Here is a 115,343-nt window from a genome sequence, read left to right as displayed (position 1 = left end):
AGGCCACGTCAGACCAACGTCACCCCGCCCCCACCCGCCCCCGCTGCCCCACCAGCACCGCCAACCCCACCGCCAGCCAGATCGCCCCCACCACCTGTGCCGTCCCCGACGCCTCCACGATCACCGCCACCAGGATTCCCGCCCCCACCACCGGCAGCACCACATGCCGGAACCACCGCGGCGCCCCCTCCGCGCGTCGTACCGCGAACCACCCCACCACCGACGCGTGCAGCAGCACGAACGCCGACAGCGCCCCGATGTTGACCACCGACACCAGCTTGTCCAGGCCGTCGCCCCGCTGCGCCGCCCACACCGCCGCCCCCAGCGTCACCACGGCCGCCAGCAGCAGGGCCACCCGGGGCACGCCCGAGTCCGTACGGGACAGGCCGCGCGGCAGTCGGCGCTCGCGGCCCATCGCGAACAGCAGCCGCCCCGCCGCCGCCTGACCCGCCAGCGCGGCGAACGCCGCGCCGATCGCCTTGCTGGACGCCACCAGGTCGTGCAGCCACGTGCCGACCGCCGAATCCACCGCGTCGTAGAACGCCGTGCCCTGGGCGGCCGGATCGGCCGCCAGTCGTGCGGAGCCGACCGGCTCCAGCAGCGCCACCAGATACGTCTGCGCGATGAACAGCACCCCCGCCAGCACCAGGCAGAACAGCACCGCCCGCGCCACCTTCCGCGAGCCGCCCGTCACCTCCTCGGCGAAGGAGGCGATCGCGTCGAAGCCCAGGTACGAGAGCACCGCGACCGACACCCCCCCGATGACCGCCGTCAGCGAGAACCCCCGGTCACTGGTGAACGGCGTGGACCAGCCGCGTGTCGCCCCGTCCTGGGCCAGCACCACGACCGCCGCCACCACGAAGATCAGCAGCACCACGATCTCCAGCGCCAGCACCGCCATCCCGACCCGCGCCGCCGCCCGTACGCCCCACAGGTTGAGCAGCGTGGTGACCACGACCGCGATCGACGTCCACACCCACCGGTCCACGGACGGGACCAGCGCCTCCATCGCGATCCCCGCGAAGAGGTACGCCACCGCCGGGATCAGCAGGTAGTCGAGCATCGCCATCCACCCGGCGATGAACCCCGGCCCCTCGCCGAGCCCCTTGCGCGCGTAGTTGAAGACGGACCCGGCCTGCGGGGCCACCCGGACCATCTGGGCGTAGCTGAACGCGGTGAACGCCATGGCGACCGTCGCCACCACGTACACCAGCGCCACCGCCCCGTGCGACTTCGCGTCGAGCGTCCCGAACACGCCGACGGGGGCCATCGGGGCGATGAACAGCAGCCCGTACACGACGAGGTCGCGGAACCCGAGCGTCCGCCGCAGCTGCCCGCCGGCCGGCTCCCGCAGGCTCTCCGCCCCGCCGCCCCACACGGGTCCACCGGCCGACGGCCCTCCGTCCTCGCCGCCGTCGGTGTGCCCGCCGGTGTCGCCGGTGCCGCCCATCGGGTCCCTCCGTACGTCACGTACCCGTGACGTACCCGTCACGTAGGCCCAGTGTCGGGTCCAAGGGCGACCCCCCGCCTGTTCTGGGCGGCCTTACGATGGGACGCATGACTGACACGTCCCGCCCGTCGCCCGCCGCCACCCCCAGTGGAGACGCCGCGCGCCGCGCCGGCAAACGCGTCCTGCTCGCCGCCCCCCGTGGTTACTGCGCGGGGGTGGACCGTGCCGTGATCGCCGTCGAGAAGGCGCTGGAGCAGTACGGCGCGCCCATCTACGTCCGGCACGAGATCGTCCACAACAAGTACGTCGTACGGACCCTGGAGAAGAAGGGCGCCATCTTCGTCGAGGAGACGGCGGAGGTCCCCGAGGGATCGATCGTCATGTTCTCCGCGCACGGCGTGGCCCCGGTCGTCCACGAGGAGGCGGCCCGCCGCAACCTCGCCACCATCGACGCGACCTGCCCCCTCGTCACCAAGGTCCACAAGGAGGCCGTCCGCTTCGCGAGCGAGGACTACGACATCCTCCTCATCGGCCACGACGGCCACGAAGAGGTCATCGGTACGTCGGGCGAGGCCCCGGACCACATCACGCTGGTCGACGGCCCGGACGACGTGGCCAACGTGAAGGTCCGCGACGAGTCGAAGATCGTCTGGCTCTCCCAGACCACGCTGTCCGTGGACGAGACCATGGAGACGGTCGACCGGCTCAAGGAGAAGTTCCCGCTGCTGATCTCGCCGCCCAGCGACGACATCTGCTACGCGACGCAGAACCGCCAGATCGCGGTCAAGCAGATGGGCGCGGACGCGGACCTGGTCATCGTCGTCGGCTCCAAGAACTCGTCCAACTCCGTCCGCCTGGTCGAGGTCGCCCTCGGCGCCGGCGCGCGCGCCTCGTACCTGGTGGACGCGGCCGACGAGATCGAGGAAGCCTGGCTCGACGGCGTGGAGACGGTCGGTCTCACGTCGGGGGCGTCCGTTCCCGAGGTGCTGGTCGAGGGCGTCCTGGAGTACCTGTCGGAGCGTGGCTTCGAGGACGTCGAGATCGTGAAGGCGGCGGAGGAGTCGATCGTGTTCTCGCTGCCGAAGGAGCTGCGGCGGGACCTGCGCGCGGAGGCGGCGGCGCTGACGGCGAAGTGAGCGCACACGCGGTACGGAGTTGATCGCACGCGTGGTAGGGGATTGATCGCACGCGTGGTCGGATCGTACGTACATCTGATCGGACCGTACGTACATGTGCTCGACTGGGAAGTCCGTACGTACGGTCGAGGGGTAACGGCGCGCGTGGCGGTCGTCTGCCCGTAACGTTGTGTCCATGAACGTCTTCGGAGTGGACATCGGCGGCTCGGGGATCAAGGGCGCGCCCGTGGACCTGGAGCGCGGCGACCTGGTCGAACCGCGTCACAAAGTACTCACCCCGCAGCCCGCGACGCCCGAGAGCGTCGCGGACGGCGTGGTCGAGGTCGTACGGCACTTCGGCTGGTCGGGTCCGGTCGGCATCACCTTCCCCGGGGTGGTGACCGGTTCCGTGATCCGTACGGCCGCCAACGTCGACAAGAAGTGGATCGACGTCGACGCCGGCCAGCTGCTCGGCGACAAGCTGAACCTCCGGGTGACCGTCCTCAACGACGCCGACGCGGCGGGGGTCGCGGAGATGGCCTTCGGCGCCGGGCGGGGCCGTAAGGGCACGGTTTTCCTGCTGACGTTCGGTACGGGCATCGGCAGCGCGCTCTTCGTGGACGGCAAGCTGGTGCCCAACACCGAGCTGGGCCACCTGGAGCTGCACGGCCACGACGCGGAGAAGCACGCGTCGACGAAGGCCAAGGAGGACGAGGACCTGAGCTGGCACCACTGGGCGCACCGGGTCCAGAAGTACCTGGCGCACGTGGAGATGCTGTTCTCGCCCGAGCTGTTCATCATCGGCGGCGGGGTGAGCCGTAAGGCGGAGAAGTTCATTCCGCTGATCGAGGGCATCAAGGCGGAGATCGTCCCGGCCGAGCTCCAGAACAACGCGGGGATCGTGGGCGCGGCGATGACGGCGGCGGGCAGGTAGGCGGGCGGGGCCGTACCGCCCACGGAGGTAGGTGCTCCTACCCGCGCGGTACGGCCCTGCGAGGAACGGCGGCCGTGTGTGCCCCCGCGGCCCGGTTCGCGGCTGCCGCGGCGGCCACGTCGCGGGCGAGCTGGCGGCGCCCCATCTGGCGGATCTTGCGTACGGACGCGATGAGGCCGGCGACGAGTGTGCCGCCGTACAGCCAGCCCGCGTGTACGGCCAGCGCGGTGACGACCGCCATGACGTTCCCGCCGAACCCGCCCGTACCGCCGGCGATCGGGGTCGTACCGACGGCGAAGGCGATCGGTACGGCGATCGGCGCGGTCACCAGGTCGGCCTCCCGCACCCAGAGCGCTGTCACGCCGCTCACCAGCAGGAACATGAATCCGTACGGGAAGGGCGCCCCGTCGAACAGCAGCTCGTCCACGAACGCGACGAACAGCATGACGGCGGTGGCGAACAGTCCCGCGCCGATCCCGGTGAACCGGGGGTTGGGCAGACCGCGCAGGGTGTCGACGACCGGTGGCACCCGGCGTGCCGGCGCGGGCGGCACCCGGTGGACGCTCGCGGCCTCCGCGACGGCGCCCCGGGGCGGAGGGGGTGTCCCCGGCCTGGTCCGGCGCTGGGGCTGACGTGTCCTGTGCTGGTCCACCGGACCAACGTAGGCGGCGGAGGGGGACGAATCCGGCACGGGACACGCCCTTTGGGCGAGCTTGGCGTTGCGTTCGAGGCGTACGGGCGGGTCGCGGGAGGCCGGGAACCGCCGGGAACCCGTCGTGGAGCGCGAACCACCGCCCGTAAACTGGGCTTCCCACGCTCCACTCACCCTCTCCACTTCTCTCCCCTCTCCCCAGGAAGTCGCCAACGTGTCGCTCACGATCGGAATCGTCGGCCTGCCGAATGTCGGCAAGTCGACCCTGTTCAACGCCCTGACCAAGAACGACGTGCTGGCGGCCAACTACCCGTTCGCCACCATCGAGCCGAACGTCGGGGTGGTCGGCGTCCCCGACCCGCGCCTGACCAAGCTCGCCGAGGTCTTCAGCTCGCAGAAGATCCTCCCGGCGACGGTCGACTTCGTCGACATCGCGGGCATCGTGCGCGGCGCCTCGGAGGGGGAGGGCCTGGGGAACAAGTTCCTGGCGAACATCCGCGAGTCCGACGCCATCTGCCAGGTCATCCGGGCCTTCAAGGACGAGAACGTGGTCCACGTCGACGGCAAGGTCTCGCCGAAGGACGACATCGAGACGATCAACACCGAGCTGATCCTCGCCGACCTCCAGACGGTGGAGAAGGTCCTCCCGCGCCTCCAGCGCGAGTCGCGCATCAAGAAGGACGTCCTCCCGAAGGTCAAGGCCATCGAGGAGGCGCAGGCCATCCTGGAGAAGGGCGAGACGCTGTTCTCGGCGGGCCTGGTCCAGGGCACGGAGAAGGCGGAACCCCTCCACGACCTGCACCTCCTCACCGCCAAGCCGTTCCTCTACGTCTTCAACGTGGACGAGGAGGAGCTGACGGACGACACCTTCAAGGACACCCAGCGCGCCCTGGTCGCCCCCGCCGAGGCCATCTTCCTCAACGCCAAGCTGGAGTCGGACCTGGCGGAACTGGACGACGACGAGGCCCTGGAACTCCTCCAGTCGGTAGGCCAGGAAGAACCGGGCCTGGCCACCCTCGCCCACGTCGGCTTCCGCACCCTGGGCCTCCAGACGTACCTGACGGCGGGCCCCAAGGAATCCCGGGCCTGGACGATCAAGAAGGGCGCCACGGCCCCCGAAGCGGCCGGCGTGATCCACACGGACTTCCAGAAGGGCTTCATCAAGGCGGAGGTCATCTCCTTCGACGACCTGGTCACCACAGGCTCAGTCGGCGAGGCCCGCGCGGCGGGCAAGGCGCGCATGGAGGGCAAGGAGTACGTGATGCAGGACGGCGACGTGGTGGAGTTCCGCTTCAACGTGTAATACGTTCGGCGAAAGGCCGTCTGACCTGCGACGGAGTGGGTTGGGCGGCCTTTGCGGTCCGCACAGAGTCCGCAGCGTGCTGGATCAGTCCGGCACGCGGGGGAGCGGCTACGCCGCTTCGTCGACCTGCGGCTGGGCGTCGGCGCACTGGTTCGCGTACGCCTTGTCGACGGCGGCCCGGGTCCGCTCCTCGGAGTCGGGCCACAGGTGGGTGTAGATGTTCAGCGTCATCGCCGCGTTGGTGTGGCCGAGGCGCTCGGAGACCGTCTTCACGGATTCGCCGTGCTTGATCAGCAGGCTGGCGTAGTGATGCCGGAGGGCATGGGGGCCGGTGCCCTTCGGGATGCCGGCCTTCGCACAGGCAGGCCGCCAGGATCCGTCCATGAAGTGCGTGTAGACCACGGGCCCGCCCTGCGGCGCTGTGAAGATCCAGCTCTCGGGCCCATCAGCGGGGAAGTCCCGCAGGTGTGCCTTCATCGCATCCACCGCTATGCGGGGGAGCGGGACCGTGCGGTGTGATCGAGCGGTCTTGGGCGGGCAGACGTACACGCCGTGCTTTGCGGTCTGCTGGATCTGCTGCTCGACTGAGACAGTGGCGTGCAGCAGGTCCACGTGCCGGACCTGGAGACCGAAGAGCTCGCCAGGGCGGAGCCCTGTACAAGCGCCCAGCAGGACCAAGCCCCTGTAGCGGCCGGGTATCTCCTCGGCCAGTGTGCGCACCTGCTCGACGGCCAGGGGCACGACCTTCTTCCTCGGAACGGAGGGCAGTTTCGCGTCAGTGCAGGGGTTGTGCGGAATCATGCGGTCGCGGACCGCTGCCCGGAAGACGGCGTTGACCGTGTTGAAGACGGTGCGGGAGGTGCTCGCGGCGAGCTTGTGGGTGGTCGTCAGGCTGGTGATCCAACTCTGCACGTCACCGGGCTTGATCGCGCCGAGTGCTCGCTTCTCCCAGACGGGGTAGGCGTAGCAACGCAGGTGCTGGGCTACGGCCTTGGCCGTCGACGGCCGGTGCGGCTGGCTGGCCCGCCACTCCTCCGCGTACTCCTTGAAGGGCTTCTTCGCCGAGCGCGGGTCGACGTACTGCCCGGTGACCACGCTGGTCGTGACTTCGTCGAGCCAGCGCTGGGCGTCGATCTTGCGGTCGAAGTGGCGGGCGTGCTCCTTGCCGTCGAGGTCGCGGTAGCGGGCACGCCATTTGCCGTTGGGGCGCTTCTGGATGTTCGCCAAGTGGCTTCTCCTTTGTGCTGGTTGTCAGTAGTGGCCGCCGTCCTCGATGTCGCTGGTGAGGGTGCGAGCGTCCCGCTCGTCGCCCATGAGGCGGAGGCACTGCTCGTTGATCGCGCGTGAGCTGTCGGGGTGTGCCTTGATGTGGTCGGCGACGGCGACCACGGCGCGGTGCAGGCGGTCGCGGGCGTCGCGAGTTTCGTAGAACGCTTCTACTGCTTCCTGGACGAGCCGTCGGCTGTCGATGTCGAGCCCTTCCAAGGGCGGTGACATGAGCTCTTCGAGGGGCAGTTCGAAGACGCGGGAGAAGGCGAGCGCCTCATCGAGGTTGATCCGGCGGCGGGGTGAGCCGTTCTCGATGCGCCAGACGGCCGTCTGGTTCATCTTCACGCCGGCTCTGGTCACGCGCTCGGCCAGTTCGGTCGTGCTCCACCCTCTAACTTCGCGCTCCAGGGCTACGCGGCCCGCCACGTTGCCTTCGCTGTAGAGCAGCGGCACTTCGCCGCCCTCGGCCTTCTCGCTTGCCATCGAACCTCCTTCGCGACCATCGCTATCCGAATTGAAACATGGGCTTCCCGATTTGGGTAACCGCCGATCATGAGGTACAGATTATGCAGATCGAATCGCCACCTAGCCGAATGGGAACGCATGCGATACCTGACCACCGCCGAGGTCGCCGAGCGCTACCGCACCGCCGAGAGCACCGTCCGCTACTGGCGCCATCTCCAGAAGGGACCCCGCGGCATCAAGGTCGGCAAGCGGGTGCTCTACCCCGAGGCCGAACTGCTGCGCTACGAGCGCGCGCTGATCGACGGCGGAGAGGACTGGGGCCTGGCCTCATAAGCCACCAACAGGCCCAGACACAGCAACGGCCCCCGGCGCGCCAACGCCGAGGGCCGGAGATTCCCCTGCACGTCGCCCATCCCTGAACGAACGAACCCGTGGGGGGCGAGACCTTGCCCGTCTCGCCCCCCACCCGAGAGGAACGTCTATGAAGGACCCTACGTCCCCCGCCACCTCGAACGCATCCAGTGTTGTCTGGCCACCGATCGCAGTCCCGGGCCAGGGTCTGCCTCGGAACCGCGAGGAGCGGACGGAACCACGCCCCGACATGGGAGGCGCGACCTCCGATGCTCCGAATCGGAGTACACCCGGTTTGCCGGACAGCGCAGGCAATCCTGCTCCAGACGGACCAGAAGCCCAAGACGGTGGCGGGCCGGCAGGCGCAGGCAGCGCGCTGCTGGACGACCTCCGTACGGCGATCGGGCGGTACGTGGTGCTGCCGAGCGACGAGGCCCTGACCGCGGTCACCCTCTGGGTCGCGGCCTCCCACATCCAGCCCGGCCTCCAACACGCGCCACGGCTGGCGGTGGTCGGGCCGACCAAGGGGTGCGGCAAGTCCCGCCTCCTGGACGTCCTCTACGAGACCGTCCACCAGCCGATGATGACGGTGAACACCTCCCCCGCCGTCGTCTTCCGCGTCATCGGCAAGAACCCGCCGACGCTGCTGGTGGACGAGGCCGACACCATCTTCGGCCCCAAGGCGGGCGACAAGGAGGACCTGCGCGGCCTGCTGAACGCCGGGCACCAGCGCAACCGGCCGGCCTGGCGGATCTCCGGTCCGGAGCACAAGCCGACCGCGTTCCCCACCTTCGCGATGGCGGCGCTGGCCGGGATCGGTGACCTGCCGGACACGATCATGGACCGCGCGATCGTCATCCGCATGCAGAAGCGCAAGCCGGGCGAGCGGATAACTCCGTTCCGTTCGCGGTACTCCGTGCCGGAACTGCACACGCTCCGCGACCGGCTGGCCGGCTGGCTGGTCCCGCAGCGCGGCACCGTCGCGGGCGCGGTGCCGAAGATGCCCGTCGAGGACCGCGCCGCCGAGACATGGGAGCCGCTCGTCATCGTCGCCGATCTCGCCGGGGGGTACTGGCCCGCGCGGGCTCGTGCCGCCTGTCTGGCGATGACGCGCAACGAGGTGGTCCAGGACGAGCAGACGACGTTGAAGACGCGGCTGCTGCGTGACATCCGCCGCGTCTTCGACCAGGAGGGCGGCAAGGAGGCTCTGCGCAGCCAGGACCTGCTCGCCGTGCTGATCCAGGACGCCGAGGCTCCGTGGGCGGAGTACGGCACGAAGGGGTTGAACGCCTACCACCTGGCGAATCTGCTGCGCGATTTCGGTATCAGCCCGGCCAACTACCGGTTCGAGAACAGCCGGCAGGCCAAGGCGTACGCCCGCAACCAGTTCGTGGACGCCTGGGCCCGCTACTGCCCTGCCCCCGGAGAACCGGTTTCCGCAGCCGGAAGGTCCTCTCGCGCGCGGCCGGCCCAGGGCCAGCCGTCCTCCCCTCCGTCCGGGTCGCTTCCCACCGGCCCGCCCAGTGGGCCCGCAGGCCCGAGGCCCGCTCGCTGACTCCAGGTCCGCATCAATCCGTCGCATCCGTCCCCGCGCAGGTCAGCGCGGGGACGGATCTCCTCGGCGTTACGGATCGATCCGTACCTGCGGCCATCTCCGTACCTGTGCTGACCAGCCACGCGACGGATGCGACGGATGCGACGACACCACCCCTCACGACTGACGGAGCACCACCATGCCAAATTCGAACGCCGACGACCTCACCTCCCGCCGCCGCAGGAAGCTGTTCAGGCTCACCCGACGACCAGCAGCAAGCTGGAGCGAACGAGCCTCTAACGAGGCTTCGTCCGCGCTTGCCCCCGCCCCAGGGGTGGCGGAGGACAAGGCCGAGCGCCAGGGGGCGCCCGAGCCGGAGGAGGGGGTAGTTGAGGACTCTCGCAAGCCTGCTGCCGACTCCGTTCCTCGCAGCACACCGACCGATGTCCCACCGCCCGTCGAACAACCCTCCTGGCGGGATCTCGACGCCCCCGCCCTGCCCGCGCAGATGAACCGCAAGCGCACGGTGGAGAAGCGCGACCAGGAGAAGACCATCCGCTTCACGCGTACCGCGGTCCAGGTGATCAGCGCCGCCGCTCACCAGCGCGGTCAGAGGTTCGCCGGATTCGTCGGGGACGCCGCTCTGGCCGTCGCGCAGGGCAAGGCGGGGATGGTCGGCAGCCCGGAGGACGATCCCCTCCGCCCGCTGATCGAGGCCGTCGAGGCGCACACCGTCGCGCTGAACCGCATCGGCGGCAACCTCAACCAGATCACCGCAGCCATCAACCGTGGAACCGTCCCCGAGCGCGCCGAGACGGTACTGGACCGCGTCGAGCAAGCAGCACAGAACAGCTTCCACCTCATCGACCGGCTCCTGACGGAGGGCACGACTCATGGTTCCTGACGTCTCCACCGGTTCCGACAGCCGCGGACTGATCGCCTACCTCTTCGGCCCCGGCCGCCGCGACGAGCACACCAACCCCCACATTGTCGCCGCCTGGGACATGAACGGTGCTCCCGACCCCGGCCGCGCCCCGGAAGCCACCTACTCCCAGCTCGCCAGGCGACTCGACCACCACGTCGACCTGCGCACCCGCGAGCTGGGCGGCAAGAAGCCACCACAGCACGTCTGGCACTGCCCGGTCCGCACCGCCCCCGGCGACCGCTACCTCACCGACACCGAGTGGGCCGAAGTCGCCCGCCGCGTCGTGCACGCCACGGGCATCGCCCCCGACGGCGACGAGAAGGCATGCCGATGGATCGCGGTACGCCACGCCGACGATCACATCCACATCATGGCCACCACCGTCCGCGCCGACGGACGCCGCCCACGCACCCACCAGGACGGCCGACGGGCCCAGGCCGAGTGCCGCAGGATCGAAGCCGAATTCGGTCTGCGCCGCCTGAAGTCCGGCGACCTCACAGCACCTCGAACCCCCACCGGCGCCGAACGCGCCAAGGCCGAGCGCCAAGGCCAGACCGTTACCGCACGGCAGTGGCTGCGCGAGCGGGCTTACGCGGTCGCCGCCGCCGTGCACACGGAGGCCGACTACTTCACCGTGCTCCAGTCCCTCGGCATCAAGGTCAAGACGCGCCTCGGCCCCGAAAGCGGCGACGTGATCGGCTACAGCCTCGCCGCACCCGGCGACACCAACACGGCCGGCGAACCGGTCTGGTACGGCGGCTCGAAGCTCGCCCCCGACCTCTCCGTTAACCGGCTCCGCGAACGTCTCCCCGACCAGGAGATAGCCGACCGCCCCAGGTTCGCGGCAGATCCTGGCGAGCCGTGGGAGCACACCATCGCCGCGATACAGACGGCGCACTCTGTCCTCGACTCCGATGACGATGCGGCCGCCCAAGGCCAGCTCGCCGCTTTCGGCGACGCCCTCTACAACATCGCCAGCGCCACACCCGGCCCGCACCGCGCAGAGCTGCGTGCAGCCGCCTCGGCGTTCAACCGCGCCCGTCGCTCCGCCACCCGCGCCGACCACGAAGCAGCCCACGCTCTGCGCCAAGCCGCCAAGGAACTCGCCTACGCCTCCAACAAACCTGGCGGACTCGCCATCGCCCTGCTCTTCGCCACCGTGTACCTGGCCCGAGCCGCCGCGAAGTGGCACGAGCAGCGCGGCCACCAACAGCAAGCCGCAGCAGCCGACGAAGCCTTCCGCCACCTCCAGGCCGGCTACCAGCAGGCCGCCGCACCCGTCCTGGCAGAGTTGACCCGCCACGCACCACGAGCCGAGACCGCCCGCCGCTTCGAGCGGGACCTCCGCGCGGCCCTCCCCGACCACGCCGACCGGATCCTCGCCGACCCCGCTTGGACCGCCTTGACCACAACCCTCGCCCACGCCGAAACCGCTGGCCACAACACCCGACGCCTCTTGGCCGAGGTGGGCACCCAGTGGGAACTCGACAGCGCCGAGCACCTCTCCGAGGTCCTCAACTGGCGCATCACGGCTCAGCCGAACCGGCGAACGCAAGCCGCTCGCAGCCGAAGCACGATCGGCGGAATGCCGCCCATGTCCGCCACGCCACACTCTCCGGCCACACCAAGGGCCACAAGGCCCGAAGAGCGCATTCGGCACCGCTAACCCTCCGTCAGATGCCCTCGTCACAAGGCGTGGCGAGGGTACGTTCCAGCGCTACAGGGGTACGGGTGCGATCAGAGATACCGCCTCAGCCAGTCGGGCATGCTCGGCTCGTCAAGTCCCCAGGACTCCTGGAACGATTCGTCCTCCTGCCAGGTGTTCTCATCGCCGTCGAAGAACTTCTGCCGGTGGCACTTGTACTTGACGACGGTGTCGCCTTCGAGCCTGTACTCGTTCCAGTAGTAGTTCTGCTTCCCGTGGCCTTTCCACTCCTGGGTCTTGTAGATCGTCGTCATGAAGTCGGAGTGTAGCCGCGGCCCTTTACGACGCCGTTCGGCTGGACGAGATCGAGAACGAACGCGGTCGGCTCCAAGAAGCGCTAAAGAAGCTCCGCGAGGAACAGGCGGCCCGCCCAGGAGAAGCACCCCTCTCAAGGCACCGCCCCAGGGGAATGACACGACACCTGGAACAATCAAGATGACGTGGACCGTGGACTCGCAAAGATGCCCAGTTCACAGCGCCGATGTGTGGTGTTAGGACGCTGATCCTGCCACCCCCTTGACGTGCACCTTTCCCCCTTAGCTTCGGGGCCTTGGTTCGCTGCCATCTCGTTCAGAAACTGAACGACGCCCATGCAGGCAGAGCCCACCGCCACCCTGATGCCCTCGCTGCTCGTGGCAGCGAGGGCATCAGTCGTCAGGCGGCATGGGCTGCGGACAGCCGCGCGACCCACTTCGTGACCTCGGTCAGGTGGTCGGGCTGCAAGCCAAGGTGTGGGTCGGGCTGCACGAGGAGGGTCGCCGTTCCGCAGGCGGCGCGATCCTCCGCCCAGATGTGGTCGAGATCGGTGAAGTCGTCGTCGATCCAGACGGCGGGGGCCTCCCCCAGCCAGGCGTCGACGTGGTCGCGTTTCCAGAGGTAGCCGTTGGGATGGCTGGTGGTGATCTGTGGGCGTGGGAGATCGACGTGTGGCAGGTCTGGCAGACCCAGGAGGGGTCCGATGAGAGTGGTGGCGTCCTGCCGCCAGCTGGTGCACCAGACCGGGGTGAACAGGCCGGTGCTGATGACGTCCAGGAGCAGGCGGCCGTGCTCGGGGTCGAGCCAGACGGTGACAGGGTTGTCGGCGTTTCGGCCGGCCGGAACGACGTCGTGCCGGGTGTGGGTGGCCGGGGTCGAGCCGTCTGCGGCGGGGAAGGGTATGAGGACGCCGTCGACGTCGAGGAGCAGGTAGGGCGGGCGCATCGGTTCCTCCAGCGGTCAGAGCTTGTGGGCGCGGATCAGCTGGGTGGCGGGCGAGCGGCCCATGCGAAGGTCGTGGAATTCCTGTGCGGAGGTGAGGCGGAAGCCAGCCCGGCCGAGGTGCCGCTCCCAGCGGGCGCCGTCAAACTCCCAGCGGGCGATGGGGAGACGGGTGCCGTCGGGCAGGGTGACGAAGTCGCGGCGAGGCCGGTCATCGCCGGAGACGCCGCGGCCACCGCGCTGCGGGTGCGGAACGGAGAAGGCGAGCACCCGACCGGGCTTGAGGCGTTGAGCGATGGCTGCCAGCAGGAGCTCGGGAGCGACGAGTCCCACGGCGCCGAAGACGGAGTAGATCGCGTCGAACTGCTCGTCGGAGGCGTGCAGATAGTGCAGAGCGTGCCCGGCGACGAAGCCGAGGTTGTTCAGTCGTCCGTAGTGGGAGCGGGCGCGGCGGACCTGGAGGCCGACGAAGTCGACGCCGGTGACGTGAGCACCGTGGCGGGTGGCGAGGTGGGCGGCGTTGTGGCCGGGGCCGCAGCCGAGTTCCAGGAGCCGCTTGCCGCGCAGGTCCGGGCCGAGGATCTCGGCGGCGGGGCCTTGGCCTGGTCTCGTGGTCCATTCCATCCGGGCGGGCACGGCCAAGGGTTCGGCGAGCCCGGCGGCGGTGCGCTGGATGGCGTGGGCGTGCCACGGCGAGGTCTGGGCGAGCACGTCAGATCTCCAGGAGGTGGAGCACGTCGGTGAGGTGGCGGCGGACGACCTTGATGTAGCCGAGGTCGGTCGCCGGGTCGTTGATCCAGCGAACCGCCTGCTCCATGAACCACTCGACGGCCCACATGCGGTGCCAGCCCAGCGCCCAGTTCTCGGCGGTCAGCCCGCCCCGCGAGGCGAGCGCATCCGGGGTGCCGCCGGCGACGACGTACTGCTCCAGGAAGACGCGCAGCCGCAGGGGATGCGGGGGCTCGATGGTCCCGTGCCAGCTGGCGAGGTCGAGCAGGCCGGGGCCAGTGAAGGCGCGGGCGAAGTCGAGCAGTCGCCACCCGCGCTCGCCGATGTGGAGGCTGGTGGAGTGGAACTCCGAGTGCACCCATCCGAAGGGTGCCAGCGTCGCTCCGGCCGAGCGGGATTCGGCGGCCTCGGCGACCCGGTCGAGCGCGTCCTCAACGTCGTGGGTGTCCTGCCATCGGTCGGCCTTACGCAGCCGTTCGAGATGTTCCAGCGCTCGGACGGGCAGCGTACGGAGCCGTTCCCGGTCGAGAACCGGCAGGGCGGAAGCCGTACGGGTGCTGTGCAGGACCACCGCCGCAGCGACGCCATCGAGGTCATCGGCCTCGCGGGCGGACGGCCCGAGGTCCTCCATGAGCATGCCGAGCCAGCCGTCGATCATGGCGGAACCGTGGATCTGGGGGACGGGGACGCCGAGCGTGTGGGCGAGGCGGAGGGCTTGGTCCTCGCTGTCGAAGGGCTTCTTGGCGTACTTGAAGATGGCCGTGGAGCCGTCGGGGAAGGTGACTCGCTCGACTCCGGACATCGACCACACCCGTACCTCCTCCCGTCGGGCAGTGGGCTGGCCGGTCGCGGTGAGCAGGTTGTCGAGGAGTTCGGCGCTGGGGTTCGTGGTCATGTGAGGGCTCCGGGGGATGGTGGCGTCCGGAGCGGGCGAGGGAGGCCGGCCCGCCCCGGAGCCTGATCGGGTGGGTTACGCGGCGGGGTTCACGCGGTGGGCGTAGACCTGCTCGATCCAGCCCGCCTTGAACGCGGCGAGGTCGTCACGGAACCTGGCCATCGAGGCACCGTAGGGTGCGACCACGCCGCCGGACTGGTCCGGCACGGACTGGCAGCCGTGCACGAGCCGTCCCCCGAGCGCGGCGTGGGCCTTGATCGACTCAATCCGCCGGTGCTCGTTGAACCAGCCGCCGTGATAGACCTCGTCGAGCATCCCGCCCAACTCGTCGTCCAGGTCGAAGACGACGGAGGTGGCGGCGGGGAAGAACCAGCACGGACCGACGTTGGAGATGTGCCCGTCCAGCTCGACCTTGTTGAGCGCCATCAGCGTGGCCGCCTCACGGAGCATCCGCAGGTGGTCGGCGGTGATCTGCGGGAGACCGAGGCCGGCGAGGTGCTCGTCACGGAACAGGTACGCGTACACCTCGTACGCGGTGGCCAGCACGCGGGCCGCGTCGGACGTGGCCTCTCCGTGGTGCTTGGTGAAGTCGAGCGCGAGCTGCTCGACCGCGCTCTCGGTCGTCTCGTTCACCTCCAGGAGCTGGGTCTTGACCAGCTCCCAGTCGGCGACGAGCCAGGTGTTCGACTCGAAGCGGAAGAAGTACTCGGCCGGGTCTATGGTGATGCGCCGGCCGTCGACCTGGATGCCGGGCAGGCGGCTCCAGCGCGGGTCGAACGCCTCGGGCAGCTCGACCGTGATGGCCGTGGTGTCGATGGTGGTCACCGTGTCTCCGTCTCTGATCGGCCGGGTCCGGACACAGGAGTGCCAGAACCCGGCATGGGCGTACGGAACTTCGGGGTGCCGCCCGGACCAAGAGGGGAGCCTGGATCACGGTCACGCCGTTCCGGGCGGCTGCTGATAAGTGAACCGTTGGTCACGCTCAGTGGGTACGGTAGGAGGCAGTTGAAGCGGTATACGCGGTTTACAGCTCCAGGTCGGAGGTGGTCGTGGCGGCGCAGAGAGAGGCCAACTCCCGCCTGCGGGATGCCATCGACGCGGCCGGATGCACCTACGAGGCGCTCGCAAGAGACGTGCGTCGCGTGGCCGCCGAGAACGGCGAGATGCTCCAGACCAACAAATCGGCCGTCTCGCACTGGGTGAACGGCACCCGCGCCCCTTCAGGACAGGTGGGTCAGTACCTGGCCGAGGCGCTGACCCGCCGAGCAGGACGCCCGATCACCCGGACCGAGATCGGTCTGCATGCTGGTGACGCCGAAGAGCCAGTGGAGGCCGATCCGGTCCTCGCCGTCACCGACCTGGGCCGCGCCGACGTCGAACGCCGCCGCTTCCTCGCCATCGCAGCCTTCACCACCGCCGGCGTCGCCATGCCGCTCAGCCACGACCACGAGGCCACAGCCCGCATGCTCCGCGCCCGCACCGGCACGTCCCTGGTCGGCGCGGAGGACGTGGACGTCGTACGCCAGATCACCACCGCCTTCAGCGCCGCCGACGAACGCCTCGGCGGCGGGCACGGTCTGACCACCGTCTGCGCGTATCTCGCCGACACCGCCGCCCCTATGCTGCGCGGGCGCTTCCCCAGCGAAGTCTTACGCGGGGCCGCCTTCGGAGCCGTCGCCGAACTTGCCTACCTGGCGGGGTGGAAGCACCACGATCTCGGTCAGGAAGGCGCCGCCCAGCGCTACTACCAGGTCGGATACCAGCTCGCCTGCGAAGCCGACGCCCATGGTCACGCCGCCTGGATGATGCGCGCCCTCGCCCACCAGGCGCTGAGCCTCAAGCAGCCCCATCACTGCGTTGATCTTGTCGAAGGCGCTCTACGCCTGGGCCTCGGCCACGTCGACGGCCAGACGGAAGCCCTCCTCCACATCACACATGCCCGCGCCTACGCGGCCACGGAGGAGAGCGCATCAGCCGCACGCGCCCTGCTCGCGGCCGAGGACGCTCTACTGCGGGACGACGTCCCGCAGCCCAGCTACTCCCGCGTGAGCGGCCCCGCCGCCGGCACCGTGGCCAGCCACACCGCCCGTACCCTGACCGATCTCGCCGATCACATCGGCACCGAGCAGCAGCACCGCGACGCCCTCACCCGCTGGGACCCCCTGAAGTACAAGCGCGTCCACGCTCTCACCCACGCCGACCTCGGCGCCCAGGCTCGCGCCGACGAAGCCGTCGCTGCCTGGACCAAAGCCCTGGTCCTCATGGAGGGCATGACCTCCGACCGGACCCGCAAGGCCATCTCCTCGATCCGCTCCACCCTCGCGGTCTACCAGCGCCGCCGAGTCCCCGGAGCCGCAGATCTCGCGCGCCGAGCCCGCGAAGCCCTCGCCTAACATGCCCAACAACCCGCCCGACGAAGGGAACCCAGTGGCCCAGCAAACCGACGACCAGCCGAAGGCCCTCAAGCCGGCACTCGAATCGATGACGTTGCTGGTCGCGGCCGTCATCGTCCACGACAAGGCCACGAACCGCGTCGTCCTCCTCCAGCGAAGCGACAACGCGAAGTTCGCCCAGGGGATGTGGGATCTGCCCGTCGGCAAGAGCGAACCGGGCGAACCGATCACCGAGACGGCCGTCCGTGAGCTGTACGAGGAGACCGGCCTCACGGTGAAGCCCGAGTCCCTCAAGGTCGCCCACATCATCCACGGCGCCTGGGGCGTCGAGGCCCCCAACGGCTTCCTCACCGTCGTCTTCGCCGCCCACGAATGGACCGGCGAACCCGAAAACCGCGAACCCCGCAAGCACTCCCAGGTCCGCTGGATCGATGCCAACGCCATCCCCGATGCGTTCGTGGACACCACGGCCAGCGCCCTCAACCACTACTTGGTGGGTGGCGCAGGGGTATCCCTGAACGGCTGGTGAGACTGAGTCAGCCGTGAGCTATGGCTGTGGCTTCACTTCGAGCTCGATCCGAAGAGAGACACAACACCTGCAGGAAGAGTAGCTTCTTGGTCGAGCTCCACGGTTCGGGGATTTTCCCAGATCGGGAACCTCGATGCGACAACTCGGAACAGATCCAGAGGCACACGGGCTTCTCTGGCCAAAACATCTTCCCCTATGCCTACTTGTCCCAGAATCTCTACCGCTCTTGGGAAAAGTGACGGCTGCTCGGTAACCGGCATCACGCCGGGCTCGCGGCGGCGCCATCCCTTTGACGACAGGTAGAGCATGGCGTTTCTGTACGTAACGTCGCCAATTACTCCCAACTGCCGTGATCGGTAGAGGAGAGCTTGGAGACTGACGTTCCATTCTTCCTTCAGCGCGCTAAGGGCTCGCCAGTCCGCCTTCGATGGAAGCGCTTCACGCATTTCTTCGGCGGGCATCAGTAGTTCTGCCGCAAACTGATGTGCTTGATTCTCGGTAATTCGGTCGCCAGGTTCCGAGTCGACATGCATCACAAGGTGGCCAATCTCGTGTGCAACATCAAATCGCTGCCGAAAATAGTCATTTTTCGCTGGATTTAGGATGACAGTTGGGCGTGTGCCCGCCTCAAACGAATATGCGTCCACTGCGGCAGTCTGAATGGGGCTGTAGATGATGAGGATGCCGCGATTTTCTGCCATCCTGACCAAGTGGCCGATCGGGCCATGAGGAACATCCCAGTGCTTTCGGAGCAGTCGTGCTGCTTGCTCAGGTAGGTCCGTGTCTTCATCGTCGACGTCGACGCTCAGTCGGGGGATATCAGGATTGGGGAACTCCACGTGCCTTTCCAGGGCGGAGCCGACATCGCTGGCGACCATCCCGTAGGCAAGAGCTTGATCGCGGGCCAGTTGTGATGTTGACCGCAGCGATCTGAAGTGGGGAATTGCCCCACCCGCTTCGGATCGCTGCGGTCCCGGGAGGAAAAACGATGGGTCAACGCCGAGTGTCAGACACAGCTGCGCCACCGTGGCTGGCGCTGGGCGCTTGGAGTTGCTCTCGTAGGCGGCCACTGCGGTGGGGCTCTTGTCGATCTGAGCCGCTAGCGCATTCTTGCGGAGGCCCGCAAGCTGACGCGCTAGCGTCAGGCGACGCCCATCAAAAAGTCGCGAGGCGTCGCCAATGCGAACCTCGGCGAGACGACTACGTTCCATGACCATCCGCTCATTCCATCACTACTTTCCGTCGCCCTTCTGCGCGTGACGACGGAGTCGAACGGCCGCGTCGGGTACAGAATCGAACCCGCCCGACGGTTCGGGCGTGATGGGCTTCCGTGTGCGGCCGTAGTCTCCGAAGGGCGGCGTAAGTAGATCATGCTTCCAGTGCCATGCCGAGCCGCCCCCCTTGTTCAAACGAGAGCGGCCTAGAAAGAGTTCTCTGGCGCCAAGCTCTTTCTGGACTGAATGCGCGACAACAAGTGTCGTCAGAGCGCCCTCGTCTTCATCGAGAGACAGAAGTGCCTCCATGATGTCCTCGAAGAGAGGCGCTTCATCCTCGTCCACGGGGAGCATTGGTTGATCTGGATTGGCAACCGTCTGCGCTGCTACCCGCCGCTTGGTCGGGCTCTTCTGAGGCCACGGGATCACGTTGCTTTCCCCGAATGGGAATGCCGACTGAAGCCACCTCCAGTCTCCGAAACGCCACCCCGGTGAGCCATTGAGATTGGCCCGCGTAACGGTGCCTGGGATAATCCGAGGCATCCTGTCGAATTCTCTGGGCAGGAGGCCGGAGGCCACCGTGTCCAGACCGGAAAGGGCGTCCGCCGGGGAGCTGACGGCGTACTTGCCGCACGAGAAAACTCGGTCCTGGCGGTCGCGCAGAAAACCATGGGCGGTGTACCCGACCCAACCCTGATCGTGGCCGGCGTCGGGGTCGTAGTCACGCATGGTGCGCGCGTACGCCGACTCGGCCGCCCAGTTGATCGCTGCCAACACGCCTGCCTCTTCAAGGTCTTCCAGCGCATCCTGCTGCTCGCTCATGTGGCGACTCTACATGTTCTCAGTATCAGGTGCGCAAAACTGAACCATCGGCGGCGTGTTGCGCTTCGTTCTCAATCGATCATACGTTCTATTGCGTGAATGGGCTACTTGTCGCGGCGGTTTCTCGGCCATCAACGTGCTTGTTCCACACGGTAGTTAGGTGCGCGGAGTGTCGGCAATCGTCGGCCACCATGGAGGGCTCAGCGTCCTGCAGGGCGTGGTTGTGTTCCATGTAGCGCGGCTGCTGCCAGACGAGGTCATTCACCGAAGAGGACCTCGTACGGCAGGTGTTCGTCGTCTGGAACGTACGGGACGTGGTTCGGGACTGTGCGTGCCGCGGTGGCCAGCAGCTGGGCGGCAGCTTGCTCCTCGGAGACAGGCGCGAGCCCGAGGGCGTGCAGGAGATGGTCGCGCTCGGTGTCGAAGGCGGGGTAGTCGGCACGGAGTTCCGATCCCAACTCGCTGATCGTGAAGTTGCTCGCCAGGTCGCGCCAGAAGGGCAGTACGACGATGAGCGTGACAGCCTCGATGAGGTCGGCGCCGATCAGAGTGGCCCGGCCCTCGGAGTCGGCATACAGGATGGGCCGCTCCTCGGCCCCGGCCTCCCCGCACAGGTAGTACGTGCCGCCAGCGCCGCAGCCGGCTATCGGGTGCAGTGGTGCTCCGGTGGGAAGGACCAGGTCGTCTATGGGGTCCCTGCGATCGATGTCGAAATCGGCGGGACAGACGAGCGAGGCGTACAGGGAAGGGTTCTGCTCGATCCGGAGGAGCAGAGCGTCTGATGCGGTCATGGGCGGAACGTAACAGCGTCGTCGGACAGTGGGTCTGGCTGATTGCGACGCGAAGCCCGGAGGGCGCTGTCAGTGGGGCGTGGCACAGTGCGGCCATGAGCTATGACCTGGCGGTGTGGGAAGGCGACAGACCCAGTGACGATGTGACCGCGGGCAAGGTCTGCACCCAGCTGTACGACCGCTATATCGATACGGACGGAGATCTTCCACCGTCACCGCGTATCGCCGAGTACCTCGCTGGGCTCCTGGCGCGATGGGTGGACCTCACGGAGGACGAGGAAGACACCTCGCCCTGGTCGACGGGGCCGTTGATCGGTGAGGCGGCCGGCCCCGTTCATCTACCTCTCGATGCGCTACAGCATGGCCGAGGAGGCGTCGACCTACGCTGCCGATCTCGCGGCATCGATGGGGCTCGCTTGCTTCGACCCGCAGGCTCGGCTGCTGAGGCCGTAACTGCTTCCGAATTGTGGGCTCGTGTAGCTCGGCGTGGAAGCGGATGGTCACCCACTCACTCTTGCCGATGGGCGAAACAGCACGCCATGGAATTCGGCGGTCCTCGCTGCGGTGCTACAGGCCGCGAAACAATGAACGCAGGGCGGCGGGTACTTGCTCTGGCCGGAGTCCGCTCTTCTCACGCTGACGCATTCGCCGGCCCGTTGCGTGCCGTACTTCGATGCTGCCATGGCCGCGTATGTCCCGCAGCGCGCAGACCGAGACCTCTCTCGCTGCCCCTGCCGCACCGCCTTCGAAACACTGGTCGTGACCGTCGTGGGTTGCGGTCCGGCGCCAAGGCCGACGATGGTGCGAACACTGGGCGAGCTGGTTGGCGAAGTCTTGGGCGCTGCCGGGTCGAGCCGCTGGATCCTTGGACAGGCCCCGTTCGACAACGCGGCCCAGACTTTGAGAGATGTGCGGAGCGACGTCGCGCAACTTGTCGAACTGGTCGTTGAGGACTCGGTCCCTGCGGGCGGCTTGTCCCAGGCTCAGCGGGCCGTTTGGGTACTGCCCGGAGAGGAGGTAGAACACAGTCGCAGCAAGGGAGTAGACATCTGAGGCCACCGAACACACTCCAGTGTTCAACACTTCCGGAGCGACGGTGGCGAATGTTCCGGCCATCGCCGCCCGGCCAGCCGCGTCCATTCGCGCGGCAAGGCCGAGATCACCCAGCAGAACGTCGCCACTGGCGTCGATGAAGGCATTGCCAGGCTTGACGTCACGGTGCAGAAGCCCCGCGGCGTGGACGCGTTCGAGCCCATAGCCGAGTTGCTGACCCCAGTGCATGGCCTTGGCAGCGACCACACCGAAGGGTGCGGCGGCCGATTCAAGATCGCCATGCATGACAGGCATCGTCAGGTAGCGGATGTCGGTTCCGCCTGCGATGTCGGCGTTGTAGACACCGAGCAGGTATTGGCTCTGAAGATGTTTGAGTACTTGGGCCTCGTCCCACGTTGCCGCTTGTCCTGGAGTCGGCTTGAAGAGCTTTAGCGCCACTTCCGTGTGCAGATGCTCGTCCTTGACGCGGTAGACCTCGCCACTGGCTCCACGCCCGAGGCGCTCCAGTACCTGGTAGCGATCGCTGATGCGGTTCCCGAGTTCGCGGTTGCCGACCTGGGCGATGACCGTTCCCGACATGCCCGACACCCTATAGTGCTCGGCATGGTGGTGCTCGGGATCAGTGTGGGGTTTCCAACGGCAGGGAGGGGACCTGTAGTTGTCTGTGTTGCCCTTGAGGGATCACAAGACGAGCCGCGGATGCATGATGTGTGTGAGCTCCGAACCGCAGCGTCGGAGGTCATTGACCAGGTCGAAGACTTGGGGCGCAAGCTCAGTAGCAAGCTCTCGGCTTGGAACCCCGATGCAGTGGTGATCTGCATCGCGGATGTCAGCCCCTCTGGCAACCGCATGGCAGCACCGCGGCATCGCCTCATGATCGAAGGGGCCCTTGGGTACGTCTGTCGCGATCACAAGATCCGGCAGGTTGTGTACCGGAACGGTAAGGAAGTCGGCGAGGCACTCGGCCTGAGCAAGGCGGATGCTCTTGCACGCGGTAAGGCGCTGGACTCCAAGCGATCGGCAGCGGCTGCGGCGGCCGTGACTGCTCTGCCCGCCGCATCTACCACAGACCCGAGTCCGTTGTAGAGGAGGGACAGGTCGGCGGTCGTCCTCCGAGTACGTCCAACATATCCACGCCGCAGTCTGCGGCCTGTGCCGCCACCGAGGTCAGTTGGTGGAGGACGACTGCGTGGACATGTCGTGCTCCGAGGTTGCGGGCGTAGCGCGCGGCCTGTGCCACAGTAGTGCCGCTGGCAAGGTTGACGTCCACGATCAGCACGTTCCGGGGTGCTAAGGCTGCCTGGGAGGACAAGCTGACCAACTCGCTGTACGACGACAAGAGTGCCCCCACCAAGCGCTCCGCGACGGGGCTGGCGGCAAGGATCGCCTGAGTGCCGTGCTGGCGCGCGACAGCCATCACTTGCTCGGTGGCGTCGAGAAGGGCGCCTGGATCAGCTAGGCGCTCGATGTTGCAGTGAGCCGTGTCCACCGCGTCCAGCAGGTCGCTCATCAGTACACCCCCATCGGTTCACTGACTTTCGGTATGTGCAGTCTTGATGGGCAACGACGCCGTGCCAATAGCGATACTGATTCCGTTACCAACGACCTTGCCTTCGGCCCCTGTCGGTAGCAAGTCGAGTGCCCTTCCATTCTCATTTGAGGTGCGACGGGTTCCGCACCCGAGGCTGCCTAGGGGGAACTGAGCCACGGCTACGGACGGGCCCAGCCGTTGGCGAAGTCGCAGTGGAGGTCCGTCCAGCGGCGCTGCTCCGCGGGGGTGTAACCGGGGTGGTCTTGAAGGTGGACCAGGGCATTGACCCACTGCTCCCAGAGGCCGTCAGGCTGGGTGAAGCGGTCGGCGTGGTGGGTGCCGAGGTGGGCGTCGAGGCGGAGGAGGGCTCCGAGGGCCTCGGGCTGGTCGTAGCGGAGGTCGGTGCGGGGGAGGTAGCGGTCGAGGTAGGCGGTGAGGATCTCGACATCCGCGTGCGTGCCGAGACGGGCCAGGGCGAAGCAGTAGCCGCCGCCGGAGTAGCAGACCTCGCTGGCCAGAAGCAGGTCACCAATGCGCTCGCGGAACGAGGTGCGCCGGCCTACGCCGATCAGCCAGGCGGCGGTGAGGCGCGAGCGCCATTCGTAGGCGAGGAGAGCTTCCAGCTCGGCGTCGGTGATCGCGGCCGCGTCGTCGATCAGGTGGCGGGTGAAGCTTTCGGCGTACGGCCACCCTGGCCGCAGGACACGACGGCTGTTCAGTTCGAGGTAGCGCGGGTGGTCCGAGTCCTTCCTCGTCACGTAGCGCTCGATCACGTGGCCATAGCCGATTTCCTCGGGGCGCTGGAACGGCATGGGGTCACCTTTCCGGGTGTAGGTCGGTGCGGTCGATCCAGGTGGGAGCGACGAAGATGTTGTCGGCGGCGGGGGCTTCGGTGGCTTCCAGGAGGGACCAGGTGCGGGCTTCCTCGACCAGGTGCTCCCAGGGTGCGGTCCAGTCGAGGCCGGTGCCGGAGACGCCGTACGTGTGGCCGGCGTCCACTCGCCAGAACTGGGAGTAGAGGATCAGTTGGGAGTGGTCGGCCAGGTCGTCGATGATCTCCGCGAAGTGGGCCGAGGGCCAGCCGGGGCTGTCCGGTCCGGTACCGGCTTGCAGTCGGGCGGTCAGGGAGGGGACGACGGGGCTGCGGGCGCCGAGATCAGTCAGGGCCCAGCGGATGGCGACGGGTTCGGACTCGTCGGGCGGAGTCTGCCGCTCCAGGCAGGCGCGGTAGGCGCGGCACAGGGGCTCGACCGCGTCCTCGATCTCCAGGATCGCCAGGGCCGTGGCCGCCCACTGACGGACGGTGGGGTTGTCGCTGTCGAGCAGGGTGATCAGGGCGGGGCCGCAGCGGGGGTCGGCGACCTCCTCGAAGACCTCGATGGCGGTCAGTTGTCCGAAGCCCCCGAGGGAGGGGAGGGCATCGAGTATGGCGGGGGTGGCGGCGGATCCGATGTGGATCAGTTCCGCGCGGGCGTCGTAGGACTCGCCGGACTCGCCGTCGAGCTGCTGGACGAGTCTCTCGATGTGGGTGGTCATGACGCCGGGTGGTCGCGGCGCCAGAAGGTGGGGAGCCAACAGCAGAGCACCGAGTGGTCATCAGGCCACGGACCGCGGTCCTCGGCTTCCCAGTCCTCGAAGGAGTCGCGCGTCAGGTCGATGGGGCGCCAGGCAGGGTCGAGCGGCTCGTCCTCGGCCGGCGGGCGGACGTACTGTCGGCCGTGTTGGTCGCAGGCGCCGAAGTCCTGGTAGTTGAGCTGGGCCTCGATCAGGGAGACCTTGTTCGCTCCGCCGTCCATGGTCGGCCAGCGGAACTGGACCCCGTCGTCCTCCCAGAAGCAGACGGGGCAGATCTCGTACGAGCCGGGCATGGCGTCCAGAACGTGGTGCCCGCAGCAGGGACAGGGGTAGGAGTCGCTCACCTGCGCAGTCTCCTTGGAGGTCCCGCCGGTGTGCCATGCATTTCTCTGCCTGGGGTGCCCGGCCAGTCCGCAGCCAGTCCGCAGGACACCCGTAAACGGCCGTCGGGAGCCAACGCATGCCAACGAGGAATCCCAGGTCAGGGCCCTGTGTGGGGCTCCGCCGCAGGTCAGGATCGAGCTTCAGACGTTCCGCTTCAACGTCTGAGTGGGTGCGTCGACACGACGTCGTTGATGGGGCAAAAATGCAGGTCAGAATGGGTCGGACCCTTTGGGGGCCGGCCCATTCGTCCACCCCGTGCTGGATCGGTGCCGGAAGTTCAGGTGTTGCGTCGGTCGGGATCAGGCGTCGTAGACGCTGGAGCGGTGCCCGACATGGACGACCCACACCACAAGCTCCCCGTTGTCGATCGTGTAGACGACGCGGTAGTCGCCGACTCGCAGGCGACGGCGTTCCGGCTGGGACACGAGTGCGATGGTGTTGAAGCCGAGGGGATCGCTCTCCCACTCGGTCAGCTTGGCCAGGACGCGCAGTGCCATGTCGCGAGGGATCTTCCGGAGCTCGGCCTGCGCCTCCGGGCGGAAGACAGTTCGGTATTCACCCACCGCGCGCCAGCGTCTCACTCATGACGTCCTCGATCGGGACGCCGGGTGCGGGGTTGGCCATGCGCTCGTCGATGATCCGGTTGATCTCGCGCTCTTCCCACTCCTGGTACCTGCGCAGCACCTCGATGGAGACCACGGCCGCGACTTCCTTGCCGCGGCGTGTGATCACGGTGGGCACGTCGTCTCGGTCGGCCCGCTCCACGACCTCGGCCAAGTGCGCCCGGACATCGCGAATGGACTCCATGGGCAGTGGCTGCGTCATGCGCTCAAGGGTGCCGAGTGTGCCATGTGTACACAAGAGAGGTGGTGGGTGAGTCGCCTCGGACCACTGAACCCCGCCGAGGTGGGGCGGATGCTCGGGTTGGAACCGGCGGAAGCCTTCGACGCGGCGCTGGTCACCGGCGGCCTGCCGCTGATTTGCGCGGAGTGGCCGCGGGGCGCGGGGCTGTGGGACTTCCTCGGCGAGGCGCTGGGCGATCCGGTCTCGGCCCTGCTGGTGTCGGCCGAGCGCTCGCTGGCTGCCGAATTCCCCCCGCGGGCTCAGGCGCGCACGGTGCCGGCGGCCATCGGCAGCGGCGAGCGGATCTTCACCAACATCGGGCGTGCCGCCGGCGGAATCGGGGCCACACCGTTGCAGCGAGCGCTGGAGCTGCTCACGGACAAACGGATCGTCGCTGCGGAGCTGCCCGTATCGCTGCGTCCGTCGAAGGACCGCCGCTACCGGGTGGCAGATCCCTACCTGCGCTTTTGGTAGCACCTGCTCGGCCCCTCCATGGACGAGATCGAGCGGGGGCGGGGCGATCTGAGTCTGGCGCGGATCCGGGACAGCTGGACCAGCTGGCGCGGCCGGGCGATCGAGCCGCTCGTCCGGGAGGCGCTCGCCCGGATACTGCCCGACGACCGGCTCCCCGCAGCCCCTGCGGTGGGGGGCTACTGGACTCGCACCAATGACGTGGAAACCGACATCGTCGGTGCGGACCGGGCTCCTGTTGCCAAGGAACTGATCTTCGTCGGCTCTGTCAAGTGGCTGGAGCGATCGCCCTTCGACCGGCACGACCTGGCGGCTCTTCATCGGCACCGGGCCGCTCTCACGGATGAACCCGTTCCCGTCGTGGCGGTCTCGCGCAGCGGTGTCGATGCTCCGGGGCTCGATGCCGCCTACGGGCCTGGCGATCTGCTGGCCGCTTGGCCGCTGTGAGCGCCGCGACCGTACCGGGCGGTGTGCCGGGGTGTCAGTTCACGGGGCGTCGTCGGCGCCTTCTGGTTCGTAGCGGTCCAGGTCGGCCTTGCTTTCTCGTAGGGCCGTTGCTGTGACCAGTTGGCCTACCGGGGCCGAGGAGCTGAGGAACAGGACCTCGTTTCCGGCCGGGAGTTTTTCCAGTAGGGCGGGTATCGACATCACCTCGTGTGGGGGCAGTTTGTCCTCTGCCAGGTTTGGTGAGGTGGAGAAGACGGGGACTGCCGCCGTGCCGTCCTGGGCTTCGGTCACCGACAAGGCGCCGGTCTCGTCGACGCATACGGCTACCTCGGCGTCGGCGAGCATCAGGGCGAACAGTTCTTCCGAGGCGTAACCGGTGGCCACCAGTTGTACGGCGGCGTCCACGGGGCTGATCGGTGGGGCCCAGCCGTACGCGTCGGGGGAAGGGCGGTACTCGGTGTTCGCCTCCCACTCGACGATCTCGCCCGCCTCGTCGCTGCGCCAGCGCCCCAGGCTCGCCCAGGGCGGCGGGGGTTCGTCCTCGTCGCCGTTCCAGTGGCGGTCGATGACGGACAGCCAGTGGTCGGGGGCCACCCTGGCTGCCTTGACGTAGTCCTCGGGCGGCTCGCGGAAGCCCTCCTGGCCCTTGAGTACCGCGCCGGGGCCGCCCTGGGTCCCCGGCGGGTCCGAGCGTCCGCCGGCGGGATCGCCCTCTGTGTCTGCCTGCGTGGTGTTTTGTGGATCGTCGTCCGGTGTGCCGACAGCGACAGGGCTTGTCATGGGGTGAGGCTCCGTTGGTGTGCGGGGGAGGGGGTGGGGGGCTTGCCGCGTTTTTGGTCAGGTGGTTGGGTTTTCCGTGGCTTTCTGGGGGGCCTCCAGCGCCTCGCGCAGCGCCTCCGTCTCCACCGTCATGCTCACCGGGCCCGAAGGGTTGAGGTAGAGCACGTGTCCCTCCGGTATTCGGTCCGCCAGCTCGGTCACCGGCATCAGCTCGTATCCGAAGCGGCCCGCCGCGTGCAGGTACGTGGGGGAGGTGAAGACGGGGACCACCGACGTGCCGTCGGGGGAGGTGGCCGACAGGGGGGCGCCGTCAGGGGCGAGCAGGACCGCCACCTGTGCGTCGGCGAGTGACCGTGGTACGGCGTCCCCGGGGCCGTAACCGGTGGCCGCGAGCTGGACCGCCTCGTCCACCGCGTCGGTCGGCGCGGGCCAGCCGAGTGCCTGGGGCGACGGGCGGTACTCCTCGTTGGGGCGCCATTCCTCGATCTCCCCGTCCAGGCCGGACCGCCACTGGCCCACCACCGCCCAGTTCGGCGGGTCGCCCTTCCCCGACCAGGCCGGGTCGACCATGCCCAGCCAGTGGTCGGGGGCGAGCCGGGCCGCCTCCTTGATCTCCTCGGGCACGGGCGGGGCGTCGGCGGTGGTGGTGGTTCCGGTGGCGGGGGTGTCGTTCATGGGCTCCTCGTCGGGGGTGTCACGTGCGGTCGTTCAGTATCTGGCTCAGTATCTGGCTGAGCTTCTCGGGCAGGGAGCCGACGGGTTCCCGGTTCCGCGCGCGGAACCAGTCGTCGATCAGGCGCTCCAGCAGATCGGGTGTCAGGGGCCCGTCGTCGGAGTCCGGTACGGAGCCGGGTGCGACGTCGGGTACGGAGTCGGGAGCCAGTGTCAGCAGGGCATTCCGTATGTCCTCCAGGGTGTCACCGTAGGCCGCCAGCCATTCCGCTTCCTCGTCGGTCGGACCTTCCGGCCCGGCACCGGTGGGCCATTCCGTCGCGTCCAGGGCGTGCTCGTCCGGGAACGCGCCGTCGACGGCCACATGGTCGCGCAGCTCGGCCTCGGTCAGCGGGGCGATACGCCAGTAGCGGCCCCAGTTGTCGACGTAGTCGAGATCCGCTGACTCCGGGGTGCCGCGCTCCCGTAGCTGGTCGAAGACCAGCTGACAGCCGCGCATGATCTCGTGCAAGGAGTGGTGTTCCGCCGTCAGCATCTCCGCCAGCAACGCGATCCGCACCAGGCCCAGGTCGAGGTCCAGGCCCCACACGTCGCGCATCGCCACGGCCTGCGTCATCAGCCGCTGCGACGAGCCGGACGTGCCGGCCAGGACCAGGCCGCCGGTCGGCTCGGTGGCGGCCTGGAACCGGCTGCTCATGGCGTAGTCCCAGCGGTTCCTCCCCGGAATCCACGCGAGGTCCTCGTCCGGCGCCAGCGCCCGCTCGGCCTCGCTCAGCGGCGGCCGTACGGCATCGGGGCGCACCGCTGTCCGCAGCGGCCGCTCGGCCTCGGCGAGCAGGCGCGCCCGCTCCTCCGGCGGCATGTCCCGCGTCTGCGCGCGCACCGCCCGGTAGGCGGTGATCGCGTCCGACGGCAGCCGCTCGGCGTATTCGTCGATGATCGACCGCGGCATCGGCGCGGGGGTGCTCAGCAGGTCGGAGATCAGCCCCCCGGCCGGATGCGGGGCACCGATCCACAGCAGGCCCATGCGCTCCCGCAGGTTGCCCGACTCCACCACGGCCTCGATCCGGTCCCGGTCGGTGCCCACGGCGCCGTCGGTGGTGGGGTCGGCGGAGCCCAGCTCCGCCCAGCGGCCCGCCGCCACGGCACGGTCCCACACCTCTCGTACCATCACGCCGAGCTGGGCGTTGGCGGCCTCGTGGTCGCCGAGGTACCGGCCGAGCCGATCCTCGAAGCGCTCGGCCTCCTCCATGAAGCGGATGCGCGCCCGGATCCAGTCCGGCGCCTCCCGGGTGACCAGCTGCCGCCGTACGGACAGCGGCGCGGAGGACACGGCCTCCACCACCCGGCGCATCCGCGCCTCGCTCGCACCGGTGGTGTCGCCCGGTCCGTCCGGAAGCCCGGCGAGGTGGCGGTCGCCGTCGCGGACGAGGAGGGCGGGTGGCGCTGTTGTGGCGGTGTGGTCATCCGGGGCGCCGCCGTCCGGGGCGCCGCCGTCCGCAGCGTCGGTGTCCGGAGTGTCGGCGTCCGGGGTGACGCCGTGGTACGTCACCTGCCCGTCCGGGCCCACCACGGCCAGCTCGACGCCGAGCACGCGAGGGGCTGTCGCCACCAGTGCGTCCGCCAGCGCTCCCGTGCCGTTCTCTCCTCCGTACGACGGGTCCCGCAGCAGCAGCCGGAAACGCGCGGCCGGGCTCAGGGCGAGGTCCGAGGCCGGGAGTTGATTGCCGAGGAGGACCGCCTCCATGCGCTGGGAGGCGTTGGTCGGCGCACCGATCTCGTCCAGCAGTTCCAGCGGGATCATCCGGCCCCCGTCCAACGGAAGCGGTGTCTCCCGGGACAGGTTGTCGTCCGTGACGTTCCGCCCCAGCCAGTCGAGGAGGGCGGTGGGCGTGTCGATTCCCGCGTTCGCCAGCGCCTCGGGGGCCGCGTACCGGAGAGCCAGCAGAAGGGTGGCGGCCAAACTGCCCTCGCCGGGCGACTCGTGCAGCGCGAAGACAGTGCCGTCGAGTTCGGCGGCGTACGGGCCCGTGCGTCGGTACGTGCCGCGTGGCGCGCGTGCGTCGGGGCCGGCAGCCGGGGCCGGAGTCTCGCGTGCCCCGTCCTCGCCGATGTCCTTGTGGGTCCGCGGGGGGACCCGCAGCCACGTCGTCGGACTCCCGTCGGCCGACTCCAGGAGGTGGATGTCGGCCGTGGCGCCGCCGTCCTCGTCCTGGCCGGGCGTGACGGCCACCCCGCCGGAGTTGATGTACACGTCCAGGCCGGTGACGTCCGCGATGCCCCGCGCCCGTTCGACGGCCCGCGCTAGCGTGTCGGTGTCGCCCGGGACGCCGGGGGCGCACGCGAGGACCGTGACGCTGGTGAAGCCGGCCGCGGCCAGGTCGGGGCCGAGGAGCCGCCCCACCCTCTCGCTGTCGGCGCCGACGGGCAGGTCGTCCTGGCCGACGACGGCGTAGCCGCTGTCCTTGCCGTGGGACGCCCAGAAGAACGTGCCGGTACGGCCCGTGGCGGGCAGCGGGCGGCTGCGGGCCACCCGTTCCCCGTCGGGGCCACGGCTCCACTCCGTGTACGTGGTGGCCTCGGGCAGCCGTTCGTACGGACGCTCACGCAACGACCAGTCGTGCCGCGAGAACGACGCCTTGCCGACGGTCCGCCCGTCCGCGCGGATCTCCTGGACCACCGTCCTGTCCAGGGACAGGGACAGGGACAGGGACCGCGACCGGGACCGGGCGGCCTCGTGCCCCTCCCAGGGCGCGTTCCAGTAGTCCGGCTCCGGGTACGCCGGGGCCATGGCCCCGGCCTCGTCGGCCTCGGATTCCGCCCCGGAGGCCGTCGGCGGAGCGGCGAGGGCCCGGCGGGTGGCGGCGGTCTCGGCGAGCAGGACGCGTTCGTAGCGGCGCCCCGTCTCCGGATGCGTACGGAGAGAGCGGCGCAGCACCGTGAAGTCGGCCGGTCCTGGATAGACCACCGGCTCCTCGTCCGGGTCCCCGGCGAAGACCGAGACATCGCGGCCCGAGGAGCGTTCCACCCCGAAGATCACCGGGTGCCTGCCGGCCGGCGCGTCGCCGCCGGACGCCAGCAGGTCCAGCGCGGTTTCCTCCGTGCGCCGCGCGACATGGAACGAGGACGTGGAGACCCCGTCCAGCGGACCGGGCGGCTCCGTGCTGTCAGGACCGGAAGTTTCCGCGCCGTCAGGCCCGGATGTTTCCATCCCGCCAGGCCCGGCGGGCAGGTCCCCCGGCAGCCACCCCGCCCACCACACCGGAGCGTTCACGGCCGGCAGCCGGTCCAGCGCCTCGGCGCCGAAAGCGCTGTGCTGGGACACCTCCGCCCGGATACGGGGGGCCAGTTCGCCGATCCGCCGCCCCATGGCGGTGAGCAGCGTCGCCAGCCGTTCCCCGCGGTCGGGAGCGGACTCCGCGATCGCCTCCGCCTGCGCGGCGAGGCCACGGAAGCCGGGGTCGTTCATCAGCAGGACGGGGAACGTGAAGCCGCCGCCGCGGAGTTCGCCCGCGACGAGGGACCCGGCCCGCCCCACCGGGTCGGGCGTGCCCAGCAGCGTTGCGTCCGGGCCGCCCAGCAGGTGGAGGGCGGTGACATGGGCGCGGTCAAGACCGTCGAGGGGCGAACTGCCGTGCCGCCGCCGCCAGTCGAGCAGTGCCTCCTCGCGTCCCGGCAGCTCCTCGGGGTCGTACTCCCCAGACAGCAGCCGCTCCCCGCGCTGTACGGCGAGGACAAGACCGTCGGGCACCGTGCCGGCCCCGGTGGCCTCCGCGGCGAACCGGCCGGCCCCGGTGCCGTACAGCCGCCGGTGCGGCAGCCGCAGACTGCCGTCCTGCTCGGCCGAGTCGGAACGGGTACGAGGGGACAGGGCGTCCGCCCATTGGTAGAGGTGGACCGCGTCGCCGAGAGCCGCCGCCCGCTCGGCGGTGTCCCCGAGGCCGAGGGTGTGGGAGGCGAGAAGGACCTCGATCAGGGAGTGGCGGTCCAGGGACAGCTGCCAGCCGATGACGGCCTCCCGGAACGCCAGGACGTCCGCCCGCCGCACGCCGGCCAGATGCGAGTAGCGCGACAGCGCCTCGCGGGCGGCGTCGGCCGGGCCGTGGCCCACCGGGAAGCCCCGGTCGTGGTGGAACTCCCGGTACCAGTTGCCCTCCCGGTCGAGCGGCGCCGGAGGCGTGAACCATACGGTGAGCCCCACACCCCGCGCGTACGCCTCCATCAGCTCCGGCAGCCCGGCGCCCCCCTCGGGGTCCAGCAGCCGTCGCAGGGCGGCGTCGAGGTCCACGCCCGCGTCGTCGTCGGCGACGGAGAAGAACGCCGACGTTGCCCCCGCCTCGCCGAACCGGCCGACGCCGAAGCGGTGGACGGCCGCCAGCGCCGCGCGGGCGGCGGCGGTGACCCGCGGATCGCCCGCCAGGGCGCGGCCCAGCGCCCGCTCCCAGCCCCGGGCGGCCTCCGGCCAGCGCGGATCGGCGTACACCGAGGCGAAACGCTCCGCGTGCCGCGACGGATCACGGGGTGCCTCGTCCTCGGTGCCGTCCTGGTCGCGCGGGGTGCGGATCAGGAACCGGGGAGCGGGGAGCTTCGGGTCCCGTTCGAGTTCCAGTCCGTACCGCGGGTCCGCGTCCTTGCCCCGCTCGAAGGTCTCGGCGGGAGCCGTGGAGCCCGCGGTGTCCCGCCCGGTGCGGTCGGCCATCCGCTGGGCCAGCGGCCCGGCCCCGGCGGGCGGGCCGAAGACGACAAGGGCGGCGCTCCGCCCGGCGGGGGAGTCGCGCAGCAGCTCGCGCAGGAAGCCGCCGACCTCTCCGGCGGTGGCGAGCTTGGATCCGTACGGGGAGCCCACCTGGACCAGCCGGCCGTCGCCGGGCGCGGCGAAGAACAGGGAGCCCCGGCTCCAGGGCACGGGGACGCGGTCCTTCTCCCACGTCTCGGCCTCGGTGTCGTAGTACTTGAAGTAGGTGAGGCCGGACAGGTGGGCGAGCGCGTCCTGGCGCTCCGACCACTCCTGCGCCGTGTAGCCGGTGACGCCGGACCAGGTGCCGTCGGGAGCGATGACGGGACGGGTGAGGATCTCCCGGTCCCACAACTCCGGCGCCGGAGCCGCCACCTCGCGCAGGACCACCCGCATATGGCTGCGGCCCAGCGAGGCGTCGTACCGGACCTCGCGGGACTCCTCCTCGAAACGGGTCTCCTCCGGGAACATCGCCTGCCGCGCCGCGGGCGTCCGGCTGAACGGCGCGATGTCCCGCGCGGAGGACCCGCGTACCTCGTACAGGACCGGATGGCTGTCCCCCTGCGGCGGGGGCCCCGGCAGCATGCGCAGCCCGACGTTCCGCGAGGTCGAGGCGGTGTGGAAGGGCGGAGCGGTGAAGGAGAGTCCCGCCATGGGACCCTCCTGGGCCTCCTCCAGGGTCCCGGCCCCCCAGGCGGACCAGTACACCGGCTCGTCCACCGGCGGCAGCAGGTGCAGCGCTTCGCGCCCCATGCGCCGCAGGAGGACGAGATCCTCGCGTATCCCGGGCGCCAGCTGGGCGGCGAGCGCCGCGGCCCGCTGACCGAACTGGGCCATTACGGCGGGCCGGTGCGGGGTCGTCGGCGGTACGTTCCTGGCCTGCCGCACCAGGGCCCGCAAGCGGGTGTCGCGCAGCAATACCAGCGGGAACACCTGGTCCGGAGCGCCCTGGGCGACGCGCCTGCCGACCAGGGCGCCGACCGCCTGGCGCAGCCGGTCCAGCGACTCGGGGCCCGTGGTCAGCGCCGGGTCGGTCAGCGCCGCGTCCTGGCCGCTGAGCAGATAGAGCGCGGGTACGTGTGCCGCCGTGACGTTGCGCAGGAGCGCCTGGCTCTCGTGCCGCAGCAGCCAGTCACGCAGCGCGGAACGCCGCTCCCGCGCCCCCGGGCCCGTGGGCCACGGCAGCGTCCGCAGATCCTCGGCGGTCCAGGTGCTGCCCTCCAGCCCGGCGAGCTGGGTGATGGCGGCCGGCTCGGCCGCGTTGCCGGTGATCCAGGGCGCGAGCCAGGTGGTGCGCTGCTGGTACATGCGCCGGTGGGGCAGGCGCAGCCGCTCGCGCAGGGTGCTGTCGCCGGCGTACGCCGTGCGCAGTTCGGGCTCGGAGTCGATGCGCCGTGCGGGCGCGAAGACGGCGTCGGCCCAGGCGTACAGCCGGGCCGCCTCGACGTCCTTGGGCTCGGGCTCGGCCTCGTCGCGTACCCCGGCCGACTGCGCGGCCTCCAGCACCTCGGCCAGCGAGTGCTCGCCGAACATCAGCCGGTCCGCCAGCAGGGCGTTCCGCAGCCCCAGGAGCAGGGCGGGGCCGGTGCCGGGCAGGTTCCCGAACGCCTTGAGCAGCCAGGCGACGCCTGTCGCGCGGCCGTTGCCGACGGGGTGGCCCAGCCGGTCGTGCAGGTCCCGGTACCAGGGGCCGGAACGCCGGTGCGGGGTCGCGTCCTCGATCAGGGTGAGCTGATGCTGGACGTTCAGCTCGGGCCGGGTTGCCCACAGCCGGCTGAGCGAGGGCCCCGCCCCCTGGGTCGCGGACGCGTAGCCGGCGTCGACGAGCGCGAGCACGAACGTCCTTACGCTCACCGCCATGTCCTCGTCGAGCAGGAGGTCCATCTCGGCCTGCGGGTCGTCCGTCTCGGACAGGTCCGGGAAGAAGGCGCGCGCCGCCGTCTGGGCGCCGAGGTGGTGCGACAGATAGGTGAACAGGACGCGGACAGCCGCCCGCGCCGCGTCGATCACGGCGGGCTCGTGGGCGAGCACCTCGCCGAGGGACTTCTCGTACTCCCGGCTCACCGTCCACCAGCGGGGATCCGCGTAGAAGGTACGCAGGATCTCGCCGTCGGCCGGGTCGGCCGAATCGGCCGGATCGGCCGCGGGCCCCGGCAGCGCCGGCGGCCGGCCGGCGGTGGCGTCCGCGACCACGGTGTACGCGTAGGTGTGCCGCGTCGAGCCCTCGTCGTACGTACGGATGGTCCGGTTCTGGGAGAGGAAGTACGAACCGGGCGGATAGAGGGCCTCCGACTCACCGGCGTAGGCGGAGAACATGGCGATCTCCCTGCCCAGGGATTCGGGGATTTCGAACACCCCTTGGTGGGTGTGCGACGGCCCGCTGCCCCTGGCCACCGCGAAGGCGATGGCCGCGCCGGAATCCGTGGAGGTGCTGCGGAAGAACGGCACCGAGATCACCACGCCGTTGTACAAGGGCGAGTTGGCCGACGGCCGGGCCAGTGACCCGGGCACGCCCCGGTCGCCCCACCAGACGGTACGCCGCACCGGGGGGAGCAGTTCGAGGGCTTCGACGGCCATCTCGATGTGCGCCTTCAGCTGACTGTGGAGCCCGTCGGCGATCGCGTCGAGCCTGCGGCGCAGCCGCGACAGCTCGGGGCCGGGTTCCAGGTCGGGCAGGTCCACCAACCCCTGCAACACCTCGTGGAAACCCGGCTGGGTCCGCAGCGTCAGGGGAACGTGGCTCTCCCATGGCCCCGAGCCGGGCGCCCAGACGACGTAGACGCCGCGCGAGACCAGCGTCCAGGCGACGGAACGCACCAGCCACCGGCTCGCGTGCTGTCCGAACCGCTCGCCGTTCAGGAGCGCCTTCATGAGCCGGTAGTCGGGCATGCTGTAGATGAACAGGGCGGTGATGTGGGCGGGGGACATCTTCAGCAGCGCGGCGCGGCCCTCGTCGCCGTACCGTGACAGCCACTCCCGTGCCACCTCCATGCGCTCGTCGTCGGGGGACGTCGGAGGGGCGCCGGAGAGAAGGACGTCGACCATCGTCACCAGGTCGTCGGGGACGGCGAGACCGTCGGTCGCCTGGCGGGGGAAGCGCACGCCGTCGCCGTACAGCGCCACGTGGGGCGCGCGCAGCCGATCGCGGACCGTGAGGCCCTGGGGGGTGTCCGGGATGTGCTGCCAGGGGACGAGGTGGTCCCTGGCCCATCCGTGCGTACGGGCGCCGTCCCGCCGCGTCGCGACGCGCTCGTCCGGGCCGCCCATACCGACCAGGTGCGAGGCGCGCAGGACTTCGTGGAGGGACTGGATGCCCTCCAGGACCGTCCAGGCGATCAGCGCCGTGCGGAAGGTGGCCATCTCGGCGGGGGTGGCTCCGAGCTCCTGGGTGCCCTGGAGCAGCCACAGCGCGGGGCCGTTCACCCCCGCCACCTGACGGAAGCCCAGGGCGTCGTGCCGCTGCCAGCTCGCGGGGTCGGCGGAGTTCAGCCTCCGCAGCGGCTGTCCTGCGTGCCGGATCCGGCCGGGCAGGGCGCGGCTGACGGTCGAGGGGCCGGTGTGGGCGAAGACCGCGTTGGCGTACGCCTCCATCAGCTGGGGAAGGGGGGCCGTCGCGTCCGGTCCGACGAGCTGGGCGAGGGGGCCGCCCGGTGCCGCCCACCTCGGGTCGCCCGGCGGGAAGAACGCCTGGGTGGCCGCCTCCTCCCCGTACCGCTCGACGAGGAACCGGTGCGCGCGGCCCACGGTCTGGCGGACCGTGGTGGTCACCTCGGGCCGCGCGGCCAGGAGCCGCGCGAGCGTGAACTCGAAGTCGACGCTCCTCTGGCGCCAGTAGGGATTCCCGTAGTAGCCCGTGAAACGGGGGGTGTCGGGCGCGCCGGTGATCCGCCAGGACGGGATCTGCAAGAACGAGTTGTCCTCGGAGTCGGCGGAGTTGGCGGAGTCGGCGTCGGACTCGGATGCGTCGTACGGGGGTTCGAGCTCGGCGTCGGCGCCGGACACGTCGCCGGACTCGGAGGCGTCGTAGGGGGGTTCGAGCTCGGCTTCGGGCTCCGACGCCGAGCTGGCGAAGGGATCGAGGTCCAGGTCCATGGCGGTGTCGGCGTCCGTGGCGGTGTCCGCGTTGATCAGGCCGGAGGCCGGGTAGCCGGTCTCGACCGGACGCCCGGTGTCCGGGGCCGGTGCGCCGGTGGTCCGCCCGCGGCCCGGATACGCCGTCACCCACCCCGTGGCCCGCCCCTCGGAGTCCTCCAGCGCGTGGATCAGCGCCGGACCGCCGTCACGGCCGGCGGTGACCGCGGTACGGCCCACCTCCAGGTGAACCGGCAGGCCCACCACGTCCGCCAGCCGCTCGGCCCGCGCCCTGGCTTCCGCCACGCTCCCGGGCGCGTCGCCGGGACCGCACGCCAGCACGGTCACGCTGCGGAAACCACGGTTCCGTACCCCTGCCAACAGCCGACCCGCGTACGACCCGTCGTCCCGCAGGACGCCGCCGCCGTCCTCGGCGAGCGCCAGCCCCTCGGCCCCGCCGTGCGAAGCGAAGAAGAACGTCCCCCCGGCCGTCCCCCCACCGGGCAACGGCTTGAGCGTCGCCACCGGACGTTCCTGAGCGTCACGCTCCCACGACACGAACCCCGTCGCGCCGTCCAGCCGTGCGTACGCGTCCTGCCGCACCGCCCAGTCCGCGTCGTCGAACGACGCCGCGCCGACGATCCGGCCGTCCGCCGCGCGCATCTCCCGCAGCACCGGCGCGGGACGCTGTGCGCTCGCGGCCCAGGAGACCTCCTGGGCGGTGATCGACTCGTACGACACCGTCCCCTCGTCGCCCGGGACAACACCCCGGCCCGTGACGCGGAAGAACGCACCGGGCGGGTACGTGACCTCCGTCTCCGACAGGGAGGCCACGAAGGGAGTGATCTCGCGCGCCGTCGAGCGCGGGACGTGCACCAGACCGGGGTGGGAACCGGCGGGCGGTTGCTTGCTCCACGTCATGAACTCCTGCGCCCGCTCGCGCACCAGCGACGTGCTGCGGAAGAACGGCATGGTGATGGTGTCGCGGCCGTAGACCGGCCCGTCCACCGGCGGCCCGTCCGTGAGGTCCCCGTCCTCCGACGGCCCGTCCAGCGCACCCGGTATCCCCCGGTCGCCCCACCAGACGTCCGCGTTCACCGGCGGCAGGATCTCCAGCGCCTCGATCGCCATGTCGACGTGCAGCGGCATCCGCGCGTACAGCCAGTCCGCGATGACGTCGGAGCGGCCCCGCAGTTCGTCCGCCTCGGGGCCCGGCGTGTCCAGGTCCGGCCCGGCCCGCAGGTCGTCGAAGAGCTCTTCGAGGTCGGGATGCGCGCGGAGCATCGTCGGCAGGAACGCGGGCGCGTCCAGCTCCACCGCCTTCCGCGTCAACGACCAGACGTTGAGCCGTACCAGGCGACGGCCCATCCCCGAGCCCAGCCGCTCACCGTTGAGGAACGCCTTCATCAGCCGGTAGTCGGGCCCGCCGTAGAGATGGACGGCCGTCAGATGGGCCGGTGCCAGGCGCGCCAGCGCGCGCCTGCCCGTGTCGCCGTACGTACGGAGCCACGCGTGGAGCGCCCGCTCCCTGCGGGTGCCGGACGGGAGGGTCCCGGCGAGCGCGGCGCCGGTCAGCCTCACGAGGTCGCCCGGGAGATCCAGCTCGCCGGCGGTGACGTCCGCGCCGTACGTCATCCGCTCGCCGTACAGCCGGCGGTGGGGCGGGATCAGCTGACCGTACGGATCGAACCTCTGGAAGCCGGCGCTCCGCGCCGACTCCGCGACCCAGTTGTGCAGCTCCGCCCCGTCGCGCAGGACGGTGCCGCGCTCCTCCGCGTTCCCCACCCCGAACGGGTGGGAGGCGCGCAGGATCTCGTGCAGCGACTGGAGATCGGCCGGGACCGCCCAGGCGATGAGCGCGCCCCGGAACGTGAGCAGGTGGGCGGGCGAGGCGCCGAGCGCGGCGAAGGTACGGAGCAGCCGCGACGCGGGACCGTCCGTACCGCCCACCCGGCGGAAGCCACGGCTGTCGTGGACCGCGCGGTAGGCACTGCCGGGTGCGTGACGGGCCCGATGGCCGGCCGGACGCGACAGCGTCCCGGCCAGCGGGCCCGGCAACTCCTCGCCCGCGTACGCCGCGTAGGTGAGCGCGGTCATCAGCTCGTCCAGCGCGAGCGGCCCGGGCGGCAGGGTGCGCAGCCGCTCCAGCGCGGCGGCGGGGTCGGCGGGGAGCGCGTCCGGGGCGAAGAAGGCACGCCGCGCCGCCGCCTCGCCGTGACGGGCGACCAGCCCTTCGTACACGCGGAACACGCCGTCACGGGCCGCCTCGGTGAACGCGGGGACCTGGCCCATCAGTCCGGCGAACACGAACTCCAGGGCGACACTGCGGTGGCGCCACTCGCGGTCCCGGTACAGGCTCTCGAACCGCGCCCGGTCCGGGGATCCGGCGGGGCGCCAGGACGACACCGACCAGCCCGGATCACCCGTGGTGTCGGGGGCGTTCGCCCGGTCGTCGGCGGAGACGGGGCTCATGTTGACCTGGACGGGCGCGGGATAGGCGATACCGGTCCGCGCGTCCCGTTCCGCAGACTCCGCAGACTCCGCAGACTCCGCAGACTCCGCAGACTCCGCAGACTCCGCGGACTCCACCGACTCTGTCGGATCCGGCAGGCCGAAGATGGTCGCGGGCCCCGAGGGCGCCGTGGACTCCCCGGACGGGCCCGTCGTCCGCCGGTCGGCCCTGGTCCACTCGCCGGGGGCCTGGGTGGCCGGGTCCAGTTGAGCCACGATGGTGAGCGGGGCCGAGGGATCGCCGGCGGTCAGGCCGAGGGGCGCGCTGTAGCTGAAGGCGGGGCGGCCGGTGCGCTGGGCGAACCGCCGTACCAGCTCCGGCCTCAGGGCCCCGGGGCCGGAGGTCAGGAACAGCGCGGGAGTGCCCAGGGCCGTGGTACGCAGCGCCGGGTCCAGCCTCAGCAGCTCCAGGAACTCGTCGTCGGACACCTCGATCGGAGGCCCGCCCGGCAGGTGCAGGACCACATTCCCGGCCTGGTTCACATGGATCAGGATGAGGACGGGGGCGGGCATGTCCGGTCCGGCCCACTCCGGCACGACCTGTTCGACGGAGGTCCCGTCCGGCCCTCGCGTCATCCGGTCCACACTGCGCCAGTTGATCCCCCCGGGCGCGGGCTTGTCGCTCCAGTTCACGCCCTGGATCACCTGCCCCTGCCGCAGCAGATTGACCTTGACGAAGGCAAAACCCCTCAGGTGGTGCGCGGCCAGCACGTCGCGGTCGGTGACGTCGTGACCCTCGGCGAGGCCCTTGGCAGCCAGGGCCCAGATCTTCTTCTGCTTCGCCAGGTCCCACGGGTCCGCGTCGGTCAGGTGGAGGACGCCGCGGCCGTGTGCCTCCCGGTCGGCCGGGGGGATCTCGTTGAACAGCAGCTTTCCCGCGCGGACCATCGCCCAGAGGGTGGAGGCCACCTGTCGCGGGGTGGCCGCCGCCGCCGAGGGGAGTGACTGGACGGAACGCAGCAGGGCCTCGCCCGACGTGGCGAGTTCGGCGAGGGTCACCTTCAGGGCCGGTGCCGGTATCTCCGTGCTGAGTTCCGCGTCGGAGTCGGCGAGGACGCGGTCGCGGGCGAAGTCCAGGAGGGCTTCGAAGGCGGCCGTGTCGGCGATGCCGTCACCGTGTTCCTGCGCGTAGAAGGTGACCATGTCCTCGCGCAGGGGGGTGACCCCGCTGAGCGCGGGGTCGTTCGCGCGCATCGTTTCCAGGGCGCCGATGCCCTTGAGCAGCCGTTCGTACCGTCCGCCCGGCACGCCGCGGTCCTGCTCGACGCCGTTGCCGAAGAGGCGGCGGAGTCCCCGTACCAGCCGAAGCGTGGTGGCGCGCGTCTCGGCCGGTACGGGACCCGGGCCCGGGTGCAGACCGGCGTCGCGCGCCAGCCGGTCCAGCTCGTGTTCGAGCGGCTCGGGCGGGAACCTGACGCGGCGGCCCTTCTCCCCGTCGGCCGGGGCGACGATCAGGCGCCGGGCGCCGTCCATACCGGTCTGCGTGGTGACCGCGTCGGTCGCCAGCCTGCTCTCGTTGGCGGCGTACTGACCGAACGGAACGTCGCCCCAGGGGTCGTCGACGTGGGGCACCGGCAGGGTCGAGGGATGGTTGTGACGCGGGTCGCCGTCCGCTCCGCTCCAGCAGATCTCCAGGCCCAGCCGGTGGCCCGGGGGCAGCCGGCGTATCTCGGGCAGCCCGGCGAGGTAACGCGAGGCGTCCTGCTTGGCCAGCCGCACGGTACGGCCGTCGCGCAGGGCGAGCGCCATGCGGCCGGGTTTCGCGTGCGCGGCGAAGATGTAGACCGCCGGATCGGGGGTGATCTCCTCGGTCTCGCCGTCCTGAAGGCCGGCCCCGGCGGGGACCTTGTGCAGGATCCGCCGTATGTCGAGGTACGACTTGAACCGCTGCTCCGACCTCCGCAGGCTCTCGCCGTCCCGCATCGAGATCTGGCCGAACCGCTCGTGGTCCTCGGAGACCAGGGGGCGGGTGTCCACGTCGCTGTCCCGGAAGGTGATCCCTTCCAGCGACGTCCACGCCCGGTCCTCGAACGACGGCGTCGTGGCCAGGGGATCGAACGGCACCCAGAGACCGAACGCCTTCTTCGCGTCGCGGTCGACCAGCACGGGAACGTGTTCGTTCCCCGATCCGTCACGGACCAGCCGCCCTTCACCGCTGGGACCGATCACCCGCCGGTCCAGCCGGGTCGCCAGCAGCTGGAGATCAAGCGACCGCTGGGCGAAGGGTACGGCCAGCAGCAGCGGTACGTTCTTCGGCAGCCGGGCCAACTCGGGGTCGGCGAGCAGCACCTCGGTCAGCGCTTCCGTGTCCAGCACCCGGCCGTCGGGAATCCGTACCCCGTCGGAGTCACCGTCCGCCGCGACGACGTACGCGGAGTCCGGCCACGGCGCGTCCTCCTCGGACACGATCTTCGCCAGCACACCCGGCCGCGTCTCGATGACCCGTACCCGATCCGGCCGCACCCGGCTGACGGGCTTGCCCGTCCAGTTCCGCCCCTGCCCCGGACCCGACGGGCCCGCCATCCGGGTCCGCTCCGACAGCAACGGGTCGACCGGCCGCGGGGCGGCAGGGTCGGTGGGTTCCGTGGATTCTGTGGGTTCTCCGGTGGGGGCGAAGATGTCGGCCTCGGACGAGGCCGCGGGTGGCGTGGACGAGGGCGGTCGCCGGGAGGCCTCGGTCCACCGGCCGGGGGTCTTCGTGGCCGGGTCCAGGAGGGCGAGGAGGTTGAGCGGGGCCGACGGATCGGTGGCGGTCAGCATCAGCGGCGCGCTGTAGCTGAAGGCGGGACGGCCGGTGCGCTCGGCGAACCGCCGTACCAGCTCCGGCCTCAGGGCCCCGGGACCGGAGGTCAGGAAGAGGACGGGAGTGGCCAACGGGGTGGTACGCAGGGCCGGGTCCAGGTCCAGCAGTGCCAGGAACTCGTCGTCGGTCACCGGGAGCGGGGGGCGGCCGGGCAGGTGCAGCACGATGGTCCCGGCCTGGTCCACATGGATCAGGTTCAGGAGGGGGTCGGGCCTCCCCGGCCCGGCCCAGTCCGGCACGATCTGCTGAACGGTGGTCCCGCCCGGCCCCAGCGTCATCCGGCGCACGCTGCCCCAGTCGACCCCCGCCGGGGCGGGGGTGCCGCTCCAGTTGACGCCCTGGACGTTCTGCCCCTGCCACAGCAGCGCGGCCGGGCCGAACGCACCGGTCTCCCGCACGTGGTAGGCGGCCAGCAGGTCCGGGTCGGTGACGTCCGTACCCTCGGCGATGGCCTTCGCCGTCAGCTCCCACAGCGTCTGCTGCTTCGCCCGGTCCCAGGTCTCGGCGCCGGGCAGATGCAGCACGGTGCGGCCGAACGCCTCCCGGTCCGGCGCCGGCACCTGCCCGATCCGCTGCGCGGCACGGGTTGTCGCCCACAGGGCGGACGCGACGTCTCGGGGGCGTACCGGCGCGGGGCCCGGCAGGGCCTTCACGGCACGCACCACCGCTTCACCGCTGGTGGAGAACTGGCTGAGGGCCAGGCGCAGGGCACGGGAATCGATCGCCCTGCTCAGCTCGGTACGCGGATCCGCCGCGATCTGCTGGCGGGCGAAGGTGAGCAGCGCCAGATGGCCGGCCGCGTCCGGGGGCTTCCCGGTGTACTCCTGGGTGAGGAAATCGAGCATGTCCAGACGGATCGGGGTGCGGTTCCTCAGCTCCGGGTCGTTCGCGCGCATCCTCTCCAGCGCGCCGATGCCCTTGAGCGCCTGCCGGTACCGGAACGGGTTGTCCTCGAACCTGTTGCCCAACGTGGTCCGCAGGGCCCGTACCAGCCGCAGCGTGGTCGCGCGGGTCTCCGGCGGCACCGCACCCGGCCCCTGGTGCAGATCCATGTCGCGGGCCAGCTGGTCCAACTGGGGATCCGACGGGTCGAAACGGAAGGTGACCCGGCGTCCCCGCTCGCCGCCGGCGCCGTCCAGCACCACCCGGGCGTCGTCGTTCAGGCCGGTCGACCGGGTGGCCGCCGACGTCTCCCTGTGGCTCTCGTTCGCCAGGACATGACCGAACGGAATGTCCTCCAGCGGATCATCGACATGGGGCGCGGGAGCGGTGTCCAGGGGAGGCCGCCGCGGGTCGCCGTCCGAGGCACCCCAGCACACCTCCGCGTGCAGCCGGTGCCCCGGCGGCAGCTCACGCACCTCGCGCAGCCCGGCGACGTAACGCGCGCCGTCCAGCTTGCCCAGCCGTACGATCCGGCCGTCGCGGAGCGTGAGCGCGAGCAGACCGGGCTTCCCATGACCGGCGAACACGTAGATCGCGGGATCGGGAGTCACCTCCTCGGACTCCCCGTGGTGCCGGTCGCCACCGGCCGGCACCAGATGGACGAGTCGCCGCATCTCCCGGAACGTCTTGAACCGCTGCTCCCGCCGCCGCAGCGCGTCGCGGTCCGGGATCGAGATCACGCCGTACCGCTCATGGTCCTTCGAGACCAGCGGCCGCGTATACACGTCACTGTCACGGAACTTCGTGCCGTCCAGTGCCGTCCACTCACGGTCCTCGTACGGCGCCGCCGGCTTGGGCGTCGGATCGAACGGCACCCAGGCGCCGTACGGCCGATCCGCGTCCCGGTCGACCAGACCCAGAACATGCCCGTCACCCGTGCCGTCGGGGATCAGCCGTCCCTCACCACTGGGCGCCCACACCTTCCGGCCGAGCCGGCGGGCCACCCCGTCCAGATACACGCGGCCCAGGTCCGGGACGGCCAGCACGACGGGCACATCCTCCGGCAGCGAGGACAGCTCGGGGTCGGCGGCCAGCACCTCGGCGAGTGCCTCCGCGTCCAGCACCCGGCCGTCGGGGACCCGTACACCCCCGTTCTCGCCCTGGCCCGCGACGACGTACGCGGAGTCGGGCCAGGGCGCGTCCTCCTCGGACACGATCAGCGGTGTCCGGCCGGGACGGACCTCGTACAGCCGCACCTGGCCGGGCCGCACGCGGCTCACCGGCTTGCCCGTCCAGTTACGGCCCTGTCGCGCGCCCGACGGACCCGGCATCAGGGTCTCGGCGGCCAGCAGCGGATCGGGCGGATCGGACGGATGGGGCGGATCGGTGGGGCCCAGGATGCTGATGGAGCCCGAAGGGGTGGTGGACGCCCCGGACGGGTTGGCCGGCCGGCGGGTGGCCTTGGTCCACCGGCCGGGGGTCCGGGTGGCCGGGTCGAGGGGGGCGACGATGGTGAGCGGGGCCGACGGGTCGGTGGCGGTCAGGGTGAGCGGTGCGCTGTAGCTGAAGGCGGGGCGGCCGGTGCGCTCGGCGAATCGCTGGACCAGTTCCGGCCTCAGGGCCCCGGGGCCGGAGGTCAGGAAGAGGACGGGAGTGGCCAACGGGGTGGTACGGAGGGCCGGGTCCAGGTCCAGCAGTGCCAGGAACTCGTTGTCGGACACCGGGAGGGGAGGGCGGCCGGGCAGGTGCAGGACGATGGTCCCGGCCTGGTCGACGTCGACCAGGTTCAGGAGGGGGTCGGGCATGCCCGGTCCTGCCCATTCCGGCACGACCTGTTGGGTGGTGGTTCCGCCGGTCCCGCCGGTCCCGTTTGTCATGTGGCGCACGGTGCGCCAGTTGATCCCCGCGGGCGCGGGGGTGTCGCTCCAGTAGACGCCTTGGATGTTCTGTCCTTGCCACAGCAGCGCGGCCGGGCCGAACGCACCGGTCTGCTGCAAGTGGTAGGCGGCCAGCAGACTGGGGTCGGTGACGTCCAGACCCTCGGTGAGGGCCTTGGCGGTCAGGGCCCAGAGCGATTTCTGCTTCGCAAGGTCCCACGGGTCCGTGTCGGTCAGGTGGAGGACGCCGCGGCCGTGTGCTTCCCGGTCGGCCGGGGGGATCTCGTTGAAGAGCGTCTTCCCGGCCCGGACCATCGCCCAGAGGGTGGAGGCCACTTGTCCGGGCGTCGCCGCCGCCGCCGTGGGGAGTGACTGGACGGTACGCAGCAGGAACTCACCGGACGTGCCGAGTTCGTTGAGGGTGACGTTCAGGGCGGGTGCTGGTATCTCGGTGCTGAGCTGTGCGTCGGGGTTCGCGAGGACGCGGTCGCGGGCGAAGTCCAGGAGGGTTTCGAAGGCGGCGGTGTCCGCCACTGCCCCGCCGTGCTGCTGGGCGTAGAAGGTGACCATGTCCTCGCGCAGGGGGGTGACGCCGCTGAGCGCGGGGTCGTTCGCGCGCATCGTTTCCAGGGCGCCGATGCCGCTGAGCAGCCGTTCGTACCGTCCGCCCGGCACGCCGCGGTCCTGCTCGACGCTGTTGCCGAAGAGGCTGCGGAGTCCCCGTATCAGCCGCAGCGCGGTGGCGCGTGTCTCCGCCGGCACGGGACCCGGGCCCGTGTGCAGACCGGCGTCACGCGCCGGCTGGTCCAGCTCGTGGTCGAGCGGCTCGGGCGGGAACGTGACGCGACGGCCTCTTTCCCCGTCGCCCCCGGCGATGAGCACGCGGTCCTTGCTCGTCATGCCGGTCTGTCTCGTCGCCGAAGTGGTCTCCAGCCTGCTCTCGTTGGCGGCGTACTGACCGAACGGAACGTCGCCCCAGGGGTCGTCGACGTGGGGCGCCGGACCGTGATGGGGCTGCTGTCGCCGCGGGTCGCCGTCCGACGCGCTCCAGCAGATCTCCAGGTGCAGCCGGTGGCCCGGGGGCAGGTGGCGTACCTCGGGCAGCCCGGCGACGTAGCGCGAGGCGTCCTGCTTGCCCAGCCACACGGTCCTGCCGTCGCGGAGGGCGAGCGTCATCCGGCCCGGACTCCCGTGGGCGGCGTAGACGTAGACCGCCGGATCGGGGGTCAACTCCTCGATCTCGCCGTCCTGGTGGTCGGCGCCGGCCGGGATCTTGTGCACGAGGCGCCGCATGTCGAGGTACGTCTTGAACCGCTGCTCGAACTCCCTCAGGTGTCCGCCCCGCACCGAGATCTGGCCGAACCGCTGTTTGTGGCCGGCGGAGACCAGGGGGCGGGTGTCCACGTCGCTGTCCCGGAACGTGGTCCCGTCCAGTGCCGTCCACTGGCGGTCCACGACGGGCGGCGTCGTGGGCAGGGGATCGAAGGGAGCCCAGACGCCGACCGGCTTGTCGGCGGCGCGGTCGACCAGGACGGGGAGGTGTTCGTTCCTCGACCCGTCACGGACCAGACGTCCGTCACCGCTGGGACCGACGACCGGCCGGCCGAGCCGGTTTGCCAGCAGCTGGAGATCGAGGGAGCGCTGGGCGAAGGGCACGGCCAGGAGCAGCGGTACGTTCTTCGGCAGATGGGCCAACTCGGGATCGGCGAGCAGTACTTCGGCCAGCGTCTCCGTGTCCAGTACGCGGCCGTCGGACACACGCATCCCGCCGGGGTCACCGTCCGCCGCGACGACATAGGCCGAGTCGGGCCAGGGCGCGTCCTCTTCGGACACGATCTTCGCCAGCACGCCCGGTCGCGTCTCGATGACCCGTAGCCGGTCGGGCCGGACCCGGCCGACGGGCTTGCCTGTCCAGTTGCGCCCCTGCCGCGCGGCCGACGGACCCGCCATCAAGGTCTGCGCCGACAGCAACGGATCGGACGCACCGGCGAAGGCACCCGATGGGGTCGGGGGAGTGAGGGAGGGGGTGGGAGCGGGGCCGGTGGAAGAGGCGGCGGGCGGGGCGGCGGGCGGTGCGAAGAGGAGGAGTGCGTCCGTCTCTTCCTGGTTGGCGGGGCGGACCGGGGTGGCCGGAATGGCCGGGCTGACGAGGGTGGCCGGGCTGACCGGGGTGGTCGGAATGACCGGGGTCGGTCGCAGACCGTCGCTCGGCAGGCCCGCGTTGTCGTCGAGGAAGCGTGCCCGGCTCGACACCACCCTGGCCCTGCGCCGCTCCTCGGCGACGGCAGGGTCGGTCTCCGGTCGGCCCTGCTGCTGAGCCGCCCGTACGGAGTCCAGCGCCGTACGAGCAACAGAAAGCGCGGCCCGCGCGTCGCTCAGGGCCGTCGCGCCGCCCTCGTACCGCCGCTGGAGGTCGAGCCACCGCTCATGGGCGGTGGCGGCACGTTCCTGAGCGTCCGCAGTGTCCTCCAGGCCCGGCTGGGGACCGCGCTCCGTGGCCGTCCGCTCGACGCTCCGTGCCTCGGCGAGCGCCTGCCTCCACGCCAGCCGTGCCTGTCGCACCTGCTCGGCGGTCGGCAGCGCCTCCGCGTCCCGGACAGCCTGTTCGGCACGGGCCAGCTCCGCTTCGGCCTCCCGTACGACAGACTCGTCGGGGACCGTCGCTTCGGAGGCCACCGGGCCGGAGGCCGTCGCCTCGGAGGCGCGCAAGGCGTCGGCGAGGGCGGTGAGTTGGTCGTTGAGCAGCGTCAGGTCGTTCGGTACGGCGCCGAGGGCCGACCAGGTCGCCTCGTAGGCCGACAGGGTGTCGGCGTTCCGCGCGACCCCGCCGAGCAACTCGCTGAGCCGGGCGGTCAGCGTGGGGGAGGCCCCGGAGGGGCGTGCGGCACGGTAGGCGTCCCCGTGCCGGGCCTCCAGCCGGGCGGCGGGGAGCGGGTTGTCTGTCGGGGCGTGCGACAGCCCCCACAGCAGATCGAACAGGTCCCTCGCACGTTGTTGCTCGTCGGTGGCCAGGGCCAGCGCGTACGCGGTGTCCGCCAGCGAGTCGGTGACGGCGGGGACGGTGAAGCCGCCGGCCTCCGTGGTGTCGGCGAAGGCGTGCGGGGCGGTGCCGACGCTGATCTCCGTACCCTGGACCAGACCCGTCAGCGACCGCCCGTCCGGTCCCACGCGCAGGGCGTCCGGCGACACCCCGGGCACTGCCCGGGCGATGGCCCGATTGATGTCGTCGGCGAACTGGCCGGCCTCCGAGGGGAGTTGGAACTCAAGGATGGCGAGGGGGCGCGGGTTCTCGAACTGCACCCTGCCCTGGGCCTCGCCCGCGAGGACCACGGGGTGGCCGATCTCCCGCATGAGGGCGCTGAACCCACGGCCGACGTCCAACTTCGCTTCGTCGGAAAGCGGTTGAACGGACGACGCCCCGAGTGCCCCGGCGGCCTCTCCCGACCCCGTCACGGTCTCGTCGGCCGACGCCGTGGACAGGGCCGGTACGGTCGGGGGTGCCTCGGACTCGGTCGGCACGGCCCGGTACGGCGGCGGTGTTTCTTCCCGGCCCTGCGGCGCTGTGGCCTGCGCGTCGACCGTACTGGAGCCGCCGTCCGTACTGGAGCCGCCGGGTATGTCCGTGGTGGTGCCGGCGTCGGCCGACGTCGTAGGGGCCGCCTCCTCCGATTCCTGGGAGAGGTCTGACGTCTCCTCAGGGGCCGTACCAACCTGGGTGGTTGTGGCACCCGGGCCGGCCCCCGGCTGTTGCGCCCCGGCCATGGGGCGGTGCGGTGCGGAGGCGAGGTCGGCCGGCGCGGCGTGAACCGGCGGGGCCACCGCGGCGTCGGCCGAGGCGTCCACCTCGGCAGCGAGGTCCGATGCGGCCTGCTCCTCCGTACCGGGGCTCGATCCGGTCCGCGGGGCAGGCGTGGTGCCGTCGCCGGCCTGCTGGCCCTTGGCCTGTGCGGGGAGATCCAGCTCGCCGTCCGCTGTCCGCTCACTCACGAACTCCGCGGCCGAGGGGGCAGATGAGCCCGCGGTGGAGGGGAAGGCGGAGGGGAAGTTCGACAACACGTCGGCGTACGGATTGTTCCCGAAGTCCCTCGAACCGTCCGGCGGGTTGAGCACGGCGGCAATGGACTCGCTGCTGGAATCCCCCCACACGTCGTCGGCGGCGGCGTTGTCAGGCAAGGAGTACTTGACCGCGCCACCCACGCCGGGCCCGGTCGCCGCCCCCGGGCCCGTGGTGGACACCAACCCCTGCGCCGGGTGGGCGGTGAAGTCGGATGTGTAGTCCGTCAGGGACGAGGTGTCGCTGTAGGAGCTGTAGGGGCCGAAGTCCACCTCGGAATCGAAATCGGCACCGGAATCGAAGCCGGAGGTCGAACTGGAACTCGAACTTGAACTGGACGAGAAGTCGCTGACGAACGACGCGGTGTCGTCGTCCAGGTCGGACCGATACGGCGCCGCGTAGGGAACCGCCCCGGGTCCGTTCGCCGTCCCGGCGGGATCGGGAGCGTCCCAGATCCCGGGGTTCTCGTACGTGGAAACCGTGTAGGGGCGGGGCAGGGGCTCGACCTGGTGGCCGGCCGGCGGGCCGTTGTCGGTCCCGCGCCCGCCCCCACCCCCGTCGGCCTGGTAATTCACGTCACCCCGGCCCCAGTTGAGCTCCGGGAAGAACGTCTTGTTGACCCACTTCCCGCCGTACCCCGCGACATCGGAAGCGCCCTCGTACAACGCCCCGCTGAGTCCGGCGCTCACGAACGTCGCGGGATTGACGGCGAATGTCCCCAGGAAGAAGAGGTTGGTGAACGTTGTCGCGAAGGTCTCGGCCTGGCCTTCGTTGATGAAGGTGTGAGGAAGTTCGTAGACCTCCTTCCACCCCGGGTTCTTCTTGAAGAAGTCCTTGAAGAACGGCGCGGTCGCCTGGGAGAAGAAGCCGCCGAACGCCCCCGCCAGCGCGCCGAGAACCGCCGACTGCCCGATGTCCCCCCAGTCGAAGCCCTTGCGCCGCCGGTCCGGCACGTCCGGAAGGGTCATGGACATCACCTGCGCGGCGAAGGTGATGAACGCTTCCTGGATCGCCTCGAACAGCGCCGACAGCGGCGTGGGGACGGCCCGTCCCAGCCTCTGGAGGATCAGCAGGATGGCGAGCGCGCTGCGGGCCTTGACCACGGCCACCTGGGTCACCGAGGTGCCGCCGGTGAACACGGCGAGCGCGGCGATCAGGGCGAGTTCGAGATTCATGAAGATGAATTCGAGGAGGATCTGGTACTTGCTCTCCGAGAGCTGGATCGAGCGGTCCACCTGACGGCGGCCGGTCGCCCGGACCTCCGTCGAGAAGTCCTGGAGGTGGTTCCGGCCCCCGTCGTCCACGAAGGTCTTCACCGCGGCGACGAACTCCGAGGCGATCCTGGGCGGAAGCGAGTCCCCCGCCGTGGCGACAGCGGACTTCATCGCATCCGAGAGCCGCTCGATGTCGTCGGCCAGCCGGCTGTAAGGATCGCGGCTGTCGTAGCCTCTGTCCTCATTACCGGTGGCGACGTTGGCGCCCACCCAGATCTCGATGAACTCCCGCAGAGCGGGAGGGAACATGATCGCCATTCAGCGCCTTGATTCGCTTTCCGCACCGTGCGTGGTGATGTCGTCCACCGCCAACTCCTGCGGCCTCCGCACGTTCTGGGCTTCCCCGGCCACCGCGTCGACCAGGGCCAGGAACCCCTCGGTGATGGCGTTGGCCGTCGTGATCACCCGTTCCTGCTCGTCCCTGACCTGCTCCCCGACCTGATTGGCGAAGAGGTCGTCGCCGCCTTCCTCACCCCACCAGCCCGAGTACCCCTCGCTGCCCTGCTCGAAGTTGGGCACCATCCTCTCGCCGTACGAGACGGCGGTGGCGATGTGCTTCGATCCGGCGAGGATCGCCTGGATGTCGGCCGAGTAGTTTCCCGCCATGACTACACGCTCCCCTGTCGCTCGCCCGTCAACTCATGGCCCGTCAGCGACTGGCTCACCCCTGACTCCTCGATGGCCAAGTCGATCATTTAACACCCATCGAGGCGGCCCGTCGACTGTTCGACTCCCGAACTGGGCCTTCACACAACGCCGTTCGTACGGTGAGTCACCCACCGGCTTCAGGGATGTGCGGTGCGGGTGACGGTCAGTTCTCGGATGCCTGTTGTGGTTGGTTGCGATGTCGGCGTTTGTGTCAGCTTCAGGCGGATGTGTCGCGTCCGGGCGCCCGGGTGGAAGGGCTGCCAGTGTGCGGCGTCCGTGGAGGTTTCCACTTGGTAGGACGGCGGGGTGGGCGTTGTCCAGTGGGGGGTGACCGTCGCGATCCCTGCCGGGTGGAGGAGGTCCACCGTCAGGATTGAGGCGGCTGCGGTGGGGACCCAGGACGTGGCCTCGCTGCCGTCCACCGCCGCGTTCGCGTACAGGCCCGGCTCCTCCGACGACGCCGTCGCCGGGTGGCAGCGGGCCGCGTTTGTTGTCGGGGTGAGGTCCGGGCGGCGGGTGGGGAGGGTGAGGGCCGAGGTCAGGCGCCTTGGGCCCGTTGGGGTGTGGAGGGTGAAGGGCCGGCCCGATGTCAGTCGTACCGTCGTCTTTCGGGGGCCGATCAGGACGTCGTACGTACGGCCCCGCCAGCGCAGGCCCCGTACATCCACCCCGGCCGCCAGGTGGGGCGGCAGCGTCGGGTCGAGTCGTACGCCGTCCTCGCGCAGCCGCAGGCCCGTCAGGCCGTGCGTGAAGACCTGGAGGAAGCCGCCCTTTCCTGTCAGGAAGTCCTGGGCCGGGGAGCCGGAGAGGGGGTCGTCCGCGCCTGCCTTGCTGCCCCTGGCCTCCGAGAAGAGGGCGAAAGGGCCCCGTACGAACGGTCTGATCGCGCGCTGGAGGTACGTGTACGCCGCGCAGCCCGGCTCCCCGATCGCCGCCGCGTCGATCGCGTGCACCGAGTCCGTCATCGCCGGGCCGTCCGGGTCCGTTCGTTCGGCGTAGTAGTTCAGGGTTGCCGCGGCCGCGCCTGCCGGCATCCGCCATTCCAAGGGGTACGTCAGCAGCACCGTGTCCGCCTGTTTGACGCGCGAACCGGTGTAGCCCGCGTACTGGAGGTAGATCTTCCGTTTCGCGTCGTACGGGATACGGACGCGGGCCGCGATTTCCGCCCAGCGCGCGGGAGCGGCCTCCCCGACCAGCGCGGCGGCGCGTGTGGCGTTGCGCAGGGCGGTCGCCGCGCCCGCGTTGGTGAAGACGCCGTCCGTGACGCCGTTGCTGTACTCGTCGGGGCCCGCCACCTCCTTCACCGAGTAGCTGCCGTCGGGGTGGGCGGTGACCCGCGACGCCCAGAACTCCGCGCTCCCCTTCAGCAGCGGCCATCCGCGTTCACGCAGCCAACCGAGGTCGCCGGTCGCCACGTAGTACTGCCATACCGCGAGGGCGATGTCCCCCTGGAGGTGGTTCTGCGTCACGCAGTGCGGCGGGTTCCAGCTCTGGCACTCCGTCCACAGCTCGCCGCGCCCTCCGCTGGTCCAGGAGTGGAACAGCCCCTTGAAGCCCAGCTTTTCGGCGTTCGCGGCGGCCCCGGCGTGCGTGCGGTGGCGGTACTCGACCACCGAACGCGCCAGTTCGGGACGGGTGACGAGCAGGCCGGGGAACATCCAGGTCTCCGCGTCCCAGAAGATGAGGCCCGCGTAGTTGTCGCTGCTCAGCCCGGTCGGCGCGATGCTGTCGCCGCCGCCTTCCCGCGCGCTCGTCAGCAGGCCGTACTGGGCCGCGCGCAGCCACGCCTGGAGGTCCGGATGCCCCGGTACCGAGATGTCGGCGTCCCAAAGAGGCGCCCAGGCGGCCGCGTTGGCGGCGAAGAGCCCCTGCCAGCCGCGCGCGGCCGCCCGCCGGGACGCGGCGCGGGCGGCGGCGCGGGGATCGGGGGCGGTGAGGGTCGTGTCGACGCCGACGTACTTCACGAGCGTGTACGTACGGTCCGCCTCGACGCGCATCGGTCCACGGACGTCCGGTCGCAGCGTCGTCGCGACGGCGCCCGCCGTGTCCGTGCCGAGCGTGCGGAACGTCTCCGTGCCGAGCGTGTGGAACGTCTCTGTGCCCCCGGCCGTCGACGTGCTCCCGGTTTCCCCGCCCGTCCGGGTGCCCCCGCCTTCCCCGCCCGTCCGCGTCAGGCGCCGCGCCCCGCGCCAGTCCGGGCCGGCGGCGAGGTGCGCCTCGCCGCTCCAGCGCGGGGTCAGCCGCAGCCGTACGGCGCCCGCGTGCGGGTCGGAGCGGTCGGTGAGGATCTCGTACGTCAGGTCGGTGACGCGGCCGTCGGCGGTGGTCCAGCGCAGCGCCGTACGGACCACTCCGCAGCGCAGCAGGACACTCTGGCGGTAGCGGGAGACGCGGCTCTCCGGGCCCAGGGTCTCCCCGCCGATCCGTACGTCCAGCGTCGTCCACGACGGCAGGGCGGCGAGGACCTGGCGGTCGGCGGTGGTGGCGGGCTCGTGCGCGTACAGCCCGGCGACGAAGGCGCCGTCGTAGCGGGGCGTGAACAGCGGCCAGCCCGTCGCGCCGCCGCGCTCGTCGTACCCGGCGCCGAGGGGCGGCACGCGTGTGCCGAGATAGCCGTTGCCGGTGTACGCGTGGTGGCTGTCGGCCGGATCGGGGAGGCGCGTGGCGGCGGGCGACCAGCCGGGGTCCCGCTCCTCGCCGCAGGGGGTCGTGGCGGGGTGGGCGGGTGAGTACGGGGCGGGCCGCGCGGCCTCCGCGTACGAGACCGGCGGTACGGCGGCGACGAGGGCCGCCGCGATCAGCGGGGCGGCGGCGAGATGCGTACGCGAGAGGCTCACCGTACGACCGTATGAACGCAGGGCCGGTGCGGAGGCCCGGGGCGCGCGGGGTGAACGGCTGAATCCCGGGGCGCGCCTCCGCCGGACAGGCCCTACCCCTCCGGCGCGTCGAGATCGAAGAGCGTCGGCTCCGCCACCCAGCCGGCCGTCAGCACCAGCCGCGAGGTGCGGTGCACCGCCAGGAAGCCGAACGGGCGGTCGAAGTCGGCGGAGACGCGGACCGAGCGGTGGCTGAGGTGGGGTATCCCCCCTGCGAACAGACCCAGCGCCGTCACACTCGCCGCGCGGAAGCCCAGCGCGCCGAACTCCGCCATCGACGACTGGCGGGCCGAACGGACCGCCAGCGGCCCGACGCTGATGTCCGGGAAGTGCCCGCGCGTGGCATCGGTCGCCGTCCTGAGGCCGAAGAGCCCGGCGCGCTCCCGCAGGTCGTGGTCGGAAGCGAGCGCGAACGGCCAGGTGGACAGCCACAGCCTCGGCGGCGTGGGGCCGGCCCCGCCGCCGCGTCCGCGAGGAGCGCGAGCAGCGGCCGGACACCGGCGGCGGAGAACACCGTGTCCCCGTTCCCGTCGTGCCCGGCCGCCCAGCGCTCGGTGAGGCCGTTGACCGCGCGTACGGCCGCCGTCGCCGGCCGCGCCGCGCGCTCCCGCTCACCGCTACCGCTCCCCGTCGTCCCCATGGGAGGCGAGGCCAACGGCACGTACCCGCACATTCCCGCCGAGGGTTGCGCGGCCCACGAGCCGCGCAACCCCTTCAGGTCAGCGCCCCGACAGCCCGCGGTCGATCGCCGTCGTCAGTTCGCCGTCCGCCGTGTCGCCGTCCATGGACCAGACCATGGCGCCGCCCAGCCCCTTGTGACGGATGTACGCGGTCTTGGCGCGCAGCACCTGCGGATCGTCGTACGTCCACAGCGTGGTGCCGTCGAACAGCCACGCGCTGCCGTTCCTGACGTCACGGTGGACCTTGTACGTTCCCGCCGCCGCGAGCCCCTTGAGGACCTTGTAGTCCTCCGTGCCGGGCGCCCACACCCCGGGCGCCGGCGCCGCGGCCGGCTGGCCGAGGCCGTCGCCGCCGCCCGTCACCCCGGTCCAGCCCTGTCCGTAGAAGGGCAGGCCCACGACCAGCTTGCGGGCCGGGGCGCCGCGGCGCTCCCAGTCGCGCACGGTCTGGTCGACGCTGAAGTCACCGCGCGCCGCGTACAGCGCCGACTGCTGGGACGTCGTCTTCTCGCCCGAGACGTGGAAGTCGTACCCCTGGAGGTTCACGAAGTCGAAGTCCCGCATGATCCGGGGGACGTCGAAGCCCGCGTCGATCTTGGCGGGGGCGGCGGGCACGAAGGCCGACAGGTCGTAGTGCTTCGGCTTCGTCCTGCGGGGCGCCTGGCTCTTCGCGTACGCGTCGAGCTGCGTGCGGAACTCGTGCACCAGCGCGGTGAAGTTCCGCTTGTCCTCGGGACGGAAGACGGTGTCCGTGTCGCCCTCGGAACCGGGCCACTCCCAGTCGATGTCGACCCCGTCGAAGAGGCCGGCCGCCGCGCCCGCGCCACCGCGTGTGCCGTCGACGGGCAGGTTGCCCTTGATGTACAGGTCGATGCAGGAGGAGACCAGCGCCTTGCGCGAGGCGGGCGTGCGGGCCGCGTCCGAGAAGTGGGTGGACCAGCTCCAACCGCCCAGGGAGATCAGCACCTTGAGGCCGGGGTGCTTGGCCTTCAGTTCACGCAGCTGGTTGAAGTTGCCCGCGAGGGGCTGCTCGGCGGTGTCGGCCACGCCGTCCACCGAACCGGCCGCGTCGAGCGGGCGCGCGTAGTCGGCCCACGCGTCGGCCTCGCCGGCGACGTTGCCCGTGAAGCACTTGCCCTCGGCGTTCACGTTGCCGAAGGCGTAGTTGATGTGGCTCAGCTTGGCCGCCTGCCCGCTGGTGTCCAGATCCTTGACCTGGAAGTTGCGTCCGTAGACGCCCCATTGGGTGAAGTAGCCGACCCGCTTGTACTCGCGGCCGCTCCTGCCGCCGTCGTGCTTCGCCGAGGACGCCGACGTGGCCGAGGAGGTGGTGACCGCCGAGGCCGCGGGCGAGAGCGTGGCGAGAAGGGACAGGGAGCAGGCGGCAACGGCCAGCCTGCCAAGGGTTCTTCGGGTGTTCCGGGGAGTTCCTGCGCTTCGAGCGCTGCTCAGCGTGAGGCTCATGGGCAGGAAAGGTATTGGTCTGGACCATTGAGGTCAAGAGGGGATTTGACGCGATGGCCTGGAAGCTGACGGTACGTCCGGATCATTCGTTCGCGGCGTAAGCCTTCCGTAAGTACAAATCATCACTTCGGGTGAAACCCTGGCCCATGCTTGCGGATGACAACCCACGGTTGCCAGGCTGTTGCTGTCTGTCAACCCGTTGGGAGTGGTCAATGGCTTTTGGTGAGCAGCCTGCCTATCTGCGTGTCGCCGGCGATCTCCGCAAGAAGATCGCCAACGGCGCGCTGCCGCCCCGCACCAGACTGCCCTCGCAGGCCCGCATCCGCGAGGAGTACGGAGTCTCCGACACGGTCGCGCTGGAGGCGCGCAAGGTGCTGATGGCCGAGGGACTGGTGGAGGGCCGCTCCGGGTCGGGGACGTATGTGCGCGAGCGCCCGGTCCCGCGCCGCATCTCCCGCTCGGGCTACCGGCCGCCGAGCGGCTCCAGCCCGTTCCGCCAGGAACAGGCGGCGGACGGCACGCGGGGGACGTGGCAGTCGAGCAGCGAACAGGACGTGGCGGGGCCCGGGATCGCCGCGCGCCTCGGCATCGAGCCGGAGGACCGGGTGATGCGCACGCGGTACGTGTTCCGGGACGGGGGCGAGCCGATGATGCTCTCCACCTCCTGGGAGCCGTTGGCGGTCACGGGGCGTACGCCGGTGATGCTGCCCGAGGAGGGGCCGCTCGGCGGCTGCGGGGTCGTGGAGCGGATGGCGGCCATCGACATCGTCGTGGACAACGTGCTGGAGGAGGTCGGCGCGCGGCCGGGGCTGGCGGAGGAGCTCCTGTCGCTCGGCGGGGTCCCCGGACACGTGGTGATGGTCCTGGAGCGTACGTACTTCGCGTCGGGACGGGCGGTGGAGACGGCGGACGTGGTGGTGCCGGCGGACCGGTACCGGGTGGCGTATCACCTCTCGGTGAAGTGAACCGAGTTGATGCGTACGACACCACCCGCGTTCATTTCTGTCGCACGACCGATAGTCGGAGCGCACCGTCCGGCCGCCGTGACGGCGAGTTAACTCCTGGCGCCCTGCTGTAACGGCGGGGCAACGACGCGCTGGGGCGCCCCGTCATGTCCGGCTTCTACCTTCCCGTTCGTACCGCTCCCGGTACACGCCGACAAACGGGAAGGCAGCGATGACGGACACCGCGATCCCCACCCCCGACAGCCCACCCGACCAGGGCCGGCCGACGCGCAGCTACGCCAAGCTCGCCGCCGACGAGAGCCGCGAGGACTTCTCGCTCCGCTACGCGCCGCACTCGTTCCGCCGCTGGTCGCCCTCGATGGTCGCGGGCACCGCGCTCGGCGGGATCGCGTATCTGGCGGACTTCGCCATCGGCGCCTCGATCGTGTTCACGTACGGCTTCACCAGCGGGTTCGCCTCCATCCTCACGGCCGCGGCGATCATCTTCATCACAGGCATCCCGATCGCGAGAGCCTGCGCCACCTACGGCCTGGACATGGACCTGATCACCCGCGGCGCCGGCTTCGGCTACTTCGGCTCGACGCTGACCTCGCTCATCTACGCGTCCTTCACCTTCATCTTCTTCGCCCTCGAAGGCTCGATCATGGCGCAGGCCATGCACCAGGCCATCGGACTCCCGGTCCAGATCGGCTACTTGGTCACCACGCTGATCGTCATCCCCATCGTCTTCCGGGGAATGGGCGCGCTGGCCAAGGTCCAGGCGTGGACCCAGCCGATCTGGCTCATCGGCCTCGTCCTGCCCTTTGTCGTGCTCGCCTTCCACGCGCCCGGCTCCTGGGGCGCGTTCAGCTCCTTCGGCGGTACGGAAGGGGCCGGCTCGGGCTTCGACTGGATCGGCTTCGGCCTCGGTACGGGCGTGGCGCTCTCGCTCATCGCCCAGATCGGCGAACAGGCCGACTACCTGCGCTTCATGCCCGCCAAGACCGAGGCGAACAAGCGCCGATGGAACGCGGCCGTCCTCGCCGCCGGGCCCGGCTGGGTCATCATCGGGGCGGCCAAGCAGCTCGGCGGCGCGTTCCTCGCCTTCGTCGCGCTGGAGGCGGTCGGCAAGACCCACGCCCTGGAGCCCATCGCCCCGCAGATCGAGGCGCTCAAGCCGTGGCTCGGCTCCTTCGCCCTGCCCGCCGCCGCGATCTTCGTGATCGTCTCCCAGATCAAGATCAACGTGACCAACGCCTACAGCGGTTCGCTGTCCTGGTCGAACTTCTTCTCCCGCATCACGCACAAGCATCCGGGGCGGGTCTGGTACATCTTCCTCAACCTCGCCATCGCGCTGACGCTGATGGAGATGAACATGTTCGCGGCCCTCAACAAGCTGCTGGGCTTCTACTCGAACGTGGGCATCGCCTGGATCACCGCCGTCGCCGCCGACCTCGTGATCAACAAACGGATCGGGCTGAGCCCGCCGTACATCGAGTTCAAGCGCGCCTACCTGTACGCGGTCAACCCGGCCGGGTTCGGGGCGATGGTGATCGCCTCCACCGTCTCGATCCTCGCCTTCTTCGGGCTGTTCGGGACGTACGCGGAGGCCTTCTCGACCTTCATCGCGGCCGGACTCGCCCTGATCCTCTGCCCGTTGATCGCCTGGCTGACGAAGGGCAGGTACTACCTGGCCCGGCCGAACCCGGTCAACGGCCCGGACGCCGACGTCCCCGACATCACCGCCACCCATCTCTGCGCGGTCTGCGCGACGGCGTACGAACTCCCGGACATCGCCGACTGCCCGGTCCAGTCGGGGCCGATCTGCTCGCTGTGCTGCTCCCTGGACTCGACGTGCGGGGACGCCTGCCAGAAGGTGACGGACGCCGCGCCGGTCCTGATGCCGCTGCCGACGGTGCGCCGGTCCGACGCGACGTGAAACCTGCCTGACGCCAAGGGGGAGGGGATGGGAGCGTAGGGGGGGCGCACGCCTGGCGTGCGTCCCCCTCTCCGTGCAGCGGTTCGCACGCGGGTCGTGTACCTCTTTGTGCAAACACGCATCCGCTGAGTGAAGGTCAGGCGTACGCTCGGGCATATGCGTACTGCGGTTTCCCGGGAATCTTCAGAGAGATACAGGCCGGCGGCGGGAGGGGCGCGATGAACGACAGCGGAGCCGCGCTCCCCTGGCTGGTGATACGGCAGGACGGCAACGGAAATCGCTACCGGGTCGGCAGATACGCGACGAAGGACGAGGCGCAGAAGACCGCCGACAACCTCGATGCCCGCGGACCCGGTCGCCTCTACTGGGTGGAGCGTGTCGTGCAGACGACCCGCTGAGTGGTCGGCCCGTTACGCTCCCGCCCATGGAAGATCGTGTGGTGGTCGCGGGCGCCCTGTACGACCGGGGGCGGCTGCTCGCCGCCCGCCGCAGCGCTCCGCCCGAACTGGCCGGCCGCTGGGAGCTGCCCGGCGGCAAGGTGGAGCCGGGGGAGGGGCCCGAACAGGCGCTGGTACGGGAGCTGCGCGAGGAACTGGGCGTCGAGACGCGGCCGGTGGAGCGGATCCCCGGCCAGTGGCCGCTGGGCCGGGGCCATGTCCTCCAGGTGTGGACGGCCCGGCTGCTCTCCGGTGAGCCCCGCCCCCTGGAGGACCACGACGAGGTGCGCTGGCTCGGCCTGGACGAGGTCCATACGGTCGACTGGCTCGACCAGGACCGGCCGGCCGTCGCCGAGGCTGTCCGTCTGCTGCGCGCCGCCCCGGAGGGCCCGGCGCGCTGAGGGCGGTACGCCGGAGGATGCGGGGCCGCCCGCCGGATCCGTACACCCGGTACGCCGTTTGTGCCACCACGCGCCCACGGCGAACAGGGCGGGGGAGAGAGCTGACCGATGGGGGGAGATAGCTCGCCCCCTATTTCGGGTATGGGCAGATTAACCCCCCTAAAAGGGATGTGGTTCTGTCGGCGGGGTGGGAAGAATCGGCGGGTTGGGAAGAAGTGGTCGGCTTGATCGACACACAGGGCGCGCGCTCCGAGTGGACCTTTCCCGCCGAGCCCGGCGCCGTGCGCACCGCCCGCCATTGCGTCCGTGACACGCTCCGCGCCTGGGAGATCGGCGCACCCGTCTGCGAGGCGGCGGTCCTGCTGGTCAGCGAGCTGGTGACCAATTCACTGCGGTACACGGCCGGCCCCATCGGGGTGAGGCTGGCCGTCGTCGACCTCGCTCCCGCCCCGGACGCCCCTTCCTGTACGCGGACGGACCACACGTGGACGGACCACGCGCGGACGGACAGCACCCGGGTGGACGTGGTCACCGCCCCCGCACACGCCCTGCTCGTGGAGGTCTCCGACCCCCTTCCCGACCCGCCGGCCCCCCGCGCCTCCGCCCCCGACGACGAAGGCGGCCGTGGCCTGCGGCTCGTGGCCTGTTCGTCCCGGCGCTGGGGCACGCGCCGCGGCAAGACGGGCAAGACGGTGTGGTTCGAGCTACCTCTGTCTGGTTAGAAGTGTGAAGGGACAACGATCACGGGAACGATCACGTCGGACTCGTTCCGATCCGTTCGGACCCGGTGCGACCGGGGTCGGACTCGGCTCAAAAAGAACGAGACCGTGCTGTGATTGTGAACGCCGTGCCTGCCGGGGCCGTAGTGCTGAATACTGCGGGAATGGCCGGTCCGGTGCGTGAGCTGGAGGGGACGGTCGCGTGAGCGAGATACCTGGGACGACGGGCGACGTCGTATGGCAGAGCAGTCCGCCCGGCTCGATCTATGACTACATCAGAATCGCTTCGTTCTCGATCGGCCCCGACGGCCTGGTCGACCAGTGGAGCGCGCGGGCCACTGAGCTGTTCGGAATCGCTCCGTACCAGGTCAGGGGCAAGGACCCGGTCGAGGTGTTCATGCCTGCCGACCTGCGTCCGCGCGGGCACCGCCAGGTCGCCGAGATCCTGGACGGCAAGGAGTGGACCGGCCTCGTCCCCTTCCGTATGCCCCATGAGGGCGGAGCGCACGGTGTGGCCGAGATCTATGTGATGCCGAGCGAGACGGAGACCGGCGAGCGGGGCGCGCTCTGCGTCGTTGTCGACGTCAGGGCGTTGCGCAGGATCGAAACCGACCTCGCCTCTTCGCAGGCCATATTCGGCCAATCTCCTTTCGGCTTCCTGCTGTTCGGCACCGACCTCAAGGTGCAGCGCGCCAACGAACGCTTCGCGAGGGTCTTCGGCGGCGCGATCGAGGACCACCGCGGCCGCACGGTCCACGACTACCTGCCCCGCCCCGAGGCCGAGCGGCTGACCGGCGCCCTCCAGCGGGTCCTGGAGACCGGCGAGGCGGTCAACGACTTCCCGATCGTGGGCACCCAGCCCGGCGGCAACGACCGCAGGCACTGGTCGATCAACCTCTACCGCGTCCACAGCGGAGCGGGCCGCCCCATCGGGGTGGCCGGGATCGGCACGGATGTCACGCGCCGTCACATCGCCGCCCGCGAGGCCGCCAGCGCCCGCCGGAACCTCGCCCTCCTCAACGACGCGAGCGCCCGGATCGGCAACTCGCTGGACCTGGAGACCACCGCCCGCGAACTGCTCGACGTCGCCGTCCCCGGCTTCTGCGACCTGGCCGCCGTGGACCTCTACCAGTCCCTGCTCACCGGCGAGGAGGCCCCGCCGGGACGCGGCGGCTCCTCCCGCTCCGAGTCGGGCGGCGGCAGCGCCTCGCTGCGCCGGGTCGCCTTCGCCAGCGCCGTCTCGGACGCGCCGCTGACCGGACCCGGCGACCTGCTGGAGGGCGGGTACGTCCCCCCGGAGGTCGGCGCGGTCCACCGCTTCCCGTTCACCTCGCTCGCCGCGAGCGCGCTGCGCACCGGCCGGGTGCAGTCGATCCCCGGCAGCGCGGGCAGCCTCATCCAGTCGACGCTGGCCGTCCCGCTGGTCGCGCACGACGCCGTCGTGGGGCTCGCCCAGTTCTCCCGTACGAAGGGCAGCGAGCCGTTCGGCGACCGCGACCGCGCGCTCGCGGTCGAGCTGGCCGCGCGCGCCGCCGTCTGCATCGACAACGCCCGCCTCTACCGCAGGGAGCACGAGCGCGCGCTGATCCTCCAGCGCAGCCTGCTGCCGCCGGGCGACCCCGAGGCCGCGGGACTCGACATCGCCTGCCGCTACCTGCCGGGCAACACCGCCACGGAGGTCGGCGGCGACTGGTTCGACGTCATCGAACTGCCCGGTCACCGCACCGCCCTGGTCGTCGGCGACGTGATGGGACGCGGACTGCGGGCCGCCGTCGCCATGGGCGAACTGCGCACCGCCGTCCGTACGTTGGCGCTCCTCGACCTGGAACCGGCCGAGGTGCTGTCGGCCTTGGACGAGATCGCCCGCGGCCTCGGCACGCCCAGCGGCGCCCAGCAGGCCTCCCGGGTCGCGCACAAGTCGCGGGACGCCGACCTCTCCGAGGTCTACCTCGCCACGTGTGTGTACGCGGTCTACGACCCGGTCACCCGGCGCTGCACGTTCGCCAACGCCGGGCATCCGCCCCCGGTCGTCGTGGAGCCCGGCGAGGAGCCGCTGATGCTCGACGTGCCGCCCGGCATGCCCCTGGGCGTGGGCGGCGAGCCCTTCGAGCAGGTGGAGGTCGAGCTGGCGGAGGGCGCGCTGCTCTCGCTCTACACGGACGGCCTGGTCGAGTCGCGGGACCAGCCGCTGGACGAGGGCCTGGCCGCGTTCCGGGCGGCGCTGTCCCATCCCGTACGGCCCCTGGAAGACGTCTGCGACCACGTGCTGAACACGCTCGACACCCGGCACGGCGAGGACGACATCGCCCTGCTGATGGCCCGGATCCAGGGGCTCCCGGTCGACGCCGTGGGGGACTGGCGGCTGCCGCGCGAGCCGCGCTCGGTGGGGCGGGCCAGGGAGCTGGCCCGCGCGCAGCTGGTCGCCTGGGACCTGGAACCTCTGGTCGACACGGTGGAGCTGCTGGTCAGCGAGCTGGTCACCAACGCCCTGCGGTACGGCGAGGGCGAGATCAGGCTCCGGCTGCTGCTCGACCGTACGCTCGTCTGCGAGGTGTGGGACGCGGGCCTCGTCCAGCCGCGCAGGCGGCGGGCCCGCGACACCGACGAGGGCGGGCGGGGACTCCAGCTGGTGGGCCTGCTGAGCGCAGCCTGGGGCTCGCGCAGGACACCGCGCGGCAAGACGGTCTGGTTCGAACTGCCCCTGCCCGACGGGGACTCGACGGCGGAGCCGACGGTGGAGCAGCTGCTGAGCATGTTCTGACGGCGGGACGGGGACCCGGTGGAGGGTGCCACGGCGGTCAGGGACCGCCGGGGGTGTCCTGGTGGTCCTGCCGCTCCGGACGCCGGTCACCCCGCCGCTCCTCGGCCGCCCGCGCGGCCCGGTGCCTGCGCTTGGTGAAGACGTACGCCGCGACCGCCACGACCAGCACCAGCACCCCGAGGGGCAGCACCAGGTTCCCCGCCCACCCCGACTCCGCGGGGCTCTGCCCGGAACCCGCCGCGCGAGCGGCCCCCGCGCCGGGCACGACCAGCCACCACGCCGTGATCAGCGGCGCCGTCGCGACCCGGGTCCGGCGCACCAGCGGAGACATAGTCAGGAGGCTATGTCCGGTACGCGGGCCCCGCGACCGGGCGCCGATCCGCCGGGACGACCGGGATCAGCATCGAATCAGCACGACGGCGTGACGCATCCCCAGCCGTCCCGGTAGGCCGTCCAGTCGCCCTCGGTCGCCGCGAAGTCGACGTACAGCGCCACGCCGAAACGCGCGCGGTCGCGGTCGGTCCGCCCGAGTCCCAGCCGGACCCCGCGGAGGGCGGCGGCGGCCGTCTCCGCGTGGGCGTGGTGGCCCAGTTCCTCCGTGTGGTAGAAGGGCAGGCCCATCAGCAGGTCGGTGCCGGCCGGGGTGACCTCCAGGGCCAGGGCCGTCTGCTGGGCGACGTAACCGCCGTACAGGCTCTCCAGCGGCAGCGCCGTGTCGTACGACATGACGGCGATCTGGTCGACCCGCCGGGCGACCTGCGCGAAGAAGGCCTGGGACCACCACTTGGGATGGTTGGTGAGGGCTCCCGCCACGGAGTGCAGGGCCGGCAGCGGGTCGATCTGGTGCGCGGCGACCGACAGCGGCACGTGCCGTGCCGTCGTGAGCGCGCGCAGGTCGTCCAGCAGCGACAGGTAGGCGCGGTCGTCCGAGTGCAGCGGCTCCAGGTCGAAGTGGACCCCGTCGAAGCCCGCGTCCAGGATCCGCGCGGCCGAGCGCACCACGGCGGCACGGGACTCCGGGCGTTCGAGGCGCAGGCCGTCCGGGGTCTCGGTGGCGAGCTTGTCGCCCAGCCAGGCCTGTACGCGGACCCCGGGGAGGCGCCGGTGCACGCCCTTGATCAGCCAGTCCGCGCGCGGGTACAGGTCCGCGGGCAGGGTGCCGTCGTGTTCCAGGGGTCCCGCGTGGACGTAGAGGTCGCGCAGGCCCGTGCCGCGTATCCGACGGGCGAAGGCGTCGAGGTCCGCGTCCGTCTTCCGGCCGTCCACCCAGGCGTGGCCCAGCCAGATGGCGTCCTTGCCACGGGTCCTGGTGCCGTCCGCCAGGTCGCCGGTGTAGTTGACCCTGAGCGCCACGGCGGCGGTGACGAGGGGGACGAGGAGCAGGACCGCGAGCGCGAGGGCGACCCGTTCGGGCCACCGCGCGCGGCGGCTGCGCCAGCCCCGTGCCAGTGTCCGTCCGAATCCGCGCAGGCGTGTGCGCACAGCCGTCCCCTCCCCCTCGGACCCGGCCGACCGGCCGCGTGAGGGTTCAGGGTAGGGGACGAATAAAGATGCACAGGGAAACTTGCCAGGCTGCCTGTGTAACTCGTACGGTGAACGCATGGCCGACGAGCCCCGCACCGCGCCGGGACAGCAAGGAGCACCCTCATGACCGTCACCACGCTCGACCCGACCACCGCCCTGGTTGTCGTCGACCTCCAGAACGGCGTCGTCGGGCTGCCGACCGTCCACCCCGCCGCCGAGATCGTCGCGCGCTCGGCGGAACTCGCCGACGCCTTCCGGGCCAAGGGCCTGCCCGTGGTGCTCGTCCGCGTCACCAGCGGGGCGGCCGGCCGCACCGAGGGCCCGGCGCGCAGGCTCCCGCCGCGGGCCGACTGGGCCGACCTGGTGCCGGAACTGGGGCAGGCGGACGGGGACATCGTCGTCACGAAGCACACCTGGGGCGCCTTCCACGGCACCGACCTCGACCTCCAGCTGCGCCGCCGGGGCGTCACGCAGGTCGTGGTGACGGGCATCGTCACCACCAAGGGCGTCGAGTCCACGGCCCGCGCCGCGCACGAGCACGGCTACCACGTCACGGTCGTCACCGACGCCGTGACGGACACGGACGGGGACGCCCACCGGAACTCCGTCGAGAAGATCTTCCCGGCGCTCGGCGAGACCGGCACCACCGAGGACGTACTGAAGCTGCTCGGCTGAGCCGTCGCCGCGGCCGGATACGCCGGTACACCGATATGCCACGCGCGCAGGGGCCCGTGTCCGTCAGGACGCGGGCCCTTTCCGTACCCCGGCGCCGCTAGGTCCGGCGGCTGTGGACGCCCAGTCCCTCGTCGTCCGAGTCGGTCCACAGGGCGTGGTTGTACGGGGTGTCGGGGATCGGGATCAGTTCGTGGACCAGGGCCGGCGCGAGGGGGCGTGCCTCGGCGGCGCGGGTCTCTCCGATGCGCTGTTCCAGCTGTCCGACCGTCCGCACCAGGTCGTCCAGGGACCGTTTGACCGCGGTCAATTCTTCGTGCAGGGACATGAGTTGCCCTCACTTCCACGTCTCGGGTGGCAGGCGGGGTAGCGGGGTCGTGGCCCCGACTGTCTACAGTATGCAATTTCGAGTGTCGCCCGTCACATGCCGTTTTCGCAAGGGTGTCGTTGGGCCGCACGGGTGGCGTTTCGGATGCTGGACGCCGTGTCGCCGTCATGGCCGCGCCTCCGTCCCTTTCAGTGGGTGGGCAAATAGGTGTGATCATCTCTAAATTCCACAAACCGGACGAAGAGGTAGAAGCCATGTCCCACGTCGGCGCCCCACGCGGGAGGACATGCTCCCGAACCCTCCGCGGCGTTTCGCTCCTCACCACGGGCGTGCTCGCCCTGACCGTCCTGTCCGCGTGCACCGCGGAGAAGCCCGCCGGGCAGGCCCAGGCCGCCCCCGTGGACATCGGGGCCACCGGCCGGGACGCGATCGCGCAGGGCGGCACGGTGCGGTGGGCGGTCGACGCCATGCCCACGACACTCAACACCTTCCAGGCCGACTCCGACGCCGCCACCAGCCGGATCGCCGGAGCCGTCCTCCCCGCGCTCTTCACGCTCGACCGCACCGGCCGCCCGCAGCGCAACGGCGACTACCTGGAGTCGGCGAAGATCGTCGACCGGGAGCCCAAGCAGGTCGTGCTCTACAAGCTCAACCAGCAGGCGGTCTGGAGCGACGGCACCGAGATCGGGGCGCCGGACTTCGTCGCCCAGTGGCACGCGCTGCGCGGCAAGGACACCGCGTACTGGACGGCCCGCAACGCGGGGTACGAGCGGATCGAGAAGATCGAGCGCGGCAAGGACGACCTGGACGTCCGGGTCACCTTCGACCGGCCGTACGCGGACTGGAAGTCCCTCTTCACCCCCCTCTACCCGAAAGAGGTCATGGGCTCCCCGACCGCCTTCAACGACGGGGCCAGGTCCTCGCTGAAGACGAGCGCGGGCCCGTTCAACCTCAAGTCGGTGGACCGCAAGGCCAAGAAGGCCACGCTCGTCCGCAACCCCCGCTGGTGGGGGAAGCGCGCCAAGCTCGACTCGATCGTCCTGAGCGCGGTGCCCCGCGGCAAGCGCGCCGTCGCGCTGGCGGCCGGCACGCTCGACATCGCGGAGATCGACAGGAGCGCGGCGGAACGTATCACCGCCGCCGCCCGGGCCAAGGGCGGCACGGGGGGCCAGCCGCTGGCCCACGGCCCGGAGGCGGCGAGCGGCCCGGAGGCGGCGAGCAGCCCGGCCGCCTCGCTCCGGGCCCGCGCGATGGCGCACGGCTCTCCCGAGGAGAAGGCCGAGGCGGCGCGCTCGGCGCGCGAGCGGACGGCCGCGGTGGCGGAGACTTTCGCCCACGAGCAGCGGAACCTGCGCGGCTATGTCGTACGGAAGTCGCTGGAGCCCGCCTACACGCAGCTCGCGCTGAACGGTGAGTCGGGACCGCTCGCCGACGAGCGGGTACGGCGGGCCGTGGCCCGCGCGATCGACCGGAAGCAGCTGGCCGAGGCCGTGCTCAAGCCGCTCGGACTGCCGTCCAAGCCGCTCGGCAGCCACCTGGCGGTGGCGGGACAGCCGGGCTACGCGGACAGCAGCGACGCCCTCGGCACCCAGGACACCCACGAGGCGCAGGCGCTGCTGGCCGACGCGGGCTGGACGCTGGGCGGGGCCCGCGAGACGGACGAGGGCACCAAGGCGGGCAGTGAGGGCGAGGGCAAGAAGTCCCCGGCCCCGGGGGCCACCGGGAAGGACGCCGAGAAGAAGGCGGACCCGGAAGAGAAGGCCGAGAAGAGCGCCCCGGCCGACAAGACGGAAGAAGAGACAGAAAAGAAGACAGAGGGGACAGCCGAGGGGGCAGAGGAGTCGGAGAAGCCGGAGAAGGCCGACAAGACCGACAAGACTGGCAGCAAGACCGGCACCCCCTCCGACGAGGCCTCCTCCTCCACCGACGGCGACAACAAGCCCGCCCAGGACACCAAGCCGGGCGGCGTCACCGGCGCGTACGCCCCGCGCGGCACCCAGGCGCCCGCCCCCAACGCCGGCCCGCTCGGCAAGGACGGCAAGGCCCTCACCCTCCGCTTCGTCCTGCCGTCCGGAGAGGGCTCGGAGTCCCTGCGGGCCGTCGGCCGCCGCATCTCGGTCATGCTCGACCGCGTCGGCATCGGCACGGAGACGATCAAGGTCGCCGACAACAGCTACTTCAAGGACCACATCGCCGCCGGCGACTACGACCTGGCCCTCTACTCCTGGCCCGCCACCGCCTACCCGGCGACCGACGGCCGGCCGATCTTCGCCAAGCCGGTGCCGGCCAGTGACGGCTCCCTCGTGGTGGAGCAGAACTACACCCGCGTCGGTACGGACCACATCGACCAGCTCTTCGACCAGGCCGCCTCCGAGCTGGACGAGGGAGAGGCCCGCGACCTCATGAAGAAGGCCGACGCCCGGATCTGGGCCGCCGCCGGATCCATTCCTCTGTATCAGCGTCCGCAGCTTGTCGCCACCAAGCCCGGTCTGGCCAACGCGGGAGCCTTCGGCTTCAGCGCCCCGCGCTACCAGGACATCGGGTTCAAGAAGGGCGGGAACTCGGGACCGACGGCCCTTCCGACCGCCGTGCCGACCACCCTGCCGACCGCTGTCGAGAAGTCGCCGGAGGGCGAGGAGTAGCAGGTCAGCACCGGCTTGCCCCCGCCGGGAAGCTCAGGTTCGGACACAATTCACTTGCCCGCCGGCCTCCCCGGCGGGCAAGCTCGTTCCCGGCCCTCCGACCCGAGCGGCTCCGCACCCCGTCACCCCGCGCGCACCCTCCGCGCAGCCCTCGCACGGCCCCCGCGCCGCCCCGCGCACCGGGCCTCCGCGCCCCCGCTCCGCTCGGCCGGGGCAGCCCTTGTCGCCCCGGCCCCGTACCATGGGACGAGCCGTGGCCTGTCCGCCCGGCGGGCGTACGAGCACACAACGCCGCATCCCACGATCGAGAGAAGCGCCAGCCAGCATGCCCACGCGCCACGACATCCGTAACGTCGCCATCGTCGCCCACGTCGACCATGGCAAGACCACTCTGGTCGACGCCATGCTGAAGCAGGCCGGCGCGTTCGCCGCGCACGCCGCCGAGCACCTCGATGACCGGATGATGGACTCGAACGACCTGGAGCGTGAGAAGGGCATCACGATCCTGGCCAAGAACACCGCCGTGAAGTACCACCCCAAGACCGGCGGGGACCCCATCACGATCAACATCATCGACACCCCGGGCCACGCCGACTTCGGTGGCGAGGTCGAGCGCGGTCTGTCGATGGTGGACGCGGTCGTCCTGCTCGTCGACGCCTCCGAGGGCCCGCTCCCGCAGACGCGTTTTGTCCTGCGCAAGGCCCTCCAGGCGCAGATGCCCGTCATCCTCTGCATCAACAAGACGGACCGCCCCGACTCCCGGATCGACGAGGTCGTCGACGAGACGTACGACCTGTTCCTGGACCTGGACGCGACCGAGGAGCAGATCGAGTTCCCGATCGTCTACGCGTGCGCCCGTGACGGCGTCGCGTCGCTGACCAAGCCGGCGGACGGCACCGTCCCGGCGGACAGCGAGAACCTGGAGCCGTTCTTCAACACGATCCTGTCGCACGTCCCCGCCCCCGAGTACGACGAGGTGGCCCCGCTCCAGGCGCACGTCACCAACCTGGACGCGGACAACTTCCTCGGCCGTATCGCGCTCTGCCGCGTCGAGCAGGGCGAGCTGAAGAAGGGCCAGACCGTCGCATGGATCAAGCGTGACGGCACGATGTCCAACGTCCGGATCACCGAGCTGCTGATGACGGAGGCGCTGACCCGCAAGCCCGTCGAGCTGGCGCGCCCCGGGGACATCTGCGCCATCGCCGGTATCCCGGACATCATGATCGGCGAGACCCTGGCAGACCCGGAGAACCCGATCGCGCTGCCGCTGATCACGGTGGACGAGCCGGCGATCTCCATGACCATCGGTACGAACACCTCGCCGCTCGTCGGCAAGGGCGGCAAGGGCCACAAGGTCACCGCCCGCCAGGTCAAGGACCGCCTGGACCGCGAGCTGATCGGTAACGTCTCGCTGCGCGTCCTGGACACCGAGCGTCCCGACGCCTGGGAGGTGCAGGGCCGCGGTGAGCTGGCGCTGGCCATCCTGGTCGAGACGATGCGCCGGGAGGGCTTCGAGCTGACCGTCGGCAAGCCCGAGGTCGTCACGAAGCAGGTCGACGGCAAGACGTACGAGCCGATCGAGCGCATGACGATCGACTCGCCCGAGGAGCACCTGGGCCCCATCACGCAGCTGATGGCGACCCGCAAGGGCCGCATGGAGACCATGACGAACCACGGGTCGGGGTGGATCCGCATGGAGTGGATCGTCCCGTCGCGCGGTCTCATCGGGTTCCGTACGGAATTCCTGACCCAGACGCGTGGCACGGGCATCGCCCACTCGATCTTCGAGGGCCACGAGCCGTGGTTCGGCGACCTGCGCACCCGTAACAACGGCTCGCTCGTCGCGGACCGCGCGGGTTCGGTCACCCCCTTCGCGATGATCAACCTCCAGGAGCGCGGTGTCATCTTCACCGAGGCCGGCACGGAGGTCTACGAGGGCATGATCATCGGTGAGAACTCGCGCTCCGACGACATGGACGTGAACATCACCAAGGAGAAGAAGCTCACCAACATGCGCGCGGCCTCCGCCGACAATACGGAGAACGTGGTGCCGCCGCGCAGGCTCTCGCTGGAGCAGTCCCTGGAGTTCTGCCGCGACGACGAGTGCATCGAGGTGACCCCGGAGACGGTCCGTATCCGCAAGGTCGTCCTGGACCAGAAGCAGCGCGGGCGCACGGCGTCCCGCGCCAAGAACAGCTGAGGTGACACTCCGTCCGGCCCGGGGCGCGCCCGGGGCCGCGACCAAGGCCTGACATCCTGTCAGGCGACGGCCCGGCCCCCCGCCAGAACGCGGGGGGCCGGGTCGTTCGTCAATGGGTTTTCCTCGCCAGCTGTCCGGATATCGGCCACCGCTCACCGGAACATGTGTTAACGGTCCGTTTCGGGGGTGTCTGTCTATGATCATTTTGTCCGGATTTCGGGCGGACGGCCCAGGCTGATGTTGTCAAAACGAGACCCTTTAGCTGTGGTTTACAGCCGGGCCGTACCTAATAGTTGGCTCATTGAGCTCGGGTCAATGGGTCACGCGCAGTGGGGAGCGCCGACTCACGAGCACACTCGGGGCATTTGATCAGCTCGCTGTCAGGGGTGTCAGCGCGCGTAGACAATGCCCTTCTTGTTGTGACTAGTGGACTCATGAGGAGGAACCCATGCGTGGTGCCAAGAGCGCCAAGTGGGTCGCGGGAGCGATAATCGTCGCCCTGGCCGCAACTGCCTGTGGCGGCAGTGACAGTGGCAGCGACGACAACGGTGACAAGGCGAGCACAGGCTCGTTCGATCCGAACGGCAAGTTCTCCGTCGAGGTGGGTGAGCCGCAGAACCCGCTGCAGCCCGCCAACACCATGGAGTCCAACGGCAGCATCGTGGTCGGGGCGCTCTTCCAGCAGCTCGTCGACTACGACGCCGCGGGCAAGATCGTCATGGTGAACGCCGAGTCGGTGGACACCACGGACAACAAGACCTACACGGTCAAGCTGAAGAAGGACTGGAAGTTCCACGACGGGACCCCGGTCACCGCCGAGTCCTATGTCAAGGCATGGAACTGGGCCGCGAACATCAAGAACAACCAGACGAACTCGTTCTGGTTCTCGGACATCGCCGGCTTCGCGGACGTCCACCCCGAGAAGGGTGACCCGAAGAAGACCGAGATGTCCGGCCTGAAGGTGGTCGACCCCACCACCTTCACGATCGAGCTCAGCACGCCGATCCCGTACTTCATCTACAAGCTGGGCTACGAGGTCTTCTCGCCGCTCCCCGAGTCCTTCTACGCCGACCCGGCCGCCGCCGGTGAGAAGCCGGTCGGCAACGGTCCCTACAAGTTCGTCAGCTGGGACCACAAGAAGAGCATCGAGGTCACGGCCTTCGCGGACTACACCGGTCCGGACAAGGCCAAGAACGGTGGTGTGACGTTCAAGAACTACACCAACCTGGAAACGGCCTACGAGGACCTCAAGTCCGGCAACGTCGACGTCCTGCGGCAGATCGCGCCGAAGGACCTCCCCGTCTACCGTGACGACCTCGGCGACCGCGCCGTGGACAAGGCGTACTCCGCCGTCCAGTCGATCGTCCCGGCCTTCTACACCAAGCAGTGGAAGGACATCGACCCCCGCGTCCTCCAGGGCCTGTCGAGGGCGATCGACCGCGACACCATCACCAAGACGGTGCTCCAGGGCACCCGTGAGCCCGCCACCGGCTTTGTCGCCAAGGGCGTGCTCGGGTACCAGGACAACGTCGGCGGCGACGTCTTCAAGTACGACCCGGCCGCGGCCAAGGCGCTCATCAAGGCCGGCGGCGGTGTGCCCGGAAACAAGATCTCCATCCAGTTCAACGCCGACGGCGGACACAAGGAATGGGTCGAGGCCGTCTGCGGCAGCATCACCCAGGCCACGGGCGTCGCCTGCACCGGTGACTCCAAGGCCGACTTCCAGGCCGACCTCGACGCGCGTGACGCGCAGGAGGTCAAGTCCATGTACCGCGGTGGCTGGGTGCTCGACTACCCGGTGAACGCCAACTTCATCCGTGACCTGTACGGCACCAAGTCGGACGGCAACACGAGCGGCTTCTCCTCGGCGAAGATCGACGGCCTGATCAAGGGCGCGGACGCGGCTCCCTCGCTCGACGAGTCCGTCAAGCTCTACCAGGACGCCGAGAAGGAGATGGTCAACGAGATGCCGGCCATCCCGCTCTGGTACTACAAGGTCAACGCCGGCTACTCCGACAAGGTGTCCGGTGTCGACTACGCGCAGGACGGGGACCCGATCCTCACCAGCGTCCAGGTCAAGAAGTAGCAAACATCGCGCATCGCGCGTCCGGTCCTGACTCGGTTCAGTGACACCGGGTGCGGGTGGCGGCCGGGGGGCCCTTCTTCCGAGTTCCGGGAGGGGGGCCCGTCGGCTGCCCCAGCGACTGACATGGAGGAATAATGGGGCGCTATGTCGCACGACGACTGCTCCAGATGATCCCGGTCTTCATCGGGACGACCCTGCTGATATTTCTGATGGTGTATGCCCTGCCCGGTGACCCCGTGCGCGCCCTCTTCGGAGACAAGGGAGCCGATCCGGCGACCGTGGCGCGCATCAGGCACGACCTGGGCCTGGACCAGCCGATCCTGGTGCAGTACTGGCATTACCTCACCGGCCTGCTGCAAGGTGACTTCGGCACCCAGATAGCCAGCCAGAGACCGGTGACCGACGTCCTCGGCGAGGCCTTCCCGGTCACCATCCGCCTCGCGGTGCTCGCGTTTGTCATCGAGCTGGTCTTCGGTATCGGACTGGGCATCATCGCGGGCATGCGCGCAGGGCGCCTGGCCGACTCGGCCGTGCTGGTCTTCACGCTGCTGATGATCTCGGTGCCGGTGTTCGTGCTCGGCTTCATCTTCAAGACGGTCTTCGCGTTCCAGCTCGGCTGGACCGACCCCAACGTCTCCGGAGAGGCCAACTGGGGTGAACTGGTCATGCCGGCCGTCGTGTTGGCGGGGCTCTCCCTCGCGTACGTGGCCCGGCTGACCCGTACGTCGATCGCCGAGAACCTCCGCGCCGACTACATGCGGACCGCGGTGGCCAAGGGCCTGCCCCGGCGCCGGGTGATCGGCGTGCACCTGATGCGCAACTCGATGATCCCCGTCGTCACCTTCCTGGGCACGGACATCGGCGCCCTGATGGGCGGCGCGATCATCACCGAGGGCCTGTTCAACATCCACGGTGTGGGCGGCACGATCTTCGAGTCCATCAAGCGCCGCGAGGGCACCACCCTGGTGGGCCTGGTGACGGTGCTCGTCCTCGTCTATCTCGCGACCAGCCTGATCGTCGACCTGCTCTACGCGGTCCTGGACCCGAGGATCCGTTATGCCTGATCTGACCAAGACCGCGGTCGACAGCACCGCACCCGAGACCCCGGCCGCCGTCGCGGCGGCCGGGGTGGCGGGACCGGCGATCGAGAAGCCGCGCTCCCTGTGGGGCGACGCCTGGCAGGACCTGCGCCGCAACCCGTACTTCGTGGTCTCGTCCGTCCTGATCCTCCTGCTGCTGGTTGTCACGGCCTTCCCCGGCCTGTTCACCAGCGCGAACCCCGGCGTGGGCGACCTCAAGAACCACTTCCTCCAGAAGCCGCAGCTGGGACACGCCTTCTCCCCGGAGTGGCTCGGATACGACGGGCAGGGCCGCAGCGTCTACGCCCGCCTCATCTACGGGGCCCGCGCCTCCGTGATCGTCGGCATCTCGGTGACCCTGCTGGTCACCGTGCTGGGCGGCATCGTCGGCATGATCGCCGGGTACTTCGGCGGCATCGTCGACTCCGTCCTGTCCCGGCTCACCGACATCTTCTTCGGCGTCCCGTTCCTGCTCGGCGCGATGGTCGTGATGAACTCCTTCACGGAGCGCAAGGTGTGGGTCGTCGTCCTGGCCCTGGCCTTCCTCGGCTGGACCCAGATCGCGCGCGTGATGCGCGGTTCCGTCATCACCATCAAGCAGGCCGACTACGTGCAGGCCGCCAAGGCGCTGGGCGCGGGCACCACCCGCATCCTGTTCAAGCACATCCTGCCGAACGCCATCGCCCCGGTGATCGTGGTCGCCACCATCTCGCTCGGCGGCTACATCTCGGCCGAGGCCACGCTGTCCTACCTGGGACTCGGGCTCTCCTCGCCGACCGTCTCGTGGGGCATCGACATCTCGGACGGCGCCAACCAGATCCGGGTGGCTCAGCACATCCTCATCTACCCGTCGATCATGCTCAGCATCACCGTGCTGGCGTTCATCATGCTCGGCGATGCGGTGCGCAACGCCCTCGATCCGAAGCTGCGCTGAGGGAGGCGTACATGACCATCATCGACAAGACCTCGGCGGCCTCCGCCGCACAGGACGACGCCGCCTCCGGCGGCCCGCTGCTCGAAGTCCGTGACCTCCACGTCGAGTTCGCCACCCGTGGCGGAGTCGTCAGGGCCGTCAACGGCGTCAACTACAGCGTCGCCGCGGGCGAGACGCTCGCCGTCCTCGGCGAGTCGGGCTCCGGCAAGTCCGTGACCGCCCAGGCGATCATGGGCATCCTCGACATGCCCCCGGGCCGCATACCCAAGGGCGAGATCCTCTTCCGCGGCCAGGACATGCTCACCATGTCCCACGAGGAGCGGCGGCAGCTGCGCGGCCGGAAGATCGCGATGATCTTCCAGGACGCGCTGTCCTCCCTCAACCCGGTGCTGACCGTGGGCTATCAGCTCGGGGAGATGTACCGGGTGCACCTGGGCCTCTCCAAGAAGGAGGCCAAGGCCAGGGCAGTCGCGCTGATGGACCGGGTGCACATCCCCGCCGCGAAGGACCGGGTGAACGACTACCCGCACCAGTTCTCCGGCGGGATGCGCCAGCGCATCATGATCGCGATGGCGCTCGCCCTGGAGCCCGACCTGATCATCGCGGACGAGCCGACCACCGCGCTCGACGTCACCGTCCAGGCCCAGGTCATGGACCTGCTCGCGGAGCTCCAGCGCGAGTTCAACATGGGCCTGATCCTGATCACCCACGACCTCGGCGTGGTCGCCGACGTCGCGGACAAGATCGCGGTGATGTACGCGGGACGGATCGTGGAGACCGCACCGGTCCACGAGATCTACAAGCGGCCCGCCCACCCGTACACCCGGGGACTGCTGGACTCGATCCCGCGGCTGGACCAGAAGGGCCAGGAGCTCTACGCGATCAAGGGCCTGCCGCCCAACCTGCTGCACGTCCCGTCCGGTTGTGCCTTCAACCCCCGCTGCCCGCGTGCGCAGGACATCTGCCGCACCGACCTGCCGCCGCTGCACGCGGTGACCGAGCAGGACGGAACCGAACTGCCCGGGCGGGGTAGCGCGTGCCACTTCTGGAAGGAGACGATCCATGGCTGACCTCGGCCAGCAGGGCGAGCCGGTGGACGCCACGCCCAACGTGACCGACGTCGAGAGAGTCGACGCCGCCACGGACAGCGCGGCCGTCGCCGCGATCGAGGCGCCGGTGGAGCGCGGGGAGCCGATCCTCCAGGTGCGCAACCTGGTCAAGCACTTCCCGCTGACCCAGGGCATCCTCTTCAAGAGGAGCATCGGCGCCGTGAAGGCCGTCGACGGCATCTCGTTCGACCTCTACCAGGGCGAGACCCTCGGCATCGTGGGCGAGTCCGGCTGTGGCAAGTCGACCGTCGCCAAGCTGCTGATGACGCTGGAGAAGGCCACGGCCGGCGAGGTCTTCTTCAAGGGCCAGGACATCACCCGGCTTTCGGGCCGGGCGCTGAAGGCGGTGCGCCGGAACATCCAGATGGTGTTCCAGGACCCGTACACCTCCCTGAACCCGCGCATGACGGTCGGCGACATCATCGGGGAGCCCTTCGAGATCCACCCCGAGACGGCGCCCAAGGGCGACCGGCGGCAGAAGGTCCAGGACCTGCTCGACGTCGTGGGGCTGAACCCGGAGTACATCAACCGGTATCCGCACCAGTTCTCGGGCGGTCAGCGCCAGCGCATCGGCATCGCCCGCGGGCTCGCGCTCAACCCCGAGATCATCATCTGCGACGAGCCGGTCTCGGCGCTGGACGTGTCGGTGCAGGCGCAGGTGATCAACCTGATGGAACGGCTCCAGAACGAGTTCAACCTGTCGTACATCTTCATCGCGCACGACCTGTCGATCGTCCGGCACATCTCGGACCGGGTCGGGGTCATGTACCTCGGCAAGATGGCCGAGATCGGCACGGACACCCAGATCTACGACCACCCGACACACCCGTACACGCAGGCGCTGCTGTCGGCGGTCCCGGTGCCCGACCCGACCGCGCGTGAGGGCCGGGAGCGGATCATCCTCACCGGGGACGTACCGTCGCCGGCCAACCCGCCGTCCGGCTGCCGGTTCCGTACCCGCTGCTGGAAGGCGGAGGACCGCTGCGCGACCGAGGTGCCGCTGCTGGCGGTTCCCGAGCGCTTCGTGGCGGCGGGCGGCGAGGTCGCGCACGAGTCCGCGTGCCACTTCGCCGAGGAGAAGGACGTCGTCCACGCGGCGTAGTCCCACGTCACGTCCAGGGCCCGTGTCCGCGCATGCCGCGGACGCGGGCCCGGTGCATTGCCGGTGCTTTCCGCCGCCGCGAAATTGCGTTGCGCCCATGGCGTACGGCCCCGAGATTGGACGCATGGCCCTCACCCTGCGCCCGGCGACCCCCGGCGACGCCGCCGCGATCACCGATCTCGTCAACGCCGTCGACCTCATCGAGATCGGGCGCCCCGAGACCGATCTGCACACCATGGAGGCCGACCTCAAGCACCCCGAGATCGACCTCGCGAAGGACTCCTGGCTGGCGTACGCCGACGGTGTCCTCGTGGGGTACGGCCTGGTGTGGGGCGATTCCGGCGCCGAACGGATCGACCTGGACCACTACGTCCTGCCGGACCACCAGGACGTGGCGGTGCGGATGCTGGACCTGATGGAGGCACGGACGGTCGAGCGGGTACGGGCCAACGGCGCCGCGCGGGCGGTCGTCCATCTGCACCTCAACACCGAGCCCACGCTGGACACTTCACTCATCGAGAAGCGCGGCTGGCGGCCCGTGCGCCGCTACCGGGTGATGGTCCGCGACGTGTCGCCGCAGACCACGCCGCCGCCCTCGCCGCCGCCCGGGGTGACCCTGCGGGAGTGCACGGCCGAGGCCGACCACCGGCGGGCGCACGAGCTGTGCGAGCTGACCTTCGCGGCGCACTTCGACCACCAGCCGCGTACGTACGAACAGTGGTCGCACGACCTGGACGCCGGGCGGCTCGACTGGTCCCTGATCAGGATCGCCACCGTCGAGGGCCTGGGCGACGCGGGCGTGATGCTCGGCAGGAACGACCGGGAGGCGATGGGGTGGATCCGCGACGTCGGGGTCGTCGAGGAGGCCAGGGGCCGGGGGATCGGCGGATTCCTGCTGCGGGACGCCTTCGCCGCGTTCGCGGCGCGCGGCAGGGAGAGCGTCGGCCTCGGCGTGGACACCGCGAACGAGACCGGGGCGCTGCGCCTGTACGAGAAGAACGGGATGCGGCCGCACTTCGCCGTGAACACCTGGGAGGTCGTCCTCCCGGTGTGAGACGGGGCGCGGGACGGGACACGAGACGGGACACGAGACGGGGAAAAGGCCCGCGCACCGCCCGTGGGGGCGGGTCGCGGGCCTCTCTTTTTCCCCGGGAACCGGTCTCATGGGGCTCGGGTCAATGGGCCGGGACCGGTTCTGGCGGCGCGGTTCGAGAAAGGGGTGTTCAGAACCGTGCCGGGGGGTCTGGGGGGAGAGGGGTGCCGGCGGCAACGCCCCGAGCCGCCGGCACCGTCTGTGGGTCCTCCGGGTAGTGGCACGCGGTCAGGTGGCCGGACCGGCTGCCTTCCACGCGTACCAGCGGAGGAGTTTCGGTCGCGCACCGCTCGGTGGCCTTCCAGCAGCGGGTGCGGAAGCGGCAGCCGGACGGCGGGTGGACCGGTGAGGGCACGTCCCCGGTGAGCAGGATCCGCTCGCGGCGCGGCACGTTGTCGGCGGTCGCCTCGGGCACGGCGGAGAGCAGCGCCCGGGTGTACGGGTGGCGGGGGTTGCCGTACAGGTCGTCGCGGTCGGCGACCTCCACGATCCGGCCCAGGTACATGACCGCGACCCGCTGCGAGAAGTGCCGCACGATCGCCAGGTCGTGCGCGATGAAGAGGAAGGCGATGCCCAGGTCGCGCTGGAGCTGCTGGAGCAGGTTGACCACCTGCGCCTGGATGGAGACGTCCAGCGCGGAGACCGGCTCGTCGGCCACGATCAGCTTGGGCTCCAGGGCCAGGGCCCTGGCGACGCCGATCCGCTGGCGCTGGCCGCCCGAGAACTCGTGCGGGAAGCGGTTGTAGTGCTCGGGGTTGAGCCCGACCGTCTCCAGCAGCTCCCGCACCCGCCGCTCCCGGCCGCCGCGCGGATTGACGTCGTTGATCTCCATCGGGCCGGAGATGATCTTGCCGACGGTCTGCCGGGGGTTCAGCGAGGCGTACGGGTCCTGGAAGATCATCTGGATCTCGGAGCGCAGCGGGGCCATCTCCCGGCGCGAGGCGTGGGTGATGTCCTGGCCCCGGTAGGTGATCCGTCCTGCGGTGGGCTCCAGCAGCCGGGTGATCAGCCGGCCGGTGGTCGACTTGCCGCAGCCCGACTCGCCGACCAGGCCCAGGCTTTCGCCCCCGGCGACGGTGAAGTCGAGCCCGTCGACGGCCTGGACGGCGCCGACCGTCCGCCGGACCGGGAAACCGCCCTTGATCGGGAAGTGCTTGGTGAGCCCCGCGACGTCCAGGAGGGGTTCGGTGCTGTTCATGGTGTGAAGTCCCTTCTGTCGTACGTCAGTGGAGCCGGGAACCGGCGAAGTCGGCGGAGAACTCGACCCGTTGGGCGGGGGTCAGATGGCAGGCGGCCCCGCGCCCGTCCACCAGGCCGAGCGGCGGCTGCTCGGTGGCGCAGCGCCCGCCGCCGACCTGCTCGGCGAAGGCGCACCGGGGGTGGAAGCGGCAGCCGGACGGCGGGTTGAGCAGGCTCGGCGGGGTGCCGGGGATGGGCGAGAGCGGCACGTCCACCGGTCCGTCAAGGCTGGGCATGGACCCCAGCAGCCCCCAGGTGTACGGGTGTTGGGGGGCGTTCAGCACGTCCTTCTTCGTGCCGCGCTCCACGCAGCGCCCCGCGTACATCACCAGCACCTCGTCCGCGATGTCGGCGATGACGCCGAGGTCGTGGGTGATGAAGACGATCGCGGTGCCGGTCTCCTGCTGGAGATCCTTGAGCAGGTCCATGATCTGCGCCTGTACGGTCACGTCGAGCGCGGTCGTCGGCTCGTCCGCGATCAGCAGCTCGGGGTCGCAGACCAGCGCCATGGCGATCATCGCGCGCTGCCGCATCCCGCCGGAGAACTGGTGCGGGTAGTCGTCCACCCGTACGTCCGGCTGGGGGATGCCGACCCGCCGCAGCATCTCGACCGCCCGCGCGCGGGCCTCCTTCTTGGAGGCGCCGGTGTGCTTGCGGTACGTCTCCGAGATCTGTTTGCCGATCGTGTGGTACGGCGACAGGGAGGCCAGGGCGTCCTGGAAGATCATGGACATCGTGTTGCCGCGCAGCCGCTCCAGCTCCCGCTCCGACGCGGTGAGCAGGTCCTTCCCCTCCAGGAGGATCTCGCCCTCCATCGTGGTGTGCCGCCGGTCGTGCAGTCCGAGGATCGACAGGTTGGTGACGGACTTGCCGGAGCCGGACTCGCCGACGATGCCGAGGGTCCTGCCCTTCTCCACCTCGAAGGAGAGGCCGTCGACGGCCTTGACGGTGCCGTCCTCGGTGGAGAAGTGCACACGCAGGTCCCGTACGGCGAGGAAGGGGCCGGGGCCGGAGAGGGAACTGCCGGAGAGGGAGGGGGTGGTCATGGGGATCTCTCCTAGGCGAGGCGCACGCGCGGGTCGATGAGCGCGTACACCGCGTCGACGATGATGTTGAAGACGACGATGGCGGTGGCGGCGACCAGGACGACGCCGAGCAGGAGGGGCAGGTCGTTGTCCTGGACGGCCTTGATGGAGAGGGCGCCGATGCCGTGCAGGCTGAAGGTCTGCTCGGTGATGATCGCGCCGCCGAGCAGATAGCCGAGGTCGAGGCCGAAGATCGTGACGATCGGCCCCATGGCGCCCCGCCAGGCGAACCGGAAGAAGACGGTCCGGCGGGAGAGGCCCTTGGCGCGCGCCGTGCGGACGTAGTCCTCGCTGAGCGACTCGACCAGCTGGGAGCGGGCCATGCGGGTGTAGTTGGCGGTGAAGATCAGCGCCAGCACGAACCACGGCAGCAGCAGCCCCTGGAACCAGCCCCAGGGGTCCTCGGTGAGGGGGACGTACTGGGGGCGGCTGAGGAGGTGCCACTGGTCGGTCAGGTAGTACACCGCCAGCACCCCGACGATGTAGATCTGGAGCGAGGAGCCGATCAGCGAGGCCGAGGAGGCCACCTTGTCCAGCGCCTTGCCCTGCTTCACCGCGGCGAGCATGCCCGTACCGACCCCGACGATCACGAACACCACGGCGCTGCCGATGGAGAGCGAGAGCGTCGTCGGGAAGCGGTCGAGGATCGTGCCGAGGACCGGCTCGCGGTTGTGGAAGGAGTACCCGAGGCAGGGCGCGGGGCAGTGCCCGAACGACGGGTAGTCGCGGCCGACGAAGACGGCTTGCAGCCAGTGCCAGTACTGCACGGGCAGCGGATCGGCGATCCCCAGGTTGCGGCGCACCAGAGCCAGGGTCTCGGGCGTGCAGACCTTGCCGCAGGCGACGCGTGCGGGGTCGCGCGGTGCGACGTAGAAGAGGACGAAGGTGATCGCGCTGATGATCAGCAGGATCACGAGTGCGCCGAACGTCCGGCGGACGAGGAAGCGGAACATGGCGATGGGTTTCCCTGGCAGGCGCCGATGGCGGTGGGTGGGGCCGGCCGGCGGGGCGCCGAAAGCGGCGCCCCACCGGATCGCGTCAGGCCTTCGCGTACAGCTTGTAGAGGACGGACGCGGAGAACAGCGGGTCGAAGAGGGAGCCGCCGACCTTCGAGCCGTACAGGTAGAACCGGCGCTGGTACGTCTCCGGGATGAGCGGCGCCTGCTCCGTCATGATCTTCTTGTCGAGCGCGGCCCAGGCGGCCCCGGCCTTCACCGGGTCCGGGATGACGACGTCCTTGTCGATCTCCTTGTTGATCGCCGGGACGTTGAGCTGGGAGATGTTGTTCGCGCCGTTGCCGATGGTCCGGCCGTCCAGGAGCGGCTGGATCAGCGTGTAGCCCGTCGGCCAGTCCGGTGCCCAGCCGAACCACATGACGTCGAACTGGTTGTCGATCTGCTGGATCTGGTCGTAGTAGCTCGTCGAGTCCAGCGGCTTGATGACCGGGTCGAAGCCGGCCTTCTTGAGCGCGTTCTCGATGACGACCTTGGTCTTGTCGTACGTGTCGCTCTGCGGGAACGCGTAGACGATCTTCTGGCCGGTCTTGCCGGCCTCCTTGAGGAGCGCCTTGGCCTTCTCCGGGTCCCCCTGCGGCTTGGTGAGCTTGCCGTAGGCGTCGTACTTCACCCGGCCGAGGATGTCGGGGCTCAGGATCGTGGTCGCGTAGTCACCGGCGGAGGGGCCGCCGTAGATCGTACGGATCTGCTCCAGCGGCCACGCGTGGATCAGCGCCTGGCGGACCTTCAGGTCGGGGATCCGCTTCATGTTGATGGCGTAGTAGTACAGACCGGTCAGCAGCCCGTCGATGGAGCGCTTCTTGAGCGTCGCGTCGGTGAGGACCTGCTGGATGCGCTCGGCGGGCACGTTGCCGTACGCCTGGAGCGCGTACTGGTCGTCGCCGGAGTCGGCGATGAGCCGGTCCGTCTGGGCCAGGCCCTGCGGGCCGAACTCGAAGGCGAAGCTGTCCGGGTAGGCGTTGCGGATCGAGTCCGTCGCGGGGTCCCAGTGGGGGTTGCGCACGAGGGTCATCGACTTGTCGACGGAGTGCTGCTTGATCTTGTACGGGCCCGCCGACACCGGGTCCTTGTCGTACTTGTCCTTGGTGTCCAGCTTGACCGGCACCGCGCCGTACGAGTGCATCGCCAGCGTGAAGTTGAGGTCCGGGCGGGCCAGCTTCAGGTGGAAGGTGATGGTCTTCTTCGCGGTGTCCGTGACCACGGAGTCCAGGTGCTTGCCGCTGTACGGGCCCTTGTAGACGGACCGGAAGTCGGTGCTGCCGGTCAGCGCGTTCTGGAGGTAGGTGGCGCCCTCGGTGGTGAAGCTCGCGAAGCCGCGCTCGATGCCGTGCCGCACGTCCTCGACGGTCAGCTCGCTGCCGTCCTCCCACTTGAGCCCGTCCTTCAGCGTGAAGGTCCAGGTCTTGCCCGCGTCGGACATGGTGCCCGCGTCGGTGGCGAGGTCGCCCACCAGCTTCATGGTGCCGTCCGGGGCGATCTTGTAGCCGGTGAGGCACCGGATGTACAAGTTGCCGACCTGGGAGTTCCAGGAGAAGTAGATCCGCTGCGGGTCGAGGTGGGAGAAGTCGTCCATCCCGATCGGCCGCAGGGTGCCGCCCTTGGTGGCGCCGGCTATCTCGGGCGCGGGACCCGTCGAGTCCGCCGCCGTACCGACGGTGACCGACTTGCCCGTGTACTTGTCCGCACCGGCCTTGGCGCCCCCGGTGCCGCCACCTCCGGAGTTTCCGCTGCTGCACGCGGCGAGTGCCATCGAGCCGCCGACGGCGACCGACGTGGCGATCATGAAGTTCCTGCGGGAGAGGGACATTGCTTCCTGCCCTGGTCGAAGAGAGAAACGATGAGTCCGACGGGCGCCGTCGCCCGGACCGGAGGGGAGTCCTTGGTTCAGCGCCTGGTCCTGGGGTCGAGCGCGTCGCGCACCGAGTCGCCGAGAAGGTTGAACGCGATGACGAAGACGACCATCGCCACGCCCGGGAAGAGCATGAAAGTGATGTCGTTCTGGTAGATGTTCGAGCCGCGCTGGATCATCACGCCCCAGTCGGGGGTGGGCGAGGTCAGGCCCACGCCGAGAAAGGCGAGGCCCGCCTCGGTGGTGACGTACAGGGGGAGCGCGAGGGTCGCCTGGATGAGGATCGGCGTCCACAGGTTGGGCAGCAGCTCCTTGAAGATGATCCGCGCGGGTGAGGCGCCGGTCACCTTCGCCGCCTCCACGAACTCCCGCTCCCGCAGGGCCAGCACCTCGCCGCGCAGCAGCCGCGCCATGGGCGCCCAGCCGAACGCGGTCATCACCGCGATGAGGCTGAACACCGTCAGCCAGACCGGGGTGTTCTCCTCCGGCGAGACGAGGATCGAGATCAGCACGGGCCACAGGGCGATGAAGAACAGCGTCGACGGGAAGGCCAGCAGGATGTCGATGATCCGGCCGATGAAGAAGTCGGTCTTCCCGCCGAGGTAGCCGGCGGTGATGCCGACCACCACGCCCAGGCCGGTGACCAGGAGGGTGGTCGCGGTGGCGATCAGCAGCGAGTTGCGGATGCCGTACAGCAGGAACGTGAAGACGTCCCGGCCGAGGCCGGGCTCCAGGCCGAACCAGAACTGGCCGCTGATGCCGCCGTTGGGCTTGATCGGGAAGCCGAACTCGTTGAGCAGCCCCGGGCTGTCCTGGCCGTAGGTGTCGTACGGGTTCTTCCCGTACACCTTGGCTATCAGCGGCGCGCAGACGGCCACCACGAAGAACAGGACCACGACGACGGCCGAGACGAGACCGGTGCGGTCCCGCTTGAAGCGCCGCCAGGCCAGCTGGCCGGGGGAGCGCCCGGCCCCGCCCTTGGGAGCGGGCGCGCCGGCCGCCGGGGCGCCGCCGGCGGCCACCGTCTCGAAGGGGGCGGCGGCCGGGGGAGTGGAAAACGTCATGATGCTCCAGGCCCGGAGGGGACAGAGGAATCCGCGGTCGACCCACGGGCTATGCGGACCTTTTCAACGCAATTCATGCAGAGTCAATGAAATCCGGACGAGCTTGACGCCCTCTTTTGGGCCATGACCGGCGCATGACCTCGCCGGGATGCGTGCTTGGTACACGCATGGGGGAACCGAAGAGACGTTCGGTGTTATATCGGGACAGTTCGGTCGATGAGTCCGATATGCGGGCACCAGGGCGCCGGAATGCGTACATCCGGATGGAGTCACGCCCATACGGGTGGGTTAAATGTGCGCCTTGTTCTCTATGCCCTGATATTTGGGCGTACGCGAGACACGTACTCCGAGGAGGCAGTTCCATGCGTGGAGCCACGCACGCCAAGTGGGCCGCATGCACGGTGGCCGTCGCTCTTGCCGCGACCGCCTGTGGCAGCGGCAGCAGTGGGAGCGGCAGCGGCAGCAGCAGTAGTGGCAGCAGCGGATCCAGCGGGGTCGTGAGCGCTTCCTGGGGTGACCCGCAGAACCCCCTCGAACCCGCCAACACCAACGAGGTGCAGGGCGGCAAGGTCCTCGACCTGATCTTCCGGGGACTCAAGCGCTACAACCCGAAGACCGCCAAGGCGGAGAACGCGCTCGCGCAGTCCATCACCACCAAGGACGCGCAGAACTTCAACGTCACCGTCAAGAACGGCTGGACGTTCAGCAACGGCGAGAAGGTCACCGCGAAGTCCTTCGTGAACGCCTGGAACTACGGCGCGGCCCTGAAGAACAACCAGAAGAACGCGTCGTTCTTCCAGTACATCGACGGGTACGACAAGGTCCACCCCGAGACGGGCAAGGCCACCGCCACCACGATGTCCGGCCTCAAGGTCACCGGCGCGCAGACGTTCACGATCCGCCTCTCGCAGAAGTTCTCCACCTTCCCCGACACCCTCGGGTACGCCGCCTTCTCGCCCCTCCCGCAGACGTTCTTCACGAACCACTCGGCCTGGCTCGCCAAGCCCGTCGGCAACGGCCCTTACCAGGTCCAGAAGTACGATCGCGGCTCCCAGATGTCCCTGCGCACCTGGAAGAAGTACCCCGGCCCCGACAAGGCCCGGAACGGTGGCGTGGACCTCAAGGTCTACACCGACAACAACACCGCCTACACCGACCTCGTCGCGGGCAACCTCGACCTCGTCGACGACGTCCCGGCGAACCAGCTGCGGAACGTGAAGTCCGACCTCGACGGCCGGTACATCAACACCCCGGCCGGCATCATCCAGACCCTCGCCTTCCCGTTCTACGACAAGGCCTGGAGCGGCCCGAACGGCGTCAAGCTCCGCACCGGCATCTCCATGGCGATCAACCGCCCGCAGATCACCGAGACCATCTTCCAGAAGACCCGTACCCCGGCCACCGACTGGACCTCCCCGGTCCTCGGCAAGACCGGCGGCTTCCAGGCCGGCCTCTGCGGCTCGAAGTGCACGTTCAACGCCGCCGCCGCCAAGAAGATGATCTCGGACGCCGGAGGCTTCCCCGGCGGCAAGCTCACCATCACGTACAACGCCGACACCGGCTCCCACAAGGTGTGGGTCGACGCCGTCTGCAACAACATCAACAACGTGGTGGGCAACGACAAGGCCTGCGTCGGCCGGCCCGTCGGCACCTTCGCGGACTTCCGCAACCAGATCGGCCAGCACAAGATGACCGGCCCGTTCCGCGCCGGCTGGCAGATGGACTACCCGCTGATCCAGGACTTCCTCCAGCCGCTGTACTTCACCGGCGCCTCCTCCAACGACGGCCAGTTCAGCAACCCCCAGTTCGACAAGCTGGTGAACCAGGCCAACGCCGAGACCGACGAGGCGAAGGCCGTCAAGACCTTCCAGCAGGCCGAGGGTGTCGTACGGGACCAGATGGCGGCCGTCCCGCTCTGGTACCAGAACGGCAGTGCCGGCTTCTCGGACAAGATCTCGAACGTCGCGCTGAACCCGTTCAGCGTTCCCGTCTACAACGAGATCAAGGTCGGCTGACCCATCGCGGTGTACGGCCCGGCGCGCATCCCGTGCCGGGCCGCACACCGTTCGCCCAGCGCCCCGCCCCTCCCTGAGCGCCCCGCATCCCACGACCCCCGGAGCCGTCCATGGGACGTTATGTGATCCGGCGTCTGTTGCAGATGATCCCCGTCTTCATCGGCACCACGCTGCTGATCTTCCTGATGGTCAACATTCAGGGAGACCCCATCGCGGGCCTGTGCGGGGACAAGCAGTGCGACCCGGCGACCATCACCCAGCTGCGCAAGGACTTCGGCCTCGACAAGCCCCTGTGGCAGCAATACCTCACCTACATGGGCCATGTGTTCTCCGGGAACTTCGGCACCGCCTTCAACGGCGAGAAGGTCATCGACCTGATGGGCTCGGCCTTCCCCGTCACCATCCGCCTCACGCTGGTCGCGATCGTCTTCGAGCTGATCATCGGGATCGTCTTCGGCGTGATCACGGGACTGCGCCGGGGCAGCTTCGTCGACACCGGCGTCCTGCTGCTGACCCTGGTCGTCATCGCCGTCCCGACTTTCGTCACCGGCCTGCTGGCCCAACTGCTGCTCGGCGTGAAGTGGAACATCATCGAGCCGTCCGTCTCCTCCGAGGCGCCCCTCGACGAACTCATCGTCCCGGGGCTGGTGCTGGCCTCGGTCTCCCTGGCGTACGTCACCCGCCTCACCCGGACCTCGATCGCCGAGAACGCCCGCTCCGACTACGTCCGTACCGCCACCGCCAAGGGCCTGCCCCGCCACCGGGTCGTCATCCGGCACCTTCTGCGCAACTCCCTGATCCCGGTGATCACCTTCATCGGCACGGACATCGGGGCCCTCATGGGCGGCGCGATCGTCACCGAGCGCATCTTCAACATCCACGGCGTCGGATTCCAGCTCTACCAGGGCATCCTGCGCCAGAACACCCAGACCGTCGTCGGCTTCGTGACCGTCCTGGTCATCGTCTTCCTGGTGGCGAATCTGCTGGTCGACCTCCTCTACGCCGTTCTCGACCCGAGGATCCGGTATGCCTGAGCCGCAGCTTCCCCCCGAGGACGGCGTCCCGGAGGACGGTGGTGCCATCGCGGCGACCGGAGCCGGGGGCGCGATGGACCTCGCCACCAGCGAGGGAGCCACGCTGGAGAACGAGCCGGAGGGCCCCGGGGGCGGCGGTCCCGAAGGGCGGGCGCGCAGCCTGTGGTCCGACGCGTGGCGCGACCTGCGGCGCAACCCCGTCTTCATCATCTCGGGGCTGATCATCCTGTTCCTGGTGGTCATCGCCATCTGGCCGTACTCGATCGCCACCCAGAACCCGCTCAGCTGCAACCTCATCGACTCCGAGCAGGGCGCCCGCTCCGGCCACCCGTTCGGCTTCGACGCCCAGGGCTGCGACGTCTACACCCGTACCGTCTACGGGGCCAGGGCCTCGGTCACCGTCGGCGTCTGCGCCAGCGCGGGCGTCGCGCTCGTCGGCTCGATCCTCGGCGGACTCGCCGGGTTCTACGGCGGTGGCTGGGACGCGGTCCTCTCCCGCATCACCGACATCTTCTTCGGCATCCCCGTCGTCCTCGGCGGACTGGTGCTGCTGTCCGTGGTGTCCAGCTCCACGGTCTGGCCCGTGGTCGGGTTCATGATCGTGCTCGGCTGGCCGCAGATCTCCCGCATCGCCCGCGGATCGGTCATCACCGTCAAACAGCACGACTACGTCCAGGCGGCACGCGCGCTCGGCGCCTCCAACACCCGGATGCTGATCCGGCACATCATGCCCAACGCCATCGCCCCGGTCATCGTCGTCGCGACCATCGCGCTCGGCACGTTCATCTCGCTGGAGGCGACCCTCTCGTACCTCGGTGTCGGCCTCAAACCGCCCACCGTCTCCTGGGGGATCGACATCTCGGACGCCTCGCCGAACGTCCGCAACGCCCCGCACGCGCTGCTCTGGCCGGCCGGGGCGCTGGCGCTGACCGTGCTCGCGTTCATCATGCTCGGCGACGCCGTACGCGACGCCCTCGATCCCAAGCTGCGCTGAGGAGCCCGGTCCCATGTTGCTCGAAGTGCGCGACCTGCACGTGGAGTTCCACACCCGCGAGGGGGTCGCCAAGGCCGTCAACGGCGTCACCTACTCCGTCGAGGCGGGCGAGACCCTCGCCGTCCTCGGCGAGTCCGGCTCCGGCAAGTCCGTCACCGCCCAGGCGATCATGGGCATCCTGGACATGCCACCGGGGAAGATCACCGGCGGCGAGGTGATCTTCCAGGGCCAGGACATCCTCAAGCTCAAGGAGGACCAGCGACGGAAGATCCGGGGCGCCAAGATGGCGATGATCTTCCAGGACGCGCTCTCCTCGCTCAACCCGGTGCTGACCGTGGGCGCCCAGCTCGGCGAGATGTTCATCGTGCACCGGGGGATGTCCCGCAAGGACGCCAAGGCCAGGTCGGTCGAGCTGATGGACCGGGTACGGATCCCCGCCGCGCACGAGCGCGTCAACGACTACCCGCACCAGTTCTCCGGCGGGATGCGCCAGCGCATCATGATCGCGATGGCGCTCGCCCTGGAGCCCGCGCTCATCATCGCGGACGAGCCGACCACCGCCCTGGACGTGACCGTCCAGGCCCAGGTCATGGAGCTGCTCGCGGAACTCCAGCGCGAACTGAACATGGGGCTGATCCTCATCACCCACGACCTCGGCGTGGTCGCCGACGTCGCCGACAAGATCGCGGTGATGTACGCGGGACGCATCGTCGAGTCCGCCCCCGTCTTCGAGATCTACAAGAAGCCCGCCCACCCCTACACCGTCGGACTGCTGGACTCGATCCCCCGGCTCGACCAGAAGGGCTCCCAGCTGTACGCGATCCAGGGGCTGCCGCCGAACCTGACGAACATCCCGCCGGGCTGCGCCTTCCACCCGCGCTGCCCCCTGGCCCAGGACGTCTGCCGCAAGGACGTGCCACCGCTGTTCGAGGTCGGCGCGGGCCGCGAGAGCGCCTGCTACTTCTGGAGGGAGACGCTCGATGGCCGAGGCCATTCTCGAAGTGCGTGACCTGGTCAAGAACTTCCCGCTGACCCGGGGGATCCTCGTCAGGAAGCAGGTCGGGGCGGTCCAGGCGGTCTCCGGGGTCTCCTTCGACCTGGTGGCTGGCGAGACCCTCGGCATCGTGGGGGAGTCCGGCTGCGGCAAGTCGACCGTGGCCAAGATGCTGGTGAACCTGGAACGGCCGACGTCCGGCCAGATCCGGTACAAGGGCGAGGACATCAGCAAGCTGTCCGGGCGTGCGCTGAAGGCGGTGCGCCGGAACATCCAGATGGTGTTCCAGGACCCGTACACCTCGCTCAACCCGCGCATGACGGTCGGCGACATCATCGGGGAGCCCTTCGAGATCCACCCCGAGGTCGCGCCGAAGGGCGCCCGGCGGCGCAAGGTCCAGGACCTGCTCGACGTGGTCGGCCTCAACCCCGAGTACATCAACCGGTATCCGCACCAGTTCTCCGGCGGCCAGCGCCAGCGCATCGGCATCGCCCGGGGGCTCGCGCTCCAGCCGGAGATCATCGTCGCGGACGAGCCCGTCTCCGCCCTGGACGTGTCGGTGCAGGCGCAGGTGATCAACCTGATGGAACGGCTCCAGAACGAGTTCGACCTGTCGTACATCTTCATCGCGCACGACCTCTCGATCGTCCGGCACATCTCCGACCGGGTCGGCGTCATGTACCTGGGGCGGATCGCGGAGATCGGCAGCGACGCCGAGATCTACGACCACCCGACCCACCCGTACACGCAGGCGCTGCTCTCCGCCGTGCCGCTGCCCGACCCGACCGCGCGGGAGCACCGGGAGCGGATCATCCTGGTGGGTGACGTGCCGTCACCGGCCAACCCGCCGTCCGGCTGCCGCTTCCGTACGCGCTGCTGGAAGGCCCAGGAGATCTGCGCGCGGGAGCAGCCGGTGCTGGCGGTCCCGGAGGTCTTCGCGGCGGAGTCCGGGGCCGCCGCCCATCCCTCGGCCTGCCATTTCGCGGAGGAGCGGCAGATCGTACCGACCGGGCGGGACGAAAACGGCGACGGTACGGATTCGGGGGACGAAAGCGAATAAAGCACAACAATTTCTTTAACACGCAGGCAACTTGACGGACCCGGTACCGATATACGGACGCGTCAGTCTGAACAACGTACGGCCGTGCGGGTGCCGTAAACCGGCCGGGACTCCAGGGTCCCGGCCGGTTGCCGTGCGGGCGTCACCTCTCCGGTGCCGGGCGCGGCCTAGAGCCAGCCCTTCTCCCGCGCTATCCGGACCGCCTCCGCGCGGTTGCGGGCCGCCAGCTTCTGGATCGCCGTCGACAGGTAGTTGCGCACGGTGCCCTGGGACAGGTGCAGGGCCGCGGCCAGCTCCGCGTTGGTCGAGCCGTCCGCCGCCGCCCGCAGGATGCCGCGCTCCCGGTCCGTCAGCGGATTCGCGCCGTCCGCCAGGGCCGCCGCCGCCAGGGTCGGGTCGATGACCCGCTCCCCGGCGAGGACCCGCCGTACCGCGTCGGCCAGTTGGGCCGCGGGCGCGTCCTTGACCAGGAAGGCGTCCGCCCCCGACTCCATCGCGCGGCGCAGGTACCCGGGCCGGCCGAACGTGGTCAGGACGACCACCTTGAGGTGCGGCAGCTCCTCGCGCAGGACCGCCGCCGCCTCGATCCCGGTCATGCCCGGCATCTCGATGTCCAGGAGGGCGACATCCACCACCTGGGCGCGCGCCGCCGCGAGCACCTCGTCGCCGCGCGCCACCTGCGCCACGACCTCGATGTCCGGCTCCAGGCCGAGCAGCGCGGCCAGCGCCTCGCGCACCATCGACTGGTCCTCGGCGAGGAGGACTCTCACGGGTCTCACCATGGGGCCACAGTAGACAGCGGGGTCCGTCCGCCCGGCGTTTGGTTGCGGTTACTGATGTCCTCAAGCGCCGGACGGGCTGGGTGTGCCGTGGTGACGGGGAAAGCGAACGGCCCCGCCCGGGGGTGGGTCGGTTTCCTCAGCCGAATGGGCCGTCCGGGGCAGGGGCCAGCGGCGCGCGGACGGTCAGCACAAATCCGCCCCGCGTCGACCCCGTCTCCAGCGTCCCGCCGACCTCGCCGAGGCGCTCGGTCAGACCGGTGAGGCCGTTGCCGAACCCGGCGGTGCCCGTCACCGCCATCCCGGCGCCGTCGTCCTCCACGGTGAGTTCGAGCACCGGACCCTCCAGCGTCTGGCGCCGCGTCAGGCAGACCACGCAGCGGCGCGCCGCGCTGTGCCGTACGACATTGGTGACCGCCTCCCGCAGCGACCAGGCGAGCGCCGCCTCGCTCTTCTCGCCGAGCCCGCCGTCCGGCAGCCCCGGCGGCAGGCCGGTCGGCACGTCGGCGGTGATGCCGGCGACCGCCAGCGTCGTACGGGCCCCCGCCAGCTCCCCGGGCAGCGTGGGCCTGCGATAGCCGGACACGGCTTCCCGTACGTCCGTCAGCGCCTGGCGGCTGACCCGCTCGATGTCCGCGACCTGCTCGGCGGCCCGCTCGGGGCGCGCGGGGAGCATCCGGCCCGCCAGCTCGCTCTTGAGGGTGATCAGCGACAGGGAGTGGCCGAGGAGGTCGTGCAGGTCCCGCGCGAGCCGCAGCCGCTCCTCGTTGGCGGCGAGCTGGGCGACGGTGGCCCGTGCCTCGCGCAGCTCCACGGTCGTACGGACCAGCTGCCGTACGCCCGACATCGCGAAGCCGCCGAGCAGCGCGGGGATCACCAGGGAGGTGACGAAGTCGCGCCCCTCGTCCGTCCACAGGCCGGTCACGGTCATCGCGGCCACGGCGACGAGGATCGCCGGCCTGGCGAAGCGCGGCGGCAGCGCCGCCCCGGCCGCCACCGACGTGTACACGAACAGGACCAGCCAGGGCGAGTCCAGCGTCGCCGAGAGCAGGAGCGAGAGGGCGAACATGAAGGCCAGCGCCGCGTAGACCGTCCGCGCGTCGAGCGTCCTGCCGGTGTGCCGGAAGATCAGGCCCAGGTAGACCGCGACGAACGCGGTCAGCCCCAGCCCGCCGAGCACGTCCACCCCCGGCGTGTGCGCGCCGCTGAAGATGTCGCTCAGCGGGGCGCCCAGGAAGGCGAGCCAGATGCCGATCCACATCAGCTTCACCAGGGTCTGGCGGGACTGCTCCGGTGGCTGCCCGACGGGCGCGAAGGTCTTCGTACTCACGCCTTCAGTGTGTCCTTACGGTAGAGCCAGGCGGCGCCACCGGCGAAGAGCGCGAAGTACGCGACCAGGATCGCGACGTCCTTGGGATGCGGCGAGCCGCCCAGCTCGACGGCCTGGCCGAGGGCCGCGTAGGCGTGGGTGGGCAGCCATTCCGCGATGTTCTGGAGCCACTGCGGATACGTGGTCGTGGGCAGCCACAGCCCGCCCAGGACGGACAGCGCGAAGTACAGGATCATCGTGACCGGCCGGACCGCGTCCCCCGAGGCGAGGTAGCCGATGGCCACCCCGAGCGCGGCGAAGACCAGGCTGCCGGCCCAGATGACCCCGGTCAGCGCGAGCCACTGCCAGACCTCCAGGCGCACGCCCTTGGAGACCCCCGCGACGACGAAGACGATCAGGATGGACGGCAGCGCCACCACACCGGAACTCGCGATCTTGGCGAGCACGTAGCCGCGCCCCGGCAGGGCGGTCAGCCGCAGCTGGCGGACCCAGCCCTTCTCGCGCTCCTTGGCGATCTTCTCGCTGTTGCCCATCAGGACGGCGGTGAGGGCGCCGAACGAGGCCATCGCGACCATGTAGAAGGCGCCCAGGGACAGGTCGGTGCCCGGTACCTCGCCGTTGTCCTGGGGGCCCGCGATGACCAGGAACAGCACGGCCGGGTAGATCACGGAGAAGAACATGAACTTCTTGTTCCGCAGGGTGCGGGTGATCTCCAGCTTGATCAGGGTGTTCACGCGGTCCTGGCCTCCTCGGCCTCGGTGAGGGCGACGAAGGCCTGCTCCAGGCCCAGCCCGGCGACTTCCAGGTTCTGCGGGTAGAGACCCGCCCGGTACAGCGCGTGCACGGTCGCGTCGGCGTCGTGCGACTGGATCCGTACGGTGGTCCCCGACACGGACAGCGTGCTCAGGAACGGCAGCTCACGCAGGTCGTTCTCATCGATCACGCCGTGCTCGCCGGGGTCCAGGTCGAAGGAGATCCGGCGGGCGCCCGCCTTCGCCTTGATCTCGGCGGCCGTTCCGCCGGCCAGCAGCCGGCCCTTGTAGAGGACCAGCACCCGGTCGGCGATCGCGTCGGCCTCCTCCAGGTAGTGAGTGGCGAAGAGGACCGTACGGCCCTGGTCCGCCTGCTCCTTCATCGTCGCCCAGAAGGCCTGGCGGGCGGTGACGTCCATGCCGGTGGTCGGCTCGTCCAGGACGATCAGGTCGTTGGCGCCCGCGGTGGCGAGCGCGAAGCGGACCCGCTGCTCCTGGCCGCCGGAGAGCTTGTGGACCATACGGTCGGCGATCTGCGTGATCCCGGCCCTGGCCAGCACCTCGGAGACGGGATACGGCTTGGGGTGCAGGTCGCAGGCGAGCTTGACCAGCTCCCGTACCCGGACCTCCTCCATCAGCCCGCCGCTCTGGAGCATGGCCCCGACCCGGCCCGCCGCGAGGGCCTCCTGGGGGCTCGTACCGAACAGGGTCACCGTGCCGGAGTCGGCGTTCCTGAGGCCCAGGAGCAGGTCGAGGGCGGAGGACTTGCCGGCGCCGTTGGGGCCGAGGAGCGCCACGGTCTCGCCCGGGTGCAGCGTGAGGGACAGGCCCGCGACGGCGTGCACGGCGCCGTACCGCTTGTGCACGTCCTCGAAGCGCACGACGGACGTCGTGGTCGTGGTGGGGGGTGCGGTGGTCGTCGTCATGGACTCATCGTGGCGCCCGGGGCCGTACCGGCGTCAGTGTCCCGGGTCGTGGACCCGGTATGACATCCGTCATTTTCCGCACACGTCTTCGGGTCCCGGGGAAAGGGCGGAGCCCCCGCCCGGTGGGGGGCGGGGGCTCCGGGGTGAGCGGGCGCGGGGCCGTCGTCAGCTCGGGTCGAGGTTGATCTCCTGCGTGCGCTCCGCGGGCGTCTTGCCGCGCAGCGCCTTCTGCATCGCGAGGGCCACGTCCGCGGAGTTGACCGGGTGCTCCTGGCCGTCGGCGCGGGTGATCGTGATGCCGTCGAAGACGCCTTCGAGCAACTGGTCGATGGCCTTCCGGTCGTAGTACTCGACCAGCTTCCCGTCGACCGCCTTCATGGACAGGATCTGGGGGAGGGACCTCGCGGGACCGAACTGGATCTGCTTGCCCCCCGCCTGGATCGTGACCAGGTCGGACATCGCGGGCTCGGCGAACTCCTTCATCGCCCGGTCGATCTCCGCCTGGCTTATCACCGGCTGGCGGGTGGTGACGGGCAGCTCGACGACCGTCACCTTGCCCGTCTGGACCTGCGCCCGGTACGCGTCCTGCACGGACAGCATGGACCGCTTGACGTCCAGGGACTCGCCGGCCTTGCCCGGTACGGCGACGGCCTTGCCCGGCTCGAACCTGATCGTGCCCTCCCTGGCGGAGCCCGAGACCCCGGCCAGGTCGGTGAGCGCGACGCTCAGCTTCTCCTCGTCCACCGGGATCACCGGCTCCACGATCCGCTTGCCGCCGAAGAGCGAGCCGATCACCGACACGGGGTTGTAGTCGCTGCCCGCGGCGTTCCTGACGGTCGCCTGGCTGTCCAGCGTGAGGCCCGCCTTGTCCGGCGGCAGCTTCTCCGTCTTGCCGCCGACACTCAGCCGCATCGGCGTGGCGGCCAGCTTGCCGAGCCGGGTGTCGAGCGTGTTGACCGCCTCGTCGCGGGTGCCGCCGCCGATGTCCACCCCGAGGACCGTGGTGCCCTTGGGGACCGCGGAGTGGTTCATCAGCAGGCCCGCGCCGTAGAGGCCGCCGGCCACCACGACCAGCGCGACGGTCAGCAGGACCAGCTTGGATCGGCCCTTCTTCTTCGGCGCCGGGGCGGCGGCGGCCTTGGGGCGCGGGGTGGCGGACGGGCCGCCCGGCGCGGCGGGGGTGCCGCCGGTGCCGCCGGGGAACGACGGCATCGCCTGGTCGGCGTCGTGGGCGCGGCCCGACGGGTCGTCCGGGTGCGCGGTCCTGCCGGGGGGCGGGCCGCCGGCGCCCGGGGCCGAGCCCGGGAACGGCGAGCGGTGCTCCGGCGGGACCACGGGGATGCCGCTGGTGAGGGTGTCGCCCGAGACATGGCCGGCGCCGGGCGACGGCTCGGGGGCGTGGACCTGCGGGGTCAGCACGGCGGTGTCGTCGGACATCCGCGGCGGACCGCCGGGACCCCCGCCGAACGCGCCGGGACCCTGCCCGCCGCCGGGGGCGCCGTGGCCGGTGCCCGGCGGGGTGAAGGCCGAGGGCGGGGTGGTCAGCGGCGAACTGCCCGTGACCGGTCCCGTGGTCGGGCCGTTGGGCCCGTCCCCGGTCGGCCGGAAACCGCCCGGCGGGGTGGTCCCGCCCGGGGTGAAGGCGTTGCCCCCCGCTCCGGGGCGCGGACCGGCCCCGGTGTCGAGGTCGCCGAGGGAGCTGTGCGGCGTCTGCCGCTGCCCCTCGGGGTGGTACGGCAGCTCGGGACGGCCCTCGCCAGCGCCCTGGCCCGCCGGGGACTGGCCCGGGGTGCCCGCGACGGCGGCCGCTCCCGCGCCCATGCCGCCACCGGGCGGGGGCGCGTTCGACGCCTTGCGCGGCGCGAACCAGTCGCTGGGGGGCTTCCCCGCGCCGTCCTCCGCGGCCCCTTCGGCGCCCGCGTCGGCCTCGTCCTGCCGCTCCGGCCCGGCGTCGGGGCGCGCGAACGTGCCCGTCTGCTCGGCGGCGGCCGCGCCCCGGCCGTCCGTGCCCTCGCCGTCGGCCATGGGCGTACGCATCACGACAGGGGGGATCGGCCGCGAACCCGGGATGTTGATCCGGATGCGGGTGGTCAGCGTGGTCTCGGTTCTGGGCTCGTCCGGCTGGGGGACGGGCATGACGCCGGTCTCCTCCGAGGCGTCCTGCTGGGGATGCGGCGACGGATACTGGCGGGATCCGTACGGCGGTGTCCCCGAGGGGTACGCTGCTCCGCCGCGCCCCTGGGGCCCGGAGGACGAACTGTCAGTTTCACGACTCAAAGCAGGTTCTCCCGGTTGGCTCCGCCGCCCGTTCTTACTGGCACTCAACTTCTCGGTCCCCCATGCAGGAGGGGACGGCCCGGAGCGCGCACCACCATACTGGGCTGCGCCGGCCCGTAACCGACGACCGTACGGAGCGAGAGCCCCGGCGGTGTGACGGACACGGTCAATTCAGCAGCAGACGGGCGCGTCACTTCCCAAGTCGGCCGGACTTCGAGCCCGGTTGCGGCAACCGCGACATGGTGGCACAGATCACAGCCACCACCATCCCGCCGAGCAGGTAGACGAGCGGTCCGAGGCCCGCGGCGAAGGCTCCGTCCCCCTCAGGTCTGCCGATACTCAACAGGATGACCGCCACCAACCAGCCCGCGGCAGGGGCTCCGACGCCCAGTTGCGTGCCGGTTACCCACATCCCGCCGGTGAAAACTCCCGCCGTGGCGACCAGTGCCAGCACCAAACCGCCCGGGAACCAACCGCCTTGGACGAGCGAGCCGGCGATCCCCACCACGGCGCCGAGCACCAGCAGGAGGAGATAAGCGGTGATACGTCCCGGTCCTGCCGGTGTGGTGCCGTACGGACCGGGTTCGCGCCGCCCGCTCATGCGACCGTACCCGCGAACAGGTCGGTCTCGCGCACACCCGCGGGCGCCCCGGACGTCCCGTGCGCCAACTGGTAGTACTCCGTGGTGAAGAGCGGCTGCCCGAGGTCGTTGGAGAGGGCGAAGAACGGCCCGTCCACGGCGATTTGGGTGGCGTGGGCGCGCATCGCGGCCGTTTTGCGGTCCGCGTACGCCGAACCGTCGACCTCCGCGGTGATCTCCGCGTCGTCCACCACACCCGGTACGTCGCCGACCTCGGCGACACCCGGGAAGAGGTCACCGGCCGCGCGCAGCCGGGCGAAACCCTCCTCGGCGACCGAGCGCGGCACGCGGTTCCAGTAGATCTTGGCGATGGTGTGGGGCGCTCCGAGATCCGGCCGGAAACCGACGTCGCCGGACAGCTCCGCGGCGCGCGTCGCGACGCGGTGGGCCTGGATGTGGTCCGGATGTCCGTACCCGCCGTCGGGGTCGTACGTCACCAGCACCTGCGGGCGGACCTCGCGGATCACCGCGACCAGGTGCGCGGCGGCGGTGTCCGGCTCCGCGTGCCAGAAGGCGTCCTCACGGTCGTTCTGGGGCAGCCCCGTCATCCCGGAGTCCCTGAACCGCCCCGGGCCGCCCAGGAAGCGGTGGTCGGTGACCCCCAGCTCCTTCATCGCGGCGGCCAGTTCACCGGTCCGGTAAGCGCCGAGACCGCCCTCCCGATCCGCCGCCAGGTGCGCGAGAGCGGGCGGGATGACCTCGCCCTCTTCACCAAGGGTGCAGGTCACGAGCGTGACCTGGGCGCCCTCGGCCGCGTAGCGGGCCATCGTGGCCCCGTTGTTGATCGACTCGTCGTCCGGGTGCGCGTGCACCAGCAGCAGACGGCGGGCGGCTGGATCGGTCATGGAGACAGCGTACGAGGCGGGCTCGGCCCGCCCGACACGCCCCGGTCAGAACTTGATGCCGCCGATCATCCCCGCCACGTTCGTGGTGAGTTCGCTGATGGTGGAGGCCATGGAGGAGCTGGCCAGATAGAAGCCGAGCAGCATGCAGACGACCGCGTGCCCCCCCTTGAGCCCGGATTTCCGGATCAGCAGGAAGACAATGACCGCCAGCAGCACCACCGCCGAAATCGAGAGTGCCACGACGGTTCACCTCCATAAATATTCAGCCCGGACATCGCAGGACGCATGTGCCGACAGGTACCTACCCACCTAGCGCTACGGATCATAACTATCCGTTGGTACGCATTGATCGGTGCACAGCAGCACATGGGGGCGCACGGATACTAGATTCGGTCACATGACCTTGAGGCAGCAGCTCTCGTTCCCGCGTCAGTACGCCAGGACCCAGCGGTTCACGCTGGGTGCCCCACGCGCCTTCACCGTGTCACCCGATGGAGCGCGGGTGGTCTTCCTGCGGTCCGCCGACGGGACGGACCGGGTGAACCGCCTCTGGGTGCTGGACCTCGACGGCGGTACGGCCGCGGGCGGCGGATCCGCCGAGCGGATCGCCGCCGACCCCGCGACGCTGCTCGCCGGTGCCACCGAGCGGCTTTCGGCCGAAGAACGCGCCCGGCGTGAACGGAGCCGCGAAGGAGCGGCCGGAATTGTCGGTTACGCGGTGGACAGCGCGGTCGAGTTGGCCGCCTTCGCCCTGTCCGGGCGGCTGTTCGCGGCCGAGCTGCGCGCCGGGACCGCCCGCGCGCTGCCCGTACGCGGGCCGGTCATCGACCCCCGCCCCTCGCCCGACGGGCGGCACATCGCGTACACGGTACGGGGCGCCCTGCGGGTCGTCGGGGCCGACGGCGAGGGGGACCGGGCACTGGCGGCCCCGGGGGGCGGTGAGGACCCGGAGAACGTCTCGTACGGCCGGGCGGAGTTCATCGCGGCCGAGGAGATGGACCGCTCGCGCGGCTACTGGTGGTCGCCCGAGTCCGACCGGCTGCTCGTCGCCCGCGTCGACACGGCCCCGGTGCGGCGCTGGTGGACGGCCGATCCGGCGCACCCGGACCGGGAGCCGGTGAAGGCCGCGTACCCGGCGGCGGGCACGCCCAACGCGGAGGTACGGCTGTTCCTGGTCGACCTGCACGGGCCGGCGGGCGCGGACGGGGCGGACGGCGAGGACGGCGAAGGCGCCGGCGGGGAGCGTACGGAGGTCACCTGGGACCGGGCCCGCCACCCCTACCTCGCCCGCGTCCACTGGTCGTCGGCGGGCGCGCCCCTGCTGCTCGTCCAGTCCCGTGACCAGTCCAGCGAGCTGTACCTGGCCGTGGACCCGGCCACCGGGGCGACCCGGACGGTGCACCGGGACGAGGACCCGGCCTGGCTGGAGCTCTTCCCCGGAACCCCGGCCTGGGCGCCCGACGGACGGCTGGTGCGGATCGCCGACGAAGGGGGCGCGCGCGTCCTGGTGGTCGGCGACCGGGCGCTCACGGGGGCGCAGTTGCAGCTGCGCGCCGTGCTGGACATCGGCGAGCACGACGTCCTCGTCTCGGCTTCGGCGGGCGAGGAGGCGGCGGAGCCCGAGACCGGCGAGGTGCACGTCTACCGGGTCAACGAACTGGGCATCGAACGCTTCTCGGCGGGCGCGGGGGTGCATTCCGCCGTCAGGGCCGGCCGGGTGACGGTCCTGGTGTCGGCCCGCCCGACCGCCGCCGGGCTCTCCGTCCAGGTGTTCCGGGACGGCAAGCAGGTCGCCTCCGTCGCCTCGTACGCCGAACAGCCGGTGCTCACGGCGGCCGTGACGCTCACGGAGGGGGGCGCACGGCGCATTCCGTGCGCCGTTCTGCTCCCCACGGGCTACCAGGAGTCGGACGGGCGGCTTCCGGTCCTCCTGGACCCGTACGGCGGCCCGCACGGACAGCGGGTGGTCGCCGCCCACAACGCCCACCTCACCTCGCAGTGGTTCGCCGACCAGGGGTACGCGGTGATCGTCGCCGACGGGCGGGGCACCCCGGGCCGCTCCCCGGCCTGGGAGAAGGCCGTCAAGGACAACTTCGTCCTGACCCTGGACGACCAGATCGAGGCGCTCCAGGACCTGGCGGCCCGCTTCCCGCTCGACACCGGGCGGGTGGCGATCCGGGGCTGGTCGTACGGCGGCTACCTCGCCGCCCTCGCGGTCCTGCGCCGCCCCGACGTCTTCCACGCGGCGGTCGCGGGCGCGCCGGTCACCGACTTCCGGCTGTACGACACCCACTACACCGAGCGCTACCTCGGCACCCCCGACGAGGCGCCGGAGGTCTACGCGGCCAACTCGCTGGTCACCGACGACGGCCTGTCGGCCCCGGAGAACCCGGCCAGGCCGCTGATGCTGATCCACGGCCTGGCCGACGACAACGTGGTGGCGGCGCACACCCTGCGCCTCTCGTCGGCCCTGCTGGCGGCGGGCCGCCCGCACGAGGTGCTGCCCCTGACGGGCGTCACGCACATGACGCCCCAGGAGCAGGTCGCCGAGAACCTGCTGCTGCTCCAGGTGGACTTCCTCCAGCGGTCCCTGGGGGCGGGTCGCTGACGCATTAGACAGATGGCTGCAAGTTGTCTAATGTGTCAAGGGTGAACAGTTCAGAGACGGACCCCGACGACCCCAAACGCGCCGCCGTCCTCACGGCCGCCCTCGGGGTGTTCGGCCGGTACGGCTTCCAGAAGACGTCGATGGCGGAGGTCGCGCAGGCGGCCGGCATCTCCCGGCCGGGGCTCTACCTGCTCTTCCCGAACAAGGAAGAGCTCTACCGCGCCACCATGGGCGGCGTCATGGAGCGGGCCCAGCGGGCCATGGAGGCGTGCTTCGACGACGGGACGCTCGGCTTCGAGGAGCGGGTCGTCGGCGCGCTGGACGCGCTGATGGGCCAGTACGTCGACACGCAGGTGGCCAGGGATCTCGGCGAGCTGCTGGAGAACAGCGGCCCGCAGCTGGGCTCCCTGTTCCACGACTACCAGGAGCGGGCCAGGGCGACGATCAGCGACCGGATCGCCGCGCTGGCCCCGCCCGGCGTCCTCACCCCCGAGCTGGGCGCGGACGACGTCATGGACCTCCTCTTCTCGGCCGCCCTCACGTGGAAGCAGACCGCGGCCACCCGCGCCGAGTTCCGCGACAAGGCCGCACGGGCCGTACGGATGATCTGCCGCACGGCGCACTGACCCCGCGCCCCGCCTTCCCGACCAGCACGCCCCTCCCGATCGGAGCACAGCCATGTCCCGAATCACGACCCCCTTCGACGCCCGCTCGACCGCCGCCGAGGTGATCGCGGGCACCGACCTGACCGGCAAGAACGCCGTCGTCACCGGCGGCGCCTCCGGCATCGGCCTGGAGACCGCCCGCGCCCTGGCCTCCGCCGGCGCCCGGGTCACCCTCGCCGTCCGCGACACCGGCGCCGGTGAGCGCGCCGCCGCCGCCGTCAGGGCCACCACGGGCCGCGGCGCCGTCGACGTCGCCCGCCTCGACCTGGCCGACCGCTCCACCGTCGACGCGTTCGCCGCCGGCCGGACGGAGCCGCTGCACATCCTCGTCAACAACGCCGGGGTGATGGCGCTGCCCGAGCGCACCACGACCCCGGAAGGGTGGGAGGCACAGTTCGCCACCAACCACCTGGGCCACGCCGCCCTGACCCTGGGCCTGCACGACGCCCTCACGGCGGCGCAGGGCGCCCGTATCGTCGTCGTCAGCTCCTCGGCCCACCTGATCTCCCCGGTGGTCCTGGACGACATCCACTTCGTCTCGCGCCCCTACGACGGGTGGTCCGCCTACGGCCAGTCGAAGACGGCGACCGTCCTGTTCGCCGTGGCCCTGGCCAAGAAGTGGGCCGCCGACGGCATCACCGCCAACGCGCTGCACCCCGGCGGCATCATGACCAACCTCCAGCGCCACCTCGACGACGCCCAGCTGCGGTACGTGGGCGCCACGGACGAGCAGGGCCGCCGCCTGGAGGTCCCCCCGGGCTGGAAGACCCCCGAGCAGGGCGCGGCCACCTCGGTCCTGCTCGCCGCCTCACCGCTCGTCCAGGGCGTGACCGGCCGCTACTTCGAGGACGTGAACGAAGCCGTCGTTGTCACGGGGGAGGGCGACGGCCGCAGCGGAGTGGCCCCGTACGCCCTCGACCCCGAGGCGGCGGACCAGCTCTGGGCCGAGACGACGAGGCTCCTCGGAAAGTCCTGAGCTGTGCCCCCGCAGGCGAACGACACCGCTCCGCGGACACGCCCTAGTTGAGCATCGCCCGCGCCGCACGCGCCCTGCGCCGTATCGCCTCCGCCGTCGACGGCTCGACCGCCGCCACCACCTCCGCGTACGCCTCCATCTCCGCCGCCCCGGAGAGGAACTCCCCGCGCTGGATCAGCACATGCGCGTGGTCGTAGCGCAGCCGCGCCGGGTGGGACGGCAGGAGCAGCGAGAGTTCGACCGCCCAGAGCGCCACGTCACTGCGCTCCGGGCGGGCGGCGGCCCAGGCGCGGATGTTGTTCAGGACCCGCAGCACGATGTCCAGCGGATCGGCGGGCGAGATCAGGTCGGGAGAGAAGCCGTCCCCGGGGCCGGGCGCGGTGCCCGTGGCCTCCGCGACCAGGTTCTTCGCGTCCTGGCCCGTGAGCGGCCGCCCGCCCGCGAACGGGTCGGCCAGCACCTGTTCGGCGGGATCGCCCAGGCCGATCACAAAATGGCCGGGGAGCGCCACCCCGTACACCCGCGCGCCCGCCCGCCGGGCGACCTCCATCCAGACCACCGACAGCAGGATCGGCAGCCCCCGCCTGCGCCGCAGCACGGCGGGCAGCAGCGAGGACTCCAGCCGCTCGTAGTCGTCGGGGGAGCCGTGGAAGCCGAGGCGCCCGCCCAGCAGTTCGGCGAGGGCCGCCGCCCACGCGCGCGACCCCCTGACCCCGTACGGCAGCAGCCCGGCCAGCCGGTCCAGCTCCGCCTGGGCCGCGTCCAGGCCCGCCTCGCCGAGGGCCGGTTCGCCCTCCGCCCCGATCAGCAGGCACAGCGTGGCCAGGTCGGGGCGCTCCCCGCGTGCCTCCTCGGCGAACCGCTGCCGCCGGCCTGTCGATTCCGGGTCCATGGGCGACTCGTACCCCGTCACGGCCGATACCCCCTCACGACCGGCACCCGCTCACGCCGGCCGGTAGTGGTGGTAGTGGTGGTGGACCGCGAAGCCCATGCCCTCGTACAGCGCACGCGCCCCGTCGTTCCCGGACTCGACCTGGAGCCAGGCCGCCGACGCGCCCTCCTCCAGGGCGCGGCGCGCGAGCGCGGTCATCACGGCCGTGGCCAGGCCCCGGCGCCGGTGGGCCGGGTCGACCTCCACCGCCATAAAGCCCGCCCAGCGCCCGTCCACCACACACCGGCCGATCGCGGCCGGTGCCCCGGCCTCGCCGGGGACGGTGGCGAACCACACCGAGGGCCCGCTGTTCAGCACGTGCAGGACGTGCGGTCCCGGTTCTGACGAGCGCTGGTAGCGGCCGAGCCACGCCTCGTCGCAGGTACGGTCCAGCCGCACCCGTGCCACGTCCGCGTCCCGGTCGCCGAGCGGCGCCAGGGCCGCGATCCGCATCTCGGCGCTCACCTCCGCGTACCAGTCACGCTTCTCCAGCTCCGCGCAGAGCGGCTCCTGGGTGCCCTCGGCGCCGGTCGCGGTCTGGATGTACGGCGGCAGGCCCCGCTCCCCGTACCACCGCCGCACCCGCTCCAGCGCCTCGTCCAGCGGCAGGCCGGCTCCTGGAACGCCGTCCAGGGACAGCACCGAGTTGGCCCTGCGGGTGAATCCGGCGGCGGCCCGCAGCCGCCACGCGCCGAGCGGTTCGCTCTCCACCGGCTGCCAGGCCCGCGCGCCGACGAGCGCCAGTTCCCGGTACGTCGCCGAGGGGCCCCGCCGCCGGGCCGGCGCGGGCGGCACGACCTTGCCCGCGACCAGGGACGATTCCGGGACCCGGACACTCTCGCCGGTCCTTCGTGTGATCAGCAGCACACCGTCGTCCCAGGATGTGAGAACGCCGACCGTGTCGGTGAATTTCTCCGCCGGGCCGCCGTTCTCCGTCAGCTGTCTGACTGATACCCGTTTGCCCACGTCAGCCCGTGTCATACGGACCTCGAACCGTCCGCCGGCGGTGAATTCCACAGCTCGGTACGCCCCTCATGTTCGGATCGTGCCCAGGAACGGAGATACTAGATGCGGGCATCGACGACGCCGCGCTCCCGCGCGCCCGTGGACGGAGCCGCAGATCGGCCCGCCGCCGCCCTATCGAGGAGGAACGACAGCGTGACCTACGTCATCGCGCAGCCTTGTGTCGACGTCAAGGACAAGGCGTGCATCGAGGAGTGCCCGGTCGACTGCATCTACGAGGGCTCCCGGTCCTTGTACATCCACCCGGACGAATGCGTCGACTGCGGAGCCTGTGAGCCGGTCTGTCCGGTCGAGGCCATCTTCTACGAGGACGACACCCCCGAGGAGTGGAAGGACTACTACAAGGCGAACGTGGAGTTCTTTGACGAGCTCGGGTCGCCGGGTGGAGCCTCCAAGCTGGGCCTCATCGAGCGGGACCATCCCTTCATCGCCGCGTTGCCGCCGCAGAACGGCTGACAGCGCGCCCCCCGGTCCCGTACGGCGCGCCCGCCGTACGGGACCGCAGTGTTTCCCGTGGCCGACGCGTGTTCGTCCGTGAAGGAGGAGAGCGTCCGCACGGGAGACATCCGTACGAGAAAGAGTGAGCACCGTGTCCGCAGTCTCTTCGCGTCTCCCCGTCTTCCCCTGGGACAGGCTGGAGCCCTACAAGGCGACGGCCGCGGCCCACCCGGACGGGATCGTGGACCTGTCCGTGGGCACGCCGGTCGACCCGGTCCCCGACGCGGTCCGGCGGGCCCTGTCCGAGGCCGCGAACTCCCCCGGGTATCCGACGGTGTGGGGGACGGTGGAGCTGCGTGACGCGCTCACCGGATGGGCGGAACGGCGGCTCGGCGCGCGCGGGGTGACTCACTCGAACGTGTTGCCGGTGGTCGGCTCCAAGGAACTGGTCGCGTGGCTGCCGACGCAGCTCGGCCTCGGCGCGGGCGACCGCGTCGCGTACCCCCGGCTTGCCTACCCGACGTACGAGGTCGGGGTGCGGCTCTGCGGCGCGGAGCCCGTACCGTACGACGACCCGACCGCGCTGGACCCGGCCGGTCTGCGGCTGCTGTGGCTCAACTCGCCCTCCAACCCCACCGGGGCGGTGCTGGGCCCGGACGAGCTGACCCGGATCGTGGCCTGGGCGCGCGAGCACGGCGTGCTGGTCTTCAGCGACGAGTGCTACCTGGAGCTGGGCTGGGAGGCGGAGCCCGTCTCGGTCCTGCACCCCGACGTCTGCGGAGGCTCGTACGACGGCATCGTGGCCGTCCACTCGCTCTCCAAGCGCTCGAACCTCGCCGGGTACCGCGCGGCCTTCCTGGTGGGTGACCCGGCGGTCCTCGGTGAGCTGCTCCAGATCCGCAAGCACGGCGGGATGATGACCCCCGCGCCCGTGCAGGCGGCGATGGTCGCGGCGCTCGCCGACGACACGCACGTACGGGAGCAGCGGGAGCGGTACGCGGCCCGCCGCGACGCCCTGCGGGCCGCGCTGGAGGCGCACGGCTTCCGCATCGACCACAGCGAGGCGAGCCTCTACCTCTGGTCGACGCGGGACGAGCCGTGCTGGGACACCGTGGCGCACCTTGCCGAGCTGGGCATCCTGGTGGCGCCCGGTGACTTCTACGGGCCCGCGGGGGAGCGTCATGTACGGGTGGCGCTCACCGCGACCGACGAGCGGATCGAGGCCGCGGTGAAGCGGCTCGGCTGAGCGGTCCGGCACGTGTGAAGGGGCCCGGGAAGCTGACAGCTTCCCGGGCCCCTTCACGCCGTCACGGACGCGCCTCGCGCGTCGCGCGGGTCAGCCGATCGGCAGGCCGCCGACCGGCAGCCCGCCGGTGGGGAGCCCCGAGGTGGGCAGGCCGCCGAGCATGGCGGCGGGGGCGGCGCTGCCGGAGGCGGCCGAGGCGGTCTCGCCCAGCACCTCGCCCGCGCTGCCCGCGGTGACACCGGCCAGCTTCTGCGCGGCGGGCGTCAGGGTCTTGCCGGCCGTGCCGACGGTCTTGCCCGCGGCGGGAACGGTCTTCTTGACCGCCTGGCTGCCGGCTTCGCCCGCCACGGCGGTGGTCGTCCGGGCGCCGCTGTCGACGGTGTCACCCACGGCGGCGCCGTCGAGCGCGCTGACGGCGCCGAGGTCGGTGGTCTGCGGCAGCGCCGCGGCGCCTGCGGAGCCGGCCGCACCGACCACGGGAGCTGCGCCCGCCGCGACGAGCAGCGCGGCACGGGCGATCCGACGGGTCAGGGGGAGGGACATGATGCTCCTTTGACGGGAGAGAAACAGTGCTTGTCCGTCGATCGGACACTGTGACAACCCCTCGAAGGGCGGCGGAAGTTGCGGTGCGCCCGGGTAAAGAGTTGGTAATGCGGCGCCGGTCCCGCCCCGGATAAAAACGGGCAATCAGGTGTGTTCCGTCGTGAGTGGCAAACCGTCACTTCCCTGGCGCCGCAAGGGAAGTGACCCGGACGGCCCACCCCGTTCGATTCATCGGAAGAAAGACGGTCCCGGCGGACCCCGGGGGACTCGTGCGGGTGACGGGCCGAACTACCGAGCGGTACGGATCTGCACGTTCGCGGCGTCCTTGGACGCACCACCGGAGCCCGCCCCGTCGTCCGTCCGCCAGCCCTGCCCCGCGTCCTTCGCGCTCCACACCCGGCCCGCGTAGGCGACCTCGTCGATCCGCAGGACCGAGGCCTGCGCCACCGCCCACTGCGCCAGCTCCCAGCCGCGCCGCGCCGCCGCCCCGCCCTTCGCGGCACCGCCGGCAGTGTCGTCCCCCGTGTCCCGGGTGATCCCGGCGTCCGACTTCACGACCGCCCCCACCGGCACGAACACCTCATGGGCGGGCGCCCCCGCCGACACGCTCGCGTCCTTGGGAAGCACGCCGGGACCGAACGACCGCACCAGCTCCGCCCGTACCTTCGCCGGATCACCCGGCACCGCGCTCTCCAGCGACGAACAGGTCAGCGCCGCCGCCGCCCGGCCGGTCAGCGCGGCCGACAGCAGCGCCGCGTCCGGCTCGTGCTTCGCGTACGCCTGCGGGAAGCCGCTGCGCTGGACCCGCTGCGCGGCCTCGGTCAGCGGCAGCCGCGAATAGCCCGGCACCTTGACCAGGTGGTCGTAGAACTGCCCCGCCGCGTAGACCGGATCGAGGATCTGCGCCGTCGTACCCCAGCCCTTGGAGGGGCGCTGCTGGAAGAGGCCCAGCGAGTCACGGTCGCCGTGCCCCAGATTCCGCAGGGCCGACTCCTGGAGCGCGGTCGCCAGCGCGATCGTGACGGCCCGCTCCGGCAGCCCGCGCGTGGTGCCCACGGCGGAGATCGTGGCCGCGTTGGCCGCCTGCTCCGGCGTCATCTCGTACACCGGACCGCCGTCGCCGCTCCCCGCGCCCGCCGCCCGGACCGTGCACCGGGGCGGGCCGCCGCCCCCGGTCACGTACTGCACCACGACATAGGCCACCAGGCCGAGCAGGACGGCGAAGGCGGCCGCGATCCGCAGAGGGCGGCCGCGACGGGAGGGGGAGACGGTGTCGGACACGCGCCCACCGTACTGGAGGGTCCCCCGTCCGGATCGCGTCCGTCAGGGTCCCGTTCCCCCCGCCCCGGACGATTCGTCTAGGGTCCTGTCCATGTCCGACACCCCGCTCGACCTCACCCTGGACGGCCCGGCGCTCACCGCCGCCCTCGTCGACCTCCCCTCGGTCAGCGGCGACGAGAAAGCCCTCGCCGACGCGATCGAGCTGGCGCTGCGCCCGCTGCCGCACCTGACCGTCGAGCGGTACGGCAACAACATCGTGGCCCGGACGAACCGGGGGCTCGGCGAGCGGATCGTCCTGGCCGGACACATCGACACCGTCCCCATCGCGGACAACGTGCCCTCCCGGCTCGACGACAACGGCATCCTGTGGGGCTGCGGCACCAGCGACATGAAGTCGGGCGTCGCCGTCCAGCTGCGCATCGCCGCGACGGTCCCCGAGCCCAACCGCGACCTCACGTTCCTCTTCTACGACAACGAAGAGGTCGCCGCCGACCTCAACGGCCTCGGGCACGTCGCCGAGGCCCACCCCGACTGGCTGGAGGGCGACTTCGCCATCCTGCTGGAGTCCTCCGACGGCGAGGTCGAGGGCGGCTGCCAGGGCACCCTGCGGGTCCTCCTCCGTACGGAAGGCGAACGCGCCCACTCCGCGCGCGGCTGGATGGGGTCCAACGCGATCCACGCCGCCGCGCCGATCCTCGCCAGGCTCGCCGCGTACGAACCCCGCAGGCCCGTGATCGACGGGCTGGAGTACCGGGAGGGCCTCAACGCCGTACGGATCGAGGGCGGCGTCGCCACCAACGTCATCCCCGACTCCTGCACGGTCACCGTCAACTACCGCTACGCCCCCGACCTCGGCGAGGCGGAGGCACTGGCCCACGTCCACGAGGTGTTCGCGGACTGCGGCGTCGCGGAGTTCGTCGTGGACGACCACTCCGGGGCGGCCCTCCCCGGCCTCTCCCACCCCGCCGCGGCGGCCTTCATGGCGGCGGTCGGCGGCACGGCCCGGCCCAAGTTCGGCTGGACGGACGTGGCGCGCTTCGGCGGGCTCGGCATCCCCGCGGTCAATTACGGCCCCGGCAACCCCCTCTTCGCCCACAAGCGGGACGAACACGTGGCGGTCGAGCGGATCACCCACTGCGAGAACCGGCTGCGGGAGTGGCTCACCGCCTGACGTATTGCCGCGTACTCCCGTGTATTCCCGGGCCGGCGGCCGGAACGCCAGGTCTCCGCCCTGCCGACCACCGGAATTTCGCCATTTGTCACGTCCGTGGACCTACCCTTGCCCAGAACCAAGCACCGCAGCGGAGGGAGCAGCTCATGGGCATGCCTGAGGGAGCGCGGAAGCCGGAGGAGCAGCGGCTCGGACCGGTGATCCGCCGCCGGGAACAGGTACAGGCAGGCACGACCGACCAGCGGCTGCTGGACACCGAGGGCGACTCGGAATGGGTGCACACCGACCCCTGGCGGGTGATGCGCATCCAGTCCGAGTTCGTGGAGGGCTTCGGCGCCCTCGCCGAACTGCCGAGCGCGATCAGCGTCTTCGGCTCCGCCCGCACCCCGGCCGGCACGCCTGAGTACGAGGCGGGCACCCGGATCGGCCGCGCCCTGGTCGAGGCCGGATTCGCGGTCATCACGGGCGGTGGCCCGGGCGCCATGGAAGCGGCGAACAAGGGGGCACGTGAGGCGAAGGGCGTCTCCGTCGGCCTCGGGATCGAGCTGCCCTTCGAACAGGGGCTCAACCCGCACGTCGACATCGGCGTGAACTTCCGCTACTTCTTCGTACGCAAGACGATGTTCGTGAAGTACGCGCAAGGATTTGTTGTCCTGCCCGGCGGCCTCGGGACGCTGGACGAACTGTTCGAGGCCCTGACCCTCGTCCAGACGCGCAAGGTCACCCGCTTCCCCATCGTGCTCTTCGGTACGGCGTACTGGGGCGGCCTGGTCGAGTGGCTGAGGAACACGGTCGTGGCGCAGGGCAAGGCGTCCGAGAAGGACCTCCTGCTCTTCCACCTCACGGACGACGTGGAGGAAGCGGTGGCGCTGGTCACCAAGGAGACCGGCAAGTAGATGTCCTACGCCAGTCCCCGGCGGGCGACCGCCGGGGGCCGGTGGCCCGCGATGGACGCCACCATGTCCAGCACCTGGCGGGTCTCCGCCACCTCGTGGACGCGGTAGACCCGCGCCCCCAGCCACGCGGACACCGCCGTCGTCGCGAGCGTGCCGATCAGCCGCTCCTTGACCGGCCGGTCGAGGGTCTCCCCGACGAAGTCCTTGTTCGACAGCGACACCAGCACCGGCCAGCCGGTGTCCGCCATCTCACCCAGCCGCCGGGTCGCCTCCAGCGAATGCCGGGTGTTCTTCCCGAAGTCGTGGCCCGGATCGATCAGGATCCCGTCCTCCCGCACCCCCAGCGCCCGCGCGCGCTCCGCGAGCCCCAGGGTGACGCGCAGGATGTCCGCCATCACGTCGTCGTACGCGATCCGGTGCGGACGCGTCCGGGGCTCGGCGCCGCCCGCGTGCGTGCACACCAGGCCGACGCCGTACCGCGCGGCGACCTCGGCGAGCTTCGGGTCCACGCCGCCCCACGCGTCGTTCAGCAGATCCGCCCCCGCCTCGCAGACGGCCTCGGCGACCTCGTGGCGCCAGGTGTCCACGCTGATCACCACCTCGGGGTGGCGCCGGCGGACCTCGGCGACGAAGCCGACGGTGCGGCGCGCCTCCTCCTCGGCGGACACCTCGGCACCGGGGCCGGCCTTCACCCCGCCGATGTCGATGATCGCGGCGCCCTGCGCGACGGCGTCCTCCACGCGGTCGAGGGCGGGCTCGTCGTGAAAGGTCGCGCCCTGGTCGTAGAAGGAATCGGGGGTCCGGTTCACGATCGCCATGATCACCGGCTCGTCCGCCCCGAATTCCCGCCGTCCCAGCCGCAGGGTCCCGCGCATGCGTGTTTCCTTCCTCACGTCCACTCGCCTGCGACCTTAGACCGCGCGTCCGCCGGGGGGCGGCGGCGCGGGGTGAGTCAGGGCGCCGGCACCCCGGGGCGGCGCCGGGTCGGTCTCCGCCGCGATCCCATGGCACGATCGGCACCGGACGTTTCCTGCCCGGGGAGAAGCACGTGTTCTTGTTCTTGCTCATCGCGATGGTCGTGGTCGTCGCCGGGGTCACCCTCGCGGTGGTCGGCGGCGGGGATCGCCCGGTCCTGCCCGACGTCGCGCCCGAACAGCTGGTGGACCCGCTGCCCGCGACACGCCCGGTCGGCCGCGCGGATGTCGAGGCGCTGCGGCTGCCCGTCGCGCTGCGCGGCTACCGCATGGCCGACGTGGACGACGCCCTCGGCCGCCTCGGCGCGGAACTCGCGGAGCGCGACGCGCGGATCGCGGAGCTGGAGGCGGCGCTGGCGGGGGCCCAGGCGACGGCGGTCTCCTCGCCGGACCTCTTCAAGAAGCCCGGCTGGGAGGGCCCCCGATGACACCTGCCGCGGAGCCTCCGGCGGGCGCGGTGGTGGGGGCGGACGGGCGTCTGCGCTGCCCGTGGGGCACGTCCGCTCCGGACTACGTCACGTACCACGACTCCGAGTGGGGCCGGCCCGTCCACGGCGACGACGCGCTCTTCGAGCGGATCTCCCTGGAGGCGTTCCAGTCCGGGCTCTCCTGGATCACGATCCTGCGGCGGCGGGAGGGGTTCCGGGAGGCGTTCGGTTCCTTCCACATCGCGACTGTGGCGAAGTTCACGGACGCGGACCGTACGCGCCTGCTGGCGGACCCGGGGATCATCCGCAACCGCGCGAAGATCGACGCGACGCTGGCGAACGCGGGGGTCCTGGCGGGGTGGTCGCCGGGTGAGCTGGACGCCCTGATCTGGTCGTACGCCCCCGACCCGACGACGCGCCCGGCGCCCCGGACGGGGGCGGATGTCCCGGCGGTGACGGAGGAGTCGACGGCGCTGGCGAAGGCCCTGAAGGGGCGGGGGGTTCGTTTTGTGGGCCCGACGACGGCGTACGCGCTTATGCAGGCGTGCGGGCTGGTCAACGACCACGTCGTGGGGTGCGAGTTCCGTTGACCGTTGCGGTCACTGATTGTCCTCAATCGCCCGACGGGCTTGATAGTGGCCTCTGCCCGGTACGCAAGCGCGGCTTACCGATGTCCTCAAACGCCGGACGGGCTGGAAGTGGCCCCGGTGGTCTCCAAGGCCGGGCGGGCCGGGGGTTGTCTTGAACGCGGGCGTGGAAGGGGGACGGGCAGGGGTCGTGTCCGGAACGTAGAGCGTGTTTTGTGTCGCGTGACTACCGTGAATGTCCGAAGTCCCCGAACGCGACGTAAAACATGCAGTGCAGGACACGACCCCTGCCCGGCCCCCGGCAACAACCCGCGGACAAAGCCCCGGCCCGCAGCGGGCACAACCAAGCCCGTCCGGCGATTGAGGACAACAGGCCGGCCGCCAGGCCAGCTGGTCAGCGCCCCACAAAGCGCGCCGGCGTCTTCGACAGGAACGCCTCGACCGCGATCCCGTGGTCGTCGGACGAACCCGCCACCGACTGCAACTCCGCCTCCCTCGAAAGCGCCTCCTCCAACGTCCGCCCCGCCCCATACGCCAGCGACTCCTTCAGCGACGCATACGCCACCGTCGGCCCGGACGCCAACGCCCGCGCCACGGCAAGAGCCTCCGCGGCCAGCGAAAGAGCCGGCACCACCCGATGCACCAGCCCCAACGCCAACGCCTCCTCCGCCCCCACGGACCGCGGAAACAGCAGCAGATCCGCCGCCCGCCCCGCCCCGATCAGCCGCGGCAGCGTCCAGGACACCCCCGAGTCCGCCGTCAGTGCCACCCCCGCGAACGCCGTCGTGAAGGACGCCGTGTCCGACACCACCCGGTAGTCCGCCGCCAGGGCGAAGCCGAGGCCCGCGCCCGCCGCGACCCCGTTCACCGCCGCCACCACCGGCTTCCGCATCGTCGCGATCGCGCGGACGATCGGGTTGTAGTGCTCGCGCACCGTCCGCATCGTGTCGTCCGAGCCCCGCTCCCGGTCCGCCGCGCGCAGCGCCATGTGCTCCTTGAGGTCCTGGCCCACCGAGAACGCCCGGTCACCCGCCGCCGTGAGCAGCACACCCCGGACCGCCGGGTCCGCGCCCGCCGTCTCCAGCGTGTCCCGCAGCGCGGCCTTCGTCGCCACGTCGAGCGCGTTCCTGGCCTCGGGCCGGTTGATCGTGATCGTTGCGAGTCCGTCACTCACCTCGTACAGCACGGTGTCGGCCATGATCGGGTCCCTTCGCGGCTCGGGGCAGTCCTGTCCGGGTCCAGCATGGCCCAGGAAAGCCGGCCGCCGGGTCCCGCCGGGTCCCACCAGGTCCCGGCGGCGGCGAAGTATCGCAGGCGGATCGCCGAATTGAGTGGTTTTGCGGAAGCGCGTTGCGCAAGCGATGCCGACCGATGTTGGTCATCGGGTCCCGCCATGCGGGATAATGGCCTGGAAGCAATGTGTTCGATGCCGGTGACACAGCGCCTGTCATGGGGCCGCCGGCGGAGATGAGCTGGTTTCAGGAAGGGGAACGAGCATGGCGGCCATGAAGCCGCGGACGGGCGACGGCCCGCTCGAGGTGACCAAGGAGGGGCGGGGCATCGTCATGCGCGTTCCGCTCGAAGGCGGCGGTCGGCTCGTCGTCGAGCTGACCCCGGACGAGGCGGATGCCCTCGGCGACGCTCTCAAGAAGGTCGTCGGCTGAGCGGAACGCACAGTCTTCGGGGTCGTGCGTCATCCCCGGATCGACACCACAGCTGCCCCGGCACGGATCAGGTCCGCGCCGGGGCAGCCCTTTTCCACCGAGAGACAAAAGACACCGAGAGAGAAAAGACTCAGCCCCGCCGGACCGCGCACAGCAGCCCGTCGCCCACCGGCAGCAGCGCCGACTGGAGCTCCTGGCTCTCCCGCACCGCCCGCAGCAGCTCCCGCAGCCGCAGCACCTCCGCCTGCTGCGCCGCCGAGTCCACCGTGCGGCCGTCCGCGAACATGCCCTCGAAGCAGACCAGGCCGCCGGGCCGCAGCAGCCGCAGCGACTCGTCGAGGTAGTCGAGTGACTCCAGCCGGTCCCCGTCGCAGAAGACGAGGTCGTACCCGCCGTCGGCGAGCCGGGGCAGGACGTCGAGGGCGCGGCCGGGGATGAAGCGGGCGCGGTTGCCGGTGAAGCCGGCCGCGCGGAAGGTCTGCCGGGCGAACTGCTGGCGCTCCGGTTCGGTGTCGACCGTGGTCAGCACGCCGTCGGGCCGCATGCCCTGGAGCAGGTACGTCCCTGAGACACCCGTCCCGGTGCCGATCTCGGCCACCGATTTCGCGTCCAGGGTGGCGGCGAGCAGACGCAGCGCGGCACCGGTGCCCGGTGACACCGAGCGAAGCCCCGTCTCATGGGCCCTGTCGCGGGCCCAGTGGAGTGCTTCGTCCTCGGCGACGTAGGCGTCGGAGAACGCCCAGCTCGTCTGCCGGTTGGCGGTAATGACCCTCTCCTTGTCCCCGTTGGCGGCGCAACGGTGACTGTATCCGCTGCGCCCGGGAACCCGCAGATGGGACCGGACGTTATGAGGGGGCGGGCAGCACGGTGACAAGCGGCTGGGACCGGCCCCATATTCACGTAAAGATTCTTATCCGGAGCTAACGGGCGAGGTGGCTATGGTAGGGGCTCGACTGGACACCACCAGAGCCGATAGGGGAGGTGCGGCTGAGCCTGTGGATCGGGGAGGAGTGCTCTGGCGCTTCCTCGGATCGGCGGGTGAGCCGAGATCCGTGACCAACTTCGCTGACCGTTCTCGCTCCAACGACTCCGCAGTTACGGCGACTTTCGCATCGGATGCGGACGCGCAGGCGTGGACGCCCCCCAGCTGGGAGGAGATCGTCAGCACGCACAGCGGACGTGTCTACCGCCTCGCCTACCGGCTGACGGGCAACCAGCACGACGCGGAGGACCTGACCCAGGAAGTTTTCGTCCGGGTCTTCCGATCACTGTCGACCTACACCCCCGGCACGTTCGAGGGCTGGCTGCACCGCATCACCACCAACCTCTTCCTCGACATGGTCCGCCGCAAGCAGCGGATCAGGTTCGACGCGCTCGGTGACGACGCGGCGGAGCGGCTGCCCAGCCGTGAGCCGTCCCCGCAGCAGGTCTTCCACGACACCCACTTCGACGCGGACGTCCAGCAGGCGCTGGACACCCTCGCGCCCGAGTTCCGTGCCGCGGTGGTGCTCTGTGACATCGAGGGACTGTCGTACGAGGAGATCGCGGCGACTCTCGGTGTGAAGCTCGGCACCGTGCGCAGCCGGATCCACCGCGGGCGTTCCCACCTGCGCAAGGCCCTCCAGCACCGCTCGCCCGAGGCCCGGGCCGAGCAGCGTGCCTTCGTGAGCGTGGCCGGGGAGGGCGGACCGGCGTGAGTGCCACCAGCCCGACCCCCGCCGAACAGCATCTGGGGGACCGACTCGCCGCCCTGGTGGACGGGGAGCTGGACCATGACGCGCGTGAGCGTGTGCTGGCCCATCTCGCGACCTGTGCCAAGTGCAAGGCGGAGGCCGACGCCCAGCGCCGGCTCAAGAACGTGTTCGCACAGGCCGCCGGACCCCCGATGTCCGCGGGCCTGCTCGCCAGACTCCAGGGGCTGCCCGGCGGTTCCTCCGGCCGGGACGACGACGACCCCCGTCGAGGTCTCTTCGACGGGGGCACGTTCGGGAACGGCGTCTTCGGGGTGCGCCCCGGCGGGTTCGCGTACGAACCGGCCGCGGCGCACTCCGGGATGGTCCCGGGCGGCTCCGGATTCCGTATCCACGAGGTCGGGCGCGAGGCGGCGGAGCGTTCCCCGTGGCGCGCACGGCGGTTCGC

Annotated in this window: 90 protein-coding genes and 2 pseudogenes (1 of these 92 cut by a window edge); 44 read left to right on the top strand and 48 right to left on the bottom strand. The window is 70.6% G+C overall.

From position 1 onward, the window contains the following. Positions 1–19: 19 nt before the first annotated feature. Positions 20–1,450, bottom strand: coding sequence for an APC family permease (locus OG349_RS12640; RefSeq protein ID WP_442806379.1), 1,431 nt, complete (start codon positions 1,448–1,450; stop codon positions 20–22). Positions 1,451–1,557: 107 nt separating this feature from the next. On the opposite strand from OG349_RS12640, the gene OG349_RS12635 reads away from it, so the two are divergent. Both OG349_RS12635 and ppgK read left to right on the top strand, forming a co-directional pair. Continuing rightward, positions 1,558–2,586, top strand: a complete 1,029-nt coding sequence (locus OG349_RS12635) for a 4-hydroxy-3-methylbut-2-enyl diphosphate reductase (protein ID WP_327234700.1) — start codon at positions 1,558–1,560, stop codon at positions 2,584–2,586. 175 nt (positions 2,587–2,761) lie between these two features. Further along, positions 2,762–3,499 carry a polyphosphate--glucose phosphotransferase gene (ppgK, locus tag OG349_RS12630; RefSeq protein WP_327234699.1) on the top strand — a complete coding sequence of 246 codons (738 nt, stop codon included), beginning with the start codon at positions 2,762–2,764 and terminating at the stop codon, positions 3,497–3,499. Between the two features lie 37 nt (positions 3,500–3,536). Here the strand turns inward: ppgK and OG349_RS12625 are convergent, their stop codons facing one another. Then, complete coding sequence (locus tag OG349_RS12625; protein ID WP_327234698.1) at positions 3,537–4,151, bottom strand: DUF6542 domain-containing protein; 615 nt, start codon at positions 4,149–4,151, stop codon at positions 3,537–3,539. Between the two features lie 214 nt (positions 4,152–4,365). On the opposite strand from OG349_RS12625, the gene ychF reads away from it, so the two are divergent. After that, the gene (ychF, locus tag OG349_RS12620; protein ID WP_327234697.1) at positions 4,366–5,454 is read left to right on the top strand and encodes a redox-regulated ATPase YchF; all 1,089 of its coding nucleotides are present in this window, start codon (positions 4,366–4,368) and stop codon (positions 5,452–5,454) included. A gap of 108 nt (positions 5,455–5,562) precedes the next feature. On the opposite strand, the gene OG349_RS12615 is transcribed toward ychF, so the two are convergent. After that, positions 5,563–6,681, bottom strand: coding sequence for a tyrosine-type recombinase/integrase (locus OG349_RS12615; RefSeq protein WP_327234696.1), 1,119 nt, complete (start codon positions 6,679–6,681; stop codon positions 5,563–5,565). 24 nt (positions 6,682–6,705) lie between these two features. Beyond that, positions 6,706–7,206, bottom strand: a complete 501-nt coding sequence (locus tag OG349_RS12610; RefSeq protein WP_018550280.1) for a helix-turn-helix transcriptional regulator — start codon at positions 7,204–7,206, stop codon at positions 6,706–6,708. A gap of 120 nt (positions 7,207–7,326) precedes the next feature. Between OG349_RS12610 and OG349_RS12605 the strand changes: the two genes are divergently transcribed. The 4 genes from OG349_RS12605 to OG349_RS12590 all read left to right on the top strand — a co-directional run bounded on the left by OG349_RS12605 (position 7,327) and on the right by OG349_RS12590 (position 11,664). Continuing rightward, on the top strand, positions 7,327–7,521 hold the full coding sequence (locus OG349_RS12605; protein ID WP_265693247.1) for a helix-turn-helix transcriptional regulator: 195 nt from the start codon (positions 7,327–7,329) through the stop codon (positions 7,519–7,521). 148 nt (positions 7,522–7,669) lie between these two features. Then, complete coding sequence (locus tag OG349_RS12600; protein WP_327234695.1) at positions 7,670–9,094, top strand: DUF3631 domain-containing protein; 1,425 nt, start codon at positions 7,670–7,672, stop codon at positions 9,092–9,094. A 313-nt stretch (positions 9,095–9,407) separates the two neighbouring features. After that, positions 9,408–9,977 carry a hypothetical protein gene (locus OG349_RS12595; RefSeq protein ID WP_327238550.1) on the top strand — a complete coding sequence of 190 codons (570 nt, stop codon included), beginning with the start codon at positions 9,408–9,410 and terminating at the stop codon, positions 9,975–9,977. Further along, a complete protein-coding gene (locus OG349_RS12590) occupies positions 9,967–11,664 on the top strand; it encodes a relaxase/mobilization nuclease domain-containing protein (RefSeq protein WP_327234694.1) in 1,698 nt (565 codons plus the stop codon). Before OG349_RS12595 ends, OG349_RS12590 begins: the two co-directional genes overlap by 11 nt. A 71-nt stretch (positions 11,665–11,735) precedes the next feature. On the opposite strand, the gene OG349_RS12585 is transcribed toward OG349_RS12590, so the two are convergent. From OG349_RS12585 to OG349_RS12565, 5 genes are all read right to left on the bottom strand, one after another. After that, on the bottom strand, positions 11,736–11,957 hold the full coding sequence (locus tag OG349_RS12585) for a hypothetical protein (protein ID WP_200692523.1): 222 nt from the start codon (positions 11,955–11,957) through the stop codon (positions 11,736–11,738). A gap of 400 nt (positions 11,958–12,357) precedes the next feature. Then, positions 12,358–12,903, bottom strand: a complete 546-nt coding sequence (locus OG349_RS12580) for an HAD domain-containing protein (protein WP_327234693.1) — start codon at positions 12,901–12,903, stop codon at positions 12,358–12,360. A 15-nt stretch (positions 12,904–12,918) separates the two neighbouring features. After that, positions 12,919–13,611 (bottom strand): class I SAM-dependent methyltransferase, encoded by a 693-nt coding sequence (locus tag OG349_RS12575; RefSeq protein ID WP_327234692.1) that lies wholly within the window; start codon positions 13,609–13,611, stop codon positions 12,919–12,921. Between the two features lies 1 nt (position 13,612). Beyond that, on the bottom strand, positions 13,613–14,524 hold the full coding sequence (locus OG349_RS12570; RefSeq protein ID WP_327234691.1) for a phosphotransferase family protein: 912 nt from the start codon (positions 14,522–14,524) through the stop codon (positions 13,613–13,615). Between the two features lie 75 nt (positions 14,525–14,599). Next, positions 14,600–15,349, bottom strand: coding sequence for a hypothetical protein (locus tag OG349_RS12565; RefSeq protein WP_327234690.1), 750 nt, complete (start codon positions 15,347–15,349; stop codon positions 14,600–14,602). A 224-nt stretch (positions 15,350–15,573) separates the two neighbouring features. Between OG349_RS12565 and OG349_RS12560 the strand changes: the two genes are divergently transcribed. After that, positions 15,574–16,917: a helix-turn-helix domain-containing protein gene (locus tag OG349_RS12560; protein ID WP_327234689.1), complete on the top strand. Its 1,344-nt coding sequence runs from the start codon at positions 15,574–15,576 to the stop codon at positions 16,915–16,917. Position 16,918: 1 nt separating this feature from the next. After that, on the top strand, positions 16,919–17,446 hold the full coding sequence (locus tag OG349_RS12555; protein WP_327234688.1) for an NUDIX domain-containing protein: 528 nt from the start codon (positions 16,919–16,921) through the stop codon (positions 17,444–17,446). Positions 17,447–17,478: 32 nt separating this feature from the next. Here OG349_RS12555 and OG349_RS12550 read toward each other — a convergent pair whose 3' ends face one another. From OG349_RS12550 to OG349_RS12535, 4 genes are all read right to left on the bottom strand, one after another. Continuing rightward, on the bottom strand, positions 17,479–18,657 hold the full coding sequence (locus OG349_RS12550; RefSeq protein ID WP_327234687.1) for a helix-turn-helix domain-containing protein: 1,179 nt from the start codon (positions 18,655–18,657) through the stop codon (positions 17,479–17,481). 21 nt (positions 18,658–18,678) lie between these two features. Beyond that, positions 18,679–19,482 (bottom strand): hypothetical protein, encoded by an 804-nt coding sequence (locus OG349_RS12545; protein ID WP_327234686.1) that lies wholly within the window; start codon positions 19,480–19,482, stop codon positions 18,679–18,681. A 257-nt stretch (positions 19,483–19,739) separates the two neighbouring features. Then, positions 19,740–20,273 carry a hypothetical protein gene (locus OG349_RS12540; protein WP_327234685.1) on the bottom strand — a complete coding sequence of 178 codons (534 nt, stop codon included), beginning with the start codon at positions 20,271–20,273 and terminating at the stop codon, positions 19,740–19,742. A 567-nt stretch (positions 20,274–20,840) separates the two neighbouring features. Continuing rightward, positions 20,841–21,905 (bottom strand): serine/threonine-protein kinase, encoded by a 1,065-nt coding sequence (locus OG349_RS12535; protein ID WP_327234684.1) that lies wholly within the window; start codon positions 21,903–21,905, stop codon positions 20,841–20,843. A gap of 24 nt (positions 21,906–21,929) precedes the next feature. Between OG349_RS12535 and OG349_RS12530 the strand changes: the two genes are divergently transcribed. Further along, positions 21,930–22,412, top strand: a complete 483-nt coding sequence (locus tag OG349_RS12530) for a hypothetical protein (RefSeq protein WP_327234683.1) — start codon at positions 21,930–21,932, stop codon at positions 22,410–22,412. A 173-nt stretch (positions 22,413–22,585) separates the two neighbouring features. After that, complete coding sequence (locus OG349_RS12525; RefSeq protein WP_327234682.1) at positions 22,586–22,717, top strand: hypothetical protein; 132 nt, start codon at positions 22,586–22,588, stop codon at positions 22,715–22,717. A 319-nt stretch (positions 22,718–23,036) separates the two neighbouring features. On the opposite strand, the gene OG349_RS12520 is transcribed toward OG349_RS12525, so the two are convergent. The 5 genes from OG349_RS12520 to OG349_RS12500 form a co-directional block, all read right to left on the bottom strand. Further along, the gene (locus tag OG349_RS12520; RefSeq protein WP_327234681.1) at positions 23,037–23,669 is read right to left on the bottom strand and encodes a DUF6000 family protein; all 633 of its coding nucleotides are present in this window, start codon (positions 23,667–23,669) and stop codon (positions 23,037–23,039) included. 4 nt (positions 23,670–23,673) lie between these two features. Next, the gene (locus tag OG349_RS12515) at positions 23,674–24,393 is read right to left on the bottom strand and encodes a HEAT repeat domain-containing protein (protein ID WP_327234680.1); all 720 of its coding nucleotides are present in this window, start codon (positions 24,391–24,393) and stop codon (positions 23,674–23,676) included. Further along, positions 24,390–24,776 carry a CPCC family cysteine-rich protein gene (locus tag OG349_RS12510; RefSeq protein ID WP_327234679.1) on the bottom strand — a complete coding sequence of 129 codons (387 nt, stop codon included), beginning with the start codon at positions 24,774–24,776 and terminating at the stop codon, positions 24,390–24,392. Before OG349_RS12510 ends, OG349_RS12515 begins: the two co-directional genes overlap by 4 nt. 339 nt (positions 24,777–25,115) lie before the next feature. Further along, on the bottom strand, positions 25,116–25,379 hold the full coding sequence (locus OG349_RS12505) for a type II toxin-antitoxin system RelE family toxin (RefSeq protein WP_327238549.1): 264 nt from the start codon (positions 25,377–25,379) through the stop codon (positions 25,116–25,118). Then, the gene (locus tag OG349_RS12500; RefSeq protein ID WP_327234678.1) at positions 25,372–25,641 is read right to left on the bottom strand and encodes a type II toxin-antitoxin system Phd/YefM family antitoxin; all 270 of its coding nucleotides are present in this window, start codon (positions 25,639–25,641) and stop codon (positions 25,372–25,374) included. Before OG349_RS12500 ends, OG349_RS12505 begins: the two co-directional genes overlap by 8 nt. Positions 25,642–25,698: 57 nt before the next feature. Between OG349_RS12500 and OG349_RS12495 the strand changes: the two are divergent. Beyond that, positions 25,699–26,577, top strand: a pseudogene (locus OG349_RS12495) (ATP-binding protein); the annotation flags it as partial. A gap of 39 nt (positions 26,578–26,616) precedes the next feature. On the opposite strand, the gene OG349_RS12490 reads toward OG349_RS12495, so the two are convergent. The 7 genes from OG349_RS12490 to OG349_RS12460 all read right to left on the bottom strand — a co-directional run bounded on the left by OG349_RS12490 (position 26,617) and on the right by OG349_RS12460 (position 55,904). Next, positions 26,617–27,357, bottom strand: a complete 741-nt coding sequence (locus OG349_RS12490; protein ID WP_327234677.1) for a type VII secretion system-associated protein — start codon at positions 27,355–27,357, stop codon at positions 26,617–26,619. A gap of 57 nt (positions 27,358–27,414) precedes the next feature. Continuing rightward, on the bottom strand, positions 27,415–28,032 hold the full coding sequence (locus tag OG349_RS12485) for a type VII secretion system-associated protein (RefSeq protein ID WP_327234676.1): 618 nt from the start codon (positions 28,030–28,032) through the stop codon (positions 27,415–27,417). A 19-nt stretch (positions 28,033–28,051) separates the two neighbouring features. Next, positions 28,052–50,485 carry a lonely Cys domain-containing protein gene (locus OG349_RS12480; protein WP_327234675.1) on the bottom strand — a complete coding sequence of 7,478 codons (22,434 nt, stop codon included), beginning with the start codon at positions 50,483–50,485 and terminating at the stop codon, positions 28,052–28,054. Between the two features lie 9 nt (positions 50,486–50,494). Next, positions 50,495–50,842 carry a hypothetical protein gene (locus OG349_RS12475; RefSeq protein ID WP_327234674.1) on the bottom strand — a complete coding sequence of 116 codons (348 nt, stop codon included), beginning with the start codon at positions 50,840–50,842 and terminating at the stop codon, positions 50,495–50,497. A gap of 179 nt (positions 50,843–51,021) precedes the next feature. Further along, positions 51,022–53,721, bottom strand: coding sequence for a glycosyl hydrolase family 65 protein (locus OG349_RS12470; RefSeq protein WP_327234673.1), 2,700 nt, complete (start codon positions 53,719–53,721; stop codon positions 51,022–51,024). 92 nt (positions 53,722–53,813) lie between these two features. Beyond that, complete coding sequence (locus OG349_RS12465) at positions 53,814–54,035, bottom strand: hypothetical protein (protein ID WP_327234672.1); 222 nt, start codon at positions 54,033–54,035, stop codon at positions 53,814–53,816. 444 nt (positions 54,036–54,479) lie between these two features. Next, entirely contained in the window at positions 54,480–55,904 is a 1,425-nt protein-coding gene (locus OG349_RS12460; protein ID WP_327234671.1) for a glycoside hydrolase family 18 protein, read from the bottom strand. A gap of 212 nt (positions 55,905–56,116) precedes the next feature. On the opposite strand from OG349_RS12460, the gene OG349_RS12455 reads away from it, so the two are divergent. The 6 genes from OG349_RS12455 (at position 56,117) to OG349_RS12430 (ending at position 63,105) form a co-directional block, all read left to right on the top strand. Further along, the gene (locus OG349_RS12455; protein WP_327234670.1) at positions 56,117–56,869 is read left to right on the top strand and encodes a GntR family transcriptional regulator; all 753 of its coding nucleotides are present in this window, start codon (positions 56,117–56,119) and stop codon (positions 56,867–56,869) included. A 211-nt stretch (positions 56,870–57,080) separates the two neighbouring features. Then, positions 57,081–58,787, top strand: coding sequence for a purine-cytosine permease family protein (locus OG349_RS12450; RefSeq protein WP_327234669.1), 1,707 nt, complete (start codon positions 57,081–57,083; stop codon positions 58,785–58,787). Between the two features lie 218 nt (positions 58,788–59,005). Beyond that, positions 59,006–59,185, top strand: a complete 180-nt coding sequence (locus OG349_RS12445) for an SPOR domain-containing protein (protein WP_327234668.1) — start codon at positions 59,006–59,008, stop codon at positions 59,183–59,185. Between the two features lie 26 nt (positions 59,186–59,211). Further along, positions 59,212–59,625 (top strand): (deoxy)nucleoside triphosphate pyrophosphohydrolase, encoded by a 414-nt coding sequence (locus tag OG349_RS12440; RefSeq protein ID WP_327234667.1) that lies wholly within the window; start codon positions 59,212–59,214, stop codon positions 59,623–59,625. Between the two features lie 215 nt (positions 59,626–59,840). Further along, positions 59,841–60,347: an ATP-binding protein gene (locus OG349_RS12435; protein ID WP_327234666.1), complete on the top strand. Its 507-nt coding sequence runs from the start codon at positions 59,841–59,843 to the stop codon at positions 60,345–60,347. 199 nt (positions 60,348–60,546) lie between these two features. Then, positions 60,547–63,105: a SpoIIE family protein phosphatase gene (locus OG349_RS12430; RefSeq protein ID WP_327234665.1), complete on the top strand. Its 2,559-nt coding sequence runs from the start codon at positions 60,547–60,549 to the stop codon at positions 63,103–63,105. Positions 63,106–63,142: 37 nt separating this feature from the next. On the opposite strand, the gene OG349_RS12425 is transcribed toward OG349_RS12430, so the two are convergent. Then, a complete protein-coding gene (locus OG349_RS12425; RefSeq protein ID WP_327234664.1) occupies positions 63,143–63,436 on the bottom strand; it encodes a hypothetical protein in 294 nt (97 codons plus the stop codon). A gap of 77 nt (positions 63,437–63,513) precedes the next feature. Further along, positions 63,514–64,587: a glycosyl hydrolase family 18 protein gene (locus OG349_RS12420; protein ID WP_327234663.1), complete on the bottom strand. Its 1,074-nt coding sequence runs from the start codon at positions 64,585–64,587 to the stop codon at positions 63,514–63,516. A gap of 165 nt (positions 64,588–64,752) precedes the next feature. Between OG349_RS12420 and OG349_RS12415 the strand changes: the two genes are divergently transcribed. Continuing rightward, positions 64,753–65,304 (top strand): isochorismatase family protein, encoded by a 552-nt coding sequence (locus OG349_RS12415; protein WP_327234662.1) that lies wholly within the window; start codon positions 64,753–64,755, stop codon positions 65,302–65,304. Positions 65,305–65,401: 97 nt separating this feature from the next. On the opposite strand, the gene OG349_RS12410 is transcribed toward OG349_RS12415, so the two are convergent. Continuing rightward, the gene (locus tag OG349_RS12410; protein ID WP_327234661.1) at positions 65,402–65,629 is read right to left on the bottom strand and encodes a hypothetical protein; all 228 of its coding nucleotides are present in this window, start codon (positions 65,627–65,629) and stop codon (positions 65,402–65,404) included. Between the two features lie 254 nt (positions 65,630–65,883). On the opposite strand from OG349_RS12410, the gene OG349_RS12405 reads away from it, so the two are divergent. The 8 genes from OG349_RS12405 (at position 65,884) to OG349_RS12370 (ending at position 77,835) form a co-directional block, all read left to right on the top strand. Next, positions 65,884–68,271, top strand: a complete 2,388-nt coding sequence (locus tag OG349_RS12405; protein ID WP_327234660.1) for an ABC transporter family substrate-binding protein — start codon at positions 65,884–65,886, stop codon at positions 68,269–68,271. A 325-nt stretch (positions 68,272–68,596) separates the two neighbouring features. Continuing rightward, on the top strand, positions 68,597–70,471 hold the full coding sequence (gene typA, locus OG349_RS12400) for a translational GTPase TypA (protein WP_327234659.1): 1,875 nt from the start codon (positions 68,597–68,599) through the stop codon (positions 70,469–70,471). 448 nt (positions 70,472–70,919) lie between these two features. Beyond that, entirely contained in the window at positions 70,920–72,557 is a 1,638-nt protein-coding gene (locus tag OG349_RS12395) for a peptide ABC transporter substrate-binding protein (protein ID WP_161312446.1), read from the top strand. 134 nt (positions 72,558–72,691) lie between these two features. Next, entirely contained in the window at positions 72,692–73,621 is a 930-nt protein-coding gene (locus OG349_RS12390; RefSeq protein ID WP_327234658.1) for an ABC transporter permease, read from the top strand. Next, positions 73,614–74,570, top strand: a complete 957-nt coding sequence (locus OG349_RS12385; protein ID WP_327234657.1) for an ABC transporter permease — start codon at positions 73,614–73,616, stop codon at positions 74,568–74,570. Before OG349_RS12390 ends, OG349_RS12385 begins: the two co-directional genes overlap by 8 nt. Before the next feature lie 11 nt (positions 74,571–74,581). Further along, complete coding sequence (locus OG349_RS12380) at positions 74,582–75,640, top strand: ABC transporter ATP-binding protein (protein ID WP_327234656.1); 1,059 nt, start codon at positions 74,582–74,584, stop codon at positions 75,638–75,640. Further along, on the top strand, positions 75,633–76,781 hold the full coding sequence (locus OG349_RS12375; RefSeq protein WP_327234655.1) for an ABC transporter ATP-binding protein: 1,149 nt from the start codon (positions 75,633–75,635) through the stop codon (positions 76,779–76,781). Before OG349_RS12380 ends, OG349_RS12375 begins: the two co-directional genes overlap by 8 nt. A 124-nt stretch (positions 76,782–76,905) precedes the next feature. Beyond that, a complete protein-coding gene (locus tag OG349_RS12370) occupies positions 76,906–77,835 on the top strand; it encodes a GNAT family N-acetyltransferase (protein WP_327234654.1) in 930 nt (309 codons plus the stop codon). A 169-nt stretch (positions 77,836–78,004) separates the two neighbouring features. Here OG349_RS12370 and OG349_RS12365 read toward each other — a convergent pair whose 3' ends face one another. The 5 genes from OG349_RS12365 to OG349_RS12345 form a co-directional block, all read right to left on the bottom strand. Further along, entirely contained in the window at positions 78,005–79,072 is a 1,068-nt protein-coding gene (locus OG349_RS12365; protein ID WP_327234653.1) for an ABC transporter ATP-binding protein, read from the bottom strand. A 25-nt stretch (positions 79,073–79,097) separates the two neighbouring features. Next, a complete protein-coding gene (locus OG349_RS12360; protein ID WP_327234652.1) occupies positions 79,098–80,159 on the bottom strand; it encodes an ABC transporter ATP-binding protein in 1,062 nt (353 codons plus the stop codon). An 11-nt stretch (positions 80,160–80,170) separates the two neighbouring features. Further along, positions 80,171–81,151, bottom strand: coding sequence for an ABC transporter permease (locus OG349_RS12355; RefSeq protein WP_161312454.1), 981 nt, complete (start codon positions 81,149–81,151; stop codon positions 80,171–80,173). Between the two features lie 85 nt (positions 81,152–81,236). Next, positions 81,237–83,021 carry an ABC transporter substrate-binding protein gene (locus OG349_RS12350; RefSeq protein WP_327234651.1) on the bottom strand — a complete coding sequence of 595 codons (1,785 nt, stop codon included), beginning with the start codon at positions 83,019–83,021 and terminating at the stop codon, positions 81,237–81,239. Positions 83,022–83,098: 77 nt separating this feature from the next. After that, positions 83,099–84,127: an ABC transporter permease gene (locus OG349_RS12345; RefSeq protein WP_327234650.1), complete on the bottom strand. Its 1,029-nt coding sequence runs from the start codon at positions 84,125–84,127 to the stop codon at positions 83,099–83,101. Positions 84,128–84,489: 362 nt separating this feature from the next. Here OG349_RS12345 and OG349_RS12340 point away from each other — a divergent pair, with 362 nt between their 5' ends. The 5 genes from OG349_RS12340 to OG349_RS12320 all read left to right on the top strand — a co-directional run bounded on the left by OG349_RS12340 (position 84,490) and on the right by OG349_RS12320 (position 90,224). After that, the gene (locus tag OG349_RS12340; RefSeq protein WP_327234649.1) at positions 84,490–86,142 is read left to right on the top strand and encodes a peptide ABC transporter substrate-binding protein; all 1,653 of its coding nucleotides are present in this window, start codon (positions 84,490–84,492) and stop codon (positions 86,140–86,142) included. 110 nt (positions 86,143–86,252) lie between these two features. After that, positions 86,253–87,176, top strand: a complete 924-nt coding sequence (locus OG349_RS12335) for an ABC transporter permease (RefSeq protein WP_327234648.1) — start codon at positions 86,253–86,255, stop codon at positions 87,174–87,176. Beyond that, positions 87,169–88,170 (top strand): ABC transporter permease, encoded by a 1,002-nt coding sequence (locus OG349_RS12330; RefSeq protein ID WP_327234647.1) that lies wholly within the window; start codon positions 87,169–87,171, stop codon positions 88,168–88,170. The genes OG349_RS12335 and OG349_RS12330 overlap by 8 nt, the downstream gene beginning before the upstream one ends. Positions 88,171–88,183: 13 nt before the next feature. Next, positions 88,184–89,179 carry an ABC transporter ATP-binding protein gene (locus OG349_RS12325; RefSeq protein WP_327234646.1) on the top strand — a complete coding sequence of 332 codons (996 nt, stop codon included), beginning with the start codon at positions 88,184–88,186 and terminating at the stop codon, positions 89,177–89,179. Then, a complete protein-coding gene (locus tag OG349_RS12320) occupies positions 89,151–90,224 on the top strand; it encodes an ABC transporter ATP-binding protein (protein WP_327234645.1) in 1,074 nt (357 codons plus the stop codon). The genes OG349_RS12325 and OG349_RS12320 overlap by 29 nt, the downstream gene beginning before the upstream one ends. A 167-nt stretch (positions 90,225–90,391) precedes the next feature. Here the strand turns inward: OG349_RS12320 and OG349_RS12315 are convergent, their stop codons facing one another. From OG349_RS12315 to OG349_RS12280, 8 genes are all read right to left on the bottom strand, one after another. Beyond that, positions 90,392–91,006 (bottom strand): response regulator transcription factor, encoded by a 615-nt coding sequence (locus OG349_RS12315; RefSeq protein ID WP_327234644.1) that lies wholly within the window; start codon positions 91,004–91,006, stop codon positions 90,392–90,394. A gap of 136 nt (positions 91,007–91,142) precedes the next feature. After that, positions 91,143–92,264, bottom strand: a complete 1,122-nt coding sequence (locus tag OG349_RS12310; protein ID WP_327238548.1) for a sensor histidine kinase — start codon at positions 92,262–92,264, stop codon at positions 91,143–91,145. A 65-nt stretch (positions 92,265–92,329) separates the two neighbouring features. Continuing rightward, complete coding sequence (locus OG349_RS12305) at positions 92,330–93,067, bottom strand: ABC transporter permease (protein WP_327234643.1); 738 nt, start codon at positions 93,065–93,067, stop codon at positions 92,330–92,332. Further along, a complete protein-coding gene (locus OG349_RS12300) occupies positions 93,064–94,011 on the bottom strand; it encodes an ABC transporter ATP-binding protein (protein WP_327234642.1) in 948 nt (315 codons plus the stop codon). The genes OG349_RS12305 and OG349_RS12300 overlap by 4 nt, the downstream gene beginning before the upstream one ends. Positions 94,012–94,176: 165 nt before the next feature. Then, the gene (locus OG349_RS12295; protein ID WP_442806240.1) at positions 94,177–96,288 is read right to left on the bottom strand and encodes a hypothetical protein; all 2,112 of its coding nucleotides are present in this window, start codon (positions 96,286–96,288) and stop codon (positions 94,177–94,179) included. A gap of 190 nt (positions 96,289–96,478) precedes the next feature. Next, positions 96,479–96,889, bottom strand: a complete 411-nt coding sequence (locus tag OG349_RS12290; RefSeq protein WP_327234640.1) for a DUF6113 family protein — start codon at positions 96,887–96,889, stop codon at positions 96,479–96,481. Continuing rightward, positions 96,886–97,773 carry an N-acetyl-1-D-myo-inositol-2-amino-2-deoxy-alpha-D-glucopyranoside deacetylase gene (gene mshB, locus OG349_RS12285; protein ID WP_327234639.1) on the bottom strand — a complete coding sequence of 296 codons (888 nt, stop codon included), beginning with the start codon at positions 97,771–97,773 and terminating at the stop codon, positions 96,886–96,888. Before mshB ends, OG349_RS12290 begins: the two co-directional genes overlap by 4 nt. Before the next feature lie 45 nt (positions 97,774–97,818). Continuing rightward, positions 97,819–98,013: a hypothetical protein gene (locus OG349_RS12280; RefSeq protein ID WP_161310061.1), complete on the bottom strand. Its 195-nt coding sequence runs from the start codon at positions 98,011–98,013 to the stop codon at positions 97,819–97,821. A gap of 157 nt (positions 98,014–98,170) precedes the next feature. On the opposite strand from OG349_RS12280, the gene OG349_RS12275 reads away from it, so the two are divergent. Genes OG349_RS12275 through OG349_RS12265 form a run of 3 tightly spaced genes read left to right on the top strand, consistent with a single transcriptional unit; the run spans position 98,171 to position 102,022 of the window. Further along, positions 98,171–100,381, top strand: a complete 2,211-nt coding sequence (locus tag OG349_RS12275) for a S9 family peptidase (RefSeq protein WP_327234638.1) — start codon at positions 98,171–98,173, stop codon at positions 100,379–100,381. Between the two features lie 41 nt (positions 100,382–100,422). Beyond that, positions 100,423–101,007 (top strand): TetR/AcrR family transcriptional regulator, encoded by a 585-nt coding sequence (locus OG349_RS12270; RefSeq protein ID WP_327234637.1) that lies wholly within the window; start codon positions 100,423–100,425, stop codon positions 101,005–101,007. Positions 101,008–101,059: 52 nt separating this feature from the next. Beyond that, positions 101,060–102,022, top strand: coding sequence for an SDR family NAD(P)-dependent oxidoreductase (locus tag OG349_RS12265; RefSeq protein ID WP_327234636.1), 963 nt, complete (start codon positions 101,060–101,062; stop codon positions 102,020–102,022). A gap of 43 nt (positions 102,023–102,065) precedes the next feature. On the opposite strand, the gene OG349_RS12260 is transcribed toward OG349_RS12265, so the two are convergent. Beyond that, entirely contained in the window at positions 102,066–102,914 is an 849-nt protein-coding gene (locus OG349_RS12260) for a transglutaminase-like domain-containing protein (RefSeq protein ID WP_327234635.1), read from the bottom strand. Positions 102,915–102,965: 51 nt separating this feature from the next. After that, positions 102,966–103,970, bottom strand: coding sequence for a GNAT family N-acetyltransferase (locus OG349_RS12255; RefSeq protein WP_327234634.1), 1,005 nt, complete (start codon positions 103,968–103,970; stop codon positions 102,966–102,968). 141 nt (positions 103,971–104,111) lie between these two features. On the opposite strand from OG349_RS12255, the gene fdxA reads away from it, so the two are divergent. Both fdxA and dapC read left to right on the top strand, forming a co-directional pair. After that, positions 104,112–104,432: a ferredoxin gene (gene fdxA, locus OG349_RS12250; protein WP_003985062.1), complete on the top strand. Its 321-nt coding sequence runs from the start codon at positions 104,112–104,114 to the stop codon at positions 104,430–104,432. Between the two features lie 133 nt (positions 104,433–104,565). Next, complete coding sequence (dapC, locus tag OG349_RS12245) at positions 104,566–105,660, top strand: succinyldiaminopimelate transaminase (protein ID WP_327234633.1); 1,095 nt, start codon at positions 104,566–104,568, stop codon at positions 105,658–105,660. Positions 105,661–105,750: 90 nt separating this feature from the next. Here dapC and OG349_RS12240 read toward each other — a convergent pair whose 3' ends face one another. Further along, positions 105,751–106,203, bottom strand: coding sequence for an ATP-binding protein (locus tag OG349_RS12240; RefSeq protein WP_327234632.1), 453 nt, complete (start codon positions 106,201–106,203; stop codon positions 105,751–105,753). 288 nt (positions 106,204–106,491) lie between these two features. After that, a complete protein-coding gene (locus OG349_RS12235; protein WP_327234631.1) occupies positions 106,492–107,484 on the bottom strand; it encodes a hypothetical protein in 993 nt (330 codons plus the stop codon). Positions 107,485–107,575: 91 nt separating this feature from the next. Here OG349_RS12235 and dapE point away from each other — a divergent pair, with 91 nt between their 5' ends. After that, positions 107,576–108,655 (top strand): succinyl-diaminopimelate desuccinylase, encoded by a 1,080-nt coding sequence (dapE, locus tag OG349_RS12230; protein WP_327234630.1) that lies wholly within the window; start codon positions 107,576–107,578, stop codon positions 108,653–108,655. 146 nt (positions 108,656–108,801) lie between these two features. Beyond that, positions 108,802–109,551: a TIGR00730 family Rossman fold protein gene (locus tag OG349_RS12225; protein ID WP_161307084.1), complete on the top strand. Its 750-nt coding sequence runs from the start codon at positions 108,802–108,804 to the stop codon at positions 109,549–109,551. A gap of 5 nt (positions 109,552–109,556) precedes the next feature. On the opposite strand, the gene folP is transcribed toward OG349_RS12225, so the two are convergent. Beyond that, positions 109,557–110,426, bottom strand: coding sequence for a dihydropteroate synthase (gene folP / locus OG349_RS12220; protein WP_327234629.1), 870 nt, complete (start codon positions 110,424–110,426; stop codon positions 109,557–109,559). Positions 110,427–110,599: 173 nt separating this feature from the next. Here folP and OG349_RS12215 point away from each other — a divergent pair, with 173 nt between their 5' ends. Next, entirely contained in the window at positions 110,600–110,953 is a 354-nt protein-coding gene (locus tag OG349_RS12215; RefSeq protein WP_327234628.1) for a DivIVA domain-containing protein, read from the top strand. Continuing rightward, complete coding sequence (locus OG349_RS12210; protein WP_327234627.1) at positions 110,950–111,543, top strand: DNA-3-methyladenine glycosylase I; 594 nt, start codon at positions 110,950–110,952, stop codon at positions 111,541–111,543. The genes OG349_RS12215 and OG349_RS12210 overlap by 4 nt, the downstream gene beginning before the upstream one ends. A 391-nt stretch (positions 111,544–111,934) precedes the next feature. Here OG349_RS12210 and OG349_RS12205 read toward each other — a convergent pair whose 3' ends face one another. Further along, entirely contained in the window at positions 111,935–112,738 is an 804-nt protein-coding gene (locus tag OG349_RS12205) for an enoyl-CoA hydratase/isomerase family protein (protein WP_327234626.1), read from the bottom strand. Positions 112,739–113,036: 298 nt separating this feature from the next. Here OG349_RS12205 and OG349_RS12200 point away from each other — a divergent pair, with 298 nt between their 5' ends. Beyond that, the gene (locus OG349_RS12200) at positions 113,037–113,204 is read left to right on the top strand and encodes a DUF3117 domain-containing protein (RefSeq protein WP_003966491.1); all 168 of its coding nucleotides are present in this window, start codon (positions 113,037–113,039) and stop codon (positions 113,202–113,204) included. 130 nt (positions 113,205–113,334) lie between these two features. On the opposite strand, the pseudogene OG349_RS12195 reads toward OG349_RS12200, so the two are convergent. Then, positions 113,335–114,001 (bottom strand): annotated as a pseudogene (locus tag OG349_RS12195) (O-methyltransferase). Between the two features lie 141 nt (positions 114,002–114,142). On the opposite strand from OG349_RS12195, the gene sigE reads away from it, so the two are divergent. Continuing rightward, entirely contained in the window at positions 114,143–114,901 is a 759-nt protein-coding gene (sigE, locus tag OG349_RS12190) for an RNA polymerase sigma factor SigE (RefSeq protein ID WP_202534187.1), read from the top strand. After that, positions 114,898–115,343, top strand: partial view of an anti-sigma factor family protein gene (locus OG349_RS12185; protein WP_327234625.1) — the 5' portion only. Its footprint extends 409 nt past the window's final position; 446 of the gene's 855 nt are visible here — the first part of the coding sequence; its start codon is at positions 114,898–114,900; its stop codon lies off the right edge, out of view. Before sigE ends, OG349_RS12185 begins: the two co-directional genes overlap by 4 nt.

Source organism: Streptomyces sp. NBC_01317 (genome assembly GCF_035961655.1).
In the GTDB taxonomy this organism is placed as follows: domain Bacteria; phylum Actinomycetota; class Actinomycetes; order Streptomycetales; family Streptomycetaceae; genus Streptomyces.
The sequence above is the reverse complement of the archived record's forward strand: the minus strand, read 5'-3'. Positions and strand labels throughout refer to the sequence as shown.

Coding starts and splice junctions, on each gene's coding strand:
- OG349_RS12580 (WP_327234693.1), bottom strand. CDS start 12,903: ATGCGCCCGCCCTACCTGCTCCTCGACGTCGACGGCGTCCTCATACCC.
- OG349_RS12300 (WP_327234642.1), bottom strand. CDS start 94,011: ATGACGACGACCACCGCACCCCCCACCACGACCACGACGTCCGTCGTG.
- OG349_RS12390 (WP_327234658.1), top strand. CDS start 72,692: ATGGGGCGCTATGTCGCACGACGACTGCTCCAGATGATCCCGGTCTTC.
- OG349_RS12515 (WP_327234680.1), bottom strand. CDS start 24,393: ATGACCACCCACATCGAGAGACTCGTCCAGCAGCTCGACGGCGAGTCC.
- OG349_RS12455 (WP_327234670.1), top strand. CDS start 56,117: ATGGCTTTTGGTGAGCAGCCTGCCTATCTGCGTGTCGCCGGCGATCTC.
- dapE (WP_327234630.1), top strand. CDS start 107,576: ATGTCCGACACCCCGCTCGACCTCACCCTGGACGGCCCGGCGCTCACC.
- OG349_RS12465 (WP_327234672.1), bottom strand. CDS start 54,035: ATGGCGGAGTTCGGCGCGCTGGGCTTCCGCGCGGCGAGTGTGACGGCG.
- OG349_RS12320 (WP_327234645.1), top strand. CDS start 89,151: ATGGCCGAGGCCATTCTCGAAGTGCGTGACCTGGTCAAGAACTTCCCG.
- OG349_RS12475 (WP_327234674.1), bottom strand. CDS start 50,842: ATGGCGGGAAACTACTCGGCCGACATCCAGGCGATCCTCGCCGGATCG.
- OG349_RS12370 (WP_327234654.1), top strand. CDS start 76,906: ATGGCCCTCACCCTGCGCCCGGCGACCCCCGGCGACGCCGCCGCGATC.
- OG349_RS12405 (WP_327234660.1), top strand. CDS start 65,884: ATGTCCCACGTCGGCGCCCCACGCGGGAGGACATGCTCCCGAACCCTC.
- OG349_RS12520 (WP_327234681.1), bottom strand. CDS start 23,669: ATGCCGTTCCAGCGCCCCGAGGAAATCGGCTATGGCCACGTGATCGAG.
- OG349_RS12500 (WP_327234678.1), bottom strand. CDS start 25,641: ATGACGCAGCCACTGCCCATGGAGTCCATTCGCGATGTCCGGGCGCAC.
- OG349_RS12315 (WP_327234644.1), bottom strand. CDS start 91,006: ATGGTGAGACCCGTGAGAGTCCTCCTCGCCGAGGACCAGTCGATGGTG.
- OG349_RS12385 (WP_327234657.1), top strand. CDS start 73,614: ATGCCTGATCTGACCAAGACCGCGGTCGACAGCACCGCACCCGAGACC.
- OG349_RS12375 (WP_327234655.1), top strand. CDS start 75,633: ATGGCTGACCTCGGCCAGCAGGGCGAGCCGGTGGACGCCACGCCCAAC.
- OG349_RS12355 (WP_161312454.1), bottom strand. CDS start 81,151: ATGTTCCGCTTCCTCGTCCGCCGGACGTTCGGCGCACTCGTGATCCTG.
- OG349_RS12450 (WP_327234669.1), top strand. CDS start 57,081: ATGACGGACACCGCGATCCCCACCCCCGACAGCCCACCCGACCAGGGC.
- OG349_RS12490 (WP_327234677.1), bottom strand. CDS start 27,357: ATGACAAGCCCTGTCGCTGTCGGCACACCGGACGACGATCCACAAAAC.
- OG349_RS12610 (WP_018550280.1), bottom strand. CDS start 7,206: ATGGCAAGCGAGAAGGCCGAGGGCGGCGAAGTGCCGCTGCTCTACAGC.
- OG349_RS12530 (WP_327234683.1), top strand. CDS start 21,930: ATGGTGGTGCTCGGGATCAGTGTGGGGTTTCCAACGGCAGGGAGGGGA.
- OG349_RS12345 (WP_327234650.1), bottom strand. CDS start 84,127: ATGACGTTTTCCACTCCCCCGGCCGCCGCCCCCTTCGAGACGGTGGCC.
- OG349_RS12360 (WP_327234652.1), bottom strand. CDS start 80,159: ATGACCACCCCCTCCCTCTCCGGCAGTTCCCTCTCCGGCCCCGGCCCC.
- OG349_RS12335 (WP_327234648.1), top strand. CDS start 86,253: ATGGGACGTTATGTGATCCGGCGTCTGTTGCAGATGATCCCCGTCTTC.
- OG349_RS12340 (WP_327234649.1), top strand. CDS start 84,490: ATGCGTGGAGCCACGCACGCCAAGTGGGCCGCATGCACGGTGGCCGTC.
- OG349_RS12210 (WP_327234627.1), top strand. CDS start 110,950: ATGACACCTGCCGCGGAGCCTCCGGCGGGCGCGGTGGTGGGGGCGGAC.
- OG349_RS12485 (WP_327234676.1), bottom strand. CDS start 28,032: ATGAACGACACCCCCGCCACCGGAACCACCACCACCGCCGACGCCCCG.
- folP (WP_327234629.1), bottom strand. CDS start 110,426: ATGCGCGGGACCCTGCGGCTGGGACGGCGGGAATTCGGGGCGGACGAG.
- OG349_RS12635 (WP_327234700.1), top strand. CDS start 1,558: ATGACTGACACGTCCCGCCCGTCGCCCGCCGCCACCCCCAGTGGAGAC.
- OG349_RS12225 (WP_161307084.1), top strand. CDS start 108,802: ATGGGCATGCCTGAGGGAGCGCGGAAGCCGGAGGAGCAGCGGCTCGGA.
- OG349_RS12550 (WP_327234687.1), bottom strand. CDS start 18,657: ATGGAACGTAGTCGTCTCGCCGAGGTTCGCATTGGCGACGCCTCGCGA.
- OG349_RS12600 (WP_327234695.1), top strand. CDS start 7,670: ATGAAGGACCCTACGTCCCCCGCCACCTCGAACGCATCCAGTGTTGTC.
- OG349_RS12240 (WP_327234632.1), bottom strand. CDS start 106,203: ATGTCCCTCCCCCTGACCCGTCGGATCGCCCGTGCCGCGCTGCTCGTC.
- OG349_RS12445 (WP_327234668.1), top strand. CDS start 59,006: ATGAACGACAGCGGAGCCGCGCTCCCCTGGCTGGTGATACGGCAGGAC.
- OG349_RS12200 (WP_003966491.1), top strand. CDS start 113,037: ATGGCGGCCATGAAGCCGCGGACGGGCGACGGCCCGCTCGAGGTGACC.
- OG349_RS12330 (WP_327234647.1), top strand. CDS start 87,169: ATGCCTGAGCCGCAGCTTCCCCCCGAGGACGGCGTCCCGGAGGACGGT.
- OG349_RS12410 (WP_327234661.1), bottom strand. CDS start 65,629: ATGTCCCTGCACGAAGAATTGACCGCGGTCAAACGGTCCCTGGACGAC.
- OG349_RS12415 (WP_327234662.1), top strand. CDS start 64,753: ATGACCGTCACCACGCTCGACCCGACCACCGCCCTGGTTGTCGTCGAC.
- OG349_RS12460 (WP_327234671.1), bottom strand. CDS start 55,904: ATGAGCCTCACGCTGAGCAGCGCTCGAAGCGCAGGAACTCCCCGGAAC.
- OG349_RS12640 (WP_442806379.1), bottom strand. CDS start 1,450: ATGGGCGGCACCGGCGACACCGGCGGGCACACCGACGGCGGCGAGGAC.
- OG349_RS12205 (WP_327234626.1), bottom strand. CDS start 112,738: ATGGCCGACACCGTGCTGTACGAGGTGAGTGACGGACTCGCAACGATC.
- sigE (WP_202534187.1), top strand. CDS start 114,143: ATGGTAGGGGCTCGACTGGACACCACCAGAGCCGATAGGGGAGGTGCG.
- OG349_RS12555 (WP_327234688.1), top strand. CDS start 16,919: ATGCCCAACAACCCGCCCGACGAAGGGAACCCAGTGGCCCAGCAAACC.
- OG349_RS12310 (WP_327238548.1), bottom strand. CDS start 92,264: ATGTGGATCGGCATCTGGCTCGCCTTCCTGGGCGCCCCGCTGAGCGAC.
- OG349_RS12440 (WP_327234667.1), top strand. CDS start 59,212: ATGGAAGATCGTGTGGTGGTCGCGGGCGCCCTGTACGACCGGGGGCGG.
- OG349_RS12535 (WP_327234684.1), bottom strand. CDS start 21,905: ATGTCGGGAACGGTCATCGCCCAGGTCGGCAACCGCGAACTCGGGAAC.
- mshB (WP_327234639.1), bottom strand. CDS start 97,773: ATGACCGATCCAGCCGCCCGCCGTCTGCTGCTGGTGCACGCGCACCCG.
- OG349_RS12570 (WP_327234691.1), bottom strand. CDS start 14,524: ATGACCACGAACCCCAGCGCCGAACTCCTCGACAACCTGCTCACCGCG.
- OG349_RS12545 (WP_327234686.1), bottom strand. CDS start 19,482: ATGAGCGAGCAGCAGGATGCGCTGGAAGACCTTGAAGAGGCAGGCGTG.
- OG349_RS12380 (WP_327234656.1), top strand. CDS start 74,582: ATGACCATCATCGACAAGACCTCGGCGGCCTCCGCCGCACAGGACGAC.
- OG349_RS12265 (WP_327234636.1), top strand. CDS start 101,060: ATGTCCCGAATCACGACCCCCTTCGACGCCCGCTCGACCGCCGCCGAG.
- OG349_RS12590 (WP_327234694.1), top strand. CDS start 9,967: ATGGTTCCTGACGTCTCCACCGGTTCCGACAGCCGCGGACTGATCGCC.
- OG349_RS12585 (WP_200692523.1), bottom strand. CDS start 11,957: ATGACGACGATCTACAAGACCCAGGAGTGGAAAGGCCACGGGAAGCAG.
- OG349_RS12480 (WP_327234675.1), bottom strand. CDS start 50,485: ATGTTCCCTCCCGCTCTGCGGGAGTTCATCGAGATCTGGGTGGGCGCC.
- OG349_RS12365 (WP_327234653.1), bottom strand. CDS start 79,072: ATGAACAGCACCGAACCCCTCCTGGACGTCGCGGGGCTCACCAAGCAC.
- OG349_RS12540 (WP_327234685.1), bottom strand. CDS start 20,273: ATGACCGCATCAGACGCTCTGCTCCTCCGGATCGAGCAGAACCCTTCC.
- OG349_RS12325 (WP_327234646.1), top strand. CDS start 88,184: ATGTTGCTCGAAGTGCGCGACCTGCACGTGGAGTTCCACACCCGCGAG.
- OG349_RS12275 (WP_327234638.1), top strand. CDS start 98,171: ATGACCTTGAGGCAGCAGCTCTCGTTCCCGCGTCAGTACGCCAGGACC.
- OG349_RS12290 (WP_327234640.1), bottom strand. CDS start 96,889: ATGAGCGGGCGGCGCGAACCCGGTCCGTACGGCACCACACCGGCAGGA.
- OG349_RS12395 (WP_161312446.1), top strand. CDS start 70,920: ATGCGTGGTGCCAAGAGCGCCAAGTGGGTCGCGGGAGCGATAATCGTC.
- OG349_RS12605 (WP_265693247.1), top strand. CDS start 7,327: ATGCGATACCTGACCACCGCCGAGGTCGCCGAGCGCTACCGCACCGCC.
- typA (WP_327234659.1), top strand. CDS start 68,597: ATGCCCACGCGCCACGACATCCGTAACGTCGCCATCGTCGCCCACGTC.
- OG349_RS12260 (WP_327234635.1), bottom strand. CDS start 102,914: ATGGACCCGGAATCGACAGGCCGGCGGCAGCGGTTCGCCGAGGAGGCA.
- ppgK (WP_327234699.1), top strand. CDS start 2,762: ATGAACGTCTTCGGAGTGGACATCGGCGGCTCGGGGATCAAGGGCGCG.
- OG349_RS12350 (WP_327234651.1), bottom strand. CDS start 83,021: ATGTCCCTCTCCCGCAGGAACTTCATGATCGCCACGTCGGTCGCCGTC.
- OG349_RS12425 (WP_327234664.1), bottom strand. CDS start 63,436: ATGTCTCCGCTGGTGCGCCGGACCCGGGTCGCGACGGCGCCGCTGATC.